The sequence below is a fragment of the Agaricicola taiwanensis genome (assembly GCF_014635245.1).
Lineage (GTDB): Bacteria > Pseudomonadota > Alphaproteobacteria > Rhizobiales > Methylopilaceae > Agaricicola > Agaricicola taiwanensis.
This window is the reverse complement of sequence record NZ_BMCP01000003.1, coordinates 57,672-171,955: the sequence shown is the minus strand read 5'-3', so window position 1 is coordinate 171,955 and position 114,284 is coordinate 57,672. Positions and strand designations below refer to the sequence as shown.

Here is a 114,284-nt window from a genome sequence, read left to right as displayed (position 1 = left end):
GGCGGTCGTGCTTGCGGCTGTTCAGCAGGGCCTTGATCGCGCGGACGTCTTCCTTCTCGCAAGCAACCCACATGAACGTCTCTGCATCGGCCAAGGCAATCGCCTTGGTGGCCTCTTCCCTCAAGGTCCCTATCGCATCAGCCGGATAGCTGCTGCGATGAAGCCAGGTGACATCGATCTCACCAGCCGAGGGAAGCGGCTGTTCTTCGGCTTTGTCCCAGACCTCGATGATGGCGCGGATGCTGGTGCCATCAGGCACTTCCGCCGCGATGCGGGCGATGGCGGGAAGCGAACTTTCGTCGCCAATCATGAGGATCGATTTGGCCTCCGGAAGGCCTCCCGATCCCGGACCGATGAGGCCGATCACATCGCCAGTCTCGGCATCGCGGGCGAAATCCGCGCCAGGCGTGCCGATGCCAGGAGTGGGGTGCTGCAGGAAGTCGATCCAGAGTTCACCACGCGCCTTGTCGACGGCGCGGATGGTGTAGGGGCGCACCACGAGCTTGTCCTCGCCGTCAGGCCAGACCAGGCGGCCGTCCGCGCCATAGTGCGGCCAGATGGGCGTGCGGCCCCGGGGCGGCACGAGGATGCGGACATGCATGGCCCCGCCGATGAAGGGCGTGACATCGGCGGTCGCGAGCTTCACGCGGCGCATGTGCGGCGTCACATCCTCCGCCCCGACAACGGTTGCCTGGCGAAGGTTCGGCACCGCACGGCCACGCGCGCCTGTCTCGGCCCAGGTGAGCTCCAGCGGATCCTCGCCCGCGAAAAAGAACATATGTTCGGCGATGCTGTTGCGCACGACCTGCAGCGCCTCTTCCGAGGGGCAGGCCAGCCGGATCGCCAGCCGCTCGTCCTGTTTCTCAATGGTGACGCGGCCATGGTCGCTAGTCATGAGGAGGAAATCGTCCCTCCGGCTGACCTCGGCATGTTCGACGAAATGTTCGGCGATTTCGTCAAGCATATGGGCGGCATCCGCCGGCAGCGCCAGGCCGTCGAGCTTGAAGGTCTGCGGCATTTCATTCATGTCCTTCGCCCTCCGCGAGGCGGTGCCCGTCCAGCATGCCATGCCGGCCGATGGGCACCATGATGGGTCTGCCCGAGGTTGGATCGGTCAGGATCCGGCTTTCAAGGCCGAAGACGCTCCGAACCGTGTCTTCTGTCAAGACGTCTTCCGGTGTACCGGAGACATGAACCTTGCCGCCGGCCAGAGCGACCAGATGGTCCGCATAGCGCGCCCCGAGGTTGAGATCATGCAGCACCATGACGACCGTGGTGCCGCGCGCGCGGTTGAGATCGACCATCAGGTCGAGGATCTCCACCTGATGGTTGATGTCGAGGAAGGTGGTGGGCTCGTCAAGCAGCAGGATATCCGTTTGCTGCGCCAGGGCCATGGCCACCCAGACGCGCTGGCGTTGCCCGCCCGAGAGCTCGTCTACCGGACGTTCCGCGAGGTCGAGCGTTCGGGTCGCGGTCAGCGCATGCTCGACCGCCTCCTCGTCCTTGCGCGTCCATGATGAAAGAAGGCCGCGATGGGGATGACGGCCCCGCCGGACCAGATCGTCGACCAGAATGCCCTCCGGCGCGATCGGCGATTGCGGCAGCAGCCCAAGCTTTCGCGCGAGTTCGCGGGTCGGCGTGTGGTGGATCGACTTGCCGTCGAGCAGAACCTGACCGGCCGTCGGAGACAAGAGCCGTGACATTGTCCGCAGGAGCGTGGATTTGCCCGAGGCATTGGCGCCGACGATCACCGTGATCTTGCCTGGCGGCACGTCGAGATCAAGCGTCTTCAGGATCTCGATCTCGCCATAGCCGGCTGAAAGTTGCGTGACGCTGAGGATGTGGCGAGGATCGGTCATAGCGACCTTCCCTTCCGGTTGATGCGGACGATGAGATAGAGAAGGTAGGGAGCGCCGAGCACCCCGCTGATGACGCCGACAGGATAGCGGGTCGGCAAGAGGAACTGCCCGGTATAATCGGAGGCGAGGACCAGCGCGGCGCCGACCAGCGCGGCAGGGATGAGCACGGACCCTCCCCCGCCGACGATGCGGGCGGCGATGGGACCTGCGAGGAACGACACGAAGGCGATCGGGCCGGTGATGGCGGTCGCGGACCCGATCAGGCCCACCGCTGCGATGATGAGCAGTATCCGCGTCCGCGCGACCTTAACGCCGAGGGCAGCCGCCGTATCGTCACCCATCCGCAGCGCTTCGAGGTCGCGGCGCTGCGTGAACAGAAGACCGCCGAACAACGTAAAGGCGAGGAGAAGCGGAAGAACGTCGCTGATCTGCGCGCCGTTGACGCTGCCTGTGAGCCACCTCAGCGCATCCTGCAGGCTCCAGGCGGGAGCGCTGGCGAGGATATAGGAGGTGACACTCCTGAGCATGGCCGAGATGCCGATGCCGACGAGGATGAACCGGGCGCCGGCAACTCCGTTGCGGGCCGCCAGACCATAGACCAGGAGAGCCGCCAGCAGCCCCGCGACGACGGCAACGATGGAAACCGGCGGCCCGCTGAGGGACAGGACGACGATGGAAAAGACGGCGGCGGCGCTGGCGCCCCATGTGATGCCGATGAAATCAGGGCTCGCCAGCGGATTGCGCAGCATGATCTGGAAAACGACGCCGCCCAGACCGAAACACAGCCCGGCCAGCACCGACACGAGGGCGCGCGGCAGACGCAGCGTGCCGATGAGGAAGCTGGCGCCCTCCACGTTCTCGCCCATTAGCACGCGGATGACGGTGGTGAGGGGCGTGTACGACTGGCCAAGGACCATGGTCAGCGTGAACAGAGCGAAAACCAGGCCTGCCAGGATGCCGAGCGTCAGGCGATGCCGGCTGGTGCGCCGGCGTCGGCGTGCCGCGAGCGTCTCGATGGAATGGGCAGGCGCGGTCACAGCTCGCGCACCTTCTGGCGGCGGACGATCCAGATGAAGATCGGCGCGCCGAAAAGAGCCGTGATGATGGAGACCTCGATCTCGTCCGGTCGCGCGACCACGCGCCCTAGCGTGTCGGCAAAAAGGAGAAAACAGGCACCGCCGAGTGTCGAGAGCGGCAGCAGCCAGCGATAATCGACGCCGGTCATGAGCCGCAGGAGGTGCGGCACCATCAGGCCGAGGAAGATGATCGGCCCGCACAGAGCCGTCGCGGCAGCGCAGAGGAGAACCGCTCCCACCGAGGCGATGATGCGCGACAGGGCGACATTGTCGCCGAGCCCCGCCGCGAGGTCATCTCCCAGCGCAAGCGAATTGAGCTTGTGGGCTGACAGGAGGCTGATCAGGAGCCCGGCGGCGAAGAAGGGCAGCACCGGGACGATCCGGTGGAAGGTCGCGCCGCCCACGCCTCCGATGAGCCAGGTCTGGATGCCGCCGGCGATGTCGTTCAGGGGAAGGATCACGGCGATGAACAGCGACACGCAGGCAACCGACGTGGCGGCGCCGGCGAGCGTCAGCTTCAGCGGCGTCGCGCCACCGGGACCGAGAGAACCGACGGCATAGACGAAAAGCGTCGTGACGGCGGCTCCAAGAAGCGCGCTCCAGAAATAGGCCTCGGGCGAGCTGATGCCGAACCAGGCGACGCCCAGAACGACGGCGAGAGAGGCTCCGCTGTTGACGCCGAGGATGCCGGGATCCGCCAGCGGATTGCGGGTGACGCCCTGCATCACCGCGCCGGCAAGGGCCAGCGCACCTCCGGCAAGCACGGCCAGCACCATGCGGGGGATCCGCACCGCGATGGCGGACTGGCCGATGGTCTCCGTTTGGCCGTTGAGGGCCGCCCATATGTCATCGGTCCCGACATCGCGCGTGCCCACCACGATGGAGAGCACCACGAGCAGGCCCAAAAGGGCGAAGAGGCCCACGAGCCAGAAGCTGCGGACCGCATCGCGGTGACCTGAAGGGACCTTGGAGAACATGGGACTTGAGGCTTCCTGCCCGCTCACTTCACCTTGCGGGCTGCCTCACCGAGGAGGGCCGCATAGTCCTTCAAGAGCCAGGAGATGTTGAGCGGCGTGGGCATGGCGGCATTTCCGGTCGTGGAATTGGTCAGCACCACCAGCGACTGCCTCTCGACAGCCGGCATCTTGCCGGTGAGAGGATTGCTTTGAACCGCTTTCACGAGGTCCGGGCTGCCGTAGGTAACCAGAATGTCGACGTCATCGAACAGGTCGATCTTCTCGGCGCTGACGGAACCGGAATATTTACCGGCCTCGGTCGCATCGGTGACGCTTTTCGGCATCTTGAGGCCCAGGTCCTCGAAGAATTTCACGCGGGTGTCGTTGGCCGAATAGAAGCTGATCTTGCTCAGGTCACGCGCGTTCAGATGCGTGATGAACATGGCCGTTTTGCCCTTGAGTTCCGGATGTTGCGCCGTCACGGCCTCGATCTCGGCCTCCAGCTTCTCGATCAGCGCATCACCCTCCTTGGCCATTCCCATGCCCTTGCTGTTGAGGCGGATCATGTCGCGCCATTCGGTCGACCAGGGCGACTCGGGGAAGGCGACGACGGGCGCGATCTGGCTGAGGGTCTCGTAGTCTTTCTGGGAAAAACCGGAATAAGCGGCAAGGATGACGTCCGGCTGGGTGGCGGCAACGGCCTCGAAATCAATGCCGTCGCCCTCGTTGAAGAGGACCGGCGTTTCGGCGCCGAGCTCCTTCAGGCGGGCGGCGACCCAGGGCAACACCCCGTCGCCGTCGTCGTCGCCGAAGGTCGCCCTCGCAAAGCCCACCGGCACGACACCGAGCGCCAGCGGCACCTCCTGGTTGGCGAAATTAACGGTCGCGATACGTTCCGGCTTCTTGGTGATCACCGTCTCGCCGTAGGCGTGCTTGATGGTGAGGGGATAACTCGTCTCCTGCGCCGCTGCGGCGCCGGCCGTGCCGACGGCAAGGCTCACGACCGCCATGCGGATGAAGGGGATCAATCGAAGCATCGCAGAATGTCCTGTCTTTAAAATTTGAGGACCCGAGGCCGGCTGGTCTCGACGAGCCGGCCTCGGGTCGTTTCATCCGGTCAGAACTTGACCGACACCGATCCGAGGAAGGTGCGCGGCGAGCCCACGGTCACGAAGTTGCCTGTGGTCAGCCAGTAATTCTTGTCGAAGAGGTTCTCGACATTGAGCCGGACCGTCACATCGTGATCCTTGACCCTGGTCTCATAGCGGGCACCGATGTCGACGCGCGTCCAGTCCGGGAACTCTAGCGTGTTGTCGGCGGTGAGATAGGAGCCCGAGGTGTAGATGACGCGTCCGTTGAGCGAGAGACCCTTGACCCACGGCGTGTCCCAATCGAGGCCGGCCGAGAAGGTCATGTCAGGAACGCCGGCGGCGTCGTTGCCCTTTTGCAGCGCGTTAGTGGTCTTGGTCAGCTCCGGATTGAGGAACATGGCGCTGCCGAAACCGCGCAGGCCGGGGATGATCTCGCCATAGGCGGAGAGTTCCAGGCCCCGGTTGCGCTGTTCGCCGTCGTAGCCCTGCACATTGTCGATGGCGACAAGGTTCGGACGGGAAATCTGGAACAGCGCTGCAGTGGTGGTGATGCGGCCCCAGTCTACCTTGACGCCAATTTCCTGCTGGTCGGACTTGAAGGGCGCAAGGACTTCGCCGCGGTTGTCGAAGCTATCGGCAACGACTCTGCCCTGGCTGAGCCCCTCGGCGTAATTGGCGTAGAGCGAGACGTTTTCCCATGGCTTGACCACGATGCCGGCGAGCGGCGTCGTAGCATCGGCAGCATAGCGCCCAGTGCGCAGGCCCGTCGTGGTGGAGAAGCTGCTCTGCTTGACCTCCTGATGACGGACACCAAGCGTGAGCAGCACCCGCTCGTTGAACATCGACATGGTGTCAACGACGGCATAACTCGTCAGCGTTACGTCGGCCGCCTTGCGCGGGCTAAGGCGCGGGTTCGATACCGCCGGGAGCGGCGACGGATCGTAGATGTTTGATGGCACCGACACCGTGCCTGCCGCATAGGCGTTGCCGTTCTCCTGCATGTAGCCGGTGAAGACGACGTTCACCGAGTGATTGATAAAGCCGGTGTCGAAGTCCGCCTTCAGACCGGCATTGCCGCTGTCGGTCGAGGAGTAGGAATCATAATAGGCGTTGATGAGGCGAAAGTTGCCGAACTGATCCGCGCCGCTGGTGAAGCCGGCAACGCGCGAATCCGGGAAGGTCTGGTCGTTGGTGCCCTCGCGGTGGCCGTAGCCGGCATAGGCCGTCAACCAGTCCGTCACGTCGAACTCAGCGAAGGTCGCGATGGTGTGGTCGCGCTGCTGGAGATAGGTGCCAGGATACCAGTTGCCACGCGCATCCGGCGGGGTGGGAATGAAGGGAATGGTCGTCTGCAGCGTCATCTGCGGACGAAAATTCTGGGTGTTGTCGTTCTGGGTGATGGCGTCGAGCGCCCAGCGGAAGCGCTCGCCGCGATAGTCGACGGAGAGCGCGCCGGTGCCGCTCGTCCAGTCGCCATCTTCGATGGAGGCTTCACCCGTGCGTGTCACGCCGTTGAAGCGGATGCCCCACTCATTGTTGGCGCCGAAGCGGCGGTTGGCATCAATCGCGGTGCCGAAATTGCCGCCGCTGATGAAGCTGGGCGTGACCTCTACGAAAGCCTCGTCGATCGCGCGCTTCGAGATGATATTGATGCTGCCGCCGACGCTGCCCCCAGGGGGGATGCCGTTCATGAAGGCCGCGGGACCTTTGAGCAGCTGAATGCGCTCGATGTATTGCGCGTTCACACGGTTGGAGGGGATCAGTCCATAGAGGCCGTTGAAGCCGGTGTCGCCGGGGGACACCGTGAAACCGCGGATCTGGAAGGTGTCGTCGAAGCCATTGCTGCCTGTGGTGAGGCGCACCGAGGCATCGTTGATCAATGTGTCCGCCGCCGTGCGGGCCTGCTGGTTCTGGATCAGCTCTTCGGTGAAATTGACCGTGCTGAACGGGGTGCTCATCACATCCCGGGTGCCGAGAATGCCGAGGGATCCGCCCGTCGCGAACTGCCCGCCGGCATAGGGTGGCAACACCTCGCCGAGACGCGCCGCGCCGGAGACCTCGATCGGCGGGAGCTCGACCACATTGGATGCACCGTTGTCGGCCGGTGGCGTTTGGGCTGATGCCGGCGAGACGAGCAGGCTGGTGCCGAGCAGCAGGCCGCTCATCAACGGCGCCGCCATCGCGGAACGACTGAGACCGGACAGGAAGAAAAGACGCGTCTGTCGCAGCGGGCTGTGACCGCACGCCGTTCGCTGTTGCGCAGCCTGGTTGTTGGCGCGATGCATAATCCGGAAACTCCTCGAAAGTCACTCTGTGCTACGCAACCCGGGCTGTGCGCTCCGGGGTAGAACAGTACACAGACGTAAGATCACAAGGGGCCTGATAAACAGCTTTCTGAATTGTGGCAACTAGCAGGCAGCTACATTATTATTAGAAAAAATCTAACCTGGGCTGAAGAATATTGATCAGGGCCAGAATACAACGATTAAGCCAATCCGGATTGTGGTAGAGGATATGTGGAACGCGCAAAGCAGACGGAACGCCTAGCGTGCTTTTATTCCGAGGAGATGGCGCGACGAGTTCGCCCGCGCGGCAATGGAGCGAGGGTTGAGCGGGGTACTAGGGAGACTGGCGCAGGCATCCGAGCAGTCCCTGCCGCGCAGCGTAGCGGAGCGCGGTTTCGAGCGTCGGGAACTGAAGCTCGACCTGGGCCAATGTATCGTCACCACCCGTATGCCCCATCAGAGGTTCGATGAAGGGCGCTGTGCGGCGCTCGAAAACAAGACGCCAATGCTTCGTGCCCGCCTTGCCGGAGGTCGTCACCGGGCGAGACGGCTTGTAGATGCGCGCCACCGCGTCACCCGGAAAGATCGTGCGTCCCATCGAAGGAAGCTCGGGCTGGCCGTTGTTCGATGGCCAGCCCGGCGGGGCCTGTAGTTTCCTCAACTCCTCTAGCGCCATCGTTATCCTCCCTCTAGCGAAGGGTTCTCCGCCGGCGGCTGAGCGGCCGCCGCCGGCGCCTGCCATGTCTCACCTTTTGATCGCGATGCGCTTGACCTGCGACTGCGCCTTTTCGTTCTTGGGCAGGGTTACCGTCAGCACGCCATTCCTGAAACGCGCGTCGACCTCGTCTTCCCTGATCTCGCAGTCGAGCGGGATGCGTCGCTCGAAGCGGCCATAGAAGCGCTCGGAGAACTGCTTGTCCTTGTCCTCCGTTTCGGAGCGCTTCTCACCCCTGAGCGTGAGCACGCCGTCATTGAGGAGGACCTCAATGTCCTTTTCCTCAAGGCCGGGGACCTCGGCCGTCACCCTGATCTCCTTCTCGCCGTCGGAGATCTCGACACTCGGCCAGCCCCCGCCGAAAGCGGAAACACCACCGAAGGACGGCAGGCTGGAACCGAAACCTCGGAAAACGTCATCGAACAGCCGGTTCACCTCGCGGTGCAGCGACAGGAACGGATCGCGCTCGCCATCGCGGAAGATGCTCGGAACCTGGTTGCCGTTGCTGCGGCCCCAGGGGATCAGATCACGGACACTCATCATTTCCTCCTTTCCGTTCGTGCGATTGACAATGCTTTCCCGGTGGCGCCGGACATATCGCCCGGCGCCATGCGCGAAAGGCGCTAGCGGGAAAGGTCAGGCCGCCTGCTTGCCGGTCTCGATCTGCTTCGTCCCGGCCCTTGGCAGCTTCTCGCCGGTCGCGATCTCGATCCTGCGCGGCTTCATCTCTTCCGGAAGCTCACGCTTGAGATCGATGGTGAGCAGACCATCGACGAGGCTCGCGCCTACAACCTTGACATGGTCGGCGAGTTCGAAGCGGCGCCTGAAGACCCGCTCGGCAATGCCACGATGCAGATACTGGCCCTCATCCTCGCCAGCCTTCTGACCGGACACCATGAGCATGTTCTGCTCCTGAGTGATGGTCAGTTCGTTTTGGCTGAAGCCGGCCACCGCCATGGTGATGCGGTAATCGTCCTCCCCAAACTTGGCGATGTCATACTGAGGCCAGTTGTCGATGGTCTCGACGCGGCTCGCGGCTTCGAGCGCGTTCAGCATTCGGTCGAAACCGATACTCGACCTGAACAGGGGCGTGAAATCAAGAGTGGTTCTCATAGCCACATCCTCCTTTGAGCAACATGGATACAAGCTGCTGTCGCCGTATGCTTCTGCCTCCGCGCGACATGCCGGACCCGAACTGGGCATCCGACAATTCACGATTTAGTTCAGCCGATTAGCTGTTCAAGAGGGGGGCATCTTCAAGGTGCGCCAGGACGTCGGCGACAGCCTCGATGCCGAGCCGCTCAAGACGTGCGAGGTGCTCCTTCACAACCATAAACTGTTGAGGCGGTGCCCCTTCCACTCGGTGACCTCGGCAACGATCCGAAGCTTCTTCCAGTCGGCGATAATGATCGCCGTGTGAGATCTGGCGGACCGGGCATTCCCGTCGAAGGCCGCGCCTGATATGGCTGGCGGAAACAGGCGGTAATCCGGACATGACGCAGGACCCATCACTGACGGAACGCCTCGATCGGCTCGAGACACGTGTCGCCTATCAGGATCAGGCCATCGAGGACCTCAACCAGATCATCACCGATCAATGGAAGCAGCTCGAACTGCTGCGCCGTCAATTCGCGCGTCTCGATGAACAGGTCCGTGATGCCACCGCCGCCACCGGCACATCACCCGGCCAGGAACCGCCACCCCCACACTACTGAGCCACGACATGCTCATCGCTCATCTTCCGGCCGGCTATTGCCTCGGTCGTTCGCTGAAAGCATCCGGCCCCGTCATGGCGGCCGCTCTCCTCGGGTCGGTGCTGCCTGATCTCGACATGCTGTTCTTCCACTTCGTGGACAACAAGGCCTTCCACCATCACCGCTACTGGGTCCACATCCCCTTGTTCTGGGCGGCCGTGGCACTCATGGCTGTGCCCTTGGCCTTCCGGCTGAAGCAGGGGAAGGTCGCGGTGGCCTTCTTTGCCGCGATCTTCCTTCACATGGTGCTCGACAGCATCGGCGGCGGGATCATGTGGGGCGCGCCATTCAGTGATGAGCTCTATTCCATCGTCACGGTTGAGCCCACCCACTCGCACTGGATCCTGTCCTTCATGTTCCACTGGACCTTCGCGGCGGAGATCGCCATCTGGCTCGCCGCTCTGATGCTGTGGTGGTCAGCACGCAGCACCAAGGCGGCTTTGCGCTAGCGTCAGCGAAGCTGCGCGCAGAGCGGCAGGACGAGGACGGCCGTGCCGCCCCAGATGATGGCCAAGGTCGAAAGACCGGCCAGAAGCCGCATGCCGGCGATCAGGAACCGTGTTTCCTCATCGCCCCCCGGATGACGCACGAGCAGACGATAGACCGGCATCGGGCCCAGCGCGGCGGACACCAACGCGAGGGCGCCCAGAGCCGTGACGGCAAGGATGATCACCGTGATCCAGACGGTGCCCATGCCGCCAGTCAGCGCGCAGAGCGAGGCGTGCGCGGCATAGATGATGAAGAAATGGATGCTCCATACCAGCGGGCCGAGCAGCAGGAAGACGAGGGCACCGGTGGCGGAACGGTGTTGGCTGAAACGTTCCATCGCCCTCACCCCGCCAGCCGTGGGAACCCGTGGATCAGCAACAGGCCGAGAAGGCCCTGGGCCACGGTGTAGTAGTAATAGATCGCCGCATTGTCGAAGGTGACGCGGCGCTCGCGGGTGAGCTGCCGCGTCAGGCCCCGCGCGGCGGCGAAGAAGCACATGATGATGACGGCGACGGCGGCCTGCACGGTCAGCACCGCCCCCATGTAGACCATGGCGCCGTAGGAACTGGCCGTCGGTCGCAGCCCCGTCTGCCAGTGCCCCCAGATCTCCAGCGCCAGCGCCCCGATCAGCAAAGCCGATGCGGTGACGGCAGCGATCGCGGTGCCCACATCCCGCTTCGGCTCGCGGGGCAGGCTGCGCTGCCTCACCGCCAGAATGACCGCGCCGAGGACAAGCATGGCGGCGGTGCCGAGGGGATAGCCGAGAGCGGGAAGCGCGGGGGAGCCTACGGGCGCCCATACCTCCGGCGAGACGGTCCACAGATAGAGGTAGGAGAAGAGATAGGAGAGGTAGAGTGCCGCCGACACGATCATGAGCACGACCATGGCCCACCAACTGTGTGACGATGAGCCCGTGCGATAGGTCGGCAGGGCAATCCCCGCGCCGATATCCACCTCGCCCTGGCTTGGCTTGTCGAGCTGCCATGCCCAGACCAGGCAGGAGACGATGGCGAGGATGCCGCAGATGATGGAGATGGTCACCGCCTTCACCGTCAAAAGCAGGAAGAAGGCGGCGGTGAAGACGGCGGCTGAGAGATGCATCCAGCCCGGCCCCGGCATCTGGATGACGTATTGCGGGCGTGCGTCGATGGGCGAGGTCACGATGGTCTCGCGCGCTCCAGTGGGGACGCCTGGCAGATAGTGCCGCCCCTCCTCCACCTCGCGCGGCAGGTTGGGATTGTCCCAGATCGGATCGCGGCTGGTGACATGGGGAATGCTGCGGGTGGAATAGACATCGTTGGGCAGCCACTCCAGCGTGCTGGCGCCCCAGGGATTTTCCGGCGCGCCGCTGCCCATCCGGAAGTTTTTGGCAAGATCGATCAGGAAGGCGAGGACGCCGGCGGCAATCATGAAGGAGCCGATGGTGGAGATCATGTTCAGCGTGTCCCAGCCGAGATTGCTGGGATAGGTCCACACCCGGCGCGGCATGCCGGCAAGACCCGCGATGTGGAGCGGGAAGAAGGCTACGTTGAAGCCGATGAACATCAGCCAGAAGGTCCAGCGGCCGAGCCGTTCCGACAGCATCTTCCGGCTCACCATGGGCGCCCAATAGTAGAAGGTGGCAAAGAGCGGGAAGACCATGCCGCCCACCAGCACGTAATGCAGATGCGCCACGATGAAGTAGCTGTCATGCGCCTGAAAGTCGAAGGGCACCAGAGCCACCATGACGCCGGTAAGCCCGCCCAGCGTGAAGATGAAGAGAAAGCCGAGAATGAAGAGCGAGGGCACCGTGATGCGGAAGCGCTCGCGGCCTTTGGCTATGGTCGCGATCCAGGAGAAGACCTGGATGCCCGAGGGCACCGCCACCGCCATGCTGGCGGCCGAGAAGAAGGCGAGGCTCAACGCTGGGATGCCTGTCGTGAACATGTGGTGCACCCACAGCCCGAAGCTGAAGAAGCCCGTGGCCACCAGCGCCACCACGATGAGGCGGTGCCCGACGAGCGGCGTCTGCGCGAAAGTGGGCACCATCATGGAGACAAGGCCCGCCGCCGGCAGAAAGATGATGTAGACCTCCGGATGGCCGAAGAACCAGAAGAGGTGCTGCCAGAGCAGGCTGTCGCCGCCCTTCTCCGCCGTGAAGAAAGGCCAGCCGAAGGCGCGCTCGATCTCGAGCAGCATGGTGGCGAGGATCACCGCCGGAAAGGCGAAGATGATCATGGCCGCGAAGATCAGCATGGCCCAGGCGAAGATCGGCATGCGCGACAGCGTCATGCCCGGCGGCCGGGTCCGGAGCACGCCGACCACGATTTCGACCGCCCCGGCGATGGCCGAGATCTCGATGAAGCCGATGCCCAGCAGCCAGAAGTCGGCGTTGTCGCCGGGGGAATATTCCATCAGCGTCAGCGGCGGATACATGAACCAGCCGCCGTTGGGCGCCAGGTCGTAGAGGATGGTGGAGAAGAAGACGAGCCCACCGATCACATAGGCCCAGATCGCAAAGGCGCTGAGCCGCGGGAACGGCAGGTCGCGCGCCGCCAGCATCTGCGGCAGCAGCATGACGCCGAGCGCCTCCACCGCCGGCACGGCGAAGAGGAACATCATGGTGGTGCCATGCACCGTGAAGAGCTGGTTGTAGAGCTCCTGGCTGACGAAGTTGTTGTCACCAACCGCCAGCTGCGTGCGCATGATGAGGGCAAGGATGCCCGCCAGCACGAAGAAGGTGAGCGCGGCGCCGATGTAGAACACGCCGATGACGGTGTTGTTGACGGCCGTGACGATGCGCCAGCCCTTCGGCGTAGCCCAGACCTTCTCCAGGAGCTCCAGCTCGCCCTCAGGCCGTGGAGCGGGGTTGGGAAGATCTAGTCGGGCATCGTCGCTCATCGCAGCACATACAATATGATGAGACCGATACCATAGACGGCGAAGACGGCGATGGAATCGAGCCCCATGCGGGCCACTGTTTTATCGCCTCGCTCGGCAAGGCCGACGACGAACAGAGCGGTCACCATGATGCCGAGCAGGGCGCCGAATTGAGCGAAACGCCCGGACGCGTTGAGCACCGGCTCGCCGTCCGAGATGGCATCGATGGGAAACAGCAAGGCGATATTGATGAGGTTCGTGCCCAAGATGTCGGAGATCGCAAGGGTGTAGAGCCCTTTTTGCGCGGCTGTGATGGCGGTACTCAACTCGGGCAGTGAACTTGCGGCGGCCAGAAGAAGAAATCCCATGAAGCTGCCACCGAGCCCGGATTGTTCAGCCAATGCATCGCCGGTCATGGCCAGCAGATAGCCTGCGCCAAGGACGACCGCCGCGAGACCGGCAATCCAGACAATGATGCGCGTTAGAGATTCATCTCCGTGCTCATCTCCTGCGGCAGCCTGCGCCTTCTTCCGCTGCTCGTCGAGGCGGCGATCAACCTTTCCATGCGACGCAGCAAGCCATGGTCGCCTGCCTTGAGACTGCGCCATGATATAGACACTCGCCACATAGGCTCCGAGGCTGGCCCAGACCCAAGCACCCACCCCAGCGATAGACACATCTCCGACGATCATGCCGGCCACCACCAGGGCTAGAAGCAGCACGTTCAACCCGCCCTGCAGCATCACCATGGGATCAGGCACCACCGCCGTCAGCGCGCGACGTCCAATTAGAAGATCGACGACGGCAAGGATGACGATCTGGAACGCGATGCTGCCGAACATGCTGTTGACGGCCATATCCACCGCTCCGGTGGCGGCGGAGGTGATGGTGACCCCGACCTCAGGCAGCGACGTGATGCCGGCCAGAAGGAGCATGCCGACTATGGCCTCGCCGAAGCCTGTTTTTATGCTGAGCGCATTGGCATAGGTCGTGATCCGGGCACCGGCGAGCCACACGACCACGCCGGCCGCGACGAAAATGATAGCGTTGATGACAGGACTGAATTGGGCGAAATCCATCACCGCAGCCCCTCGAGATAGGCTGCCAGCGCCGCAAGCTCTTCCTCGCTGAAAATCCGGTACGGCGGCATCAGATTTTCCGGCTTGATGTGGTCGCTGTCCCGGATCCAGCGCGCGAAATCCTCCGTCCGGTTGGGCAGCGCGGCGGCGGCGAGCGAATGCCGGCTGCCCACATGGGTGAGATCGGGTCCAATGGTGCCAAGCGCCTCCGTGCCGCGCACGGCATGGCAGGCACCGCAACCATGTGCCGCAAACAGGCGCTGTCCCTCCAAGGCCTCCGCACCCTCAGGCGGCCGCGCCGCGCCGGCCTCCGCATCAAGCCAGCGGCGGAACTCGTCCGGCTCCTGCGCCACCACATAGAAGGACATCAGAGCGTGGGCTCCGCCGCAATATTCAGCACATTGCCCGCGGCTGATCCCTGGCTGCGTGGCGGTGAGGGTGAGTATGTTTTCCCGGCCCGGGATCATGTCCAGTTTGCCGGCAAGCTGCGGCACCCAGAAGCTGTGGATCACGTCCGGGCTCGTCAGCGTCAGGGTGACCGGCTGTCCGACCGGCAGATGAAGCTCATTGGCGGTGTCGACGGTCCGCCCGGCCTCATCCTCATAGGTCACGCGCCACCACCACCGCTCGCCGCTGATGGAAACCCGGATCGCGGAAGGCTCGGTTGCCTCACCGGCCCGCATCAGCATGAACCCCCAGAAGAGCAGCGCCGTCAGCGACACCACCGGGAACAGGATGCCCGCGCCGATGACGAGCTTTTCGCTGGCGATTTTCGCCCGCAGGCGCGGGCCCCCAAGCATGGCGGCCAGCGTCAGGCCTGCCACCACGGCGAAGATCACCCCACCGGCAATGGTCATCACCCAGAACAGGGTGTCGATCCGCTCCGCCTCGATGCCCTTGGGAGTGAAGGCGGATTGCTCGCCCGCGCAGGCCGTGAGCGCCAGCGCTCCGGAAGCTAGCCACAGGAGACGCGCGAGGCGGTGCATCATCGTGCCTCCTCCTGGGCCACCGCCTCAGCCTGATAATAGGCGGCCACATCCTTGATCTGCTGCTCCGTGAGCCGCTTCGCAATCGGCATCATGATGGCGCCATGGCCGGAATCGGCCCGTTCCCCATTCCGCCACAGGTTCAGCTGCCCGGTGATGTAACTGGCTGACAGTCCTTCCAGTGACGCATTCGCCGCTCGTCCGGCGCCGGCATGGCAGGCGGCACAGGCCGGCACATTTCCATCTCGAAAACCGGACAATGCGATCTCGCGGCCTTTCGCGGCATCCCCTTCCACCGGCGACATAGAACCTCGGACATCCGGCAGCCCCGCGTAGTAGGAGGCAAGGGCCTCGACCTGCGCGTCGCTGAGCCCATCCGCGGCCACCGCCATGACGCCGCTCGGGCGAACCAGTCCGCGGTATTCGTCGAGCGCCCGGGCAAGGTAAGACCGGGACTGGCCGTTGAGGCTCGGTACGAGGTCGCTGACGGGAGGCCGTTTCCCATCACCATGGCAGGTCACGCATTCTGCCAGCGGGGCAAGATCGCCTCCTTCCTCTCCTTCCATGGAAGCAGGCGGCACTTCCGCCGCGATGGCCGCGTAACGCGCCGGCCCGTTGCGATGAAGGTCCATGATGAAGGCGACGGCCGACCACACCTCGTCGCCGCGATGTTCCGCGGACCAGGCCGGCATGCCGGTGTACTTCAACCCGTTCTCAATGATCCAGTAAAGCTCCTCCGGGGTGTAGCGCTCCGGTGAGAGGGTGAGATCGGGCGGCGCGGGCAGCATCTGGGCCACCACCGGGTTCTTGGGCGTCCCCGGCGTGCCATGGCAGAAGCTGCAGGCATCACGGTAGTGCCGCGCGCCGAGCTCGATGAGGTCGGGATCATCGAGCGGGGGCGCCTTGATGTTGCTGGTGCGCGCGGCGATCGATCGGTCTCGCACCACCTCCAGCAGCCAGGTGGTGACCGAAAGGTGGTCACGGCCGGCGGCGATATTATAGGTGCCGGAAAGGACAAAGACGCCTCCGGCGATCACCAGGACACCGACGACGATGGCGAGGGAAACACCGAGACGCTGAAGCCTGCTGAGGGGCGGGAGCTTCTCAGATAATCGATCGATCATCGCGACGATCCAGCATTTCCAGCTCACGGAACCACCGCTCGGATATCAGAACGCCTGCCGCCACATAGCTGAGCGGACAGGCGATCAGCATCATCAGGCCGGCGAAATGCTGGTCCTCGGCCCGCGCCGCGCCCTGCCAGGCAGGGCCGCAGAGATCGTAAAAACCGTCAAACAGGCTTCGCGGCGCGAAGACCAGGAGCGCTCCGAGGAGACAGAACAGCTTTCCAGTGACAAGCAGCGCGAACAGCGCGCGCCAGCGCGCATTCCCCGCCATGCTCGCGAGCGTCCCCCAGAACCACAGCGCCGCGGCAAAAAGCGAGGCGTGCATCAGCCCCATCAGGAACATGGAGGTAAAGGCGCTCTCCAGCACGGACGGCGCATGCCAGCCCCAGATCAGCGCGATCTGGACGGCGGTGGCATAGGGCCAACTCCGCCACAGCTCTTTGGGCAGCATATCCCTGAGGCAATAGGCGATGGCCGGAGCAATCAGGTTCATCAGCACGATGTGCTGCAGCATGTGCCCGCTGAGAGGCCCCAGAAAACTACTGTCCGTCCACATCGGCCGCCGTTACCTCGCCCCAGACACCTAGAACACGCCAGAGCAGCACACGTTCCCTGTACTGGAACCTTTATGATGGCGTGCGGCAGCGATCGGAACGAAGACGATGAAGGCCCGCGCCCAATTGTGACAGTTCTGTGTTGCCGATGGCCGGAACGACTGTCACAATTCCGGGCGGCAGAAAACAGCGAGTGATAATCGCCTGCCTTTCGGAGGAAACAGTATGAACCGATTTGTCTTGCTGGCCGCGGCGCTGGCCACATCCGCCATGTTCGCTCCGGCCCATGCTCAGAACAGCCGTGTCGCGATCACGACGTCCTTCTCAAAGGACGTGACCGATCCGATCAAGGCCAGCTTCGAGAAGGCCAATCCCGGCATCACCCTCGATATCCAGAACCGAAACACCAACGCGGGCGTGAAATACCTGGAGGAAACACGCTCCAACAATCAGCTCGATATCTTCTGGGCGTCAGCGCCCGATGCCTTCGAAGTGTTGAAAGACAAGGATCTGCTGCAGAAATACGAGCCGACGGTAAAGGGCTTGCCGGACAAGGTCGGCGCCTATCCGATCAATGATCCCGATGGCTTCTATTTCGGTTTTGCCGCCTCCGGCTACGGCATCATGTGGAACACGCGTTATGCCGAGGCCAATGATCTGCCCGATCCGAAGGACTGGCAGGACCTGGCCAAGCCGGCTTACTTCGATCACGTCGCCATCGCATCCCCGGCGCGATCAGGCACCACCCACCTCACCGTCGAGACCATTCTCCAGGGCGAGGGATGGAATGAGGGCTGGCGCACGCTCAAGGAAGTCGCCGGCAACTTCCAGACCATCACCGAGCGATCGTTCGGCGTGCCGGAAGCGGTCAACTCAGGACAGGTCGGCTACGGCATCGTCATCGACTTCTTCGCCTTCTCCGCCCAGGGCGCAGGCTTTCCGGTGAAGTTCGTCTATCCCACGGTCACCACGGTGGTGCCGGCCAATGTCGGCATCGTGGCCAATGCACCCAACAAGGAAGGCGCCGCGACGTTCGTGGACTATCTCCTGTCTTCCGAAGGACAGAAGGTGCTGCTGGAGCCGACGATCCGGCGCCTCCCGATCAACCCGGCGGTCTACGCCGATGCGCCGGACGGCTATCCGAACCCGTTCAAGGATCCGCAGTTCAGCTCCATGATGATGTTCGACGTGGACAAATCCGGCGCGCGAACCGCGGTCGTCGACACTCTGTTCGACCAGCTCATCTCCTTCCAGCTCGACAACCTCAAGGAGGTCACCAAGGCGATCCACGAGGCGGAGGCAGCGCTCGACAAGGCCGACAATCCGCAAGCCCGCGCCCTCATCAAGGAAGCACGCGACATGATCGCCTCCATGCCCGTCACCGAGGAACAGGCGAGCAGCGCGGAGATCACCGGTGCCTTCACCGGCGCAAAAGAAAAGGGCGCCCGCCAGGCCGAACTGGAACAACAGTGGGCGACCTTCGCGCGCGACAACTACGCCAAGGCGAAGGCCAAGGTGGACGAGGCCGCCAAACTGGCGCGCTGAACGCTCCCGGGGCCGAATTCGACTTGAGTTCGGCCCCGCCCTTGAGGGCGAGTGCGCTCGCCACCGGATGGAACAGATATGACAGTTGCTCTCTCGGAGGCGTTGCCGCGCCGCCGTGGCCTGGGAAGCCCGGGTCCCGCCGTCGTGGCTATCCTGATCGCGGTTTTTCTTGCGCTGTTCTTGATCATTCCCACCGCCTCGGTGGTCTATGTGGCCTTCACCGAACGCGGCACCGGTGCCTTCACGCTGGTCAACATCCAGGATTTCTTCGCCAACGACCTGTTCATGCGGTCATTGTGGAATTCCTTCTATGTGTCGACCCTCACCGTCGTCCTGGCCTCCGTTTTCGCGCTGCCGCTCGCCTACATCACCACGCGGTTCGATTTCCGCGGCTCCGCCATCATCCAGACGCTCGGCTTCCTGCCGTTGATCATGCCGCCATTCGTGGGCGCCGTTGCAATGCAGCTGCTGTTCGGCCGCAACGGCTCCATCAACCTCCTGCTCTACGACTGGTTCGGTCTGCGCGTCCCCTTCATGGAAGGGCTGAACGGCGTCATCTTCGTCCAGGCGATCCACTATTTTCCCTTCATCCTCATCAATCTTTCCGCCGCACTGAGGAACATCGACCGCTCCATGGAGGAAGCCGCGCAGAACCTCGGTTCGTCAGGCATTCGCCTGTTTCGCCGCATCGTCTTCCCACTGGCCATGCCCGGCTACATTGCCGGCGCTTCGCTCGTCTTCGTGAAGGTCTTCGACGACCTGGCGACCCCCTTGCTGCTCAACGTCAAGGACATGCTGGCTCCGCAGGCCTATCTGCGGGTCACCTCCATCGGCATCACTGACCCCATGGGCTATGTGATCGCGGTCATCCTCATCGTGGTATCGGTGGCAGCCATGTGGATCTCGGCGCTGGCGTTCCGGGGACGGGACTACGCCACCACGCAGCGCGGCGGAGGCGGCCTGGCCCGACGCAGGATGCGGCCTCTTGAGAAGCTGCTCGCCTACGCCGTCGTCCTGGTCATCCTTGCCCTGGTGCTCGCGCCGCACGTCGCGCTGACCCTCCTGTCATTCGCCACCATCTGGTCGTTCAGCCCGCTGCCCGACGCCTTTACCACCGCGCATTACGAGCGCGTCTTCAGCGACAGTTTCCTCTACATCAAGAACACCCTGCTCTACGCGTCCCTGGCGGGCGTCATCGACGTGGTGCTGGGAACGGCCATCGCCTATCTCGTGCTGCGCACGAAGCTGGTGGGCCGCCAGTGGCTTGATTGGGCGGCCACCGCGGCCCTTGCCGTCCCCGGCGTCGTTCTCGGCATCGGCTACCTTCGAACCTTCTACGGCGTGCAGCTGCCCAACGGCGCGCCGCTCACCAGCCTTTGGCTCGTCATCGTGCTGGCGCTGGCGATCCGGCGCCTGCCCTATGCCCTCCGCGCCTGCTTCGCAGCCCTGCAGCAGATTTCCATCGCGCTCGAGGAGGCAGCCCAGAACGTGGGAGCAACGCCCACCCGTACCGTGAGGCGCGTGGTGGTTCCGCTGATGATGGGCGGCATCCTCGCCGGCTTCGTCACCAGCTTTGCCACCGCCGCGGTGGAGCTCTCGGCCGCCCTGATGCTGGTGCAGACCAATTCCGACGCGCCGCTCGCCTACGGCCTCTATGTCTTCATGCAGTCGGCCGCGGGGCGCGGACCGGGCGCTGCTCTCGGCGTCATCGCCGTTCTCCTGGTCGCCGCCTGTACGGTGCTGTCGCAGATCATCATCGCGCGAAGTCAGAAAAACACGGGGATGAGCCAATGAACATGCAGAGCGGGCCGGCCGATACCGCCGCCGAGGCCATCCAGGTCGCGCCGGTGGATGTGCGCGTGGAGGGCGTGCATGTCTCCTATGGCGAGCACCACGTTCTCAAGGACATCAACCTCACCATCGAGCCAGGGGAATTCTTCGCCTTCCTGGGCCCGTCGGGATGCGGCAAGACCACCCTTCTGCGCCTCATCGCCGGCTTCAACACGGCGCGCAGCGGCCGTGTGCTCATCAACGGCAGTGACATCGGCGACCTGCCGCCGTGGAAGCGTAATGTTGGACTTGTCTTCCAGAACTACGCGCTCTGGCCCCATATGACGGTCCGAGCCAACCTCGCGTTCGGGCTGGAGGAGCGCCGGCTGCCGCGGGCCGAGATCAACCGTCGGGTGGATGCGGCACTGGCGCTGGTGGGGCTTTCGCACCTCGCCGACCGGCGGCCGTCCCAGCTTTCGGGCGGACAGCAGCAGCGGGTCGCCCTGGCACGCACCATCGTGATCGAGCCCAAGGTGCTGCTGCTGGATGAGCCGCTATCCAACCTCGATGCCAAGATGCGGGTCCAGGTGCGCCGGGAACTGCGTGATCTCCAGCAACGCCTTGGCCTCACCACCATCTTCGTGACGCATGATCAGGAAGAGGCGAATGCCGTCTGCGATCGCATCGCGGTCATGAATGACGGCGTCATCCAGCAGGTTGGAACCCCGATGGAGCTCTACGAACGACCGGCCAACCTCTTCGTCGCGACCTTTCTCGGGACGGCGAATGTGCTGAAGGGGAAGGTCACCGGCGAGGGCGCTGATCGCACCTTCAACATTGCCGGCCGCGGGCAGATCGTCATTCCGCCCGAAGCTGTGGTTCCGGCGGATGCACAGTTGGTGTTCCGGCCTCAGGCCGCAAGCCTCGGCCCTGCCTCCACCGAACCGTCCGCCGGCAGCATCGGCGGCAGCATCATACGCCGCGAGTTCCTGGGATCTTTTACACGATACGGCATCGAGGTCGGGGGCACCGAGATCATCATCGACGAGGTCTTCCAGAACGGAGTGCACCTTTACGAGCTTGGCGACAGGGTGCAGGTGCGCCTGACCGAAAAGGCGACCCTCTGGCTGGCGTAAGAAACTGGCTCACAGTGGCTACTTATGGCTGTTGGTGGCAATAAGGTGCGGCGCGCGGGGCCTTCAACTTCTGCACCGACGGCGCCCATCGACCAATAGCCGCCGTCACGATGCGGCGAACACGAGCTCCATGCGGTCCGCGAGGAAGCGCGTGCGGATCGCCTGCACGGGCTTTCCTTCGAGATCGACGTCGATGGCATTGCTCACCAGCACGATGCTGTCGCTGGTGCAGTTGAGATATTCCGCGTCTCCTGCCGAGATGCGCGTTGCCGTGATGCGCGTTTCCCGGCGGCGGTAATCGGTGACGCCATGGCGGCGCAGCGCCTCCGTGACCGAACCGGTTTCCGCATAGGCCGAGATGATGTCCGGGAAGCGCTCCGCCACGAAATAGGATGTGGAGCGCGACAGGGGCATTCCCTCGACCACCGCGAGGCGTTCCAACCGGTGCAGCGGCGTGCCCGGCCGACAGTCGAGCAGCGCGGCGACGGAGCTTTTGGCGGCGACCCGCTCTGCCTTGATCAACCGCCCGCGCGGTTCAAGCGACTGCTGCACCATGCTTTCCGAGAAGCGGGCACGCTCGCCCACCGGATAGATGATGCGCGGCGCCACGGCGTTAAGGAAGGTGCCCCGGCCCCGTTCGGCCCGCAGCAGGCCCTCGGCCGTCAGGGCCGCGATGGCCCGGCGCACGGTGTGGCGGTTGACGCCGAAGCGAGCCGCCAGTTCCACCTCCGGCGGCAGCTGATCGGTGATGCTGCCATCCCGCACCCACTCACGAATGCCGTCGGCCACCCGCCGCCAGCGGGAAATTCCATCATCCGTTCCGTTCACGCGCTGCCCCAATCATCCGAAGCCCGAAGATGTCATCAGGCCGTCATGCAAGCGCGTTCATATCGGGCATCAGACTAGTTGTCTACACAAATAGACAAATATGGGAACGCGGATGATGAATACCGAGCAACAGACAGCGGACCGCAGGCGGGCGCTCGAGGCGATGGCGGCGATGCCTGCCGCCCGGCTGGCCGAGCGCTATGCACGCCTCGCGGAGGTTGCCCCGGCCTCCCTTCCCGTCCGCGGGCCGGAGATCGGCGCGGTGATGGTGCGCGGCCGCGCCGGAGGCGGTGGCGCCGCCTTCAATCTCGGGGAGGCCAGCGTTACTCGCGCCACCGTCAAACTCGCGGGCGGCGAGATCGGCCATGCCGTCGTGCTGGGCCGGGACGGGGAGAAGGCTCGCATGGTCGCGCATCTGGATGCGCTCCGGCAGCTGCCTGAATGGGTCCAGCGGATCGACGACGAAATCGTCATACCCGCGCGCCAACTCCAGAACGACGCCGAGTGCCGCCTGGCCGAGGAGACGGAGGCGACCCGGGTGAACTTCTTCACGCTGGTGCGGGGGGAAGACTGATGGTCCCCATGACGACAGGCGCGGAATACGATGGCGGTTTCGCCGACGCTGTCATGGCGTCCCAGAGCGTCTTCCGGGCGCTGATGGACGCCTTCGCCCGCCCCGGCACCCGCGTCGATTTCGGCGCCGCCGCTGTTGCCCCGGCACCGCTCGGGCCGGCCGCGGCGGCCACGCTTGCCGCCTTGGCCGACTATGACACGCCCGTGTGGATGGAAGCGCCGGACGAGATGGCGACGGCCGCGGCCTGGGTGTCGTTTCAGACAGGCGCGCCGATTGTCGAGGCGCCCGAAGAGGCCGCCTTCGCGGTGCTCTCGTCCAGGACGAACGCCTCGTCATGGGACCGCTTTCCCATCGGCACCGCCACCTATCCCGATCGTTCCGCCACCCTGCTTTGCCCGGTGTCCTCTCTTTCCGAAGGGAGCCGCCTGCGGCTAAGCGGCCCCGGCATCAAGGATCACGCTTTCATGTCGGCCAGCGGCCTTCCGGCCCATTTCTGTGCCGTCATGGCGGCCAATGCGGCGCACTTCCCCCTGAGCTTCGATCTCATTCTGGTCTGCGGGCCGGAAGCTGTCGCGCTGCCACGAACAACCCTTATCGAAGAGGCCTGAGGCGATGTATGTGGCCGTAAAGGGCGGCGAGGCCGCCATCGAGCAGGCGCACAGGCTTCTGGCCGACCGGCGCCGTGGAGATCGCGCCGTTCCGGCGCTCTCCCTGGAGCAGATTGCCGGGCAGCTGTCGCTGGCGGTCGATCGCGTCATGGCGGAAGGGTCGCTTTACGATCCCGATCTCGCGGCCATGGCTGTGCGCCAGTCGCGTGGCGATCTGATCGAGGCGATCTTCCTGCTGCGCGCCTATCGCACCACGCTGCCGCGCTTCGGCTATTCGCGCCCCATCGACACGTCCAGAATGCAGATCGAACGGCGCGTCTCCGCCACCTACAAGGACATCCCAGGCGGTCAGTTGCTCGGCCCGACGTTCGATTACACCCATCGCCTGATAGACCCCGCCATGGCCACCGACGAGGAGGTGGCCGCGCCGCAGCGTCAGCCGCGAAGGGAGCGCGAAAGCTGCCCCCGGGTCATGGACATCCTCAACGACGAGGGACTGATCGAGCCGGATGGGCAGTCCGATTCCGAACCGGCCGATCTGACGCGGGATCCGACAGATTATCCGGCGGCCCGCGACCTCAGGCTGCAGGCGCTGGCCCGAGGAGATGAAGGCTTTCTCCTGTCGCTCGGCTACTCCACCCAGCGCGGCTATGGCCGCACCCACCCCTTCGTCGGCGAGATCCGCGTAGGGCTGGTGGAGGTGGAGGTCGAAATGCCGGAACTCGGTTTCGCCATCTCCATCGGCCGCATCCGCATCACCGAATGCCAGATGGTCTCGCAGTTCAAGAACACCGACGGCGAAGGGCCGCGTTTCACTCGTGGATATGGGCTGGTGTTCGGCCAATCCGAACGCAAGGCCATGGCCATGAGCCTGGTCGACCGCGCTCTGCGCGCCGATGAATTCGGCGAACAGCGCATGGCCCCGGCGCAGGACGAGGAATTCGTCCTGGAGCACTGCGACAATGTCCAGGCCACCGGCTTCGTCGAACACCTGAAGCTGCCGCACTACGTCGACTTCCAGGCTGAACTGGATCTGTTGCGCCTCCTCAGGCGCGAAGATGCTGAACGCGCAGAGAGCCAGGAGGCCGCGGAATGACCCTCCCAAGCTACAACTTCGCCTATCTCGACGAACAGACCAAACGCATGATCCGCCGGGCGATCCTGAAGGCCATCGCCATCCCCGGCTATCAGGTGCCCTTCGCCTCCAGGGAAATGCCCATGCCCTACGGCTGGGGTACCGGCGGCGTTCAGGTCACCGCCGCCATCCTGGGACCGGACGACGTGCTCAAGGTCATCGATCAGGGCGCGGATGACACCACCAACGCGGTCTCCATCCGCTCCTTCTTCGCCAAGACCGCCGGTGTCGCCACCACCACCAGGATGCCAGATGCCACCATCGTGCAGACGCGCCACCGCATTCCGGAAACACCGCTGAAAGCGGGGCAGATCATCGTCTACCAGGTGCCGATCCCCGAACCGCTCCGCTTCCTCGAGCCGCGCGAGACGGAAACCCGTCTCATGCACGGGCTTGAGGAATACGGCCTTGTCCACGTCAAGCTCTACGAAGACATCGCCCAGCACGGCCATATCGCGACCACCTATGCCTATCCGGTCAAGGTCGAGGACCGCTACGTCATGGACCCCTCGCCCATTCCCAAGTTCGACAATCCCAAGATGCACAATTCGCCGGCGCTGCAGCTGTTCGGCGCCGGGCGCGAGAAACGCATTTATGCCCTGCCGCCCTTCACCAAGGTGGTCAGTCTCGATTTCGAGGATCACCCCTTCTCCGTGCAGCGCTTCGATGCGCCCTGCGCTCTGTGCAACGCCAGGGGCGTCTATCTCGATGAGGTCGTGACCGACGACCGCGGCGGCCGGATGTTCGTCTGCTCCGACACCGACCATTGCGAGACGCGTCGTGCCGAGGGGCACAGCCCCGAACCGGCAGCGCATGATGTGACGGAGACGGTGTGATGACGACTTCCCCCATCCTCTCGGTCCGCGCGCTGGAAAAGCGCTATGGCACCTTCATCGGCTGTACGGACGTCTCCTTCGACCTCTGGCCGGGCGAAGTACTGGCCATCGTCGGCGAATCCGGGTCCGGAAAGACCACGCTGCTCAACTGCATTTCCGGCCGGCTGGATCGTTCCTCCGGGCAGGTCCTCTACCGGATGCGGGACGGCCGTTTCCCTGACCTCGACGACCTCTCGGAAGCCGAGCGGCGCTTCCTGATGCGCACCGACTGGGGCTTTGTGCACCAGAACCCCGCCGACGGCCTGCGCATGCGTGTCTCCGCGGGCGCCAATGTGGGCGAACGGCTGATGGCGGTCGGCGAACGGCACTATGGCGAGATCCGGCACACGGCCACCGAATGGCTGTCGCGCGTCGAGATCGCGGCGGAGCGGATCGATGATCAGCCCGTCGCCTTCTCCGGCGGCATGCGCCAGCGCCTGCAGATCGCGCGCAATCTCGTCACCCGCCCCCGGCTCATCTTCATGGACGAACCGACCGGAGGCCTTGATGTTTCGGTCCAGGCCCGCGTCCTCGACCTCCTGCGCTCGCTCGTGTCCGAACTCGACCTTGCGGTGATCATCGTCACGCACGACCTCGCGGTCGCGCGGCTCCTGTCGCAGCGCATGATCGTCATGAAGAGCGGCCGCGTCGTGGAGTCAGGGCTGACGGACCGGGTGCTCGATGACCCACGCCATCCCTACACGCAGCTTCTCGTCGCCTCGATCCCGGAGAGCTGAGATGACATTTCATCAACCCACCGGCTCCATGCCTCAGAGCGCCCTGCTTTCGGCCTCAGGCGTCGCCAAGTCCTTCACCATGCACCTGCGCGGCGGCATCCGCCTGCCCGTGGTTGAAGATGTGGGCTTCGCGCTTCACCCGGGCGAGTGCCTCGTGCTCGGCGGCCCCTCCGGCGTCGGAAAATCTTCGATCCTGCGCATGGTCTACGGCAACTACGCCATTGACGGCGGCCAGATCCTGGTCCGCAACCGCAGGACCGGCGAACTGGACGATCTCGGCGGCGGCGATCCGCGGCTCATTCTGGATCTGCGGCGCGACAGCATCGGCTACGTCAGCCAGTTCCTGCGGGCGGTGCCCCGGGTCTCGGCGCTCGATATCGTCGCTGAACCGCTGATTTCGCGTGGCACGGACCCTGATGAGGCACGGGAGCGGGCCACCGCCCTGCTCGATCGTCTCCATCTGCCGTCCGCGCTGTTCGGACTGCCGCCGGCCACCTTCTCCGGCGGCGAGAAACAGCGGGTCAACATCGCGCGCGGCTTCATCACCGATCATCCCGTTCTGCTCCTGGATGAACCGACAGCCTCGCTGGACGCGGCCAATCGCGACGTCGTGATCGCGTTGATCAAGGAGAAGCTGCAGGCCGGCACCGGCGTTCTGGGCATCTTCCATGATCAACCGGTCCGGGATGCGGTCGTCACACGAACGATCGATGTCTCCTCGTTTTCCGCCCGAAAGAAAATCGAAGCGGTCACAGAACCTTCATCGGAACGTCACGGCAGCTCACAACAAACCTCTGCATCTCTTCAAGAAGAGCAATTTAGGGGACCACAACGATGACAGCGATCACAGTTTCCAATCTTTCCAAAAGCTATGGCGCGGTGCAGGCGCTGAAGGAAGTCAGCCTGACCTTGGCACGTGGCGAGATGGTCGCGCTGATCGGCGCCTCCGGCTCCGGCAAGAGCACGCTGATCCGGCACATCGCCGGCCTGGAGACAGGCGACGGCGCCAGCGGCAAGGTCGAGGTCCTCGGCCAGGTCTCGCAGGCCGGCGGCCGGATGTCCGGTCACGCGCGTCGCGGCAAAGTCGCCGTGATCTTTCAGCAGTTCAATCTCGTCGGGCGGCTGTCGGTCCTCACCAATGTGTTGATCGGGCATCTTGGACGCGCGCCTCGCTGGCGCGGCACGCTCGGCCTGTTCAATCGGCATGAAAAGGAAAAGGCGCAGGCGGCGCTGGCGCGGGTGGGAATCCCCCAGGTGGCGCGGCAGCGATCGTCCACCCTTTCCGGCGGCCAGCAGCAGCGTGCGGCCATCGCCCGCACCCTGGTGCAGGAGGCTGAGATCCTGATCGCCGACGAGCCGATCTCCGCCCTTGATCCCTCGTCCGCGCGCCGCGTCATGGATGTCCTCGCCGACATCAACGGCAAGGACAACATCACCGTCCTGGTGTCGCTGCATCAGGTTGAATATGCGCGCCGCTACTGCAAGCGGACGGTCGCCATGCGCGACGGCGCCATCGTCTACGATGGCCCCTCCACCGCCCTTTCCAACGATTTCCTCGCCGAACTCTATGGTTCGGCGTCGGAAGAACTCGTGCTGCCGGATGCTCCGGCGGAGCAGATGGCTCCCCCACACAAGGCGGAGCCGAGAAACTATCAGACGGCGCTGATGTCCGCCTGATCCAATCAACCGGAGAAGTCACATGAACGCGACACTGAAAAGCATCGCGGCGATGTCGTTCGCCTTGACGATGACCGCTGCGGCTCAGGCCCAGGATGCCATCAACTTCGGCATCATCTCGACGGAATCGCAGCAGAACCTCAAGACCAGCTGGCAGCCGCTGCTTGACGACATGAAGGCGAAGACCGGTCTCGAGATCAAGCCGTTCTTTGCCTCCGACTATGCCGGCATCGTCGAAGGCATGCGCTTCAACAAGGTGCAGGTCGCCTGGTACGGCAACAAGTCGGCCATGGAAGCCGTCGATCGCGCCGAGGGCGAGGTCTTCGTCCAGAGCGTACCCGCGGGCGGCGAGCCCGGCTACTGGTCGGTGATCCTCGTCCCGCAGGATTCCCCCATCAAGACCCTCGATGACGTGCTGAAATGCGATCAGTCCCTCAACTTCGGCCTGGGCGATCCCAATTCGACCTCCGGCTATCTGGTGCCGATGACCTTCGTCTTCAGCGCACGCGGCATCGACCCCAAGACCTGCTTCAAGAACGTCACCAATGCCAATCATGAGACAAATGCCATGGTGGTGGCCAACCGCCAGGTCGATGCAGCCACCAACAACACCGAGAACATGGCCCTCATCAAGCAGAACAAGCCGGACGCCTATGCGAAGATCCGCGAGATCTGGCGCTCGCCGCTGATCCCGTCAGATCCCATCGTCTGGCGCAAGGACCTGTCGGATGAGACGAAGACCAAGATCCGCGACTTCTTCATGACCTACGGCACCGATAAGTCGACCGGTGACGTCGCCAAGGAAAAGAAGATCCTGGCCGGCCTGAAATGGGCGCCGTTCCGCGAGTCCAGCAACAAGCAGCTGCTGCCGATCCGCGTCATGGAGCTGACCAAGGACATCGCCCAGGCCGAAGCGGACTCCAAGCTGTCGGCCGAGGACAAGGCAGCGAAGGTGAAGGAACTGACCGAGCAGAAGGCCAAATACGAGGCCGAGCTCGCCGCCGCCGCCAACGGCTGATCCCGACACGAGTGCCCGGAGGCGGGCTCATCGGCCCGCCTCACCCTCAATTGGAACCGCCATCATGACCGACGCAATTCTCCCCGAGAGCAGGGCCGCCGTTCCGCCGAAAGATCCGGCGCATGATCGTGGCGGATGGCGCATGAGCGTCCTTGCCCTGGTCTTCGCCATTGCCCTGGCCGTCAGCTGGGGCCCGGCGGAAATGAGCCGCTGGACCTATCTCTTCAGCGATGCCGGCAATATGGCCGATTATGCCAGCGGCTTCCTCAAGCCCGATTTCAGCGAGTGGCGTTACTACCTGGAAGAGATGACCGTCACTATCCAGATCGCACTCTGGGGCACCTTCCTCTCGGTCCTGCTATCGATCCCCTTTGGCATCCTTTCCGCGCACAACATGGTGCCCTGGTGGGTGCTCCACCCGGTGCGCAGGCTGATGGACCTCTTCCGCGCCATCCATGAAGTGGTCTTCGCGGTGCTCTTCGTGGTGGCCGTCGGCCTCGGACCCTTCGCCGGTGTCATGGCACTTTTCATCCACACCACGGGCATCCTGGCCAAACTCTTTTCCGAAGCCGTCGAAGCCATCGACCCGCGCCCGGTGGAGGCCATCCGCGTCACCGGTGCGTCCCGGATTCAGCAGGTCATCTTCGGCGTCATTCCGCAGGTGCTGCCGCTCTGGATCTCCTATTCGCTCTACCGGCTCGAATCCAACGTCCGCTCCGCCACCGTGCTCGGCCTGATCGGGGCCGGCGGCATCGGGCAGGTTCTGTTCGAGAGCATTCGCGGCTTCTACTATCCGCAGGCGGCCGCCATCCTGATCATCGTGGTGATCACGGTGTCCCTCATGGATCTCGTGTCGCAGCAGCTGCGCAAGATGGTCATCTGATGCGGGCAGCCATCTACTTCACGCCTCCTCGCGATGCCGCTCTGACGAAACTCGCGGCAAGCTGGTTTGGGCGTGACGCTTTCGCCAGGGTCCAGAACAAGGCGCCGGACCCTTCGATCGCGCCCTTCATAACCGCGCCCTCCCGCTACGGCTTTCACGCCACGCTGAAGGCACCCTGGCGCCTGCGGCCCGACGTCTCGCTCGACGAGGTCGATCAGCACCTGGCCTCCTTCTGCGCCGGGCGCCGGGGCGTGATGATAAACGCGCTCTCGCTGGCCCTGCTGGACGACTTTTACGCGCTGGTGCCGGAGCAGGAGACGCCGGCTCTACGGGAACTGGAACGGGATACGCTGACCAGCTTTGATGTCTTCCGGGCTCCGCCGACGCCGGAGGAGATCGCCCGCCGCCGGCCGGAGAGCCTGACCGAGCGGCAGCTTCGCTATCTCAAGGCCTGGGGCTACCCCTTTGTCCTCGACGAGTTCCGTTTTCACATGACACTGACCAACGCCATGCGGCTCGCCTGCGATGCCAAGCGCGTCGGTGCGGCGCTTCGCAGCCATTTCGCCTCCGCGCTCGGCGCACCGCTCCTCATCGACGGGCTGGCACTCTTCATCGAACCCGCGCCCGGCCACGCCTTCCACATTCACGCTTGTCACCGCTTCAGCGGCGGCGACGACACAACCCCCCGTGCATCCCATGTCTGAACTCATCTTCACCAATGCCGCCATGATCCTCGCCGACGAGATCGTCCACGGAACGCTCGTTATCCGGGACGGCATCATCGTCGACATCACCTCCGGTCCCGCCACCATCGGCATTGATGTCGGCGGCGATTACGTCATGCCGGGATGTGTCGAGCTTCACACCGATCATCTGGAAAGCCATTTCCAGCCCCGGCCGAAGGTGCGCTGGAACATGGCCGCGGCCCTGCAGGCCCATGACGGGCAGATCGCCACCTCGGGCATCACCACGGTGTTCGATGCCCTACGCGTAGGATCGGACGGCGACATCGAACTCGGTGCGGCCGACATGCAGGCCATGGCCGCCACCATCTCGGCCGCCAGCGCCGCCGAGCGGCTGCGGGCAGATCACTTCATCCATCTGCGCTGCGAGGTCTCGGTCTCCGACGTCATGGACCAGTTTGATGCCATCAAGGATAACGACCGTGTCCGTTTGGCCTCCCTCATGGACCATGCGCCGGGGCAGCGTCAGTTCGTCAGCCTGGATGCCTATCGCATCTACTACCAGGGTAAGAAGAAGATCTCCGACGCCGAGTTTGAGGCCTTCTGCGAGCGCCGGATCGCGGAATCGCAGGAAAATTCCGATCGCAACCGCAGGCTGATCGCCGCCGCCTGCCATGACGCAGGCATCGCGGTCGCGTCCCACGACGACGCCACCGCCGATCATGTCGCCGAAGGCGTGGCGCTGGGCGTGTCGCTGGCGGAATTCCCGACCACCATCGAAGCGGCGGAGCGCTCACGCCAGGCCGGGCTTCAGGTCCTGATGGGCGCGCCCAATGTGGTGCGCGGCGGCTCGCATTCCGGGAATGTCTCGGCTACCGATCTGCTGGCAAAGGGCGCACTGGACATCCTCTCCTCCGATTATGTGCCCTTCAGCCTCATGCAGGCCGCCTTTGTCCTCGCCGAACGGGATCTTCTCGACTTGCCTCAGGCAATCCGTCTCATCACGGCCAATCCGGCAGCAGCCGCGCAGCTTCACGATCGCGGCCGGATCGAGATCGGGCGGCGCGCCGACCTTGTGCGGGTGCGCACGGCCGACGGCCTGCCGCCATTCATCGCAGGTGTGTGGCGGGAGGGGCAGCGTGTCGCCTGAAGCCAATCACCCCGGTGTATTCGTTGCCATTGTCGGCCCCAGCGGCGCCGGAAAGGACACTCTGCTGTCACGCGCCGCCCGAGAACTCAAGGATTGCCGCAATGTACGTTTTGTCCGACGCGTCATCACGCGCCCGTCGGACGGCGGCACTGAGGATCACGACAGCCTGAGCCAAGCCGCTTTTCTAGCCGCTGAGGCGCAAGGTGCTTTCTGCCTCTCCTGGCAGGCGCATGGGCTTCACTATGCCCTTCCGGCTGCGGTTCTGCAGGATCTGGCGCAGGGCCATACCGTGGTCGCGAATATATCGCGGCGCGCCCTGGAGCCCGCGGCACACCGCTTCGGCGCCATCGAGGTCATCGAAGTGACCGCGCGGCCGGAGCTGCTTGTGGGACGCCTTGCCGCCCGCGGTCGCGAAACGGAGGAGGAAATCCGGGAAAGGATCGGGCGTCAGGTGCCGCTTGAGCTGCCTGAGGCGACACGTGATTTCATAAGCATCGACAATTCCGCCGATCTCGCCGGCGCGGTCCGGCAGATGGTCGGCCATCTCAGGCGATCCGCGGGAGCCGCACGCCAGGCCGCCAGCGCCTCCGCTAGCTCACCTTGAGCACTTCGCCCGTATCGAGCCGCTTGATGAAATCGACCCTGCCGCCATCCCAGTGATAGGCGAAGTGGCTTCCCTGAGCCGGTATGGTGATCACATCAGGCCAGAACACGCCAATGCAGCGGCCCTCCCGGTGCCGGACGCTGGGCCAGGTGACGCCGTCGCTTCCAACCCTCCGCAGGTCGGCCCCAAGCTGCTGGGACGCCTCATAGCGATCGGGATCAAGCACCCCGGGCATGTCCGCCACGTCGTGCAGGTCGCGGTCGATGCTGCCGATGAGCGCCCGGAACTCCGAGGTCCAGCCTGGCGCCTCCGCTGTCGCCCGCATCATGCGGCTGTGATGATGGATGGTTTCGGCAAGCGCCGTCTCCTCACGGTCGGCGGCGTAGTAGACCCCGAAACTCCCGTCGGAAAACCGACTGGGCCTGAGCATGGAACAATGCACGAAGGGCGCGTTGACCCAGCTTGCTCCCGGACCCGTCACGCGCCGCGCCACCGGCAGCTTGACAAGATCGCCCACCGCGTCCCGCACACGCGGGTTGAATTTGGCCTCCGCCGAAGCCACTGCTTCCCAATCGGCGGGATCGGCGATGTCCTCGAAAAGATCGATCGGCGGATAGATGGAGCGGATGATGCGCCAGGTCTGCCGCCAGGTCACCCGCCGCAGGGGCGGCGTCACCACGCCCCGCGCTCAGCGTCGAGGAAGCCGCGCACATCGATGAGATCGGTCATCTCACCGCGCATCATCACGTCGAGCGCCGATTGCCCTGCGAAAAAAGCGTTCGGTTTGCGGATCCAGGCATAGCCGCGCGCCGGATCGCGAAAGAGATGCCGCAAGCCCTTATGGATCCCCATCAGGATCGCCATACGGGCCCGCAGGTCGCGGTCGATCCGCCCGATCGCGCCCTCCTTCCACCGCGCCCATGTTCTGAGGGCCATGCCGCCCAGAAGCGTGCAGGCCTCAGCATCGCTGAGGCCCCAGGCGCGGAAGAGATTGACGGTGGTGCGCGCGAGGGCAGCCGCCTCTTCATCCGTGATCCGATCAACAGCGCTGTTGGCCGGTGTCGGCTGGACGAGAGTGAGCTGAATGGCGGCGCTGTTGTTTGGCATGGAATTAGATATAACATGCCAAACGGCAAAAACAAGGCTTAGCCCGGGTCAGCCACCAGGGCCTGCGCCGTGATGCCTGCGACCGCAGCCATTTCGTCGTTGTCAGAACTCTCGCCGGACACGCCGACCGAGCCGAGGAGGCTGCCGTCCTGGCTCCGGATCAGCACGCCGCCTGGAACCGGCACGAAGAGCCCGCCAACCGCGTGGGTCACCGCCGCGAGAAATTGCGGCGCGCGCTTCGCAAGATCGCGGGTGCCGAAGCCCATGGCAACGGCCGCATGTGCCTTGCCCATGGCGATTTCGGCGCGCTTGGTGCTGGTGCCGTCTTCCGTCGCAAGCGCGCGCATCGCACCTCGCGCGTCCATCACGGCTACGGCCAGCGGATTGAAGCCGCGGTCTCGGGCGTCCGCCAGTATGGCGGTCACTATTCCCTGGGCTGTCTCGAGCTTCATAGGTGTCTCCTTGTCATGGGGTTGGGTTCATGCCTCCTCCTGGAAGGCTTCAACACGGCTGCGCTTGATCGATGGCAGCAGCACAAGAAGCAGGAGGATGACGGCCACCACCAGAAGCGCGCCGCTGATGGGGCTGAAGATGAAGACGGCGGGATCGCCATGCGACAGAAGCAGCGCGCGCCTCAGATATTCCTCCATCATGGGACCGAGGATGAAGGCGAGCAGCATGGGGGCGGGCTCGGCTCCCAGCTTGCGGAACACATATCCCATGAAGCCGAATATGATCATCAGGTAGATGTCGAAGGTGGAGTTGTTGAGGCTGAAGACGCCGATGCAGCAGAACGTCAGGATGACGGGATAGAGGAAGTGGTAGGGCACCGAAATGAGCTTCACCCAGATTCCAACAAGCGGAAGGTTCAGGACCAGCAGCATCAGATTGCCGATCCACATCGAGATGATCAGCCCCCAGAACAGGCTCGGCTGTTCGGTCATCACCGACGGTCCCGGCTGGATGCCCTGGATGATCATCGCGCCGATCATCAGCGCCATCACGGGATTGGAAGGGATGCCGAGCGTCAGCATGGGAATGAAGGAGGTTTGCGCGCCCGCGTTATTGGCCGATTCCGGCGCCGCGACGCCCTCGATCGCGCCATGGCCGAATTCCGCCTGATGCGGCGACAGCTTCTTCTCCATCGAATAGGTCGCGAAAGCGGCCAACATGGCCCCGCCGCCGGGCAGGATTCCAAGGAACGAGCCGAGGAAGGTCCCTCGCAGGATCGGCTTGACGATCCGCCGGAAATCCTCGCGGCTCGGCATCAGGTTGTTGATCTTCGCGGCATGAACATCGCGGCTCATTTCGGTGCCGAGGTTGGCGATGATCTCGCCCAGCCCGAAAGTGCCCATGGCGATGATGACGAAGTTGAGCCCGTCGCCCAGTTCCGGCACGCCAAAGCTGTACCGCTGCATCCCCGAGTTCACATCGGTGCCGACAAAGCCCAGGAAGAAGCCGATCAGGATCATGCCGAAGGCATGCAGCAGCGAACCGTGGGCGAGCACGATGGAGGCGATCAGCCCCAGAACCATCAGCGAGAAATATTCGGCCGCGCCGAATTCCAGCGCCACGCCGGCAAGCGGCGGCGCGAACAGCACGATGACAAGGGTGGCGATGGTGCCGGCAACGAAGGAGCCGATGGCGGCGGTGGCAAGGGCCACGCCCGCCCGGCCGCGCCGCGCCATCTGATAGCCGTCGAGCGTCGCGACGACCGCGGAGGATTCCCCCGGCAGATTGACCAGGATCGCCGTCGTCGAGCCGCCATACTGCGCACCGTAATAGATGCCCGCGAGCATGATCAGCGAGGTCTCCGCCGGAAGCCCGAAGGTGAGCGGCAGCAGCATGGCGATGGTCGCCACGGGGCCCAGCCCCGGCAGCACGCCGATGGCCGTGCCGAGCAGCACCCCGAGGAAACAATAGGCCAGATTGGTGAGGGTCAGCGCCGTTTCGAAACCGAGCGCCAGATTGCCGAAGAGTTCCATGCGCGCCTCCTCAGCCCGTGAACCATGTGCCGATCAACGGCAGCGGGACACCCAGGCCCCGTACGAAGATGAGACTGCAGAAGGCGACGAGAACAAGCATGCCGGCCATCGCCTTCCAGGAGAAGGTGAAATAGCGGCTGCCGGCGGCGCTGATGAGCACAAGGGCGATGATCGCGATGACCAGCCCCGCGCGCAGGCTGAGAGCCGCGAAGGCGAAGACGCTCAGCAGGACGAGAAACAGCGGCTTGAAGGCGATCTCACCGATGGGCTCACCCGTCAGCCGCACCGCCCGCACCAGCGAGATGACGCCGAACAGCATCAACAATCCGCAGACGAGGCTGGGCAGATAGCCAGGCCCCATCCGGCTCGCGGTGCCGAAGGGATAATGCTGCGCGATCAGGATGCCTGCACCGCCAAGGGCGAGATAGAGCAGGCCCATCCAAAATTCCTTGGGCGCGCGAATGGTCGGAGACATCCGGGTGATCCTCTGTTGCATGAGCAGGTTGGTCCATCCGCCGTGACGCGGTCCTGCCGCCGCGTCACCTCAGACGGGCGGCAGGATGTTCATTGGCGAAGGTCGGCCGGTCAGTCGACCTTGGCGCCGGATTCCTTGACGACCTTGGACCACTTTTCGCTGTCGGCCTTCATAAGGGCCGCGAATTCCGCGCTCGTGCCGCCGTAGCTGTCACCGCCCTCCTGGCGGATCTTCTCGCGGATGTCATCGGCCTCGATGGCTTCATTGGCCGCGGCGTTGAGCTTCTCGACCACAGCCGTCGGCGTGCCCGCCGGCACCAGCAGGCCATACCAGGTGCCTGCGTCGAAGCCGGGATAGCCCTGCTCGCCGATGGTCGGGACATCAGGCAGCGAGGGGCTGCGCTTTGCCGCCGAGACCGCGATCGGCCTGAGCTTGCCCGCCTTGATCTGCGACAGCGCTGTTGGAATCGACGAGAGCATGAAATCGACGCGGCCGCCCATCACATCGGTCAGCGCCGCGGCGGCGCCCTTGTAGGGGATGTGGTTGAACTTCACTTGTGCGGTCTTCTGGAACAACTCGCCTGTCAGATGCGAGACCGTCCCGTTGCCCGGAGTTGCGAGCGACAGCCCCTTTTCGGAGGCTTTGGCCGCCGCGACAAGCTCGTCCAGATTCTTGATGGGCGATTCCGCGTTGACCATCACCACGTTGGGAGCATCCGCCAGCAGCGTCACGGGCTGGAAATCCTTGACCGGATCAAATGGCAAGGACGAATAGAGCGACGGGTTGATGGAGAAATGCGCGGTCTGGCCGATCAGCATGGTGTAGCCGTCGGGCTTGGACTTGGCGACATAGTCGACGGCGATGTTGCCGCCGGCGCCGGGCTTGTTTTCCACCACCACGGGCTGCTTGAGGATGGTACCGATCCTGTCGCCGATCACACGGGCGATGACATCCATGCCGCCACCTGCCGTTCCCGGCACGATCAGCTTGATCGGCTGGGTCGGATAATCCTGAGCGGACGCCGTCGCCGGCAGGGCGAGGCCAAAGGCCATCACCGCCAAAGAGACCATCATGCGCCGTGACACTGTCGCCGCGGCACGCTTCTGTTCGATCGTCATTGTTTCCTCCATTTTTATATCGTTATTGCAGCCTGAACTTCAGCTCAGACGGCCACCGGCGCGAGGCCGGTTTCGGTGCCCGATTCAGGGACCGAACTGCCGTAGAGCAGCCCTTCCTTCACCTTCGGTACGGTTTGCGTGGGATCTTGAATCGGCAGCCCGTGGGCCGGCGCGATGCACTTCACGTCAAGTTCGTCCACCAGCCATTGCAGCCGGTCGACATAAAGACCCATGTCCGTGAACTTGGTCCAGAACAGCGCCCGATCGGCGAAGACCGCCGAAACCTCGGGGAGATTCAGCGAGGTGGCCTCCTCGGCGAAAAGCCCGCAGTGGCCGTCCTCGTGATAATGGCTGTAGGCGAAGCCGTCGCCCGGAAAGAGCACGCGCTCCTTGGTGTCGAAGCCCCACCAGGTGGTCCTGAGGTCGCGGATGACAGGCTCGACCGCCACGAAGGAGCGGCCGCCGAGATCAACCGCGTCTCCCGCCCTCAGGTCGAGCATGCGGCCGGCAAGGCCCGGAAAGGCAAGGTGATAATCGCTGAGATCGCCACAGAGAACCGCCTTGGGATAGCGGCTCAGCACACGCCCGAGGCCACCGGAATGCGGCGTCTCCTGATGGGTGACGAAGAGATACTTCAGCGGCGGACGGTCCTTCAGCAGCTCCGTCATCTGCCGGTCGAGCGTCGGGAAATCCTTGGGATGTCCCGTCTCGATCAGCATGGAGGCTTCCGTGCCGACAAGGAGATAGGCGGCATTGTAGGTGTGATAGATCTTGCCGTTGGCGCGCTGCTCCAGGCAGTCGCCCAGCCAGAAGACGCCTTCGGCCAGTTCGCGCGGGAGAGAATGTTTCTGGCACATGGGGATCACCTAATCTCGTCGCGATCGACGTATTTCGCCGGGACGACGCTGCGGTCGAGCCGCCTCAGGACGTCGTCGAACATGGCCACTTGCCGCTCCACCAGCGCGCGGCCGCAGATGACCCGCCCGTAGCCCGGCGCGATCATGTCGATCTCATATTTGCTGAAGACCTCATCGAGCTTGCGGCGGAGCTCGTTCGTCTTGCCCCCTTCAAGCCACCAGTAGCGGGTGTTGAGGAGAAAGCTGCGGATGTGATCGGCACTGGTGCTGTTGTCGTCCGCCGTCGTGGTCCAGGGACCAGACGGACTGTCGCTCCACTCGTGGGAAAAACTGTCGGAGGTGAAGAGCGTGCGGGTGGCCTGATCGTAAATCCAGCGCGTGCCGATGAGGCGGATCGGCGCCTGGAAGGCCTCGATCGGCCGCGCGCCCTCGCTGCCAACCTGAAGCGTCTGGCTGCGGGCGACCAGCGTCGTCTTCAGCGCATAGGGCTTCTGTTCGGCCGCATCCGACCGTCGTCCGAAGTCGACCCAGAGCGCGGCGTCCGGATTGCCGGAATAGCACTGGATCACGTTGAAGCGGTCCGCGATGGCCTCCACGTTGCACACCGACATGTATTCGTTGATGCGCAGGGGATAGACCGACAGCGTCGCGTCCGGCTCCAGCACGCTGGCGATCTGCGCCAGGATGGATTCCTCATGCGCCGAATATCCGCTGTCCAGCAGCACGGCGTCCTTGCCTTCCTTGATCAGGAAGCAGTTGGAGACTGTGTAACCTCGAGCATTGGCCGGATAAGAACTGATGCGCCCGTCGAGACGGATGACGTTCTGCAGCGCGTAGAGCCGCTCGGGATAAAGCTCGGTCACGGGCCCCATGGCGGGTGCCGCAGCCCTGTCGAGGGGAGGAGACAGATCAGTCATTCAGGAAGTCCTTGGTCGCTTTCTTGTAGTGCGCGTCATGGCTGAGTTCGGCCATGAGCGCCGCCGAAGCCGCCGTGTCGCTGCCCGCATAGGCCGCGTTGCCTTTCAGGGCCGTCATGGTGTCGCGGATGGCGGAGATCGCCGCGCGCAGCGGCCAATGACCCTGAAGCGCAACGCGCACGCCAAGTCCGCTCAGATAGTCGAGGTCACGCACGTCGGGCGCCATGGCGCCCAGCAGGACCGGTACACGCGCCACCGCGCAGAGCTTTTCCAGATGATCCCGGCTTTCCACGCCGGAGAGGAACAGGGCATCCACACCGGTGTCCTGGTAGGCCTTGCAGCGGGTAACCGCATCATCGATCCCGGAGATGGAGGAGGCACCCGTGCGGGCGACAACGATCAGCGCCGCGTCATCCCGCGCGCTCACCGCCGCGCGCATCTTCCCCACGCCCTCGGCAAGCGGGATCACGCGAGCGCCCTTCGCGCCGAAAGCCTGCGGCAGTTCCGTATCCTCGATGGTCAGAGCCGCCACGCCCGCATATTCGAGCTCTTCAACCGTCCGCGCGACGCTGAGCGCGTTGCCATAGCCATGATCGGCATCGGCGATGATCGGCAGATCGGTGGCGCGGGTGATCCGCCGGGCCTGCTCGGCGAACTCCGTCAGTGTGATCACCGCAAGATCCGGTGCGCCCAGCACCATGAGGGAGGCAACCGATCCGGCGAACATGCCCGCCTCGAAACCGAGCGACTGCGCGAGGCGCGCCGACAAGGGATCGTGCACGGAGGCGGGCATCACGCAGCGCTCTCCCGTCAGGATGGCGCGCAGGCGCTCTCTGCGATCTGTGGCTTTCACGGCCCCTCCCAATGTCTCTTCCCTGGCGTCCGGTAGGGACCGGCCCAGTCTTGTTGGGGCTGATGTGAAGGCTGTTCCCGCTCGGGGTCAAACGAGTTAAAGTCGCGCGCTTTGAGAAAAACTCAAAGGGGGAGGGCCTGTGATGAAATTGCCGCCGCTGAATGGCGTGCGCACATTCGAAGTGGCGGGACGCCTGCGGAACTTCAGCAAGGCGGCGAATGAGCTGCATGTGACGCCCGGCGCGGTCAGCCGTCAGATCCGCAAGCTGGAGGACCATCTCGGCGTGGATCTTTTCGTCCGCGGCTCAACCGAGCTCAGTCTGACCGAAGCTGGCCGGCTTTACCTGGAAACGGTGCAGGACAGCCTCTCGCGACTGGAAGCCGGCACCCGGGCCATCGGCGCCGCCGCCGATGCCCGCCCGCTGCTCATCTGGGGGTCCCGTTTCTTCATCCGCCTCTGGCTGATCCCGCGGCTGCCCGATTTTCACACCCGCTTTCCCGGCCAGGAGGTCACCATCGCCTCTGCCATGCCGAGCGATCCCATGCCGGCGGAATTCGATGTCGCCATCAGGCTGTGCGATAAGGCCCCGCCCGGCTTGAACGCAGACACGCTTGTTCGCCGCTCCCTGACGCCGGTCTGCAGCCCGGCCTATCTCGCCGCCAGCCCTCCCCTCGACGCGATCGAGGATCTTGAACATCACACGCTGCTGCAGACACCGGGCGGCAAAGGCGACTGGCAGAAGTGGTTCAACTGCCTGCGGCCCCAGAACCTTGCCATGCCGCATGAGATCACCTTCACGAGCACCGACATCGCCTATAGCGCCGCGCTCGATGGCCTCGGCATCGTGCTGGGGCGTCGCGGCTTCTTCGAGAGCGATGTCGCCAAGGGGCGGCTCGTGATGCCGTTCCCCGAGTTCTGCGACATGGACGACGCATTTCTCATGCTCTATCGCGACCGCCGCCCCGTGCCGAAGCGCATCGCCCTTTTCCGCAGCTGGATCCTTGAGCAACTGCAACCAGACTGACGCCTCTCACGGCGCCTTATGAATGGGGTCCACCCAATAGACTTCTTCCGGCGCCTCGACCGGATCGACATCCGTGATGTTCACCACCACCGCCTCGTTGTCGGAGCGGACCAGCACGCATTCCAGTTCCTGATCGGGATCGGCGTTGATCTCCTGGTGCGGCACGAAGGGCGGCACATAGATGAAATCACCCGGCTCGGCCTCTGCGACATATTCCAGCCGCTCGCCCCAGCGCAGCCGCGCCCTGCCCCTGACGACATAGATCACGCTTTCCAGCTCGCCGTGGTGATGCACGCCCGTCTTCGCGTTGGGAGCGATGGCGACCGTGCCCGCCCAGATCTTCTGCGCGCCGACGCGTGCGTGGTTGATGGCGGCCTGGCGGTACATGCCAGGCGTCTGCGCCGTGTTGTCATCGAGCTGATTGCCCTTGATGACGCGCACGCCATCATGTTTCCAGCGTTCATGGTGATCGTGTTGATGCGGGTCGTGGTCATTGCCCATGCCGAACCTCCCGTTGGCTTTCGCGAGCCTGAGCGGCAGAATAGATCATCGTAGCGTAATCACCAGGATGCGGCCATGAAACCCAGTCTTCCCGTCACCGTGGTCGATCATCCCCTGGTGCAGCACAAACTGACGCTGTTGCGGGACAGGAACAGCTCCACGGCCACCTTCCGGCAGCTGGTCAAGGAACTGGCGCTGTTGCTCGGCTATGAGGTGACGCGTGACCTGCCTCTGACGACGGCACGGATCGAGACGCCGGTCACATCCATGGAGGCGCCCCGGCTGGACGGCAAGAAGCTCGTCTTCGCTTCGGTGCTGCGGGCGGGAGAAGGCCTGATCGCGGGGCTCTCGGAGCTCGTGCCGGCCGCCCGCATCGCCCATATCGGCCTCTACCGCGATCACGATACGCTGGAGGCCGTGCAGTATTACTTCAAGGTCCCGGACAATCTCGCGAACCGGCCTGTGATCGTGGTTGACCCCATGCTCGCCACGGGCAATTCCGTCTGTGCGGCGGTCGATCTGTTGAAGAAGGCCGGCGCCTGCAACATTCGCTTTCTCTGCCTGCTGGCCGCTCCGGAAGGCATCGCGCAGCTCCAGAACCGCCATCCGGACGTCGCCATCATCACTGCGGCGATAGACGAGCGGCTGAACGAACATGGATACATCGTCCCGGGCCTCGGCGACGCCGGCGACCGCATGTTCGGCACCAGGTAGAAGGCGGAGGAGCGGAAAGCCGCTCCTCCGCTGTGGCTTACGCGGCCTTGACGCCGGTGAGGAAGGTGTCCAGTTCCCGGCCGAGATCGCTCGAGTGGCGGGCAAGCTGCTGGGCCGCCGACAGAACCTGGCTTGCGGCCGTTCCGGTTTCACCGGCTCCGCGGCGCACATCGCCGATGTTGCCGGTCACCTGTTCGGTGCCGCGCGCCGCCTCCTGCACGTTGCGGGCGATCTCGCTGGTCGCCGCTCCCTGCTCTTCCATGGCGGCGGCGATGGTGGCCGAGATCTGGCTCATGTCGTTGATCGTCTTGCTGATCTCCTGAATGGCCGCGATCGCTTCGCGGGTGGCCGTCTGAACTTCGGTCACCCGGGCGCCGATCTCGTCGGTCGCCTTGCTGGTCTGCCCCGCCAGTTCCTTCACTTCGCTGGCGACCACCGCAAATCCCTTGCCGGCTTCACCGGCACGGGCCGCCTCGATGGTGGCGTTGAGGGCCAGAAGGTTGGTCTGGGCCGCGATGCTGTTGATCAGGGCCACCACGTCGCCGATCTTGTCCGCCGTGTCGGACAGCGATTGCACCATGGTGTTGGTGCGCTGGGCGCCTTCAACAGCCCGGCCGGCGATCTGCGAGGATTGGCTGATCTGCGTCACGATCTCACGAACGGAGATCGAGAGCTCCTCGGTGGCGCTGGCAACCGTCTGGACATTGGCCGAGGTCTGTTCCGCCGCCGAGGCCACGGTGACGGACTGGCTGTTCGTCTGGCTGGCGATGGCGGTCATAGACTGGGCGCTTGCCTCCATCTCGGTCGCGGCGGACGAGAGGCTGCCGGTCAGCTCCGTCACATTGCGCTCGAACGCCTTGGTCAGTTCATCGAGCTTCTGCGCACGGCGCATCTTGGCCTGGTTTTCCGCCTCGCGCTCGGCCGTCATGCGCTCGTTCTCGATGCCGTTCTCCTTGAAGACCAGCACGGCCTTGGCCATCTCGCCGATCTCGTCGCTGCGGGTGATGCCGGGAACCTCAGCATCCCACTCGCCCTTGGCGAGACGGGCCATGGCGCCGGTCAGGCCGCGGATCGGTGTGCCGAGGTGACGTGTGAGGAGCACGGCCACGCCGGTTCCAACGGCTGCAACGCCGAGGAGCACGAGGGCCAGGGCCATCATGGCCGAAGAACGCGCCGCGGCGAACTCGCTGCGATCCATCACGAGCTCGATGCTGCCGATCGGCTTGCCGGAGTAGTTCTTGAGCGGGCCTGCGAGGACCGCCACGGGCCGATCACCCATGTCATCGGAGCGCCAGTGGATCAGTTCCGTCGAAGCTTCCTTATGCGCGGCCGGATCAAGAAGCGTCTTCTGCTCGAAGGTGGAGGAGATCGATTTGACCTCATCACCGGAAACGGCGTTCATGCTGACGTCGACGTCGAAACGCTTCTTCACATCGGCAAGGAAAGCAGCGCCAAGCGGCGCGCCGATGTCGACGATTCCGACGGTCACCCCATCCTTGATAACCGGCACCGAGGCGAAGATGCTGACGCTGTCACGGCCAGGCTCGATGCCAACAAGAGGTTTGCCCTGTTTCGCGACATCGGCGAGCATCAGCCGGCGGCCGAAGACGTTGTCACCGAAGACGTCAGGCGCATGCAAGCGAACGAGGTTGTCGCCCGTCGGCTTGTGGAAGCTGATCAATGCGAGATTCAGTTCGGACTTGAGAACAGGCGTGACGGCGGCATAGGCCGCAAGCAGCTTCGCGCGGTCGCCGCTCACGAAGGCATCCGCCACGACCGGATCATTGGCGAAGGAATAGGCGACACCCATCGCCCGCTGGCCCTGTTCGGCCATCGCGTCGGTGATGGACTGATAGTCCGAGCTCAGATTCTGCTCGATGGCCATGTCCACCAAGTCGTTCTGCTGCATGTAGCTCGCCAGCCCGACCGCGCAGGCGGCAGCCAGAGCCGTGGCCGTGGTCGCAAGCATCAGCTTCGACCCAATGGTCCGGATACGGACCTTCTCAAGTACGCTCATCAAAGGAGATCCAAGTAAGGGAGCGCAGGGAAAGTCCTGCCATGCCTTTAGGCCATAAAATAATTAAGCTACAGCAAATGATCGTGTAATAAGGTTCATGAACTCCATGAAAATACGCTGAGGCGCAAAGACTGGACGCGCACGCGTCGAGATCGCCAAAATCCTCCCAGCCCATCCGGACGACATCGATATGACGCCTGCCATCGACCTCATCTCCGACACTTCGACCCGCCCGTCAGCGGAGATGCTGGCCGCCATGAGCCGGGCGCCTGTCGGCGATGAACAGCTGGGCGAGGATCCGACGACGCAGGCCCTGCAGGATCGGGTGGCGGAACTTCTTGGCATGGAGGCCGCGCTCTTCCTGCCATCCGGCACTATGTGCAACCTCATCGCCTTCCTGGTTCATTGCCGCTCCGGCGATGAGATCATCACGGCGGACACGGCGCATGTCTTCGGCTCGGAAGGCGCGGGAGCCTCCGCCTTCGCCGGCGCCCAGTTTCGCCCCATCCCCTCGCCGGACGGCATCTTCTCCGGGCTTCAGCTGGAGGCGGCCATCCGGGCACCGCGCTATCGCTCGCCGCGCAGCCGGGTGGTCAGCGTCGAACAGACCTCCAATCGTGGCGGCGGCAGCGTCTGGCCGCTGACCAGCCTTTGGGAAATCGCCACGGTCGGTCAAGGCCACGGCCTCGCCGTGCATATGGATGGCGCCCGGCTTCCCAATGCGGCGGTGGCCTCCGGCCACGCCATGGCCGAGCACACCCGCGGCTTCGACAGCGCCTGGATCGATCTTTCAAAGGGCCTCGGCTGCCCGGTGGGCGGGGTCCTGGCGGGCTCCGCCGCCTTCATCGAGGAGGCTTGGTACTGGAAGCACCGCCTCGGCGGCGCCATGCGCCAGTCCGGGGTTCTCGCCGCCGCCGGTCTCTATGCGCTCGAAAACAATCTGGAGCGTCTCGCCGAGGATCACCACAACGCGCGTCTGTTCGGCAGTCTTCTTGCCGGGATCGATGGATTGACGGTTTTCCCCGAGAACATCGAGACCAACATCGTTTTCCTGGATTTGACCGAGAGCGCGGTCGATGCCCATGAGGTGTCGAAGCATCTCGCCGCGGAAGGCATACGGCTGGGCGTCGAGGGATCCCGCCGCATGCGTGCGGTCACCCACCTCGACGTCAGCCGCGCCGACGTGGAACGGGCCGGCACCGTGCTGGCGCGGATCCTGCGTGACCAGGCGGCGGCCGCCTGATCCCGCGCTATCCTCTCGCCAGAATGCCGAAAAGGGCCTCGCGCAGCCGGCGCTCGCGCGGATCATTGAACGGCAGCAATCCGAGCTGGTTGGGAACATAGGCATAGCCGAGGCCGTGATCGGGATCGCAAAAGCCGAAAGAGCCGCCAAGCCCCGGCATGCCAAAGGCGCGCGCCGACGGGCTGAAGGGAAAATCCCGGGACGGCCGGGTGAAGCCCAGGCGCCAGGCAGCTTCCACCCCCATCACACGGTCCGTGCGGCCGGCGGGTGGCACCTCGGGGGGAGCGGTGATCTCCAAAAGAACCTCCTGGCCGAGCCCAAGGATCGGATCCCCCGTGGCAAGGCTGGAATAAAGCTTTGCAATCGCCCTCGCCTCACCGATCCCGTTCGCGGAAGGAAACTCCAGCTTCAGCCAGGCCCGATCGTTCATGTCGATATCAGGCAGCTCGCGAAACGTGCGATGCAGGCGCGACAGGGGGTTGAGAACCTGTCTTGCAAGGCCCGGGGGCGCGTGGAACAGCGCCTGTCGCAACTGCGGCAGGCCTGGCTTCTCGATATGGGCCAGCCGTTGCCGCTCCAGAGTTTCCGGCAGGCCGAAGCGGAATGCGAGCCCGAGCGGCCGAGCGATCTCCTCGTGGAAAAAGCGGGAGAAAGCACGACGCTTCGGATCACAGCGGCGGAGGATTTCCGCCACCAGCAGACCAAAGGTGCCGAGGTGATAGCCCCAGCGGGAGCCGGGCGGCCAGACCGGCTTCATCTCCTCCGCGATAGCGGCCACGCTGCGCTCGTCCGCGAGATCCTGCCGGTAGACCGGCCGACCGAACAGGACAAGTCCGGCCTTGTGGTCAAGAATCTGGCGGAGGGTGATGTCGCCCTTGCCGTGACGCGCAAATTCGGGCCAACGCGCGGCGATCGGGTCATCCCATCGGATCAGCCCGCGCGAGACGGCAAAGGCGCAGGCGATGGCAGCAATGCCCTTGCCGGTGGAGAAGACCGGCGCGACGGTATGCTCCTCCCAGGAAAGGCTCGCGCGCCCGTCGCGGTAGCCACCCCAGAGATCGACCACCTTCACGCCCTGGTGATAGATCGAGAGCGCCGCCCCGGTTTCGCCGCGGTCGGAAAAATTGGCGCGAAACACATCGGCGATGGCGGCGAAGCGGCTGTCGGCATGGCCATTGATGGGCAGGTTCACTGCGGCACAGGCCTGTTGTGGCGCACATAGGCGGTGCCGTCTTCGACACGGGCGGGATGGCGCAGGTATGTCCCATCCGCGGGAACGGCGACCCGGTCGAAGCTGTCGGCCAGCCGCTGCAGCGCCTCGCGCATCTCCTCGCCGTGCATTGCTCTCCCGTGCCCTGTGATGACTAGTTCCGGTTGAAGCGCGGCAAGGCGGCCAACCGAGTCGCGCGCCTTGTCCCATTCGATCGTGAAATACATGGGCGGACCGTGCATCTCCGCGCTTTGCAGGGCGGCCGAGATGGCGGATTCCTGAGCGGTGGTGACGAAGGCATCGCCCACGATGAGCGCGCGGTCGCTCTCCCGCCAGAAGGAGACATGGCCCACACTATGGCCGGGGGTGTGGATCCACCGCCAGCCGGGCATGAAGGGCACTTCGCCATTGGCCGGCAGATCATGCAGCCGATGACCGAGGTCCACCGGTCCGCGTGGATAGAGCCGGGCCACGGCCGCCATGGTCCCGCCGCCGACAGAGGGATCACCCGGCGGATAGGATGCCTCTCCCTGGAGGTAGGGACGTTCCAGCGGATGAGCATAGACCGGCACGTCCCATTCCTCGGCCAGTTCTTCCAGCGCGCCCACATGGTCGAAATGGCCGTGGGTCATGACGATGGCGGCAGGTCGCGCTCCCGCACCGAAGCGCTCGGCCGCGACGCTCTTGATGAAACCCTTGGTGCCGTAGAGCCCGGCGTCGATCAGAACCCAGCCGCGGTTGCCCGCGCCGGGAAGGCCATAGAAGATGACGTTGACGATGGCGAGCCGCCGATAGGCAAGGTCCGGGGCGATCTCATGAGCCGTTCCGCCGCTGGCAACATCCTGGAGGACAGCCGCATCCGACACGGCGATTTGCTGGACCATGAACCACTCCCCTCGCGCGAAACCGTATCATCTACAACCTGCCGCAGGACGGGGAGTTCCAGGCGCCGGAAGCGCTACAGGTGCGAGTAGAGGCTTGCCCCCGCGTCGGGCAATTCGGCCCGCAGGATGGTGCCGGTGTCGGATTCGGTGATGAAGACCGAGCGGCCGTTCATGCCGCCATAGGCCAGATTGGTGGTGGCCAGCCCCTCGCAGGACTGGACCCGATAGAGCGGCTGCCCCAGCCGGTCGAAGATCCAGACGGCGCCGAGCCCGCAGTGTGCGACCGCAAGGCCGCCCGCGCCATTCATCGCCAGGCCATCGGGACCGGCAAGGCCGCCCGAAAGCTGGATGAAGGCCGCGACCTTTGAGGTGGTGCCGTCGGGATGCAGCGGCAGTCGCCAGATCTGATTGGCCCGGGTCACCGCGACCAAAAGGAATTTCTCGTCCGGCGTCAGCACCAGCCCGTTGGGGCTCGGTACATTGTCGATGAGAAGGTCGATCTGGCCGTCGGCGCGCATGCGATAGACGCGGCCGCTCGGATCCTGCAGCCCCGTCTGACCCTGGTCGGTGAAGTAGAGATCGCCGTTGCGCGCAAAGGTCAGATCGTTGAGGCCCTTCAGCCCTTCCCGGCGGATATGGCCGAGCACCGTCTCCACCCCGCCCGTTGCCGCATCAAGCTGAAGCAGGCCCTTGAGATGATCGGCAATGAAGATGCGGCCGTCCCGATGAATGGCAAGCCCATTCGGCCAGCCGTCGTATTCGGCAACGACCGACCAGGCCCCATCGGGAGCAAGCTTCAGAATGCGGCCATAGGGAATATCGGTGACGAAGAGATTTCCATCCCGGTCGAAGGCAGGACCTTCCAGGAAAGAATGGAGATGTGCGTGATCCTTGCCGAAGCTCCAGCCGGAGGACCGCCCCTTCATCCTCAGTGCATCCGGCAGACGCGCGTGGACGGTGGTCTCGATGAGGGCTGGCGGCTGGAACAGCAAGGTCTTTCTCCGAGGTGTGATCGCTACGGCGTTTCGGGCAGGCGGGGAGGGTTGGGGTCATGTCCGAGGACATATTCGGTGCGGATATCGCCGCGGAAGATCGACTTGCCGAACATCAGAGGCCGGCCTTCGATGTCGAAGTGCCAGTTGTCGCGGATGAGAAGCGCCGTTCCGCGTGGCACATCGAGCCGCTCTGAAAGGTCCGCATCGGCGATCACGGCCGAGACCAGCACGCGGATGGTCGGGATGCGCATGCCGAGGATCTCTCCGACAAAGCTGTGGGCCGACCGTTTCATCAGCATTTCGCCCGTGACCTTGGATCCGGTGGAGGCGGGAAGAAACCGGATCTCCAGGCAGACCGGCCGCTCGTCGATCACCCGCAGGCGCTCCAGCCTGAAGACCTCGGAGCCGATCGGGATCTTCAGCTCCTTCGCCACATCGGCGGGGGCCGGCACGAGATCAAACGATGGTGAACGGTAGGATACCGATTTTCCCTCCAGCGCAACCTGATCTTCAAAGCACAGGCACTGCCGCGTATCGATCGGGAACTTGGCCATGGGCTCGGAGGCGACAAAGCTGCCCCGGCCCACGTGACGGACGATGAGCCCTTCGAAAACCAGCCGTGACAGAGCCTGCCGCACCGTTGTGCGGGTGGTGCGGAAGTTCTGGGCAAGCTCCGTTTCAGAGGGCAGCCGATCGCCCGCGGCAAAGGTTCCATCCTCGATGGATGCCCGCAGCTGCTCCTCGATCCGGCTGTAGACCGGAACCGATCGCTCGATGGTATCGCTCGATGCTATTGACACAAATTTGTCTATGCGTTTAGCCTTAACCTGTATAGACATTAAGAGAGACTCCGAAGAGGGTCAATGTCGGAGATAGCGGTTGAACCGCACCGCCGATAAGGGAGCACGCCCGTGAAAGAATTTCGACTGCTGTCCACCAGCGGCATCCTTGGTTATGGATTCCCGGAAGCATCCCTGAAAGCAGGGCTTGAGCGAAAGCCACATGTGATCGGCGTCGACGGCGGCTCGGTGGATCCCGGCCCGCATTATCTCGGCTCCGGCAAGCCCTTCTGCTCCACCATGGCCATCCGGCGCGACCTCCGGCTGATGCTCAACGCCGCCGTCCGCAACGGCATCAAGATGGTGATCGGCACCTGCGGCGGCGCCGGCGGCCAGCCGCATCTGGAACTTGTCGCCCGCCTGGCACGCGAGATCGCCGCCGAGGATGGCCTCAACTTCAAGCTCGCGGTGATTGGGGCCGAGCAGGACCCCAGTTCCATCAAGGAGCGCATCCGCGCCAAACGCATCCGGCCGCTCGGCCGTATGCCCGAGTTGACGGAGGAGACCGTCGATAACGCCGTCCGCATCGTCGGCATGATGGGACCGGAGCCCTTCATGAAGGCGCTGGAGGACGGCGCCGATGTGATCCTTGCCGGCCGCACCAGCGATCCCGCGCCCTGGGCCGCCTGTGCCATGCATGCCGGACTGCCGCCGGCGCCGAGCTGGTATGCCGGCAAGATGCTGGAATGCGGCGCCACACCGGCGGTTCCCAAGGGGCACGACTGCCTTCTCGTCACCGTGCGCGAGGATGGCGTGGAGTGCGAACCCACCAACCCCGAACGCCGCTGCACCCCGCTTTCCATCGCCAACCACAGCCTGCATGAGAACGCGAGCCCGACCCACCATGTCGAGCCGGGGGGCATCCTCGACACCTCCAACTGCACCTTCGAGGCGCTGTCCGATCGAGCGGTCTATATCCGCGGCATGACCTGGTCGAAGACCGATTACACCGTGAAGCTCGAGGCGGCCGAGCTCGCCGGCTATCGCGCCACCACCATCTGCGGCACGCGTGATCCGCTGCTCATCAGCACCGTCGACAGCTTCCTCGACACGATCCGCAAGAACACCGAGATGAAGTCCGCCGATCTCGGCGCCAAGCCTGACGACTACAAGCTCATCATCCGCACCTATGGCAAGAATGGCGTCATGGCGGAGCGCGAACCCGTTCATGAGGTGACATCGCATGAGCTCGGCTTCCTCGTGGAAGTCGTCGCCAAGGATCAGGACACGGCCAGCGCGGTGCTCGCCCTCGCCCGCACCCAGATGCTGCACACCGATTTTCCCGGCCGGCTCTGCCGCGAGGGCAACATGGCCTTTCCCTTCTCGCCCTCCGACCAGGAAGCCGGGCCTGTCTACCGCTTCTCCATGCATCATGTGGTCGAGCTCGACGATCCTCTGGAGCTCTTCCCCATCGCCCACGAGACCGTGTGAGGGAGACGCGCCATGCCACTGATCAAGGACATCGCCCGGGTCTGCAAAAGCAAGAACGCGGGTCCCTTCGAGCTCACCATCGACGTCGTCTTCGATGATCCGGCGCTCTACCGGCGCGTCAAGGAAACGGGCGTGCTGGGTCCGGATCTCTTCGCCAGGCTCTACGGCGTCAGCGCCAATGAGGTCCAGTTCACGCCCTATGACGCCGGAAGCGCCTTCAAGGCGACGCTGCCGCGTCTGGTCTCGGCCGGCGACGTCGGCGACACCGATGTTTACGGCGCGCAGCAGCACGCGCCGCTTCTGAACGTCGACATTCCGGTGTGACGCCATGGCTGAGCTGTCCGCCAACATCGCCGCCGCCGCAAGGCCTCGCGCGGGCAAGGGCGCGCAGTTGTGGAAGGACCCCCGTCTGCTCGGGCTCCTCTCCGTCATCATCGGCCTTGGGCTCTGGGAACTGGCGGCGGACAGCTTCTCGGCCCTGATCCTGCCGCCACCGAGCGCGGTCCTCGCGCGTTTCTTCGACCCTGCATTCCTGCCGCGGCTGCTCGGGGCACTCGGCTATTCCCTTGGCGCCCTGGTGGTTGGCTTCGGCCTCGCGCTTGGCCTTGCGCTGCCGCTCGGGGTGGTGCTCGGTCGCTCGCCGACGCTCCATCGCATGTTCGACCCGCTGATCAACGCGATCTATGCCATTCCGCCGGTCGCCTTCGTGCCGTTCCTCATCATCTGGTTCGGCCTCTTCTTCGAGGGCCGCGTCGCGCTCGTCTTCATGATGTGCTTCTTCGACATCCTCGTGGTGGTGATCGCCGGCTCGCGCGACGTGCGCCGGTCCCTGGTGGATGTGGGCCGCTCCTTCGGCGCCAGCAGAGGCCAGTGCCTGCGGCTCGTTGTCTTCCCCGCGCTGACGCCCTTTCTCTTCGCCGCGCTGCGCGTCGGCTCGGCGCGTGCCATCAACGGCATGATCACCGCCGAGCTCTTCTTCGCCGCAGCCAATCTCGGCCAGATCATGAAGCGCTCGACGCAGGCATTCGACACCGCCTCGGCCTTGGCGGTGGTGGTCACCATCTGCCTCCTCGGCCTCGCCGCCCAGACTGCGATCCAGCTGTTGGAACGGCGCCTCCTCTCCTGGCACCTGAGAGGCTGAGCCATGACCCAGGTCAAGAACATCCTGTTCCCCTGCGTCGGCATCGCCATCTTCCTCGTCGTCTGGGAGATCGCCGGCCAATATATGGGCGAGACGCTTCTCGCCCCACCCTCCGCGGTTGCGGTCGATTACATCGGCCTCATCAGGGACGGGCAGATGCTGAGCGAGCTTGTGGTCTCGCTCCGCCAGATGATGATCGGATTCCTGCTCGCCTGTGTCATCGGCATGCCTATGGGCATCATCATGGGTCGCTCGCGCATCGCCGACGCCATGCTGCGCCCCTGGGTCAGCATGTTCGTGGTGACTTCGACGGCGGCCCTGGTGCCGGTGCTGATCCTGCTTCTCGGGACGGGCCTTGCCCTGCGCACCACGGTCGTCTTCCTCGCCGCCGTCTGGTACATCGTGCTGACCACCTACAACGGGGCCAAAGGCATCAGCCCGCAGCAGATCGCCGTCGGGCGCTCGTTCTCGGCCGGGCGCTTCCAGATCTTCTGGAAGATCATCCTGCCCTCGCTCTACCCCTATCTCGTGACCGGCGCCCGCATCGGCCTGGTGCACGCGATCCGTGCCATGGTCATGGCCGAGATGTTCGTCATCATCGGTTACGGCGGGCTCATTCACCAGACCGGCCTGATGGTGGAGACCGGCGCCCTTTTGGGCCTGCTCCTGACACTCATGATCGTCAGCCTTCTCGCCAACTGGCTCCTCGGAGTTGCCGGCCGAAAGCTGGCGCCTTGGTACGAACAGCAGCGTTCAATCGCCTGAGAAAAACAAATAATCCGGAGGAACTCATGTTGACCACCCGCAGACAGACCCTGAAGTTTCTGGCAGCCGGCGCCGGTGCCGGTCTTGCCATGCCCTATCTGCCCGCAACCGCTCTCGCCCAATCGGGCCGCAGCCTCAACGCCCAGATCCTCGGCTTCACGCTGGCGATCCATATCCCCGCCATCATCGCCCTCAACGAGGGCATGAAGGAACTGGGCTATGGCGCCGCCGAAATGACCCGCATCGAATCCATGCAGGTCCTCACCCAGTCCATCGTGGCGGGTTCGGCGGAGGTGGGCGAGGCCGATGTCGTTTCGGCCCTTCGGGCATCGGAGGCCGGCGCCGATATCCGCCTCACCGGCCTTGTCTATTCCAGCACGAGCCAAGTCTTCGTGGTCAATGCCGACAAGATCAAATCCTACGAGGACTTCAAGAACCCCGAAAACGCCATCGCGCTGAATTCACTCGGCGACTTCATCTACGTCTTCCTCTCCGGCGCCCTTGGCGAAAACGGCATCGACATCGACGAGACCACCATCGTTGAAATCGGCGGATCCGGCTCTCGCATGCGCGCCCTCCTCGGCGGCCGCGTCGCCGCGGTGCCGGTGCACTTCGATCAAGCCGACCAGATCATGAAGGAAGGCAATTACAAGGTCATGATCGAGCCCTGGAAGATCTACAAGCCGTGGATCTCCGAGGGCTGGCTGGTCAATGGCAAATGGCTGGAGAAGCCGGAGAACCAGACCCTCATCAAGGACCTGCAGAAGGCCATGATCACTTCCTTCCGCCGTGCCAATGACGACATCGGCTATTTCGTCGAGGGCTACCATAAATATGCGACCCTCAAAGGCGCGAAGGAGGCCACCGAGGAAAGCCTGAAGCCGATCTGGGAGCGGCTGTCGAAGGAGATCAACGCTTGGCCCCGCGATGGCGGCTTCAAGCGCGAATATTTCGAAAAACTGCTCCCGACCTATCAGAAGGCCGGCGCCGTGAAATCGGATCTCGATCTTTCCAAGATCGTCGACACTCAGTTCGTCGACAAGGCCCTGTCGGAGCTCGGATCGTGACCCCGCCAAAGCTTGAGGTCCGCAACATCTCCAAGACCTATCGTCGGGGCGGCAACGCCCTGACGGTGCTTGAAAACCTCTCGCTGAGCGTGCCGGAACTGGAATTCCTGGTGCTGCTGGGACCATCGGGCTGCGGCAAGTCCACGCTTCTGCGCATCATCGACGGCATCGAAAGCTGCGATGAAGGCCAAATCATCCTCGACGGCCAGGATGTCACCGGCCAGACCGGCCATGGCCGCGGCATGGTGTTCCAGAGCTTCGAGCTCTTTCCCTGGCGCACGACACTGGAGAACGTCGCCTTCGGACTTGAAGTCGGCGGCATGGGCAAGAACGAGCGGCTCGAAGCGGCGCGCGAATGCGTCGACCTCGTCGGCCTGTCCGGCTTTGAGAATGCTTATCCGCACGAACTCTCCGGCGGCATGCAGCAGCGCGTGGGCATTGCCCGGGCGCTCGCCATCAAGCCGTCGATCCTGTTGATGGACGAACCCTACGGCGCGCTCGACGTGCAGACCCGCGACCTCCTCCAGGACGAACTCCTGAACATCTGGGAGCGTGAAAAGAAGACGGTGATCTTCGTCACCCATTCCATCGAGGAGGCGCTCTACCTCGCCGACCGCATCATCTTGATGTCGCCGCGCCCGGGCCGCATCGACCGCATCATCGAGGTGCCCTTCGCGCGCCCGCGCCGGGACGAGATCAAGACGACACCGGATTTCCTCGCCCTCCGGCGCGAGATCTGGCACAGCCTGAAGCAGGGCGCGGAGGTCTGACCGCTCCGATTGCTGAGATCGGATCGCAGGTCACCCGACCGTCGGATGGATCAAAACGCTTCGCTATGGGTTCAGCTTCAGTGCCTGGACACAGCAGCGGGAATCCATGACCGACAATCCCTCCGACATGCCCAGTGAAGCCGGCTGGGACCGATCTCTCGCTCTCCTGCGGGAAGGCTATACCTTCCTGCCAAGGAGGTTCCGGCAATACCGGAGCCGGGTCTTTGAAAGCCGGATCATGCTCGAGCGGTCGCTCTGCCTGCAGGGGGCCGAAGCCGTCCGTTTCTTCTATCAGCCGGATGCCTTTACCCGAAAGGCGGCCATACCGCCGACGACGCTCAAGCTCCTCCAGGGACGAGGCAGCGTGCAGACGCTGGATGGTGCCGCGCATCGCCACCGCAAGGCCATGTTCATGTCGCTCATGACGCCGGCCTCGCGCGCTCGTCTCATCGAGGTTTTCTCCGAAGAATGGCTTCGGCGCCTGAACCGCTGGCAGGCCGAGGAGAGCGTGCAGCTTCTGACGGAGGCTGAGGATATTCTCTGCCGTGCCGCGTGCCGCTGGGCCGGCGTGGTGCTTCCCGAGGAAGAAGCACAGTCCTTCGGGCGGGATCTGGCCGCGCTCATCGAGGGGGCGGGATCGATCGGTCCACGCAACTGGCGCGGCTTGATGAGCCGATGGCGAGCGGACCGCCGGCTGCGGGCCGTGATCACCGACATCCGCCGCAGCGGCCGCGAGGCCGACACGCCCGCCAAGGTCATCGCCTTGCATCGCGACCTGTCGGGTAAGCTACTGGATGTCGCGACCGCCGCCAATGAGCTCAACAACATCCTTCGGCCCATCGTCGCCATCGCACGCTTCATCGCCTTCGGCGCGCTCGCCTTGCATGACCATCCCGCCTGGCGGGAAAGGCTGGCGAAGGGAGATGATGCGGAGTTGGAAGCCTTCACGCATGAGGTGCGCCGCTATTATCCCTTTTTCCCTGCCATTGCCGGCCGGGCAAACACCCCGACGGCCTTCACCGGATGCCCCATTCCCATGGGGCGCCGGGTCATTGTCGACATCTATGGCAGCCACCGCGACATCGGCGCCTGGCAGCAGCCGGAGCGTTTCCTGCCGGAACGCTTCCTCAACGCAGATATTCCGGACGCCTTCCTGCCCCAGGGCGGCGGAGACCATTTCACCGGCCATCGCTGCGCCGGCGAATGGATCACCATCGATGTCGTGAAGGCGGCGATACGCCATCTGACGACGTCCATGCGGTATGAGGTGCCGCCACAAGATCTCACGGTTTCGCTCCGGCGGATGCCGGCAAAACCCGAAAGCGGCTTCATCATGAGCAGGGTGCGGAGCGTGGAAGCGATGGTCTGAACCCTCCACTTTTCCTCGAACCGCGCTAGATTCGAGGAGGGTTTCGCCCGCATTCCCAATCCAGGACTTCATCCCTCGTGCCGCGTATCCTCACCTACAACATCCACCGCTGCCTCGGCACGGACCGCCGCATGGCTCCGGACCGGATCGCCGAGGTGATATCTTCCTGCGATCCCGACATCGTCTGCCTCCAGGAGGTGGATGTCGGCCGCAGGCGCTCCGGCCATATCGATCAGGCGCAGGTCCTGGCCGATGCCCTTGGCATGGACGCCCTGTTCCATCCCTCGCTCATGGAAGGCGACGAGCACTACGGCAACGCCATTCTCACATCAGCCCCGCTGAAGCTCGTCAAAGCCGACAGCCTGCCGGGACTGATGCACCGGCCGAACCTGGAGCCGCGCAGCATCATGTGGGCGCGCCTGCACCTCGCCGGGATGGATATCCAGGTGTTCAACACCCACCTCGGGCTTCGGGGCCCGGAGCGCCTGGCTCAGATCGAAGCTCTCCTCGGCCATGATTGGCTGGATCATCGCGAGTGCCGCGATGCCGTGATCCTCGCAGGCGATTTCAACGCCACGCCCCGTTCGATAATTTTCCAGCGCCTCAGCCAAAAGCTCTGCGACGCCCAAGGGTACGGGCTGCGCCAGCCGCAGCCCACGTTCCACAGCCGTTTTCCCATGCTAAGGCTCGATCACATCTTCACCAGCCCGAAGCTCGAGATCATCCGCGCCGAGACCATCCGGACGCCGCTCGCCCGCGTCGCCTCCGATCACCTGCCGCTGATGGTGGAGTTCAAGCCTTCGACACGGCATTGACCCGGTGATGCGCCCCGCCGCGACCATTGCCGCGCAGCGGACGAGGGCCACGACGCGTGATGCGATAGACCGAGGCCGGCGGAAGGTTGGCCCAGGTGTGGCCGACACGGACACCCTTCAGCCCGAGCCGGTCGAGCACCGGCCGGCGGATCGGGCAGTTCGGCCCATAGGTGAGCTGATAGAGAGCGCCGCCCGGCCGCATCCTCTCAAAGGACGCGTCGAGGATCGTCATGACGCTGCGTGTCGGCATCGACAGGAGCGGCAGGCCGCAGATGACCGCTCCAATCTCGGCGCCGCCAAAGAGGTTGAGATCACCGAACCTGCATGCATCGGCGCTGAAAACCTGCGCGCGCGGAAAGCGCTGGCGAAGCCCGGCCGCCCAGGTGGTGTCAAGTTCGATCAGCGCCAGGTTTTCCTCAGGCACGCCGCGCGCCACCACCACATCGGTGATGGCGCCCGTGCCCGCTCCAAGTTCGATGATGTAGCCGGTGGCAGGAGAAAGCTCGGCGGCGATCAACCCCGACAGGGCCTTGCTGGAAGGGGCAATGGAGGCAACCCGGAAAGGGTCGGCAAGCCAGGCGGTCAGAAATCCGAAGGCCCCGGGAGCCTTGGCGAGAGTCACATCGCTCATCAGTCACCTCTTGGCATGGCGGCGCATGGCCGATGAGCGAATCTATGGGACTTTTGTGACGGTGATTTTATCTCCGCGGTCGTATTGTAGGGATCGCTTTGGCCCGCCACGCGTTGCCTTTCCTGATGTGACGGAGACATGACAGGCATGGCGGTTGGATCGATGTCCGCATCGGCGGGCACGCAGAAGGATGAGGCGCACACCGCGCGGAAGAACAAGCGTCATGTCTGGAAGGTGCTGATCGGCGTTGCGGCGGTAGCTCTTGCTGCCGGGCTTCTCTATCGCACCCTCAGCCAATACAGTTTCGATGAGATCGCGGCCTCGATACGCTCGATCCCCTTGCATCGGCTTGCGTTCGCCGGCGTTTTCGCCGCAATGAGCTACGTCTCCCTCACATTCTTCGATTATCTCGGCGTCCGCTATGTGAAGCGGTCACTGCCCTACCGAAACGTCGCGCTCGCGTCCTTCACCAGCCTGTCCATGGGCCACTCCATCGGCTTTGCCGGCCTCAGCAGTGGCGCCATCCGCTATCGCTATTATGAGCGCTGGGGGCTGAAGGCGGGCGACGTCGCCAAGATCGTCCTGTTCTGCGGCACCACCGTTGCCCTGGGCCTGATGGTCCTGGGCGGCCTCGCCCTGTTGATCCGGCCCGATCTTGCCTCGGGAATGACCAAACTGTCCGAGCCGATCATGATCGCGATCGGGCTCCTTCTTCTCAGTCTTGCCGCGGGGTATGTCGCCGCGGCTGCCTTCATTCGGAAGCCGTTGAAGATCAAATCGTGGGCGATCGAAATGCCGCCATTGCGTCTGGCGCTGGGTCAGATCGCGATCGGCACGATCAACTTTGCCTTCGTCGCCGCCTGCCTGCACCAGGTCCTGCTGGCGGCGGCGGAGGTCGATTATCTGGAGACGGCCGCGGCCTATGTCATCGCCAACACACTGACCATGCTCACTCATGTGCCCGGCGGCCTTGGCGTCATCGAGAGCACGGTCATCTATCTCGTGCCCGGCAAGAACCTGATCGGCCCGCTGCTTGTCTTCCGGGTGGTTTACTTCCTAGCCCCGCTGGCGCTCGGGCTCGTCAGCTTCGCCATCAGCGAAGCCACCATCCGGCGCAGGAAACGCATGAGCCGGTAAGGCCGTTTCGGATCGAACAGGAAGGTCCAGAACGCCGGGTGCCGCGGTCCTGTCTCGCTCATGGATTTGAAGCGGCGCATGCCACGGCCGTTCTGGCCGAGAGTGTCGATGGTCGCGACAAGCCCGTGCCGGTCGATCGCTTCTGCCACCGCCTCGGGCACAACGCCGAGATGTTCAGCGATCAGCTTCAGCCGAATTCGGCGAATGGCCTTCGCCTCCTCGGGGGCCGCCGCCTCGATGGCAAGATCGCATTCGGTATCGAGGCCGATCGAGCGGTTGTTGAGGTTGGAGGAGCCGACACGCAGAAACCGGTCATCGACAATGATGAGCTTTGCGTGAATGTGGACATATTGCTCGCCACCCGCCGATGGCACCACCGGATAGACAGCACGGAACCGGCCGTGGCGATCGGCCCGGACAAGGCGCCGGATCGCCCGGTCACGGTTGTTGCCCATGATGAAGCGCTCGATGAAGCCATGGGACTGCCAGGTCAGCACCAGCACCACCTCCGGCCCCTCGTCCCGGCCGAGAAGCTCCGCCAGGACATCGACCACATAGGGCGCCGCCAGATACTGGCCTTCGATATAGATGACCTTCCGCGCGGCTTTCAGGCAATCGGCCGTCAGATGCGCGGCCTCGCACACCTCGCGCTGGTCATTGAGCTCCGGCATGGTGCGGGCGATCGCGATGTCGCTGTTGCGAAAGTCGGGCGTAAGGTTTGGAGGCCAGAGGTCCTCCTGCCCTAGCACCGGTTCCAGAGCTTCGCCGGTTGCCGTGTTCCACCGCTGGTGGGCAAGCTCGGCGATCGATCTGGCCGCGGGGCCGTCGACCACCATCTGCATGTCATGTACGGGGAAGTAATGCTCGCCCTCCGGCGACAGCCGCATGGGATTGTGAGCCGCGTGGTTCGGGCTGTCCCAGCGCCGCACGGTCAGGTCGATGCCGCCCACAAAGGCGATGCTGTCGTCCACCGTGACGACCTTCTGGTGATGCGCGGCGTAGATGGGGTGATGGGTGTCGAGCACCAGTCGGATGCGGGGGTGGTGCTGCCAGGCCTGCTCCAGAAGCAACTCCGATGGCGCGCTGGGCGCATGCAGCACGGCGATGCTCCAGACGAGGATATGGACGTGGAGATCCGGTTGCTCCGTCACAAGCTGGCGCAGCAGCACGCCGAGCGGTGGCGACAGCTGCGGATCGACATCCGGGCGCAGCCGGACGCGGCCGTCGAAGTCCCAGCCCAGAATGACGATCCGCTTGCGCGCCTTGCGCAACACCGCTTCCAGGTTCTCATAGTAATTGGCCCCATCTACCAGCACCGATGCACGTTCGGCTCGCTCCACCCGCCAGGCATTCTGACCGGGACGGACGATGGGTTGATCGGTGTTGGAAAGCATCTGGCTGACACGCGATGTCGCCGACAGCTGGCAGCCACCGAGATTTGTAGGACTCATGACCTTCAACACAAAACACAGTCTTCGCGCGGGCAATGATGCGTAATTCTCAAAGCCGGCGAAGGTTCCCGTGCAGGTCACAGGCTGCTGCGGCAAACCCGCTGGCACCTCACGTTTTAGGGATCGTGCAACCGGGCGGCCAGGGCAGGCGTTTCATTTTGCGGCGCCCGGTGCCATGTTAGGCGCATCCACCAGTATGGAGATCTCAATGACCTGGACGACACCTACGATCACTGAAATCCGCTGCGGCATGGAAGTGACCAGCTACGAGTCGGCAGATATCGACACCATCGATTGAGCCGGATTAAAGCCGGCCAATGAGAGTCCTGATCCTGGGCTCGGCGGCGGGTGGCGGCTTTCCGCAGTGGAACTGCCGTTGCCCGGTCTGCCAGCTTGCCTGGAATGGTGATCCACGGGTCACCCCCCGCACGCAGTCCGCCATTGCCGTCAGCGCGGACGGATCAAGCTGGGGTTTGATCAACGCGTCGCCCGACCTTCGCCAGCAGATCCTGTCGCAGCCCATGCTGCACCCGCGCCACGCCGGCCGCCACAGTCCCATTGCCAGCGTTCTCATCACCAACGGCGAAGTCGATCACATCGCCGGCCTTCTCAATTTGCGCGAACGCCAGGGCTTCACCCTGTTCGCCGCGCCCGAGACACAAAGCCTCCTGGCGGCAAATCCCATCTTTCGTGTGCTCGACCCCGAGAAGGTGAGACACAAGGCAATCAGGCTGGAGGAAGCCTTTGCCCTCGTCGAAGGGATAGAGGTCACGGCTTTCGCGGTGCCGGGCAAGGTGCCGCTCTATATGGAGGACGCGTCGGACGCGGCGGAGCCTGAGGATGTGATCGGCCTGGAGGTCACGGGCGACGGCCAGCGCCTTCTCCACATTCCCAACTGCGCGCGCGTCACGGATGACCTGCGTGCGCGGATTGAAGGCGCCGATCTGCTGCTCTTCGATGGCACGACCTTCACCGATGATGAGATGCCGAGGCTGGGGCTTTCTCCCAAGACGGCGGGGCGCATGGGGCATGTCGCCATGGACGGTCCGACTGGATCGCTTGCGGCCCTCGCCGGTGTCATGGCGAAGCGGAAAGCCTATATCCACATCAACAACACCAATCCGGTGCTGATCGACGGTTCGCCCGAGCGCCGCCGTGTCGAAGCCGCCGGCTGGACCGTTGCGCATGACGGCATGGAGTTTCGCCTGTGACCACCCTCATGTCCCCCGACGAACTGGAGGCCGCGCTGCGGCAGGTCGGCGCGGAGCGTTACCACAACCGCCATCCGTTCCATCACCGCATGCGCGACGGCCGCTGCACGCGCGATGAGATCGCGGCCTGGGCTCTCAATCGCTACTATTACCAGTCGCAGATCCCCATCAAGGACGCGACCATCATCGCTCGCATGGACGATCCGGCACTGAGGCGGGAGTGGCGCCGCCGGATCATCGATCATGATGGCAATTCCGATGCAGACCGCGATGGCGGCATCGCCCGCTGGCTCGCCCTGACCGATGCCATGGGCTTCACGCGGGAGGAAGTCACCTCGACCAGGCTGATCCTTCCGGCGACACGTTTCGCGGTCGATGCCTATGTGAATTTCTGCGCCAAGCGCTCGCTCCTGGAGGCGATCGCCTCGTCGCTGACGGAGCTGTTCTCGCCCGAGATCATCGGCGAGCGCACCGCCGGCATGCTGGCGCATTACGACTTCATCACATCAGACACGCTCTCCTATTTCACCGAGCGGCCGCCCCAGGCGCAGCGCGATTCCGACTTCACCCTCGCCTATGTGCGCGAGCACGCCCGCACCCCCGAACATCAGCACGCGATCATCGCCGCGCTCGAATTCAAGACAGGAGTGTTGTGGGCGCAGCTCGACGCTCTCTGGCATGCCTATGTGGAAGGCCATGTGCCGCCCGGCGCCTGGAAACCGGACCCATGAGCGCGGTAACGCTTGAAAAGATGCCGAAGCTCGGCCGCGGCGTGCGTTTGCATGAGGACCGCGTGCGCGGCACCTGGGTGCTGCTCGCCCCGGAAAGCATGATCGAGGCAAATCCCGTCGCCATGGAAATCCTCAAGCGCTGCACCGGAAGCCTGCGCGTCGAGGCCATCGTCGATGAGTTGGCTGCTCTGTTCAATGCCGACCACGCTCGCATCGAGGCCGATGTCGTGGCCTTTCTCGATCAGCTCTCCGCCAAACGCTTGGTGGAGCTATGAACGCGGCACTGCCCTATCCGACCGGCCTGCTGGCGGAGCTGACGCACCGCTGTCCGCTGGGCTGCCCCTATTGCTCCAACCCGCTGGAACTCGCATCGCGCGATCAGGAGCTCGATACCCCGACCTGGCAGCGCATCTTTTCAGAGGCCGCGGCGCTCGGCGTACTGCAGGTGCATCTGTCCGGCGGCGAACCTCTGGCGCGGCGCGATCTCACCGAACTCGTCGCCCATTGCGCGGCTGAAAGGCTCTACACCAATCTGATCACGTCGGGCGTCGGCCTGACCGAGGCGCGGCTCGAGGCCCTGAAGAAGGCAGGACTCGATCATGTGCAGCTCTCGGTCCAGGACGCCAATGCCGAAAGCGCCGACCATATTGCCGGCTATCGCGGTGCCTTTGAGCGCAAACGGCAGGTGGCGCAATGGGTGGTCGCCAGCGGCCTGCCGCTGACCATCAACGCCGTCATCCATCGCGCCAATGTCACACGGGCCGCCGCCATGGTGGATCTTGCCGTCCAAATGGGTGCAGGCCGGGTGGAGATCGCCCATGCGCAATATTACGGCTGGGCGCTGCGCAATCGCGACATGCTGCTGCCAAGCGGCGAGGATGCGCGCGCGGCAGTGGCCGAGATCGAGACCCTGAAGCCGCGCTATGCCGATGTCATCACCATCGACCACGTCATTCCCGATTACTATGCCCGCTTCCCCAAGGTCTGCATGGGAGGATGGGGACGCCGGACGCTGAATGTCGTGCCAACCGGCAAGGTGCTGCCCTGCCATGCCGCCGAGACCATACCGGGACTTGAGTTCTGGTCAGCCGCCGATCGTTCGCTCGCGGACATCTGGGCCAATGCGCCGGCGTTCCAGGCCTTTCGCGGCACGGACTGGATGCAGGAGCCTTGCCGGAGCTGCGACCGGCGCGACAAGGACTTCGGCGGCTGCCGCTGCCAGGCCATGGCCCTGGCGGGCGACGCGCGCGCCACCGACCCTGCCTGCAGCAGGTCTCCTCACCATGCTTTGATGGCCGAGATCCGGTTCGCGACGCCAACCGAAGCGCCAGGCGTCTATCGATACCGCCGCTAAGGCAGCGTCCCTGTCGATGCGTCGCGGTCGCCCTGCCGAGGCGTGTTCAAGGGCCCCTCTCCGGAACTTCAATGGCCTTGGGCTGTTGTTTTAGAAACATTCCATCGGAGAGGCCTGATGAGCAGCCGAAACCTGCAGCAAGGCGATGTGCCGATCGTCATGACGATCAACGGCGATCGCCTCGAACTCCATGTCTCGCCCTGGACCACCCTCCTCGATCTCCTGCGGGATCATCTCCACCTCACCGGCACCAAGAAGGGCTGCGATCATGGCCAGTGCGGTGCCTGCACCGTGCTGATCGACGGGAGGCGCATCAACTCCTGCCTCGTCTTCGCGGTGATGCGCGATGGTGCCGAGGTCACCACCATCGAGGGCCTTGCCAAGGATGACAGCCTGCATCCCCTGCAGGAGGCCTTCATCGAGCGCGACGCCTTCCAATGCGGGTACTGCACCCCCGGCCAGATCTGCTCGGCGGCAGGCCTGCTCGCCGAGGACCGTGCCCACAGCCGTGAGGAAATCCGCGAGCACATGAGCGGCAACATCTGCCGCTGCGGCGCCTACACCAACATCGTCGATGCCATCGAAGATGTCATGGCGCAGGAACAATCCCAGCAGAAGGCGAAAGTGGCATGAAGCGCTTCGAGTATATCCGCGCGGAAAGCATCGATGACGCGATCGCCGCGATCGCCGCCGTTCCCGATGCACGCGCTGTCGCCGGCGGGACCAACCTCATCGACCTCATGAAGTATGATGTGGCGCAGCCGTCGCGCCTCGTCGACATCAACCGCCTGCCCCTCGACACCATCGAGGAAACCTCTGAAGGCGGGCTCAAGATCGGGGCACTCGTCACCAACTCGGCCCTTGCCTGGGACACGCGGGTGGAAGAGCATTTCCCGCTGCTCTCAAGCGCCATCCTCGCCGGCGCCTCACCGCAGCTGCGCAATGCCGCAACCACGGGCGGCAACCTCCTGCAGCGCACCCGATGCTATTATTTCTACGATGCCTGCACGCCGTGCAACAAACGCGAACCCGGCTCAGGCTGCCCGGCGATCCCCGGCGTCAATCGCATCCACGCCATATTGGGCACAAGCGACGCCTGCATCGCCACCCATCCGTCGGACATGTGCGTCGCACTCGCCGCCCTGGACGCGACCGTTCATGTGGCAGGACCTGGTGGCACCAGGACCATTCCCTTTGCCGACTTCCATCGGCTGCCAGGAGATCAGCCCGAGCTCGACAACACCATGAGACACGGCGAGCTGATCACGGCAGTGGAAGTGCCGCCGTCACGCTTCGGTGCCCACCACACCTACCTGAAGATCCGCGACCGGCTTTCCTATGCCTTCGCGCTCGTCTCCGTTGCGGCCGCCCTCACGCTCGACGGCGACAGGATCGTGGAGGCCCGGGTGGCCATGGGCGGGGTCGCCCATAAGCCGTGGCGGGACCGGCTCGCCGAGGCCGATCTCGCGGGCAAGCAGGCCGATGCGGCCGCCTTCCAGGACTTTGCTGATCAGGTTCTGGAGGGAGCGGTCGGCTACGGCCACAACAGCTTCAAGATCGATCTTGCCCGCCGCGCCATGGTGAGGGCGCTGGAACAGGCCGCCGCCGGGACACCGCAGCGACAGACCGACAAGCGCATCAACTGACGGAGGCAGCCATGGACACTCTGATCACCCACATCGGCCGTCCCACGCGCCGTGTCGACGGGCAGCTGAAGGTGACCGGCCGCGCCAAATACGCAGCCGAATATGACGCGCCGGGCCTGCTGCACGGCGCCATTGTCTCCAGCTCCATTCCGGCCGGACGCATCGTCAGGATTCACACGGACAAGGCCAAGGCCTTTCCCGGTGTGGTCGAAATCTTCACGCATGAAAACCGGGGCAAGGCCGCCTGGCTCGACTACAAGTGGAGGGACCAGGTCGCGCCTCCGGGCCATCCGTTCCGGCCGCTGCATTCCGACCGGGTGGTTTTCGACGGACAGCCTATCGCACTGGTCGTGGCGGAGAGCTATGAGGCCGCGCGTGACGCGGCCACGCTCGTTCATGCCGATTATCAGCCGGACGAACACCGCACCGACCTCCTGGTGGAGCGCGAGCGTTCCTATCAGCCGCCGAAGAAGCGCAGCGGTGTTCCGAAGCCTCCCAGTCCGCGCGGCGATGCCGAGGGTGCCTTCGACCAAGCGCCGGTCAAGCTTGCGAACACCTACCGGATCGCCGCCGAGCACCACAACCCGATGGAGCTCTTTGCAACAACCTGCGTGCGCGGCGGCGACGGCAAGCTCACCCTCTATGAAAAGACCCAGGGCTCGCAGAACAGCCAGTCCTATGTGACCTCCGTCTTCGGGCTGAAGAGCGATGATGTGGAGGTGATCAACCACTATGTGGGCGGCGCCTTCGGATCGGGCCTGCGCCCGCAGCATCAGCTGTTCTTCGCCGTGATGGCCAGCCTGGAGTTGGAGCGCTCGGTTCGTGTGAGCCTGACGCGCGATCAGATGTTCCACATCGGCTACCGGCCCGAGATCCTCCAGACCGTGGGCCTTGCCTGCGATGCGGAAGGGCGATTGCAGGCTGTCATGCATGACGCCACCGCCGGCACCTCGCACTTCGAGGATTATCAGGAGAACGTCGTCAATTGGTCGGGCCTGCTCTACCGCTGCGACAACGTCCGCCTCTCCTATGAGTTGGCGAAGCTCAACACCTACACACCCTGCGACATGCGCGCGCCCGGTGCGGCGAGCGGCGTGACGGCGCTGGAGTGCGCGATGGACGAACTGGCCTATGCCGCCAGGATCGATCCCCTGGAATTGCGCCGCATAAACTTCGCCACGCGGGATGAGAACGACAACAAGGAGCTGACCTCCAAGGCTTTGGATGCCTGCTACGATGAGGGCGCCGCGGCCTTTGGTTGGGACAAGCGCAGCTTCGAGCCTCGCTCCATGCGCGACGGCCGCGACCTGATCGGCTGGGGCATGGCGACCGGTGTCTGGGAAGCCAGCATGCAGAAGACCGTGGCCACGGCGAAGCTGAGCGCCAACGGCCATCTTGAGATTGCAACCGCCTCCTCCGACATTGGCACCGGCACCTGGACGATCCTTACCCAGATCGGCGCCGACGCCCTCGGCCTGCCGCTGGAAGCCGTCACGGCACGCATCGGCGAATCCGGCCTGCCCGCCTCTCCCATCGAAGGCGGCTCCTGGACCGCGGCATCCGCCGGCTCCGCTGTCCAGGCGGCCTGCGACGAAGTCAGAAAGAGCCTGTTGAAGCAGGCGGCCGGCCTGCCCGGCTCACCTCTTGCCGATGCCTCACCCGAGGATGTGCGGCTGAATGCCGGCCGCCTGGAACTGAAGGCTGATCCCTCCCGGGGCATCAGTATCGGCGAGATCATGACGGCCTCCGGGATCGGCGAGATCGAGGAAGAGGGAAAGGCCGCGCCCGACAAACTGCAGATGCTGAAATATGTCAGCTATACCCATTCAGCCATTTTCGCCGAAGTGGCGGTGGATGAAGAACTGGGCGTGATCCGCGTCACCCGCGTCGTCTGCGCCACGGCGGCCGGCCGTATCCTCAACCCGAAAACCGCGCGCAGCCAGATTCTTGGCGGTGTCGTTATGGGCATCGGCATGGCACTGCACGAAGAGGCCATGACCGATCACCATCTGGGCCGCGTCATGAACCACAACATCGCCGAGTATCATATGCCGGTGAACGCGGACATCCACGACATCGAGGTGATCTTCGTCGCGGAGCATGACGACAAGGCTAGCCCCATCGGTGTGAAAGGCCTGGGCGAGATCGGCATCGTCGGCACTGCCGCCGCCGTCGCCAATGCTGTTTTCCATGCCACGGGAAAGAGGATCAGAGACTTTCCAATGACGCTCGACAAGGTTCTGCAGAATTGAGGCACCGGCCGTTCGCAACGCGATCAGGATTGGCTAAAACTCGAGGCAAAATGAGAACAATACAACCGCACAACCTGAGCGACTCGCGACATGAGCGGGGTGAAGGACTTTATCCAAAAAATTAATAATGGCCAAAATTCCAAGAGCTACAACGGTTAAACCACATACTACTACGAAAGAATAAACAGCAGAGGTTGGACAACCAAAGATTGTATGTTCTAGGGGCTCCCGGAACGACGCGTGACAAGCGCGCATATCACTCGGAGCTCTCATGGCATACAACGACATCACGAAAATGAAGCCTTCATCGACACTATGGGTGAAGGCGGGCGCCTCTAACGGCAACGGATCGGAAGGCCGTCCTTACGGTACGATTCAGGAGGCCGTTAACAAGGCCGATCCAGGCACGGCCATCATGGTTCGTGAGGGCAATTACAAGGAAAACATCAGGTTCTCCGCCACTGGCGGCGGCACGGACAGCAAGCCCATCTGGCTCTTGTCGGCCGATGGCCCTGGCGAGGCGCAGATCACGGCGAAATCGTCGTCCGCGCCGGTGATCAAGGCACTGGGCACCGACAATGTGATGATCGACGGCTTCACCCTGAAGGGCGGAACCAACGGCATTCAGTTCTCCCAGTCGGGCAAGGACTTTAGCAACATCGTGAAGAATGTGGTGGTGTCCAACAACACCATCGTGTCCTCCAAGGAGGACGGCATCAAGATCAGCCAGGCTGACAACGTTCGCATCCTCAATAACGAGATCACCGGTTCCGGCGATCAGGGCATCGACTTCGTCGCGGTCAATGACTCCAAGATCTCCGGCAATGAGGTGGCCAACATCAAGGGATCCTCGGCGGTTTTCGCAAAAGGCGGCTCGACTAACGTCGATATCACCGGAAACTATGTCCATGACGTCAAGGCCGACGGCATCATACTCGGCGGTTGGACGGACAAGAGCGTGTTCCGCCCCGGCTTCAACAAGTACGAAGCGAAGGACATCAAGGTCAGCGGAAACTATGTGGATGATGTGGGCAAGCGCCCCGTCAATGTTCTTGGCGCCGTCGATTCCGAAATCTCGGGCAACACGCTGCATACCAATCCCGATTACTACACCGCGATCGGGGTTGATCGAGGAAGCCCTAACTGGTCATCCTCGTTCTACAGCCGCGACGTCCTGATCAAGAACAATGTGTTCGACCGTTCCGATCGCCTGCTCGCGATTCAGAAGGGCAACGGCGACGATGTCGTCTTTACCGGCAACAAGACCAGCAGCAAGGTCTCCTTCTCCACCGACAGCGTTGGGCCGAAGGACGGCAAGGTGAGTTCCCCGGCACCTGAACCCGCGGAACCTGAAAAGGTGTCCGGCGGATCTTCCGGGTCGGACACATCCGATAAGCCGGATACATCAAAGACCCCGGATACATCGAAGACCCCCGAGACGTCTGACACCTCCGGGATGAAGGTTGCCTCCGGCGGCAACGACAACATCTTCATCAAAACAGGCACTGGCGCGGCTGTGGACGGTGGCGCCGGAACCGACACACTGCGTATCGACGATGGAAAGAAGCCGGTCGACATCTCGATCGACCTCAGCGACACAGGCAAGATCCACAAACTGGAGGATGGAACCGTCTTCACCAACGTGGAGAAGCTGAAGGTCTATAACGGCGACAGTTCCGGCACGCTTGATGTGACCGGCGGCAAGCTGGAGGACATCATCTTCGGCGGCAAGGCCAAGGACACCATCAATGGTGCGGGCGGCAACGACTGGCTCAAGGGCGGGTCCGGCGACAAGATCATGGGCGGAGCAGGAAACGACCGCCTCGAGATCAGCGGGTCCGGCTTCAAGGTCGACGGCGGCAGCGGAACGGACAAGCTGACCATCAGCGGCAAGACTGTGGTGGCTGAAAACGGCATCGACAACGTCGAAAAGATCTATTTGGCCGCAGGCGCCAATGTCGACTTCTCGGCACTGGAGGAAAGCGTCCAGATTTCGAAGACCACCGGTGCCAAGGCCGGCGTGACGGTGACCGGAACGGACTTCAACGACCGCATCAGTGGCACCGACCACAAGGATGTGCTCACCGGCGGCGAAGGGAACGACACCATCTATGGCAATGGTGGCTCAGACGTTGTTGTCTTCAGCGGCGAGCGGGACGATTACAGCTTCTCGAAGGCTAAAAACGGCGGCATCATCGTAACTGATCTGCACGGCTCCGATGGCCGCGACACAATCTATCAGGTCGAGCAATTCCACTTCAGTGACGGAAACCTCACCACCGCCACGATCTTCTGACGGCCGTTCTCCCCTCCGCTCGGCTGCGGCCATGCCCCCTGAGCAGACCGTGCATCTCGTCACATCTCCGTGACCTCTTGTGGAGCGCCCTTCCCGGCGCTCCGCAACAACTGGCACGCAAGGGCCCTACCTCGCCTCCAAAGAGCGCGGCACAACCGGAAATTGCGTCGCTCTGGCGGCAGGTCGCAACCGGAAGCCAACATCCAAAAAACTAGGACAGCCTTACTGACTGTTGGGCGGAGCCGGTATCGGGAACTTGGCCGATCCCGGCCAACCCTTGCAGATGTTATCAATCTGCCATAAGAAACCTTCTTCTGACCGTAAAGGTTAGCGCAGTTAAACTTAGGTTGTATAGCGACTAAAACATACAACCGCTACTGGGCATCCAAGACGTTCTGCTCTATCTCTAAAATTGTCACAGCAACTTTAGAGAGAAAATAGCGTGTCCCGAACAATAGTTCCGGGACCTGCGCCGCAGCACGCGCGCAACTCTCTCGGAGCCAGTATGGCCTACAACGACATTACGAAGATGACCCCGACCTCGACCATCTGGGTGCAGGCGGGGGCCGCAGCAGGCGGCGATGGAAGCCAGGATCGCCCTTTCAGCACAATCCAGCAAGCCGTCAGCAGCGCAAATCCCGGCACAGCCATCATGGTGCGCGCGGGAACCTATGTTGAGAACGTGAAGCTGCCGATCAGTGCCGGAACCGATACCGCGCCGATCTGGCTGGTGTCGGCTGACGGGATCGGCGCCGCCCACATCATAGCCAAGTCGGCGACCGCGCCTGTCATCAAAGGCTTAGGCACGGACAACTACATGATCGATGGCTTCACCATCGAAGGCGGCAGCAACGGCATCCAGCTTTCGCAGTCCGGCAGCGCCTTCACAAACATGGTGCAGAACATCGTCCTGTCGAACAACACCATTATCAATTCTCGCGATGATGGCATTAAGATCAGCCAGGCTGACAACGTGCAGATCCTGCACAACAACATTGTTGCTTCGGGCGACCAGGGTATCGACTTCGTCGCGGTGAACGACTCCACCATTATCGGCAACGAGGTCTCTCGCATCACCGGCGCCTCGGCGATCTTCGCCAAGGGTGGCTCGACCAATGTCGAGATCTCCGGAAACTACGTCCACGACGTGGCGGTCGACGGCATCATCCTCGGCGGCTGGACGGAGCAGAAGTTCTTTCGCCCGGGATTTGATACCTACGAGGCCAAGAACATCACCGTCAGCGGCAACTATGTGGAAGGCGTCGGCAAACGCCCGGTGAACATCCTGGGCGCGATTGAATCGGAAGTGTCGGGCAACATCCTTCACGGCAATCCGGATTATCCAACGGTCGTAAACATAGAGAATGGCAGTCCGAGCTGGACGGATCTCTTCAACAGCCACGACATTCTGATCGAGAACAATGTATTCGATCGCACCAAGGGCCTGCTGACCGCGGCCGTTGGGAATCGCGAGAATATCGTGTTCATCGGCAATGCGACCGACGGCCAGGGATCGTTCGATTTCGCATCCGTCGGTCCGGGCGCTCAATCCTCCGAACTACCGGACGCCGCTCCGCCCCCGGCAGTGTTTACCCCCGAAGAGAGCGCAACCCTGAAGGGCTCCTCCTCCGCCGATATCTTCGACGGCGGCGATGTTAACAATAAGATCGCCGGCAGAGGCGGTGCTGATCTGGTTCTGGCCGATGGTGGCAATGACCAGATCTTCATGACGACCGGCAAAGGCGCCTTCTTCGTCGACGGCGGCGAGGGCATCGACACCCTTCGCCTCGACGCTGGCGATACCGCCGTCAATCTCTCGCTGGACCTGAGCTACATCACCAAGGTGCATGTCCTCTCCGATGGGTCGGCCTTCACCAATGTGGAGCAGCTGAAGATCTATTATGGCGGAAGCACCGGTACGCTCAATGTAACCGGCGGTGAGCTCAGCGACATCATCTTCGGTGGGGAGGGCAAGGACATCATCTACGGCGGTGGCGGCAACGACTGGCTGCGCGGCGGCACCGGCGACAAGCTGTATGGCGGCGCCGGCAACGACCGGCTGGAAATCTCCGGCACCAGCCTCAAGGTGGACGGCGGCGCCGGAACCGACACGCTGACCATCAGCGGCAAGACCGTCTTCTCCGCCACCAGCCTGTCGAGCATCGAGAAGTTCTTTATGACCGGCGGCGCCGACATCGACTTCTCAGCCGTGACGAAGGGTGTGATGGTCTTTGCGACGGATGATGCCGACGCGGGCGTGACCGTGACCGGCACCAACGGGAACGACGCCTTCCGAGGCACCAACTTCGCGGACCAGATCTTCGCGAGCTTCGGCAACGACGCCATCAAGGGCTATGCCGGTGACGACTACATCAATGGCGGCGACGGCAATGACACGCTGACCGGCGGCGCCGGGAATGACACCATCTACGGCGGCGGAGACTTCGACACCGTCGTGTTCTCCGGCAAGATGTCCGACTACAGCATCTCCCGCACCGACACCGGCGATTTCCTGGTGAGCGACCTCGTGGGCGATGATGGCCAGGATGCCATCTTCCAGGTCGAACAGTTCACCTTCAGCGACGGCTATCTGGTGACCTCCACCATCCTGTAAGCAGCCACGAAAAGGAAAAGGCCCGCCGTCGTGCGGGCCTTTAATGCGCGAATGCATGAGAAAACCGGCGCCTGTGAGGCGCCGGGTTTCAAAATCGTTCGAATATCAGGAGATAACTCTCGATCGAGCGAGAGCTTCGATGGGCGCGGCCTCGCCGCGGCGGCGAGGTTTCCCGCGATAAGCGATCACGCAACCGGCCAAGAAGGCGAGCGTGCTGCCACAGACCATGGACACGACCAGCGACAGGATGAAATGGCCACTCGGCATGAGGACGAATCCACAGCCGGCGCCGACGACAGCAGCCAGGATAATCAGCATGTTGGACTAGAGGCTCCGGCTCAGTTCAGCGTGCGATCGCGTTCGCGCGGTACCGCGGGATGTGCCGGAAGCATCTGGCTCTCCGGACGGTTCGCATAGGCCATCATGTAATCATGAGCCGCTGAAAGACTAAGCTTGATGCGCGTCTGTCCGTCGCTGCATTTGCGGCGGGCATAGCCGCTGGCAATGGCACGGTCGCGCGCAGTACTTGCGTCACATCCGAACAAGTCGCCAGCTTCCTCGTAGGTCAGCCAAATCTGTGGCATGTCTGTCAACTCCTGTTGATGGGGTGACATTAGCCGCAAGGAATAAACGAAGTGGTGATAAACAAACCTAATGATTTATTCTCGGAGAAGATAAAGATATATTATACCCCTCTTCATCATTCATTAAGCGCCTGATATCAATCTTGAAAAAAGAATTACATAAAAATTTATACATCCATGGGGTGGTATCGTCTTTAGTATTGTCGGTAACTTTTCAGTTCAGCCAGAGCAGCTTCAAGCTTCTCGGTCGCCGCTTCCAGTCTCCCGGCGTCGCTGAGATGGCCGGGCTCGGAGGCCAGACGCCGTAGCTGCTCCGCCGCGCGATCGATCATCCGCTCGTCCCAGGCTCGTGTCAGCGCACTGTCTCGCAGGGCTCTCAGAGGGCGTTGCACAGCGCGCCAGAACAATTCCCGGACTTGGTCCAGGGCCCGCCCCATCCTGCCTCTCCGCGATCTGTAATCGCGATATTCAGCCGCCAAGAGGGCAACCGCCTCATCATGCGGCAGGTCGGCCGGGATTTCGATCTGGTGGCTGCGTCCGGCAAGGCGCGTTGCCCAATGCGTCAGGCATTCGCTGACGCAGCTGAACCGGAGCTTGGACGGCCGGTAGTCCGCTCCGACCGCCAGTGACCAATCCATCCATTTCAGCGTGCTGATGGCGGCGGTGGTGATCAGCGGGCGCCAGGGAACCCGCAAACTGTCCGCCACGATGGCCGCATGCATGGCGTCTGCCAGCACAAGCTCCGCCTGGTTGATGGCGGCCAGGGTGCGGCGGGAATCGTCGCGAGGGTCGAGATAGGTGACGCCGGCCCGGCGGCAGACCTCGTCCCATCTGGCGTAATTGACCACCGACAGATGCGGCATGAAAACGACGCCGCGGCGCTGTTCCGGCGCGTTCTGGAACGCCGGCAGGCGGCGCAGCAGGATGGCGCTATCGCCGGCGACCGCCTCCTTCGGCAGATCCCAGATGCGAGCCGTCACCGGGCCGCGCACGGCGTGAACATGCCAGCTCCCGTCGCGCACCGGCACCTCGCCATAGCCCATGCCGGATCCGATCACATGCTTCTGCCAGTCCCCCGGCGGCAGCGGGATGCCGAGGATCGTGCCGATGCCGATCAGGAGCTGGCCATCGTCCTGCCCTCGCGGCAGCTCCGGCCAAAGCTCCTGCCATATCCAGTCATTGAGGTCGTCGCCGAAGTTCCCGTCCTTGGCCTGGAAGAAGAATATCCTCACGGTGTCACTCCGCCACGGCGCCGGAGCCGGTTTTTCGCGCGCGGCGCATCTGCTGGAACTCATCCCACAGTCCCATGACGAAACGACGGAAGAGGAGGAGCAGGATGCCGGCATAGACGGCGACGCCGGCCGCGATCAGGGCAAACAAATGCAGCAGGGTGCCGCCATGGTCGAACAGCCAGATCCAGCTGGCCCAGACCGAAGCGGCCATGATCAGCGCCGAAAGCAGGGCCGGCGCGATGGCACTGAGCGTCTCGGCCGGTGAGATGCCCACCGCCCGCCGGATCGACCACATGTTGAGCAGCGCCATGATGGTGGCCCGCGCCACATGCGCGGCAATCACGGCATAGATGGACCACTGCGACGCGGCGTAGGTCAATGTGATGCTGAGCACGAGCTGGAACAGGCCCTGGCGCAGAACCCAGTTGGCATGCCCGACGGCGGTCATCAGCGGCACGAAGAAATAGTTTATCGTCGCCGCCACCGCGATGGGGCTGAGCGCCTGCATCAAAGGGGCCGACGGCATCCACCTTTCGCCGAAGACGATGGGCAGCGCCACATGCGCGACGGATCCCACACCGAAGCAGATCGGAAAGATGCTGAGCGAGGCCAGAGCCGTCATCTTCAGATAGGCTCGCTTCAGCCGCGCCGGCTCGTCCCGCAGCCGGCTGAATGTCGCCAGCGCGACGTTGACCACCGGAATGATCGAGAACTGCATGATGAAGTCGAAGGAGCGCCACGCGATCCTGAGATAGCCGAGGGCGACCGGCCCCATGAAGAAGCCGACCATGACGTCGATCAGCCTGACGTTCGCGGTATTGAGAAGGGTTGCGACCGCGACCTTGGCGCCAAAGGCCAATGTCGGGAAGAGCGGCTGGTCACCCGTGCGCGGCCGAAAATCAATGGCGGGGACCCATCTGACGGAGGCCCACAACAGGACGTTCTGCGCGAGCTGATTGGTCAGGCGCTGGACCACGAGCGCGTAGACGCCCCAGCCGGCGAACGCCGCGATCACGCCGGCAAGCCCCCCGACCAGCATTCCCACGATGCTGCGCAGTGCGAGCTCCTTGTATCTGAAATCGCGGCGCAATCGCGCCTCGGGGATGGCGCTGAGATTCTGCAGCCAGCAGACCGGTGCGAGAGCCACCAGCACCATGACAAGCTCCGGCACCCGGAAAAAGGCGCTGATGGGCGGTGCCGCCAGCATGACCAGCCCCATGAGGGCCAGTCCGATGAGCTGCAGCACCCAGAACAGGCGGCCGCAGAGACGATCGTCGATTTCCTCCCGCTGGACGAGGGCTTCCACCTGTCCCACGCGGCCGATCGTCGCCAGGACATCAACCACCAGCAAGGCCATGGCGATGACGCCGAAATCTTCCGGCGGAAGCAACCTGGCCAAGAAAACAAAGAAAAGGAAGCCGATGATCTGCTGGCCCCCATTTGTCATGAGGCTCCAGAAACTTGCGCCGAGCGCCCTGCGGCCATAGGCCATTCGGTAAATCCTGAGTGAACTAGTCCATTTTGTTTAGCAGACTTTTAACGGACATCTGGTCAGATGCACGATCCTGCCATATTTTTTCCTCGGTTGGTCTGGGAGCGACCATTGGGCTAGGGGAGTGTGGCATATGCGCGAGGATAAGATCCCGCAGATTTGCGTTGTCGTGCCCGTTTTCAACAAGGCTGCGCATTTGGACCGCTGCTTCGGGTCCATCTTCAAGCAGACCCTGCAGCCTGCGCGGATCATCGCTGTCGATGATGCCTCCACCGACAACAGCGTCGAAATCCTCCGCCGCCTCGCGCGGCCGAACGTGACGATCATCGAACGGCCGGCGCCGAACCAGGGGCCGGGCTTTGCGCGCAACACCGGCATTCGCGCCGCCGATGGCGAATGGATCGCCTTCCTTGACGCCGATGACGAATGGAAGCCGGATTTCCTGGAAACGGTCGCCCGGCAGATCGCGCAGGCGGACGAGGATGTTTCCTGCATCTTCACCGGCTTCGAAAACAGCTATGGCGATCGGAAGACGCCGCATGAATTCGTCCGGCGTTATGGATATCGCGGACCGGACCGGCTTGATCTGGAAGATTTCATCATGGCCTGGCTGCGCACCAAACGGTGCCCGGCTCATACCTCGTCGATCGTTATCCGCAAAAGGGTCTTGGAGGCGGTCGGCATGTTTCCGGAAGGACCGACGGCCCAGCGCGGGGAGGATATCGCCCTGTGGCTGAAATGCGTGGCTCACGGCGACGCCCTGGTTGATCCGACCATTTGTGCCGTCTACCACCGGGACGCCGAGAACATGGTGACCGGCCGGGTCTCCGCGAACCGTGCTCCTGCCATCTGTGAGGTGATCCGCCGTCTCCTGCCCCAGCGCTCGCAAGGCGAGCGCCGGCTGCTGAAACGGCTCAACAATCACATCATCTTCGATTATGCCCGCATCGCCGTGCGCAGCGAGCCGCTCGATCTCAGAATGATGCAGCAACTCTACATCACGCCGGATGTCGGCCGCACCATGGCTCTGATGGCCGTGGCCGCCACGCGCGCCGCTTATTTCCGGCCTGAAGGATGGCATGGCGCATAGGCCCCAAGCTTGTTCGATTGGACTATCGTATACGCTTGCTTTTAAGCTGCTTCTATAGCAATCCTTCAGCGGATTGCTAAGGAGTCGCAGATGCCGCAGGATGAACACCCGACCATATCCGTCGTTGTTCCTGTACATAACAAGGCATCTCATCTGGCGCGTTCATTTAATTCGATTTTCGAACAAACCTATCCGGCCGCCGAAATCATTGCGGTCGACGACGTATCCACGGACAACAGCCGCGCAATACTGCGCCAGATGTCTCATCCGAAACTGAAAGTCATCGAACGCGACGCCGATCCGGCCGGCCCCGGAGGCGCGCGGAATGTCGGCATTCGTGCCGCCACAGGCGACTGGGTCGCCTTTCTCGACGCCGATGACGAATGGAAGCCGGATTTCCTGGAAACGATTGCTGCAGAGGCCGCGCGCGCCGATGAAGGTGTGGCCTGCATCTTCACCGGTTTCGAAGATGACTACAACGGCCGGCGCAATCCTCATCTCTATGTTGCCAGCAAAGGCGCGCTGGGTGTTCAGCGGCTGAACCTCAAGACCTATATCACCGATTGGCTCGAGACCCGCCGCAGCCCCATTCATACATCATCCGTCGTCATTCGCCGCCGCGTCCTCGAAGCCGTCGGAATGTTCCCCGAGGGGCCCAACGCGCGGCGCGGGCAGGACATCGCCCTGTGGCTGAAGACGGTTGCCTATGGCGATGCGATCTTCAAGCCGGCCATCGGGGCCACCTATTACCGCGAAGCCGAGAACATGGTCACCAAGACCGTGTCGGCCAACATGCGGCCGGTCATCTGCACCATCATTCGTGATCTGCTGCCAACGCGCACGCCGGACGAGCAGAGGCTCCTGGAACGGCTGAACAACCATATCATCTATGATTATGCGCGGATCGCCACCCGCTCCGAGCGCTTCAATTTCGGCCTGATGCGCAACCTTTACCCCACACGCGACATCCGCAAGTCCATGGCGCTCCTGGCCATGATCATGATGCCGCCCGCTGTGCGTCGTTCGCTGCGAGGCTTACGCGGCCGGACGCCGGCCCTTTAACTTCGCCAGCGCCGGTCCGGCCAGCGGCTCCAGGTCCTGCCAGACCACGCGCATGTATTTGCGGAAGAACAGGGCGAGAACCGCAGCGTAGATGACCGCGCCCAGCGGCACGAGCATGGCGAGCGACAGCAGCCGGTCGTGATCCTGCAGCACATAGTAGCGCAGCCCATAGACGGTCAGCCCCATGATGACGGCGGCGAAGAAGGTCGGGAAGACGTCGGCCAACACCCGCGATGGCGGCAGGCCCACCGCTTTTTTCAGGAGCGTCAGCGTCGGGATCACGCCGACATAGGCGCGCGCGGCGAAGCCGATGGCGAGCACGACCGTGCCGAACGGCGCGGTGCAGAGGCAGACGATTATGTTGGACAGGAGCGTCAGCAAGCTGCGCATGGAAGCCAGGTGCGTCTTGCCGGCGGCAGCCAGCAGCGGCTGGACGAAATAGCTGACGGCCGCGGCGCCGCCGAACAGAGCGAGCGCCGACATGATCACGCCGCTCTCCGCCCACCGCTCTCCAAAAAGAAGGATGACCAGATCACGCCCAAGCGCGGCCATGCCATAGAAGGCGGGGAAAGCGACCAGCGATACGGCGCGGGTAACACCGCGATAGCCCCGCACCAGCGCCTCCTCTCCCTCAAGGCGGGAGAAGCCGGCAATGGCGGTCCGCTGCATGGGCGTGATGGTGAGATCGAACAGGATGTTCACCATCCGGCCGCCGACCTTGTAGAAGCCCACCGCGACCGGGCTGATGATCAGGCCGGCCAGAAGCTCGGGCACGCGGCGGTTTATCTGACCGAAAACAGCCGAAGCACCGAGATGAATGCCGAACTTGAACATGGCGACGAACTTGTCGCGATGGAACGTCCAGCGTGGCCTCCATGGCGTCGCCTGCCAGATGATGATCGTCTGGATCACTGAATTGGCGATCCGGTTGATCACCAGCGCCCAGACGCCGAAGCCCGCGAAGGCCAGCAGGACGCCGATGATCCCGGCGCCTGTGGTGGCAAGGGCGGTTCGCTTGGCCAGATTCTTGAACTGGAAGTCGCGCTGGAGCTTCGCCTCGTGTGTTGCGCGCATCGCATCGATGACAAGGGAGACCGAAAGCGCCGCAAGGATAACATCGAGATTCTCACCATAAGTGCCGGTCAGGGCGTAGCCCAGCCCTCCTCCAACGGCGAGAGCCAGCACAATGGAGAAACCGATATTGCCCCAGAAGGCGGTCGAGGCGGCGTCTTCATCCCAGACCTTGTCCTTGATCAGCGCCGTGGGAAGTCCCGCCAGGGCGACCGACCGGCTGAGCTCGATGAAGACGCTGGCGAAAGCCACGATGCCGAAATCGACCGGCCCAAGCAGGCGGGCGAGGATCGCAAAGATGATGAAGCTCGCGATGTTGGAGACACCCTGGCCCAGAAAAAACCAGAGCGATCCCACCGCGAATTTCTTCTTCACGCCGGCCATCGGCAGCCTTTCATCATATCGTTGTCTGGCAAAGCGATCTCGGCCGCCTCAGGAGCGGGTGGGAACGCCGCCGAGCTGGAGGCGGGCCAACTCCTTGAGAGAGATCATCCAGATTCGCATCAGAAGCCCCAGGAGTTCGATCCGCTCGACGAAAGTGAGGCCGGAGGCGCGCAGGATCTTGCGCACGCGGGTGATGAAGCTGCGCGTTTCGACTTTCGCCCTGCGCAGCGCCTTGAACCGACCGGTCTCGGAGGCCCAGCGGCCGCCCACGACCCGCCGGATCTTGCCCGTAATCTCATGCACCTGTGCGCGCGCCGGGTGATGCACCACCGCATCCGCGACATAGATGGTGCGGCGGCCGGAGCGCGAAATCGTGCCGGACAGCGCATAATCACCGCCGGACCTCAACTCGCTGTTGAAGCCGCCCATGCTCAGAAGGAGGTCCTTGCGGCAGAACCAATTCGCCGTGATGGCATAACCGTTCGCGGCGTTCTCGTCCTGCCGCATGGACAGGTGGCGTTCATAATTCAGGCAGGCCCGGCTGTAATCGCCCTCAGGTTCGCGGAACGCGACCCGCCCGGCAGCAACGCCGACATCCTCCCGATCCTTGACGGCGGCCAGTCCCCGCTCGAGCCATTCCCGATCGGGGATGCAGTCGGAATCGGTGAAGGCGACGTAAATGCCTCTTGCATGAGCAAGCCCCGTGTTCCGCGCGGCATAGGACCCCGGCTTGTCCTCGCGAAGCAGAATGACACCTGCATATTCAGATACCACGGCCGCGGTGCCATCGGTGGAGCCGTTGTCGATGACGATGATCTCGAACTGCTCCGGCGCAAGTGACTGCGCGAGCAGGGCATCGAGGCACAAGCCGATGCGGCGCTCGTCGTTCCAGACCGGCACCAGAACCGAAATCTGCGGAAGACTCATGCGGCCGCCCGTTTTTCGATGACCCCGAAGACTTTATCCCACATGGCCCTCGACAGCGCGCGCTGATGTTCGCTTGCAGCTTTCAGCCGGGACCGCGCCCCCGCCGTCAGTGCGGTCTCGAAAAAAGAGGTGATGCGGCTGTCGATGTCGGTCTCAGCCGACATGTCGATCACGAACTCGGGGCAGCCATAGTCCTTCAGGAGCTCCTGGTATTTATGGGACCAGCCGCAGGCAAGACTCGGCACACCCGCCGACAGGGCGCTGACGAGCCCGTGAAAGCGCGATGAGGTGATCGCGTCGGCATGCGAGATCACGGCCTTGGTTTCGAGCGGGTCGAGACCGGCGATGACATCGACGGGGCTGTTCCTCCGGTTGTTCACTTCCTCCGCGAGCGCCTCGTCGCCCCTGCCCTCATGGATGAGGAAGGCGGGACGGTGGCCATGAGCGACGGCAGCGGCAACGACCTTCTGGAGAAAATCGAGATACTGCTCGCGGATTGCCTCACCCTTTGACTGGATCACCTTGGCATTGGGAACCACCAGGGTTGCCCCGGCGTGCTGCTGAAGCCGCGATGGCAGGTCGGGCTTGAGCAGATTGGTGAAATCCGGCGCCAGATGCAGATTGGGCGGGTCTCCCACCACCCCCTTCAGGTAGGCAAGAGACGTTTCGTCACGCGCGAACACCAGATCGGCCTTGTCGAAGATCCTCCTCAGGAGCGGCGCGAAACCTGGTTTCTCGAATGCCCCCCAGGCCTGCGGCAGCAGGATCACGCTCTTGCCGGCACGTTTCCAGGACGCGATGTGATCCGCCATCCGGCTGGCCATTTTTTGAGCCCCCCAAAAATCGCCGTAGGCAAATCCGGAGGCATCCAGAACGATGTCGATATCACGTTCAGCGAGAATTCCGAGCCGGTGCAGGATGGACCGGGGAACCCGCTCGCCGCCATAGCGCAACGCCATGTTACGCTTGCTGTTCATGGCACGCGGCAGCACGCCCCAGGCGCCAAGCTTGAGCCGCTCCTGAGGGCGGACGTCGATGGACATCGCGTAGTTCACGTCACCGTAGCGCGCGTCGAACTGCTGGCGGATGGCCTCGAACATCAGCCCTGCGCCACGATTTGCCGGATCGACGCCAAGAATTTCGATATTCATAGGATATTGAACTCCCGCAGTTCCTCCAGATCACGCTTGGCCGAAAAGGGGACGAGACCTGTCGGCTCCGGCCACCCATAGGCGATCAGCATGACGACACGTTCATCGTCATCCAGGTTCAGGAGCGCTTTCATGTTGGATTCAGCCGGCTCTTCATCCGCCCAATTGATGGCACAGGACGCGATGCCCATGGATTCCAGCGCGAACATGAAGGACATGGCCGCAAGGGAGCCGTCGATGTAGATGATGTGGCGATCACGCTCCAGCGGATAGGCGCGCAGGCGGCCGACGATGACCGCAACCGCCGGAACGCCGTTGCCGAAACCCTTGGTGCCGGCGGGCAGCGAGATGATCTTCTGCACCAGCTCCCGGTCATCGAACAGCCGGAAGACAAAGGGCTGGCGGTTGCAGGCGCTGGGTGATTGAGCGGCAACGGCGATTGCCTTGTCGACCATGTCCCTGGGGACCGGCCGGTCCTGATAGGACCTGACCGAGCGGCGGCGGACCGACAGAGCCGTTAACTGATCAATGGTTGCCGGTTCCACCGTCAGATCACGGGCGAAGGGCACGAACCGCCGGTTGGCCCGGCGCGCGCAACGTTCAAACCGGCTGCGCGCCGCCAGGAATTTCTGATGGCATTCGTTCAGACGCGGATGGCTTAGATCTACGGCGTCAAAATAGTCGCTGAGTACGTCGTGGGCCCAGATCAATTCGGAGCCGGCGTCGGTGCCCTCTTCATAGGCGGAGACAACACGGGCAAAATCATCGACGGTGGGGACGATATAATCCAGCGCGAAGATGCTGCGCCGGTTGGGCATGATCAGCCCCTTTTCCAGTCTGTGTATGTTGCGCCGCAAACGAAACGAGCTGCGGGAGGCTTCCGTCAGGTCGCGGGCAAACCGGGCCTTGCCGGCGGCGACGCCGCGATGTTCGCGGTCGAACGACGTGTTGATCGCGAAATAATAGAAGCCGCTCGAGCGCGGCGACCCTGTGGATATCGAACGATCCCAACTGGTGGTGGTCGCCCGCCAGCGCTGCCAGAGCGACTGCGCAGGTGTCTTCAGAAAGCCTGGAAGATGAGTTTTCAGCGCATTTTTGATCGACATCAATCGGCCCATGAGGAAGGTGTGAGACGATGCGATGATCTCTGCGCAACCGTTACGCCTTGCGACGGCATGCTGCCCAAAGGCTTTGGCATCCGAGCGGAAAACCGCCGGAACGCGCAGATCAGCTCCGAAGACATGGCGGCCGTCCTTGGTTGCATCGCAACATCGAGCCACCCAGGCCTAACGCTCCCGGCGAGGTTTGGCAAGCAAGGGATCGTCCGACCGAGGAGGCATTGGGCGCACACCAAAAGCCCGAAAAACGCCAAATCAACGGCAGCCGGCACGCTTCTCCCTTTGGGGAGGGATACTTTGAATATGCTTTCGCCAATGAAAAACCCCCACAGCAAACTGTGGGGGTTTTTCAGAACGTTGTGGAGCTCGACAGATATCAGGCGAAAACGTCGAAATTGACGTATTTGCCCGATCCCGAGAAATAGACCGACTCGAAATTGGCGACCGTATCGGTGCCCTGCGCAGCCGAGGTGAACTGGTAGTAGCCGTCGTCGAGTGCAGTGACCGTATAGTCGCTGCGGACGCCGCCGAGCACCAGCGTGTCCCTGCCGGCGCCGCCATCGAGGAAGTCGTCACCCTTGCCGCCGCCGAGCCGATCATCACCCTCGCCGCCGAAGATGGTGTCGTTGCCGCCACCGCCATGCAGCAGGTCGTTGAGAGCGCCGCCTGTCAGTGTGTCGTTGCCGAAGCCGCCTTCAAACTGGATGCGCTCGACATTCACGACCGACGTACCGTCGGCGAGCACCTGCTTCACCGAGGGATCGGAGATGTCGATGACGAAGTCCACGGTTTCGGTGGCACGATCGATCTTTGCAAAGTCGATACCGTCGCCGCCGTCGATCTGATCCGCGCCCCAGTTGGATTGGCTGTAGATCTTGTCGTCGCCAGCCCCGGCCCAGATCTGGTCGAAGCCCGTGCCGCCGTTGATGGTGTCATTGCCATCGCCGCCCCAGATCCGGTCGTCACCGCCGTTGCCGTTCAGCGCATCGTCACCGCCGAAGCCCTTGATGTAATCATTGCCGGCTTCGCCTGAGATCGTATCACCTGCCGCGCCGCCGATGATCGTATCGTTGACCTTGGAGCCGGTGATGGTGATGCCCTCACCGTCGGCCTTGGATTCGATCGCGAAGATCTGGAGGCCATGACCGTTGGCTTTGAAATTCAGATCCGCGCCATCGGTTACCATGACCTTCTCGAAATTCACGACCGAGCCTTCGCCGAACACGCCGGTGCCGGAGATGGTGATGCGATCATAGCCTTCGCCGCCGTCTGCCTTCAGGGCAGCGCCGGTGAGGAACACCTGATCGTCGCCCTCGCCGCCGAGCAGCGTGTCGCCGGCCTTGCCCTTGAGCACATCGTTGCCGCCGGCGCCATCGAACACGCTGGTGCCGACACCGCCCCACAGGACGTCGAACCCGGCGCCGCCCGTAACGGTGCTGAGACCGGAGCCGCCGGTGAACTTCAGTGCCTCGAAGTTGCGGAAGGTCGTGCCGTCGGACAGCGTCTGCCAGTCGGCGTTGTTGGTCAGGTCGATCGTGACGTCATCGGAGGTGAAGGCGCGGTCGAAGTGAATGGTGTCGATACCCTCGCCGCCATCGGCGGTATCGGGGCCCTGCACCGCACGAGCATAAACGAAGTCATCGCCAGCGCCGCCATCGATGTAGTCGGAATCGGCGCCACCGTTCAGATAATCGTCGCCCTCGCCACCGAACAGGAAGTCGCTGCCGGCGCCACCGCGGAGCGTGTCATCGCCGCCGTAGCCGAAAAGAAAGTCGCTTCCGCCGAGGCCCTCGATCGTGTCGTCGTTTTCGGTTCCATAAAGTAGATCATTGCCGGTGGTTCCGGGAATAACGGCCATATGTTCGCTCCCTCGCTTGCCCCCGCGTCGCTGGCACCGACGTTCGGTACCGGGACTGCGGACAGCGGATTCCTATTGTTAATGCCGTATCCAGACAACAGGTAAAATGCTGCCCAATAGGTTGCAAAACTAGGATCGAACGCACGTATTGGACATCGCGCATGACCGCCCTAGGAGGCAAAAGTCTCCCCTCAGGGGAAAGGAAACAAGCGGTGGCTCCGCGACCCGAAAATCAGCCTAAGACCTTTCCGCACACACGAATTTTGTTGTTTGCAGCGTGCGGGGGAAATCAACCCTTCTTATGTTCCATAATAGAAGAGCTAACTGTTGCGAATGCAACCCTTGCGCGATGCGGTAAAGAACGCATGGCAGGCATGCGCCAAGCGCATGTGTCAGCCGGCGGTAACGGAGGATGGCTGTTCTCTGCCCGTAAGAGTGGCAGGAGCATCAAGCGTCAGCGCCTTGGGTCTGACGAAAACGAAGCGGAAGGGCGTGCGAACCGCAATCAGGAAAGCCACGACGCCGAAGAGCACGCCAGCGGTGGTAGCTGCCGTGAACAGGACGCCGAAATTGGTGATGCCGAACACCTTGACCAGGATGATCCGAGCCGCGGCCACGGGAAGGAAATGAGTGAGATAGATCGGCATGCTGTAGGCGCCGATGAACTCGAACAGACGGGCGAACAAGCCCTCCCGCGCCCGGCTGAAGAAGCCGATGATGGCGTAGGCCGAGAGCATCGACAGGACGAAATAGCAGAGCGGGGTGAAAAGCAGGTCGTTCAGGCGCAGGACGACGGCAAGGGCAATGAACAGCACCAATGCCGCGATAATCTTGGGATAGTTCGCTTTGTCCGCCTGCTCGCGGATCCACTCCGATCCGTAGACCCCCAGCACGAAATACACATAGAGGTAGGCGAACTTATTGATGATCACGAGGTAGGGCACGCTGGGGAAGGCGAAGGCCGCCGCCTGCACCATGGCCGCGAAGGCCACGAGGAAGCAGGGATTCATATGCCGCAGCGCCCGCGTGATGACGAAGGCCAGCGCCAGCCCATAGAGAAACCAGATGGTCGAGATGGGGTCCCAGCCAATGAACAGAATATCTGTCAGGGCGACCTTGTTGTTGGAAACGGGATTGGCCGCGTAACGCAGCAGAAGCGAAATGACCGACCAGAGGACATAGAAATAGGCGAAATGAAAGACCTTGGAATCGAGGAACTTACGGAAGTCGCCATAGATCGCCTTGCGGGCGAACAGACCGGCCACCAGGAAGAACAGCGGCATTCGGACCGACAGCAAAATATCGTGCCAGTACAGGAAGGTCGGATTGGCGAGGCCCGCGAGTTTCAGCCCCTCCAGAGCATGGTGGGCGACGACCAGCGTGATGGTGAAACCCTTGGCCGCATCGACCCATCCCGTCCTGGAACCAGGCAGGGGCCGTGCCGCAGTGGCCGTCACGGGCGCACTGGCGTTCATGTCGACCTCCCGGGATAACGAAGGACCGGCCGGCGCGGGGCGGAGACCGGCTCCACCACCGGATCCTGCGCGCAGGCCCGGCAAGAATAGATCAACACCAACATGAACAGGAACCAGACGAGTTCAGTGTGCTGGAGGATGACACGCTCGGTGATGCTGTAGACCAGCAGGTAGGACAAAATGAGCGCCAGGAACTTGCCTTCCAGCTCACGTCCGCTCTGGAGGCAGGCTTTGATCTGCCTCACCGCCCAGCCGATCATGATGAACAGCACGGCGAGGCCGAGATAGCCAAGCTCCAGCCAGACATCGAGATAGCCGTTATGGCCGTTGCCGGGGCCGGCATAATGATCGTTCTGATTGCCGTCGGCATCAGCGCCCCAATAAAAAAATTCAAAGAAATATTTGGTGTTCTCGTCGATCCAGAAGGCGCGGTAGCCGCTGCCGAGCCAAGGGTGCTGGCTGCCCAGCCCGATGGCCCACTGCCACAGCCGGGTGCGTCCTGACAGCGTGAGGTCACGCCCGAGCGCCTCCAGGATAATGGGTGCGGCGATGAAGACGAGGAACAGAACGGTGAGGAAGGCCAGCACGCCGACGACCGTTCTTACCTCCGGTGCGAACCGGAAGCGGCTGAACCGTCCCGTGAAGAGAAAAGTCAGGAAGATCGACCCGCCGATGCCGGCGACGGCGGCCACGAGAGAGGTCTTCGAATTGGACAGCACCAGCAACCCGAATGCCACGACCACCATGGGCAGCCACCAGGTGCGCCACATCCGCGTGCCCACGCTGCGGAACACCACCGCGATGGCGATGATCAGAGACAGAACGCGGCCGAATTCATTCTTATGCCCCGTCAGCCCGCGCCAGTCGCCGGCGGAACTCAGGCCGATCCGCGGAAGCGCCACGGCAGCCAGCAGGCCGACGGCCATATAGGCAACCAGGACCCAGAACAGGATCCGCACGATTTCAGAAAGGGTGAAACGCGCCACCACATAATAGGCGAAGCTGACGGTCAGCATGAAGGCGACGGCACGCCTGAGGCTGGTTGCCGGTGAATCCGACCACAGCACCGAGGCCAGCGGCAGCAGAACCAGCAACAGGAGCGGCCAGCTTTCCTTCAGCACCTCTCCCAGCCGCCGGGTGATCCCACCCACGATCAGGAAGCCCATGGCCCCGCCGTAGATCGCGAACAGCACGAGCTGCTGGACCATCCCGCCGGCCTCACGGTCCGCGTCGCCGGTGTTCGCCAGGATCAGCGATCGCAGCATGCTGGAGATGACGACCAGGCCGATGACCACAAGCGCCGTCTCGAACGGATCGATCCGGCTGTCGCGTCCGACGGCCGGCGTCTGCGGCATCCTGTCGGTCGCGCTGAGACTCATGCGGACGCCTTTCCTTCAGAGGCATCGGTCTCCGCGGCGCCGGACTGGGTCGCCATCAGCCAGATCGAATGAGGGTTGCTGACCAGATAGCGCCAGAACAGACGGCGAGGCTCCAGGGCCATGCGGTAGACCCACTCGAGCCCGTTGCGCTGCATCCACTCCGGAGCACGCGTGTTCTTGCCGGAGAGAAAGTCGAACAGACCGCCGCAGGTCTTCACCAGCCCGACCTTATCCAGGCGAGCCCTGTGCCGCACCACGAACCGCTGTTGGCGCGGCACGCCCATCCCGATCCAGAGGATATCCGGCTCGGCGGCGTTGATCTCCTCAACAACCGCGTCTTCCTCATTGGGTTTGATATAGCCGTTGCGGCGTCCGGCGATGCGCAAGCCGGGATAAAGCTGCTGCGCCCGTTCCACCGCCTTGGCATTCATCTCCTCGGTCGCGCCCAGAAAATAGAAGGAGGCGCCACGCTCCTGCGCCAGCAGCGCCGCATCATGGAAGGCGTCAGTTGTCGCCACCCGTTCCGGCAGGGCCTTCGGGCACAGGAGTTTGGAAGCCCAGACCGTCGACATGCCGTCGGGGCTGATGATATCCGCCTGGCGATAGAGATCGCGCACATTGAGGTCGGCGCATTCGGAGATCACCTGGCCATTGACCGTGGTGAAGAACAGGCAGGATCCACCCTGTCCGCGCTGGGCCATGGCAAGCGAGACAGTCAGTTCCGCGGTGTCCGCCCGGGTCAAAACCGCGACATCGAGTCCGCCGATACGGACACGGTCGACGGCGGCAAGGACGCGGGCAACCGCCTCCGCATGGCTCACCGTTCGCCGCTCCACACCAGCCGGGCTCGATGGTGAGCGAAACTGTTCGACCGCTTCGATATTCATGTACTCGTGCCTCGATCGCTGTTGGTGAGCTAGGGTGCCGTCCAGCATGGTGCAACGCAATACGCTGCCATCATAGACACAGAGCTATCACGGAAAACAGGACTTTTTCCGGGCAACAACCGGGCAATCAGCCACGACTTGTCGGCTGTTGCCGCAACAGCCGGACCCCCGGCAGCGCCGAACCTGCTCCGACAGAGCGATCGATAAGAGGCCTCAACCCTCGTCGGATGACGGGCTCCGCCAGCTGCGCGATCAGCACGGCGCAGCTGATCAGTATGGCGAGGGTCAGGATCAAACCCGCTATCGGCGACATGCCCGCGAGCACAAACTGCCGCGTCATGGCGATGCCGATGCTGAAGTGCAGGAGGTAAAGCGGATAGGTGGCAAGCCCGCCGAGCCGGAGAGAGGTCAGGAGCGGCGCCGGCAGCCGGTGGAATGCATCACGGAACCGCACCGCCATGAGAATGGCGCTCACCGCCGCAAGAAAGAACACCGCCACGACGAACCAGTGATCGGCGAGATCGATCGGAGACCGGGTCACCCTTGTGCCCATGGAGATGGCATGGTGCCGCATCTCCAGGACCGCTCCGAGGAGCGCCATCAACACAGCTGGCGCCATCCAGAGACGAAACTGTCCGGCAGCCCAGGCGCGAATGAAGATGCCCAGCGCGAAGTAGACGCCGTAATTCAAAAGCAGCAGCCGCCAGGGCCCTGCGGTGAGGAAATGGAGATCCGGAAAGAGGTGCAGCGCCACAAGGAAGCTCGCGCTCCAAACCGCCAGGCCGAGGGCCACGATGTTGATCCAGGAGTAAGCCCTTGCGGCGAGCAGGAGGAAGATGAGGCCGTAGAAAACGATCTCCACGCCCAGGGTCCAGTATTGGCCATCGATCCAGGGGCCCGTCGGCAGCAGCAGCATGGAAACGATGTAATGCTTCAGGGTATCGTCCATGCCCATCATCAGGAACATTGCGAAGGTCATCGTCGCGCACACCCAGACGGCGGGATAAAGACGAAGCGCTCGCCCGCGCGCGAAGGAAAAGGGCGTAGCCCTTTCGGCCGAATTGGCGATAACGAAACCCGATACCACGAAGAAGATTTCCACGCCGACCCAGCCGAACCAGGTCAGATGAGCGATCCCGGGAAGCGTATAGGCGTCCTGCAACATTTCAGCGCCCCCGCTGGTTGGCGAGGCCCAGCATGAGTATCCGACGTGAAAGACAGACACCATCAAAGCTGACAAAAAGCGAACGAGATCAATTCCATAGTAGTAATCTTGTCCTGCCTTGGACATAGCAGAAATTTCCATTCAAAATTGGAAACAAAATGTAGACGACATCCAGAAATACCAACCTCGGCGCCTGAATGAGGATACGAATACTTTTTGGAGAATGCGGCGACGGCAAGGCGTTAATGCTGTGATGGTCGGATGTTGCGCTGCAGCGCGCCATTGGCTATCCAAATGAAGCGGGCATTTTCCTCGCCGCCCTCCATGAACGGGGCAAAGGAGATCCATGGCTCTGATCAGCTTCTTTCTGCAGGATCTTCGTGGTGGCGGCGCCGAGCGAAGCGTCGTCCGCCTCGCCAACGGCATCGCCGCCAGGGGGATTTCCACCGAGATCATCCTCATCCGGGCGCAGGGCGACTTCCTCTCCGAGGTCTCGCCGCAGGTGAAGATCGTCGATCTCAAGGCGCGGCGCACCGCGGAAAGCGCCTGGCATCTTGCCCGGCACATCGACCGGAACCGGCCGGATGCGGTCTTTGCTCATATGACGCATACCAATGTGGCGGCCGTCCTGGCCCGCAGTCTGGCGCGCCACAAGACCCGCCTCATCGTGGTGGAGCACAACCGTTTCGACGTCGCGCTTTCACGCAAGCGCGGATTGGTAAGGCTCGCCTACAAGGCGGTTCCGCTGGCCTATAGGAGGGCCGATTATGTGGCCGGTGTTGCGGAGAGGATGTGCGACCGGATCCAGCAGGTTACCGGTCTGCCCCGCGAGCGCATCAAGACGTTGCACAATCCGGTCGTTACAGCAGACCTCTTTGCCAAGGCGGAGGAACCACCGGCACATCCCTGGTTCGATGGCACGGGAGATCCCGTCATTCTCTCGGTTGGACGGCTGACCCGGCAGAAAAACTTTCCGCTGTTGATCGAAGCTTTTTCCGACCTTGCCGCACTGCGGCCATCTCGCCTGGTCATTCTGGGCGAAGGGGAAGAGAGGGCCGCGCTGGAAGCACTGGTCGCTCGTCTCGATGTCGGGGACCGGGTTTCGCTGCCGGGGTTTCTGCCCAATCCTTTTGCGCTCATGAAGCGGGCCTCCGTGTTCGCGCTGTCGTCGGATTGGGAGGGCCTGCCCACCGTTCTCATCGAGGCTTTGGCGTGCGGCGTTCCGGTTGTGGCCACAGATTGCGAAAGTGGACCCGATGAGATCCTTGATGGTGGACGTTATGGCCGGCTGGTACCGACGGGCGACCGAAACGCCCTGGCGGCGGCGCTCAACGAGACGATCAGCCAGCCGCCGGATCCCGCTGCCGGCATCGCGAGGGCGATGGATTTCAATGCCGACACCGCCATCGATCGTTACATCGCCCTTGCGCTGGATTGATGCGTCAGCGGCACTGCTGGCAGCCCTCCTGCTGGCGGCGATGCTTGCGTTGCCGGCCGAGGCTGCGGCCACTCATGGCGGCGAAGGCGGTCGCGAGATCACCGTGACGACCTTGGCCGATGATGGACCCGGTTCCCTGCGCGCGGCTTTGGAGGCGAAGGGGCCGCGCCGGATCGTCTTCAAGGTTGCCGGAGAGATCTGGCTGAAGAGCACCATCCTGGTGCGCAATCCTCATGTCACCGTGGACGGAGAAACCGCTCCTTCCCCCGGCATCTCCCTGATGGGCGACCGCGCCTTCCGGCTGCGCACACACGACGTCATCCTGCGCCACCTCCGCGTCCGGGTCGGAGCACGTCCCACGGGAATGGATCCGCAGAACCGCGATGCGATCAGCATCGACGGCGGTAAGCGCGGGAAGGATCCCGCCTACAACATCCTGATCGAGAACTGCTCCTTCGCCTGGTCAATTGATGAACTGGTGCAGGTCTGGGGATCGGGCAATCACGACATCACGATCCGGGATTCCATTCTGGCGGAAGCCCTGCATCGCTCCATCCATCCGAAGGGCGACCACGGCATGGGCATGATCATCGGTCCCAACACCCGGGGCGTGCTGATCGAAGGCAACCTCTTCGCGCATAATGTGCTGCGAAACCCCGTCATCCACGGCGGCGCACATGCGACCGTCGCCAACAACGTGATTTACAACCCCGTCTTCAACGCCATCCACTTCTACCCGACCAAGCGCAACCCCCGGCCGACGGTCGCTTCGGTGATCGGCAATGTCGTGATCGCCGGCCCACAGACGCGGCCGCGCACGGGCATATTCTCCAAAGGCATGAACCCGGGATCGAGGGTTTTCTTTGGAGACAACATCTCCATCGGGACCGAGGCCTTCGATCTGGCCAAGGCCAATGAACTGACCAGGAACGCGGTCATCACCGAAACGCCTCCCGATGACCTCCCCGCCTTCGACCCGATACCGGCGAAAGACGTGGAGGCGCGCGTTCTGACGACCGCGGGGGCCCGCCCCCAGAACCGTGATGCGATCGACACACGCATCGTCGAAGAAGTGCGCAGCCGCACCGGGCAGATCCGGCATCGGCCGACCGATGAAAGACTTTGGCCGGCGCCCGGCTCCGACAACAAACGAAAAACCAAGAAAGAGAAGTGACCGAGAGACATGGCCCAGACACCCCGCGCGCTGAAGATCGCCATTTTTGTTTCCTTCGCCAATGTGGCCGGTGCGCAGATCGCGGCGCTGCGGCTCGCCCATGGCCTCAAGGACAAGGGCCACGACGTCACGGTGCGCTTTCTTTATGAGCAGGTCCCCGTCAACTCCACCGACCATCCGCATGAAGTGGTGCTCAAGACGGCCCGGCCGGGTGTGAAGGGCTACTTAAAAATAGTCCGGACGGTCTATCAGACCTTAAAGCGCGAGAAGCCCGATGTGGTGCTGACCTTCCTCCCGCTGGCCTGCGTCATAGGCCAGACATGCGCCTGGGCGGCAGGCATCAAGACGCGTGTCGTTTCGCACCGCATGCCGATCAACACGGCCTCCAGCGTCATGCGGAAGCTGGACCTGCTGCTGGCCTGGGCCGGCGCCTATACCAAGGTCATTTGCGTCTCGAACGCCGTGCGCGCGACCTGCAGGAACTACCCGAAATGGCTGCTCGACCGCACGGTTGTCGTCCATAACGGCCTCCTCGGCTTTGTGCCCTCCTTGCTCTCCAAAGCGGACGCCCGCGCGCGCTTTGGAATCCCGGCCGATCAGTTCACCCTCGTGGCCATCGGCCGCTTTGTCCCTCAAAAACATTACCCGCTCATGCTTGAGGTTGTGAGCCGTCTCGATGACGTACTTCTGGTAATCGGAGGCGACGGCTTCTTGCGTCAGAGCCTGGAGGCGGAGATCGCGCGTCTCGGCATCGGCCATAAGGTCAAGCTCCTGGGCAACGTGGGTCGGGCGGATGTGCCCGACCTCCTCCAGGCCGGCGACGCCTTCATTCAGACCTCCACCTACGAAGGCCAGAGCAACACGGTTCTGGAAGGCCTCACGGCCGGCATTCCCATGGTGCTCCATGATGTGCCGGAACAGCGTGAGACCATCGAGGATCCTCAGACCGGCAAACTGGCGGGTGAGCTCGTCCCGCTGAACGACGTCGACGGCTGGGTCGCCGCCATCGAGCGCCTGCGTCGCGACACGTCATCTCGCGATGCAGCATCGGAGCAGGCCCGACGTCAGGCTCAGCTTTTCACCTATGATCGTATGATCGATGGTTTCAATCGCACCTTACAGCCAGAACAACCTTGACGCAGAAGCGCCTTGCCCCAAATCGGCCGATCTGACATAGAATGCATTTTATCAAAACCGATATTATGGGACCATTGCTATGTTGAGGCTGGGGTTGGGCGCGGCGGCGTCTTTGGTGTTTTCCGTTGTTGTGGCAGGTCAGGCACAGGCAGCCTGCGGCGTGAGCCCTCTTCCGATGGAAAGCGCGGACGTGCAGGCTTTCACCGAAAATCCGGCGGGCCTTCTGACGCGCCACATGTCGGGCGGCACGGAGCTTACGCGGGCCTCCTACAATCTCATCGTGACCGATCCCACGACCGTTGATGCGCTCGTTGGCCTTATCGGCCAGTCCAATTCCCTGCAGAAGTTCGCACTGGGGACAGGCATGGGTGATGCAGTGCGGCAATGCTCCGCGAACGATCCCGCAGTGGCCGACGCCATCCAGACCGCCATCGCCGCGCTGAACCAGCCGGAATTCGAGATCGCCTTCACCCAGTCGATCAACCAGATCGAGACGGCGGCGATCCCCGGCGCGGGTGGCAGCGGCCCCTTCGGCACCAGTGCCACCATGGAAGGCCTTCTTGGCGGCGATGGCGTGGGCCAGGGCTCCGTTAATTATTTCACGGGCGGCGGCGCCGGCTCTCCGCGGTCGAACCGCAGCGGCAATGGCTCCTCGGCGAGCCTTGAGACGGTCAGCCCCTGATGGTAGGCCGCGGTTACGCCACATAGTTTTGTAGAGTGCCCGGTTCGCCGGGCATTTTTATTGCATTGCGGTAAGGCGCCCATGCCTGTTATTCAATAGGGAACCTCCTGTTGTGCTGTGCATGAACATTACCATTCGGAGTTTCGACAATGCTTGATGTTTCACGTCTAAAGCATCCTGCGGCTCCAGATCAGGGCGCTCAGCCGGGCGACAAGATCATCGACCTGCACGCCATCCTCGGTTTTGTGCGTCGCGAAAAGTTCACGATCATCGGTTCGATCGTGTTCTGCCTTGGGCTCGCCATCGCCTATCTCGTTCTTGCCAAGCCGACCTATGTCGCTTCCGCGGATGTCCTCATCGACACCCGGCGGCTGGAATTATTCCGCGATGAATCGGTTTTTCAGCCGGATCAGCAGCTCAACACCGGTGCGGTCGAAAGCCAGATCACAGTCATGACCTCCAACGAGGTCCTGGGTCAGACCGTCGATGCTCTCAACCTCACTGAGGATCCGGCGTTCTTCGAGCCCAGCCTCACCGGCCAGATCAAGGATCTGCTCGGCCTGACGAATGACGAGCCGCCGACCGAGGAGGAGCTCCGCCTCGCGGCCATCCGGAAGCTCCGCTTCAATGTCGCGGTTCGCCGCATTGGCCTCTCCTATGTCATTTCGATCTCTTTCCCTTCGACCGACCCGGTGCTGGCCGCCAAGATCGCCAACGGCATCGCCAATGCCTATATTCAGGATCAGCTCAACACGCGCTCGAGTGCCACCGAGAACGCCGGTGACTGGCTGCGCGAGCGCCTGGAAGATCTGCGTCGCCGCTCTTTTGAGGCCGACACAGCGGTTCAGGAATTCCGCGTCGCCAACAACCTGATGGATGTCGGCCGCGGTACCGCGACGCGGCGTGTGTCCGACCAGCAGGTTGAAGAGCTGACCACGCAGCTGACCACCGCGCAGTCGAAGGTCGCTGAAACGCAGGCGCGCGTGGATCAGTTGGACGCCGTGCTCAAGTCGAACGCGGAAGTGGTCGGCATTCCCGAGACCATCTCCAACGAGATCATCATTCGCCTGCGCCAGGAATATCTGGATGCCGCGCGTCAGGAGGCGGAACTCTCCGCCCGCTACGGCAAGAACCACATCTCGGCCTCCAACCTCCGCGCCAAGATGGAGAACATCCAGAATGTGATCCGCACCGAACTGAGCCGGCTGGCCGAAACGGCGCGCGCGGAATTCGCGATCGCGCAGGCGCGCGAGGCCCAAACCCGGCGCAACCTCGAGGTCTACATCGGTACGGCCAACCAGGCCTCGAAAGCCTCTATCCAGCTGCGCGAGCTTGAAAGCACGGCGGAGGCCTATCGAGCCCTCTACAACGGCTTCCTGACCCGCTACATGCAGACGGCGGAACAGCAATCGTTCCGCATGACGGATGCACGGATCATCTCACGGGCGCCCACTCCAACCACCAAAGCAGCCCCGAAGACCTCGCTGGTGCTGGCGGGCGGGCTCATCCTCGGCCTCGGCCTCGGCGGCGGCATTTCCATTCTGCGCGCCCTGCTCGACCGCGTCATCCGCACCACCCACCAGGTGGAGACCATCACCGGCACGCCCTGTCTTGGCATCCTGCCTCGTTATGAAAAGGCGGCCACCAATTCGGCGCGTGCGGATTCGGCGGAGAACCCCGATCAACAGATCACCCGTGCGCCGACAGGCGTGCAGGCCCTGGCGGTCGATGAGCCGGCCTCCCACTTCGCCGAAACCATCCGTGCCATCAAGGTGGCGGTGGATCTTGCCGGCATCTCACGTGAGACCAAGGTCATCGGTGTCATCTCGTCGGTTCCCACGGAAGGAAAAACCACGGTCTCAGTCAATCTGGCTCAGATCATGGGTCAGAGCGGCAAGCGGGCACTGCTGATCGACGGAGATCTGCGCAATCCCTCGCTGACCCGCGAGCTCGCGCCCCGTGCCACCGCGGGCATCATCGAGGTGATGCGCAACGAGGTGCAGCCGACGGCCGCGGCCTGGCAAGCTCCGAACGGAACCTTCGACTTTCTTCCCGCCGTACCCGGCCGGGTGACCGCAAGCACCAGCGACGTGTTGGCCTCCCCCGCCATGAACGCCGTACTGACGGCCGCCCGGAAGGCGTACGACTACATCGTGATCGATCTTGCGCCGGTGCTCTCCTCCGTCGACGCTCGTGCCGCAGCCATGCTCATGGATGCCTTCGTGCTCGTGGTGGAATGGGGCGAAACACAGACCGAGGTGCTGACGGAGACCATGAACACCAGCATGATCATCCAGGAGCGCCTGCTCGGCACCGTCTTGAACAAGGCGGACCTCAAGGTCATGCGCAGCTTCGAGCACGTGCCGGACACCTACTACTGAGGCGTGAGGCGGTGCAGTCGACGTCCCTCCTGCCAATCGGCACCCGCCTTGCCATCGTGGCTGTGGCGATGGTCACCGGTCTGTGGGGGCTCTCGGCCGTCATGGGGCGCGCCAAGGCCGGGGCCGATGTCGAGGTTGTCGCTCGGCGTATTCTTCAGGAGAGGCCCTATCCGGTGGACCGCCTGTCGCGGTTGCGCGCGGCGACCGACGGCACGCACTGTGAATATCGCTTTGCCCGTACGGTCATTCAGCTGCGCCTTTTCGAAGAGGCTCTCACGCATCCGACGGCCGATGACGAACGCCGGCAGTTGGAGGCGGACATGTCGGCCCTGGCGCAGTGCAATCCCAACGAGGGGTTCTTCCCTCTCGTGGGAGCCGCTCTCGCCCTGGGCAATGGCGACACCGCCGGATTTGGGTCGGGGCTCATGACAAGCTACCGCAACGCGCCGCGCGAAAACTGGATTGCGCTCCGCCGGAGCCCTCTCGCTCTGGAGCGCTTTGATGACCTTTCTCCTGATCTGCAACGCCATGCGGTCGAGGAATTCTCCAACTTCGTCAACAGCGGCATGAACGACGAGGCGGCCGATATATTTACCGGCCTCGATGCGGAGACACGTGGACATCTCATTGCCTCACTCGGGACCCATACCGGTGCCGAACGCCGGGTGTCCTTTTTCAACACCCTGCTTGCCGACCGGGACAAGCCCAGGAAATCGTCGGTCTCGCGCAAGCTCATTGAGAACTTTTCGCTGCCGTCCGGAACCTCACTGCCGTCAGGTCCAGCCGAGTGAAGCGTCGTCCCATGGCCGCCGGCCATATGAGGGAGAAAAGAAGATGAACGCACTGCCCCCCCAGGCGACCGCCGAGTTGCTGCCGGCCGAACGTCCGGCCGATGCGGAGCTCGCCATCATCGAAGGCAAGTACATCGACTTCCTGAAAGCCCATGCGGTTGGCGGAGATGTCGCGGCGGCCATGCGCGAGGGCCGCTATTCCAGCCACCCGGCTGGCGCCAAGTCGGATCTGTTCGGTTCCATTGATGCTGCCTATGGAGCCCACATCCTTGGTGTTCTCGATGGGCTGACCGACGCGGAAGGCCGCCGAATCTGGGCTCGCGACATCCTGGCGGCACAGGGAGCAGACGGCTGGTTCCGGTCAGGCGACAAGCAGAACCATGGTGTGGAACACGCAACAGCCTATGCGCTCGGCGCCCTCACCATTCTGGTCGGCAAGGACCCGGAGGTGTGGAAGACGCTGAAGCCTTTCACCGGCCTTCAGGCTCAGATTTCCAAGGCGCCCTCCGCCGAGGTCGCGCCTTTTGCCATGTCTTTCCTGGATAAGCTGCACTTCTGGCGCGGCTCCCACCGCGCCGGGGGGCTGCCCTCTATCATAGCCGCCGTGAATACGCTCGGACTGGACACCGACCATCTGCTCGGCCTGCCCGACGCGAATGCCTGGCTGGAAGGCTGGTGGACCTGGTTCGCGCGGCGTCTCGACTCAAAATCCGGCTACTGGCGCATGGCGCCGCTGCCCGCACGGCTGCTCTTCAACATGGCCTATCGCCGCCGGCATGATCCGGAGACGGCCGCCATGGGCGGCGCGGTCCATCTGTACTGGGTGTCGGAGCGGATGGGGAAACCCTTTCCATGGCCCGAGCAGACGATCGAAGCGACAGCGCGTCTCATCGGGCCCGACGGGCTTTACGAGCACGAGCCCTACTGCATCGATCTCGATGGCGACTTCATGATCGGACGCCCGTTGGAGGATCTCGCCGCCGGCTCTGCCATGGCGGAGCGTGGACGCGTCGCCCTTCAGAAAAACCGCCGCGCAGTCGTCCAGTGGTATGTCTCGCGGGAGCCGTCTGACTGGAACCCGGGCATGCATCGCCATCCCGGTGCCTTCGCCGCCATCGCCGAATGCGACCGCGCCCTTCTGGCGCCGGAAGCCCGGCGCTGGAAGGACGTCTTCGAGACTACATACTGGCTCTGAGGTTGTTTTCTTCCACCGAAATCCAGTGACGCGGGTTGTCGGTGGACTGGCGTGAGATGAAGTAATAATTCGCCTGGTGCCAAGGCCGGATCTCACTCACGAGATTGTCCAGCAGGTAGTCGCCTGACGAGGTGCGAGCGACCAGCACCACATGGGGGCCGTAACCTGGCGCCATGGCGATGGCCAGCGTCAATATACGCGGCGACCAGCCTTTGGCGATCAACCGGCTGCGCTTGGTCAGCGCGTAGTCCTCGCAGTCACCCTGGTTGGGGGCCAGTTCCCAGAGGTCGCGCCCGGCGACGTCGTTCTTCGGAGCGATCTTGCGGTTGACAGAGGCGTTGACGCTCTCAAGATCGCGCCACAGCGTGTCTCCCGTTTCCCGCGCCGAGACATGAGGACCATCCATCGCGCATTCCGCTGGATTGCGCGCGCAGAATTTCAGGAAAGCAAAAGGTGCCGCGACGCGTGCGCCCTCGCGCATGACGGAGCCAGAAGCCGCAGACTGCCGCGCAGGAAACGGCGCCGCGGAAACTGCGGTAATACCTGCGCTGAAGCCGAGCGCAACGGCCAAGGTCAACTGAATGACTTTCATGAAACGCCTCGAATGGCTTGTTCGAGGAGGACTCTACGAACAATTCCGCTCCATCACGTTCTTTTGTCTCATAAAATTTTAGATAAACACGCATTGCAAGCAAAAGTTGTGGCGAAAATCCTTTTCAATTATTTCCAAGATGGCTTCATGAGGGGGATGTGGCGCTCGTAACGAGCGGCTGCCGCAACAACCATGGCCAGGATCACGAAGATATAGACGACGGTTGCCCCAACGAGAGCCCAGACCGCCACGATGGGTTCCCACCCCAGGGTCGCGCCCACCGGAAAAACGAAGATCCTCGAAAAGAAAATCAGGTCGACCCAGACCGTCTGATGCTGGATCCGCAGGATCGGCACCAGCGCGGCCAGGGGCAGCGTACCCACCCGTATCCCGGCTCCGAGCGCGAGAGGCGCCGCATAGGCGGCAACACCGCCCCAGGCGGGGTCAAAGAACGCGTCCAGGACCCATGGCCCTCCGAACGCCAGCGCAATCAGGGCTAGGGCAACCGCACAGAAAGACACAAGCGTGTAGAGCAAGGCGCTTCGCAGCATCGGACGGTTCATGCGGACCCGTTCTGCGAACAGCTTCATGGGCAGGCGCGTGAGCGTATCTCCGAGCAGGATACCTGGCCGCTCGACCAACCGTTCCGCCAGGAAATAAAAACCCGCAGCGGTGGGGCCATAGGCACCAAGCATCAACGCCGGAGGCAATGTGGTGCCGCCGCGCTGGAGGAGATCGCGCGGGATCTGAATGGGGGCATCACGGTAGCGCCGGGCGACCACGAGGAGCTCGTGACGACGCGGCTTCAGCAATTCGGACAGACGGCAGAAGGCCGGCAATCGGCGGATCATGAGGGCGTTGGTCGCACCCTGCCCCAGAATACGACCAAGCTGCAATCCGGAGGCGGCAAAGCCGATCGCGCCGAGGAAAAGCTGCGCCCCGCTCGCCAGCAAGCTGAAGTTGAGACGGGCCAGGGCAACCTCTCGAGGTCGACCGGCACGCCAGAGCGCCGAGTTCAGGATCGTGAAATTCGCCGCCCCCGCGATGGCAATCATCACGATCATAAGCTCGATTGCAAAAGGCACCGCGGGCAGGACGCGGTGCCCTGCAGCACCCGTCAGCCAGTAGATGGAAGTGGTCAGCAAGGCTCCGACGGGCACCAGATAGACGCTCAGCCGGAAAGCCGCGGCCGCCATGCGCCCGCTTCGGGGAAGCTGGATGACAAGATGGAAGAAGGCCGAGGCTCCCCCTCCGATAGTCATGAAAGCGATCAGAAGGCTCAACCGTCCGAAGTCATCCGGCGAATAGAACTGTGCCAGCAAGGGCGTCGCGGCGAGCATGATGAGCTGTGACAGCACCGCCGCCGCCGTCAGCATTCCCGCCTGGCGCAACACCAGGGCGCCCCCGCCCTGCCGGAACCTGTTCATCGCCGCCTTGACCAGGGTTCGCCCTTCCGCTTCAGACCACCGCTATCCGGGTCCGAGCTAGCCATCCCCGATCTTGCCCGCCACAGCAAGTGAACTGTGGCTCTTAGATCACGTGCGCCTGAAGAACACGCTCTATTCCCTCGGAGAACGCCAAGTCCGCTGGACTCTCGGCAGTCACAATGTTAGCGGGCATGAGGAGTCAGTTTTGAGTGCCTTGATCTATCGTGGCCTCATAATACTGGCTTCAAGGTTGCGGGCTTGGGAAACCTTAAACCTTTAGTAAAAACTTGCAGTATACAAAGAGTAAACAGCCTCTGCTTCAGATTCGGTCACGGGGACCTTCGCACCTTATCCAATGCGAGATGCAACTAATCCCAATCCCCTTGGACTTTGCGCGCTTTTGATTGTAGGAGCGCAGGGCCGTGATCGGCATATGCTGGCAAGTGGCGACAAAGGACGTGTGGAGCGAAGATGGGCCTGACCAGAGCTGCTTTGATGATGGGTTGTCTCGCTCTGACCGGCTGTGCGGCCATGCCATCCCAAGGCCCTACGGCCCGGGCCTTCGGCACGGGCACCGACGCAAGGGCCACCGTCCCTGTGAACCAGCAGCAGCAAGGCCGCAACTACGCCTATATCGAGCTCAATGAAGCGGTGCTCGCGCATCTTGCCACCAGTCCCGGCCATGGCGCCTTCGGGTCCTTCAGCGATCGCGGCGGTCCGACGGAAGTGCTGATCGGACCTGGCGATCAGGTCAAGATCACAATCTTCGAAGCGGGCTCCGGCGGCCTCTTCATCCCCGGCACAGCCGGCTCGCGCCCGGGTAACTTCGTCGATCTTCCCGCTCAGACCGTCAGCCGCAGCGGCGAGATCAGCGTGCCCTTCGCCGGCCAGATCCGTGCCGCCGGCCGCACGCCCGCAGCTGTCGGGCAGGACATTCAGCAGCGTCTCGCGAACCGCGCCATCGAGCCCCAGGTCCTCGTGACGATCTCCGAGCAGCGCGGCAACCAGGTCAGCGTTCTGGGCGACGTCAACTTGCCGGGCCGCTTCCCGCTCAACGCGTCGGGACAACGCCTCCTTGATGCCATCGCCCAGGCGGGCGGACCCAAGTCGCCGGACTATGAGACCTATGTCACGCTGCAGCGCAATGGACGCGACGTGAAGGTTGCCTTCGACACCATCGTCGAAAACCCGCGCAACAACATTTTCCTGCGTTCTTCCGACGTGGTCTATGTCTCGCGGGAACCGAAGACCTTCGTCGTCCTCGGCGCCGCCGGCGAAAACGGACTCTACAACTTCGAGGGCAAGGACATGTCCCTTGCCGATGCTGTCGGTAAGGCGGGTGGCCTTCTCGATGCCCGTGCGAACCCGACCGGCGTCTATCTGTATCGCCGCGAACCGATCAGCCTGCTCGCGCAGATGGGTGTCGATACCAGCCGGTTCATTGGCACTCCGATCCCGACGATCTATCATATCAACCTGAGGAAGCCTGGCGGCCTGTTCCTGGCGCGCGATTTCCGGCTGGCTGACGGCGATGCCATTTTCATCACCAACACCGAGACAACCCAGCTCGGCAAGGTACTGCAGCTCTTCCGCCTCGGCACCGGCGCCGTGCGTGATCTGAGCACAGTGCGCAGTGATTTCGATGACGATGATTAAGACCTGCGGTGGATGAGAAAAAGGCACGACGCCGCTCGTTCCTGAAGCGGGATTCGGCAACGGCGCGGGTGCCCATCCTGCGGCCATTTCTCAGCGGCAGGTTTGCGGTTCCGCTAAATCTCGCGATCGTCGCCTTCACCGTCTGCCTGGCGCCGTTGCCGCTCGGTTCCACAAAGCCTGTTGCGCTCGGCCTCTGGTGTGTCTTGCTGGCCTTTGCCGCCCTGACCATGCCGCTGAAGCATATGGACAGGCATGCCTGGCTGACCATTTTCCCCATCGTGCTTCTGACCCTGCTCTGGGCCGTTCTGTCCATCGGACACGCCTGGAACGCGGAGCATCCCGCTCCCATCCCGGACCAGCGGGGCCTGCCCATAAGGGGGGCTGCCTGGCAAGCGGCGGGCCTGCCGCTCGCGCTCGCCCTGATCTTCCTGACCTGCTTTGCACATGCCCGCGATCGGCTCTCCGGCGGGCGGCTCCTGCGCCTCCTGGCTGTCGTGGGTGCTGCCTATGCGGTTCTGGCCCTGGTGCTCCATGTGGCCATGCCCGGGCAGATATTCTGGTATAACAAGATCCAGCACGGCGACTATCTGACCGGAACCTTCCTCAACCGGAACACTGCCGCCACTTTCTTCGGCATCGTGGCCATGATCTGGCTGGCACGCACGCTGACGTTCGTTGAGCGGAATCTGAGGCCGGGCACCTCCATTGTCGTGCAGCTTCACATGATGCCCGCCACCGAGCGCCACAAGCTTCTGCGGGCTTTGGTGTGTCTGTTGCTGTGCTTTGCCACCGTTCTGGCAACGGGCTCGCGAGCCGGTGTTTTCGCTTGCGCGATGGGTGCCCTCGCGCTTCTGGCTGTGTCGCTGAAGCGCATGGCGTTGCGTCTCTCGCGTTGGCAAGTGGGTCTCATCGCGATCGCCGCTGTCGCGGGCTTCGCCGCTCTTCTGTTCACCGGTGGCGACGCCGTGCTCGGCCGTGTGTCACAGCAAGGGCTGTTCGACCCGCTGCGATATGCCATCTACCTGGATACGCTGCATATCATCGGCGAGCATTTCTGGGCCGGTACCGGACCGGGCACCTTCCAGGAGGTCTATCCGGCCTACCGCACCGCCGCGGCGGCCGCCACGGGCATCGTAAACCGCGCCCATTCCACACCGCTGGAGATCGCCGCCACCATGGGCGTGCCCTTCGCCCTGCTCACCATTGGCGTTTTCCTGTGGCTCGTCTGGCGGCTTGGCCAGGCGGCCATGAAGGCACCCAGAGGTTCCTCCCTCCTCTCGGCCGCCTTCGCGGCATCGCTTGTAACCGGACTGCACTCCCTGCTCGATTACTCGCTGCAGATACCGGGGTTTGCCTTTTACGCCGTTGCGCTTCTCAGCGCCGGAATGGCGCGATCAATAGGACGGCCGACGGCCGACACAGGCGCTTCCGCCGAGGACCACAACTTTTCTGCAAGCAGTAATGTTGCGACGGACGGCGGATTTCGCTAGCCGCTCTTGCCAGAATGGCGAAAATAAAATCGTTTATTGCAAGAGATGATTGATAATAATAAGACATGATCGTCAGACAGCGCCACCTATAGCCTAGACGGCACAAGGGGCAGCTTCAGCTATCACGACATCCCGAACGATCTCGAAGAACGGCACGGCACGTTGGACAAACACGAGTACAGGCACCGCCTGGCCCCCCTCAGGAACGCGATATCGCAGTACCGGAAGGCGATGATCGCCACGCTGCTGTTCAGCATGGTCATCAACATATTGCTGTTCGTCGGGCCGGTCTACATGCTGCAGGTCTATGACCGGGTTTTGTCCACTCGGAGCCTGTCGACCCTCTTCGTTGTCAGCGTCGCCGCCGTGGCTGTCGTCTGCTTGAGCGGACTGATCGATTTTGCCCGCTCCCGCATTCTGGTGCGGGTCGGCGTTTCCTTCGATCAGCAGCTGAGCCATGCCGTTTTCGACAAGGTGGTGGCCGCCGAACTTCAGAATGCCAAGGGCGGCAGCTGGCAGAATCTGCGTGATCTCGATGCACTGAGGGAGTTCGTCACGGGATCGGCTCTGATCACGCTGTTCGATGCCCCCTGGTCGCCGCTGTTCATCCTGCTGTGCTTCCTGTTTCACCCGATTATCGGGTTCGTGGCGCTGGTCGGCGCCATCATCATCGTCGGTCTTGCGGTGCTGAACGAGACGCTGGTGACGCGCAGGCTGAAGCGCGCCTATTCCATCACCCATGAGGCGCAGACCTTTGCCAACTTCGCGCTGCGCAACAAGGAAGTGGTGCATGCCCTCGGCATGCGCGGCGCGGTCAAGAACCGCTGGCGCGGCATGCACAATGATGCTCTGGGATGGCAGTCTGTCGCCAGCGATCATGGCGGCACCATCCTCGCCATCTCCAAGGGTGTCCGCGCGACGCTTCAGTTGGCGATCCTCGGCGTCGGCGCCATGCTTGCCATCGAGCGAGAGATTTCCCCGGGCACCATGATCGCGGCATCGATCCTCATGGGCCGCGCGCTTCAACCCATCGAGGCCGCTGTCGGACAATGGCGTCTGTTCGTCAGCGCACGCGATGCCTACGGCCGGCTCAAGGAGCTGTTCGCGGCAACGCCGGCCGCGCCGCCGGCCATGCGCCTGCCGGATCCAGAGGGCCACCTGCGGCTGCGCGACGTCAGCATCAAGCCTCCCGGCGCTGAAAAACCCACCGTCGAGAATGTCTCGTTCGATGTACGGCCGGGTGAGATCGTCGCGATCATAGGCCCGGTCGCGTCCGGAAAGACCACATTGCTGCGCGGCATCGTCGGCATATGGGAAACCTGCCAGGGCACGGTGTCCATCGATGGCGCCGCCCTTGACCAATGGGATCCGGAACGCCTCGGAACCTTCATCGGCTATCTGCCGCAGGATGTGGAGCTGTTTGGCGGCACGGTCGCCGAGAACATCGCCCGGCTGGGCCCGATCGATGAAGAGGCGGTCGTTCAGGCGGCCAAGGCAGCCGGCATCCACGGCATGATCGCGGGACTGCCCGGCGGTTACGATGCCAATGTGGGAATGGGCGGCACCGGTCTTTCCGGCGGCCAGCGCCAGGCGGTGGCGCTCGCCCGCGCGCTCTATCGCAACCCGCGCCTGATCGTTCTGGATGAACCCAACTCCAATCTGGACCACAACGGCGACGTCAACCTGATGAATGCCCTGCAGGCGGCGCGCGCCAACGGCGCGGCGGTGGTGGTCTCCACCCACCGCCTGCCGCTGCTGCAATGCGTGGACCGTATCGTGGTCATGATGAACGGCCGCCTGCAGTCCTACGGCCCCCGCAACGATATTCTGGCGCAGCTCGGCAAGGCGCCGGCGGCGCCGGCCACTCCAAACGTACTGCCACAGGCCAGTTGAACATGTCGAACGCCAAACACCTCGTGGAACGACCCTCGCAAAACCTGCCGGGCCCCGTTGGCCATCGGCCTCCGGTCGCGGCACCGCTGCCGCCCCAGAACTTCCGCAGCTTCATGCGCCTGGGCTATGCCTTGATCATCATCGGTCTCGGCGGCACGGTTGCCTGGTCAGCCCTTGCCAAGGTGCAGAGCGCGGTCGTTGCGACAGGGCTGGTCAGCGTCGAGTCCAGCCGCAAGGCCATCCAGCATCTGGAAGGTGGCGTGGTGCGTGAGGTGTTGGTCGGCAACGCCGAAGAGGTGGTCAAGGGGCAGGTACTGCTCCGGCTCAGCCCGGTCCAGTCGGAAGCCGCCGTCGCGCTCAACACCAATCAGCTCTGGCAGAACCTGGCCATGCAGGCGCGGCTGGAAGCGGAGCAGCAGGAGGCGGAAGACTTCAAGTTCCCGGCCGAGCTCACCGAACATGCCGAGGATCCGCGCATGGCCGGCATCCTGGCCGACCAGCGCCGGCTCTGGGAGGAACGGCGCCGCGTCCTTCGCAACGAGCTCGACATCCTGGGCGCCCAGATCCAGCAGCATGAGGAGCGCGCCCGAGGCTGGCGCCGCCAGCAGGAGGCCTTCGAAAGCCAGGCCAAGAGCTATGAGGAGGAGGTCGCCTCCAAGGCCAAGCTGGTCGAACGCGGCTACTTTCCGGCCAACGAATTGAAGCGTCTGAGCCGCGAGCTTGACCGCACCCGTGGCGAGATCGGAGAAGCCATGGCCGAATGGGCCAATGCGCAGGCCAATGTCACCGAAGCCAATCTGAAGATGTCACAGCTGCGCCGGCAGTATCAGACCGAGGCCTCCAGTCAGCTGACGGAGGTCAAGGCGAAGATTTCCGATCTGCGCGAGCGGCTCAATGTCGCTCAGGATGTTTATAGCCGGCTGGAAGTGCGCGCGCCTCAGGACGGTGTGGTCCAGAACCTGCAGGTTCATGCACCGGGTGCCGTCGTGAAGCCGGGCGACACCATCATGGAGCTGGTGCCTTCCAACGACACGCTGGTCATCAGCGCGCGCGTGCTGCCGACCGACATCGATTCGGTCCAGCCGGGGCTTGAGGCGGAGATCCGCTTTCCCGCCCTGCCCGCGCGCGCGATGCCGCTGATCCTCGGGACCGTGGAGAATGTCTCCGCCGATACGCTGGTCGACAACAGGACGGCGGAAACCTATTTCCTCGCGGAGGTCTGGCTGGATAAGGCCACCATGCCGCAGGAGGCAGCCGAGAAACTGCATCCCGGCATGCCGGCGGATGTGATGATCGCCACCGGAGAACGCACGGTCCTGGAGCAGCTCACACGGCCGCTGACCGACGCCATCAGGCATGGCATTCGCACGGAATAGCTGCTGCGGCTAACGCCGTTCATGGGGGTTAAGGCACGGATGCTGCGAGCGATAGCCGTTCCGGCCCTGCAACGGCCTTGGGGCGACGGCGAAGAGAACTCAGCTTCAGTCAGGCCGGCAGCGGCGTCTTGTACTCAAGGTACCATTTGACGAAGGCTGTCACGCCCTCCTCCACCGAGGTGGTCGGGCGATAGCCGGTCAGGGCCTCCAGCAGGCGGTGATCGGCGAAAGTGGCGGGCACATCGCCCTTCTGCATCGGCAGCATGTTGCGGATGGCCTCGCGCCCCATGGCACGTTCGATGGTCTCGATGAAGGGCATCAGACCGATAGGCGTTCCGCCGGCGATATTGACGAGCCGCCAGGGAGCCACCGGCGAGACCGTATCCTGGTCCGACACCGGCTGTGCCGGCTGCGGAGTGCAGTCCACCAGCCGCACGATGGCTTCCACGAGATCATCCACATAGGTGAAATCGCGGCGCATGTTGCCGTTGCCATAGATGTCGATCGGCCGGTTGTTCTTGATGGCGTCGACGAATTTGAAGAGCGCCATGTCCGGGCGGCCCCAGGGGCCATAGACCGTGAAGAAGCGGAAGCAGGTGGTCGGCAGCTGCCACAGATGCGCGTAGGAATGGGCCATGGTCTCCATGGCCTTCTTCGTCGCCGCATAAAGCGTGATGGGATGGTCGGCCTTGTCGTTCTCCTCGAACGGCATCTTCTCGTTCGCGCCATAGGCCGAACTCGTCGATGCCAGGAGAAGATGCTTCGGCTTCAGCATGCGCGCGATCTCGAGCACGTTGAAGGAGCCGACGAGGTTGGAATCCACATAGGCGCGCGGATTTTCGATGCTGTAACGGACGCCGGCCTGGGCCGCCAAATGGATGATGGCATCGGGCCGGGCTTCATCGGCCGCGCGTTCCAGCGCCGGCATATCCTCCAGCATGGCCTCATGGGCCTTGAACCTGGGGAAGTTCGACAGGATCGCATGGCGATCATGCTTCAGCTGGACGTCGTAATAGGGAGTCATACCGTCAAAGCCGATGACGGTATGACCATCCCGAAGCAGGCGTTGCGCCAGATGAAAGCCGATGAAGCCTGCGGTACCGGTAATCAAAAAGCGCAAAATGTCAGGTCCTACTGTGCAGCGTCGAGGATCTCTGACAGCCGGACTTCCTCACCAGGTCGCCCCACCGCCGTGTAGGAGAACCCATAACGCGCAATTTCTTCCTGTCGATAGATATTTCTGAGATCGATCAGGATCGGGGCCTTCATGATCGACTTCAGGCGGGTGAAATCGAGAGCACGGAAGGCATTCCATTCGGTGACGATCACCAGCGCATCGACGCCTTCGGCGCAGTCATAGGGATCGCTGGTGTAGACCACATCGTTGATGAGGCCGCGAGCGTGCTTCATGCCTTCAGGATCGAAGGCCCGCACGGTCGCACCCGCGTCCTGCAGGCCCTGGATGATCGCGATGGAAGGTGCATCGCGCATATCGTCGGTGTTGGGCTTGAAGGTCAGGCCCAGCACGCCGATGGTCTTGCCGCGGATGTCGCCGCCGGCGGCCAGGACGGCCTTGCGGGCCATGGCGCGCTTGCGCTGATCGTTGATGGCGACCGTCGTTTCGATCAGTCGCGTGGGCGCGCCGTAATCCTGCGCCGTCTTGACCAGCGCCAGCGTATCCTTGGGGAAGCACGAGCCGCCGTAGCCGGGGCCCGCGTTCAGGAACTTGGGGCCGATGCGCTTGTCCAGGCCGATGCCACGGGCGACGTCTTGAACATTGGCATTCACGTTCTCGCAGAGATCGGCCATCTCGTTGATGAAGGTGATCTTCATCGCGAGGAAGGCATTGGCCGCATATTTGATGAGTTCCGACGTGCGGCGCGATGTGAACAGGAGCGGCGCCTGGTTGAGGTAGAGCGGCCGATAGACCTCGGTCATGACCTCGCGGGCGCGCTCGTCCTCGATACCGATGACGATGCGGTCGGGGTGCTTGAAGTCTTCGATGGCCGCGCCTTCCCGCAGGAATTCCGGATTGGACACAACAGCGAAGTCCGCTTCGGGATTTTCCTCGCGGATGATGCGCTCCACTTCGTCGCCGGTGCCGACCGGAACGGTGGACTTGGTGACGATGACGGTAAAGCCCTTGATCGACTGCGCGATTTCCCGTGCGGCAGCATGGACATAAGAGAGGTCGGCATGGCCGTCGCCACGGCGGGATGGCGTGCCGACAGCGATGAAGACGACATCGGCAGCGGCGACCGGCTCTGCCAGTTCGGTGGAAAACGACAGGCGGTCGGCCTGCACGTTGGAGACCACGAGCTGATCAAGCCCCGGCTCGAAGATGGGGATCTCGCCGGCTCGGAGCGCCGAGATCTTCTGGGCATCCTTATCGATGCAGGTGACTTGATGGCCGAAATCGGCGAGGCATGCTCCCGACACCAGGCCAACATATCCACTTCCGATCATCGCGATCCGCACGGGCTACCTCATCTCTTTTTGTGACCATTCAACTGATAGCATCGGAATTTTGCACTGCAATAATATTTTTATCGCCGATCCCGACGCACCAGGATAGATTCTATGGAAGCGAACTATAAAATGCCATGTTTGGCAAATATAAGGTCCAAATCCGCTTTAATTCCTACTAGACAATGGCAGAAGCGTAAGCAATTATGCCAGCCTCACCAGCGGGACAGGCTTCAGTGAAAAAAAATTGTGACACTATTGTGGAAGTATCTGGAGCGTTACCCATTAAGAAGAAATTTGATTCACCGCAAAACATGCATGGCTGCCATTCTTCGGACGCATTGCTGCAGCCTTATCGATAGTTGACAAAATATTGCGCCGCATCATTCTTTGGGGCGATATTTCTCGCTTTTGCAACACGTCGCATTGAAGTCGCATTAAGGGGTGAGGCCCGACATGGAATACATCAGCGAGGCCACTTTCGGCCCGACGACGAGCGGTTCCGCGTCTAAAAAAGGAACCGCTCTTCCACTGTCTCCTGCGGCTGTTGGCGCTATTTCAGCGGCCGCTGACTTTATCGCGATCATCGCAGCGTCGGTCGTCTCCGGCACTGCCTACCACCACATGTTCATCGGCGGATATGGCAACACCAGCGTCTTTCTCGGCGCCGGCCTGATCATCGCTCTTGCTTTCGTCACCTCCTTTCATGCCAGCAAGGGCTACGACATCCAGAACATTCGCGCTCGCCGCAATGTGGTGCTGCATATTCTGGCGCTCTGGGGCGCCTCCTTCGCACTGCTGACCATCCTGGTCTTCCTGATGAAGCTCGGCCACACGCTGTCGCGTGGCCACGTCCTGACTTTCTTCGCCTTCGGCGGTGGCGTGATCCTGACCGTACATCACAGCGTCCGCCTGATGTTCTCGCGCAGCCTGCGCCAGCATGCACCCAAAGGCCCGCGTGCCGTGCTGATCGCGGATATGTCGAGCATCGGCAATTCCCACACCATGAGCAGCCTTCAGCGCCGCGGCTACAATTTCGATGGCATCTTCGAACTGCCGAAGCTGTCGGACGACGCGAGGTTCGACGAGCGGCGCGGCGAGCTGGAAAAGATCCGCGCTCATGTCCGCAACTCCGACATCGAGGAAGTCATGATCCTCGCGGATTGGGATCAGCTCGGAAAGATCAGCCCGCTGCTCGACGCCCTCAGGGTCATTCCGCTTCCGGTTCGTCTCGTCGCCGATCACCGCTATGGTGATCTCCTCAGCCGGCCCATGGCCAAGATCGGCGGCACCGTCGCCGTCGAGATCCATCGTGCTCCGCTGAATCGTCTTGAACGCACGATGAAGCGCGTGCTCGACCTCGCCTTGGCCTCGGCGGGCCTGATCGCGCTGCTGCCGCTCTTCCTGATGGTGGCGATCGCCATCAAGCTGGATTCGCCCGGCCCCGTCTTCTTCCGCCAGAGCCGCGTCGGCTTCAGCGGCCGCGTCTTCCGCATCTACAAGTTTCGTTCCATGACCACCATGGACGATGGGACGGTGGTGAAGCAGGCGGTGAAGGGCGACAATCGCGTGACCCGCATCGGCAAGTTCCTTCGCGCATCGAGCATCGATGAGCTGCCGCAGCTTCTCAACGTGCTCAACGGCGACATGTCACTGGTCGGGCCGCGCCCTCATGCGCTCGCCCATGACACCATGTATGACGAAATCATCCATGATTACGCCTTCCGTCACCACATGAAGCCCGGCATCACCGGCTGGGCGCAGGTGAGCGGCTTCCGCGGCGAGACCCCGACGGTCGACCTGATGGAACGTCGGGTGGAATATGATCTGGCCTATATCAACAATTGGACCCTGATGTTCGACATCAAGATCATCTTCCTGACTGCCCTGCGCAGCCTCAAGCAGGGCGCCTACTAGGCGGAATATCCCCCGAACTTAAAAAAGGCGGCTTACAGGCCGCCTTTTTTCATGAGGCCAGGCCCCAAAGGAATCGCACCTCGCTGCCCTCGATCACGGCACAGGTCAGCAGGCCGCTTTCGACCGCGCGGGTATCGATGTTCATGCGGTTGGGCCAGATCTCCGGCTTCTCCACCGGCGTATGGCCATGGACCACGAAAGTGCCGAAGCTGTTCAACTCCGTCAGGAACGGCTCGCGAATCGTCAGAATATCCTCCGCCGTCTGGCGGTGCATCGGCACGTTGGGGCGGATGCCGGCATGAACGAAAGTGAAGCCCTCGATCTCCAGCTTCAGGTCAAGCCTCTCCAGGAACAGCCGATGACTACCCGGCAGGCGCTCCGTGAAAAGGCGAAGTACCTCAGCCATTTCCGCAGGCCCCAGCCGGAACGGAAAATCGACACCGTATGAGGCCAGCGCCGTGGCCCCACCGACGCGGCTCCACATCTTCAACGCCGACGCGTCCTGAAGGAATTGTGTCAGGTAGACTTCGTGATTTCCGGCAAGGAAGGTTGTCGGGATGCCATCGTCGAGATCGATGAGCGTCTGGAGAACGCCGGCGGAATCAGGCCCGCGGTCGATATAGTCGCCGAGAAAGACCCGGTGCGGCGTCTGGCACGGATGGCCCGCCAGGTCGCGGCGGATTTCATCGAGGCACTTGGCGAGAAGATCGCGCCGCCCGTGAACGTCACCGATGGCGTAGACCCGGCGCCCCGGCGACAGGGGCACGGCATTGAGAGCAAAAGACTCGTTGAGCATCTCAGTCCATCTTAGGCGGCGGCGGGCCAGCGAGATGGAATGATCCGCACGCGTCAACCTCGGCCGCATACGGCGTTGCGTCGACGGAACCTAGCACAAATTTTTCAAACGCCAGCGAGATGATGATCTCGCCTCGCCGTGATGCTGCTCAACAAATCGTGGCCGCATAATCAGCCGAAAACCACTTCGTAGTCCGCCGGCTTGAAACCGATCAACAGCTGGCCATTTGCCTCCAACACCGGGCGTTTGATCATGGAGGGTTGGGCCAACATCAGCGCGATGGCCTTGTCTTCGGTCAGGCCCTGCTTCTGTTCATCGGGCAGTTTGCGAAAGGTCATGCCGGCGCGATTGAGCACGGTTTCCCAGCCCGCGCGCTTGATCCATGATTCCAGTTCGGTGCGCTCGATGCCCTTGCTCTTGTAGTCGTGGAACACATAGTCCACGCTGTGATCATCCAGCCAGGTGAAAGCCTTCTTCATGGTGTCGCAGTTCTTGATGCCATAGATCGCCACGCCAGCGGCCATGTTCACCTCCTGAAGTCATCGATAGTAGAGGCCGATCCGGCGGCCATTGATGGTCTCCACTTCGATATCGACGTCGTAGACGCCCCGAAGCACCTCCGGTGCCATGATCTCATCGGGCCCTCCCTGATGCACCACACGCCCATCCTTCATGGCCACGATATGGTCTGCATAGCAGGACGCAAAATTGATGTCGTGGAGCACCAGCACCATGGTCTTCCTCAGCTCGTCCACGGCCTTGCGCAGCATGCCCATCATGGCCACCGCATGCTTGATGTCCAGATGGTTGAGCGGCTCATCGAGCAGGACATAGTCGGTGTCCTGACACAGCACCATGGCCACAAAGGCGCGCTGCCGCTGCCCGCCGGAGAGTTCGTCGAGAAAACGGTCGGCGAGATCATCCAGCGCCAGATAGGAGATCGCACGCTGGATATGATCGCGATCCCTCACCGTTGGACGCCCCTTTGAATAGGGATAGCGGCCGAAGGCGACGAGATCGCTGACGGTCAGGCGCGCGGCGATGTGGTTGTCCTGCCGAAGGATCGACAGCCGTTGGGCAAGCCGGTCACTCGGCGTCAAACTCACATCGAGCCCATCAACCAGAACCCGTCCCTCCGACATGGGCAGAAGACGCGCGATCATCGACAGGAGCGTCGACTTGCCGGCGCCGTTGGGGCCGATGATGGCGGTGATTCCGGAGGCCGGTAGCGTGATGGAGACATCGTCGACGACGACGGAGGATCCATAGCGCTTGGTAACCTTGAGCGTCTCGATCATCGGGTGCTGCCCCGAACCAGAAGGATGATGAACACGAGACCTCCGATAAATTCGATGATGATGCTGAGCGCGCTATCGAAGGCGAAGACGCGCTCCAGGATCAACTGGCCGCCGACGAGGCTGATGACGGCCAGCAGCACCGCCACCGGCACAAGGAAGCGATGCTCGTGCCGGCCGACGAGGAGATAGGCGAGATTGGCGACCATGAGGCCGAAGAAGGTCACCGGCCCCACCAGCGCGGTCGATACCGAGACTAAGATGGCCACCAGCGACAGGATCATCATCACCGCACGCCGATGGTTGACGCCGAGGCTGATGGCCGTTTCACGCCCCAGCGCCAGCACGTCGCAGAGGTGCGTGAGCCGCCAGACAACAACGGCGGATCCTCCGATGATGACAAGCGAGGCCGCCAGCAAGGTCGTGTCGATGCTGTTGAAGCTCGCGAACATGGCATCCGTGACGATGGTGAAGGCGTCTGGATCGAGCAGACGCCCCATGAACGATGACAGGCTGCGGAACATCATGCCGAAAACGATGCCCGCCAGCACCAGAAGGTGGATGCTGCGATTGGCGCCCGTGAAAAGCCAGCTGAACAGGAGGCCGGAGAAGACGACCATGAGGCCGACGTTGACCCCGAACTGCAGCTGCGGCGACAGATCGGACGAGATGGTGGCGCCAGTGAAGAAGACCAGGCAGGTCTGCAGCAGAAGAAAGAGACTGTCGAAACCCATGATCGAGGGCGTCAGGATTCGGTTGCAGGTCACGGTCTGGAACAAGACCGTCGACACGGCGATGGCATAGGCCACCGCGATCATGGCCGCGACCTTCGCGCCCCGGAATGGCAGCACGAAGTCCCATCGCCCCCGCGCGTTCAGCGTCATGAACAGCACGACGCAGAGCACGGCGAGGGCGGTAAGGCCAATGAGGAGCCGGACGGGGGTAGGCCGCTTTATGTCAGGCAAGATGGGTCCGCCTACGCAGGAGGAGCCAGAGAAAGGCCGCGCTGCCGATGACACCGACCACGGTTCCGATGGGGATCTCGTAAGGGAAGTTCACCGTGCGCCCGATGAGATCGCAGGCCAGCAGGAAGCCGGCGCCGAAGGTGGCAACGAAGGGCAGTGACTTTCGCATGTTGTCGCCGGCGATCATGCTGGCGATGTTGGGCACGATCAGCCCCAGGAAGGGGATGGTGCCCACCGTCGTCACCACCACAGCCGTCACCATGGCGACGATAGCGAGGCCGAAGGTGAGCACCCCGCGGTAGTTGAGCCCGAGATTGGTAGTGAAGTCCTCGCCGAGGCCCGCGACTGTAAAGCGGTCAGCCGTGAAAAAGGCGATCATCACCAGGGCGCCGGAGAGCCAGATGAGCTCATAGCGGCCGCGCAACACGGCGGAGAAGTCGCCCATGGTCCAGGCGTTGAGCGACTGGATCAGGTCGAAGCGGTAAGCGAAGAAAGTGGTGAAGGCGTCGATGACGCCGCCCAGCATCAAGCCTACCAGCGGCACCATGAGAACCGACCGCAGCGGAATCTGCGTCAGGATCCGCAGGAAGAGCGCTGTACCGGCCATGGCAAAGAGGCTGGCGATGATCATGCGGCCGAGAACCGGCATATCTGGCGCGAACAATGTCACCGCCAGGATGCCCAGTGTGGCGGATTCCGTGGTGCCGGCCGTTGAGGGCTCCACGAAGCGATTGCGCGCCAGCATCTGCATGATCATGCCAGCGGCGGCCATGCTCATCCCGGCCAGGATGAGAGCCACCGTGCGTGGGATGCGGCTCGCCAGCAGAAGCTGCAGGTCCCCCGCACGAGCATCCGCGCCAAAAAGCCCACCGAGCGAGACGTCACCGACGCCGACAAACAAGCTGATCAGAGCCAAGGCAGCTACAGCGACGAGAGAGAGCGAGAGGCGGATCATAAGGCTATCGCGGGGCAGGACGACGAGCCCGGATGTATCATCATGCGAGCGGAACGGGCGGGGCCTCATCCCGGAACGGCGCCAGGATGAGGTCTTCTGTCAGATGCCTGATCAGGGGATCAGGACTTCTTTTCCTTGATCAGCGTGTTGATCTGGTTGGCGATCGCCGTGATCGAAACGGGGCTGCCGCCGACGATGTAGAGGCGAACAGGATCGAGATAGGCGATCTGTTCCTTCTTGGCGGCCGAGGTCGTGGCAACAAGTTCATTGTCCAGCGTCTTGGAGGCGTTTCCGCCCTCCGGCCGGCTAA

Annotated in this window: 109 protein-coding genes (2 of these 109 cut by a window edge); 53 read left to right on the top strand and 56 right to left on the bottom strand. The window is 63.1% G+C overall.

What is annotated here, in order from left to right:
• From IEV58_RS14230 to IEV58_RS14190, 9 genes are all read right to left on the bottom strand, one after another.
• Positions 1-1,027 carry the 5' portion of a DUF2218 domain-containing protein gene (locus IEV58_RS14230; RefSeq protein WP_188410457.1) on the bottom strand. It extends 35 nt beyond the left edge of the window, so only the first 1,027 of its 1,062 coding nucleotides appear in the window; it begins with the start codon at positions 1,025-1,027; its stop codon lies beyond the left edge, outside the window.
• Positions 1,020-1,859 (bottom strand): ABC transporter ATP-binding protein, encoded by an 840-nt coding sequence (locus IEV58_RS14225; RefSeq protein WP_188410456.1) that lies wholly within the window; start codon positions 1,857-1,859, stop codon positions 1,020-1,022. Before IEV58_RS14225 ends, IEV58_RS14230 begins: the two co-directional genes overlap by 8 nt.
• Positions 1,856-2,896 (bottom strand): FecCD family ABC transporter permease, encoded by a 1,041-nt coding sequence (locus IEV58_RS14220; protein WP_188410455.1) that lies wholly within the window; start codon positions 2,894-2,896, stop codon positions 1,856-1,858. Before IEV58_RS14220 ends, IEV58_RS14225 begins: the two co-directional genes overlap by 4 nt.
• Positions 2,893-3,912: a FecCD family ABC transporter permease gene (locus tag IEV58_RS14215; protein ID WP_188410454.1), complete on the bottom strand. Its 1,020-nt coding sequence runs from the start codon at positions 3,910-3,912 to the stop codon at positions 2,893-2,895. Before IEV58_RS14215 ends, IEV58_RS14220 begins: the two co-directional genes overlap by 4 nt.
• 23 nt (positions 3,913-3,935) lie before the next feature.
• Entirely contained in the window at positions 3,936-4,928 is a 993-nt protein-coding gene (locus IEV58_RS14210; RefSeq protein WP_188410453.1) for an iron-siderophore ABC transporter substrate-binding protein, read from the bottom strand.
• An 80-nt stretch (positions 4,929-5,008) separates the two neighbouring features.
• The gene (locus tag IEV58_RS14205; RefSeq protein ID WP_229729463.1) at positions 5,009-7,147 is read right to left on the bottom strand and encodes a TonB-dependent receptor; all 2,139 of its coding nucleotides are present in this window, start codon (positions 7,145-7,147) and stop codon (positions 5,009-5,011) included.
• A gap of 454 nt (positions 7,148-7,601) precedes the next feature.
• Positions 7,602-7,865, bottom strand: a complete 264-nt coding sequence (locus IEV58_RS14200) for an NADH dehydrogenase ubiquinone Fe-S protein 4 (RefSeq protein WP_229729462.1) — start codon at positions 7,863-7,865, stop codon at positions 7,602-7,604.
• A 147-nt stretch (positions 7,866-8,012) separates the two neighbouring features.
• A complete protein-coding gene (locus IEV58_RS14195) occupies positions 8,013-8,525 on the bottom strand; it encodes an Hsp20/alpha crystallin family protein (protein WP_229729461.1) in 513 nt (170 codons plus the stop codon).
• 93 nt (positions 8,526-8,618) lie between these two features.
• A complete protein-coding gene (locus IEV58_RS14190) occupies positions 8,619-9,095 on the bottom strand; it encodes an Hsp20 family protein (protein ID WP_188410450.1) in 477 nt (158 codons plus the stop codon).
• A 380-nt stretch (positions 9,096-9,475) separates the two neighbouring features.
• Here IEV58_RS14190 and IEV58_RS14185 point away from each other — a divergent pair, with 380 nt between their 5' ends.
• Together IEV58_RS14185 and IEV58_RS14180 are read left to right on the top strand one after the other, a co-directional pair.
• Complete coding sequence (locus tag IEV58_RS14185) at positions 9,476-9,697, top strand: SlyX family protein (RefSeq protein WP_188410449.1); 222 nt, start codon at positions 9,476-9,478, stop codon at positions 9,695-9,697.
• Positions 9,698-9,705: 8 nt separating this feature from the next.
• Positions 9,706-10,185 carry a metal-dependent hydrolase gene (locus IEV58_RS14180; protein ID WP_188410448.1) on the top strand — a complete coding sequence of 160 codons (480 nt, stop codon included), beginning with the start codon at positions 9,706-9,708 and terminating at the stop codon, positions 10,183-10,185.
• A gap of 2 nt (positions 10,186-10,187) precedes the next feature.
• Here the strand turns inward: IEV58_RS14180 and IEV58_RS14175 are convergent, their stop codons facing one another.
• The 6 genes from IEV58_RS14175 to IEV58_RS14150 are packed head-to-tail and all read right to left on the bottom strand — an operon-like array spanning position 10,188 to position 16,790.
• Positions 10,188-10,562, bottom strand: coding sequence for a hypothetical protein (locus IEV58_RS14175; RefSeq protein ID WP_188410447.1), 375 nt, complete (start codon positions 10,560-10,562; stop codon positions 10,188-10,190).
• A gap of 5 nt (positions 10,563-10,567) precedes the next feature.
• Positions 10,568-13,105, bottom strand: coding sequence for a cytochrome c oxidase subunit I (gene ctaD, locus IEV58_RS14170; protein WP_188410446.1), 2,538 nt, complete (start codon positions 13,103-13,105; stop codon positions 10,568-10,570).
• On the bottom strand, positions 13,102-14,163 hold the full coding sequence (locus tag IEV58_RS14165; protein WP_229729460.1) for a sodium:calcium antiporter: 1,062 nt from the start codon (positions 14,161-14,163) through the stop codon (positions 13,102-13,104). Before IEV58_RS14165 ends, ctaD begins: the two co-directional genes overlap by 4 nt.
• Positions 14,163-15,152, bottom strand: a complete 990-nt coding sequence (gene coxB, locus IEV58_RS14160) for a cytochrome c oxidase subunit II (RefSeq protein WP_229729459.1) — start codon at positions 15,150-15,152, stop codon at positions 14,163-14,165. Before coxB ends, IEV58_RS14165 begins: the two co-directional genes overlap by 1 nt.
• On the bottom strand, positions 15,149-16,273 hold the full coding sequence (locus IEV58_RS14155) for a c-type cytochrome (RefSeq protein WP_188410444.1): 1,125 nt from the start codon (positions 16,271-16,273) through the stop codon (positions 15,149-15,151). The genes coxB and IEV58_RS14155 overlap by 4 nt, the downstream gene beginning before the upstream one ends.
• The gene (locus tag IEV58_RS14150) at positions 16,254-16,790 is read right to left on the bottom strand and encodes a cytochrome c oxidase assembly protein (protein ID WP_188410443.1); all 537 of its coding nucleotides are present in this window, start codon (positions 16,788-16,790) and stop codon (positions 16,254-16,256) included. The genes IEV58_RS14155 and IEV58_RS14150 overlap by 20 nt, the downstream gene beginning before the upstream one ends.
• A 265-nt stretch (positions 16,791-17,055) precedes the next feature.
• Here IEV58_RS14150 and IEV58_RS14145 point away from each other — a divergent pair, with 265 nt between their 5' ends.
• The 3 genes from IEV58_RS14145 (at position 17,056) to IEV58_RS14135 (ending at position 21,281) form a co-directional block, all read left to right on the top strand.
• A complete protein-coding gene (locus IEV58_RS14145) occupies positions 17,056-18,375 on the top strand; it encodes an ABC transporter substrate-binding protein (protein WP_188410442.1) in 1,320 nt (439 codons plus the stop codon).
• A 78-nt stretch (positions 18,376-18,453) separates the two neighbouring features.
• Positions 18,454-20,169: an ABC transporter permease gene (locus tag IEV58_RS14140; RefSeq protein ID WP_188410441.1), complete on the top strand. Its 1,716-nt coding sequence runs from the start codon at positions 18,454-18,456 to the stop codon at positions 20,167-20,169.
• The gene (locus IEV58_RS14135) at positions 20,166-21,281 is read left to right on the top strand and encodes an ABC transporter ATP-binding protein (RefSeq protein WP_229729458.1); all 1,116 of its coding nucleotides are present in this window, start codon (positions 20,166-20,168) and stop codon (positions 21,279-21,281) included. Before IEV58_RS14140 ends, IEV58_RS14135 begins: the two co-directional genes overlap by 4 nt.
• A gap of 105 nt (positions 21,282-21,386) precedes the next feature.
• On the opposite strand, the gene phnF is transcribed toward IEV58_RS14135, so the two are convergent.
• Entirely contained in the window at positions 21,387-22,109 is a 723-nt protein-coding gene (gene phnF / locus IEV58_RS14130) for a phosphonate metabolism transcriptional regulator PhnF (protein ID WP_188410440.1), read from the bottom strand.
• Between the two features lie 112 nt (positions 22,110-22,221).
• Here phnF and phnG point away from each other — a divergent pair, with 112 nt between their 5' ends.
• The 12 genes from phnG (at position 22,222) to phnN (ending at position 32,053) form a co-directional block, all read left to right on the top strand.
• Positions 22,222-22,683 carry a phosphonate C-P lyase system protein PhnG gene (gene phnG, locus IEV58_RS14125; protein WP_188410439.1) on the top strand — a complete coding sequence of 154 codons (462 nt, stop codon included), beginning with the start codon at positions 22,222-22,224 and terminating at the stop codon, positions 22,681-22,683.
• Positions 22,683-23,291 (top strand): phosphonate C-P lyase system protein PhnH, encoded by a 609-nt coding sequence (phnH, locus tag IEV58_RS14120; protein WP_229729456.1) that lies wholly within the window; start codon positions 22,683-22,685, stop codon positions 23,289-23,291. The genes phnG and phnH overlap by 1 nt, the downstream gene beginning before the upstream one ends.
• Positions 23,292-23,295: 4 nt before the next feature.
• Entirely contained in the window at positions 23,296-24,387 is a 1,092-nt protein-coding gene (locus tag IEV58_RS14115; RefSeq protein WP_188410438.1) for a carbon-phosphorus lyase complex subunit, read from the top strand.
• Positions 24,384-25,262 (top strand): alpha-D-ribose 1-methylphosphonate 5-phosphate C-P-lyase PhnJ, encoded by an 879-nt coding sequence (locus IEV58_RS14110; protein WP_188410437.1) that lies wholly within the window; start codon positions 24,384-24,386, stop codon positions 25,260-25,262. The genes IEV58_RS14115 and IEV58_RS14110 overlap by 4 nt, the downstream gene beginning before the upstream one ends.
• A complete protein-coding gene (gene phnK / locus IEV58_RS14105) occupies positions 25,262-26,038 on the top strand; it encodes a phosphonate C-P lyase system protein PhnK (RefSeq protein WP_188410436.1) in 777 nt (258 codons plus the stop codon). The genes IEV58_RS14110 and phnK overlap by 1 nt, the downstream gene beginning before the upstream one ends.
• A 1-nt stretch (position 26,039) precedes the next feature.
• Positions 26,040-26,876 carry a phosphonate C-P lyase system protein PhnL gene (phnL, locus tag IEV58_RS14100; protein ID WP_229729455.1) on the top strand — a complete coding sequence of 279 codons (837 nt, stop codon included), beginning with the start codon at positions 26,040-26,042 and terminating at the stop codon, positions 26,874-26,876.
• Positions 26,873-27,715 carry a phosphonate ABC transporter ATP-binding protein gene (phnC, locus tag IEV58_RS14095; RefSeq protein ID WP_188410435.1) on the top strand — a complete coding sequence of 281 codons (843 nt, stop codon included), beginning with the start codon at positions 26,873-26,875 and terminating at the stop codon, positions 27,713-27,715. Before phnL ends, phnC begins: the two co-directional genes overlap by 4 nt.
• A 22-nt stretch (positions 27,716-27,737) precedes the next feature.
• Positions 27,738-28,733, top strand: coding sequence for a phosphonate ABC transporter substrate-binding protein (gene phnD, locus IEV58_RS14090; protein ID WP_188410434.1), 996 nt, complete (start codon positions 27,738-27,740; stop codon positions 28,731-28,733).
• A gap of 64 nt (positions 28,734-28,797) precedes the next feature.
• Positions 28,798-29,616, top strand: a complete 819-nt coding sequence (gene phnE, locus IEV58_RS14085; RefSeq protein WP_188410433.1) for a phosphonate ABC transporter, permease protein PhnE — start codon at positions 28,798-28,800, stop codon at positions 29,614-29,616.
• Positions 29,616-30,320 (top strand): DUF1045 domain-containing protein, encoded by a 705-nt coding sequence (locus IEV58_RS14080; protein ID WP_188410432.1) that lies wholly within the window; start codon positions 29,616-29,618, stop codon positions 30,318-30,320. The genes phnE and IEV58_RS14080 overlap by 1 nt, the downstream gene beginning before the upstream one ends.
• Complete coding sequence (locus tag IEV58_RS14075; RefSeq protein ID WP_188410431.1) at positions 30,313-31,449, top strand: alpha-D-ribose 1-methylphosphonate 5-triphosphate diphosphatase; 1,137 nt, start codon at positions 30,313-30,315, stop codon at positions 31,447-31,449. The genes IEV58_RS14080 and IEV58_RS14075 overlap by 8 nt, the downstream gene beginning before the upstream one ends.
• Positions 31,439-32,053 (top strand): phosphonate metabolism protein/1,5-bisphosphokinase (PRPP-forming) PhnN, encoded by a 615-nt coding sequence (phnN, locus tag IEV58_RS14070; protein WP_229729454.1) that lies wholly within the window; start codon positions 31,439-31,441, stop codon positions 32,051-32,053. The genes IEV58_RS14075 and phnN overlap by 11 nt, the downstream gene beginning before the upstream one ends.
• On the opposite strand, the gene IEV58_RS14065 is transcribed toward phnN, so the two are convergent.
• The 9 genes from IEV58_RS14065 to IEV58_RS14025 form a co-directional block, all read right to left on the bottom strand.
• Complete coding sequence (locus IEV58_RS14065; protein ID WP_229729477.1) at positions 32,040-32,729, bottom strand: RES family NAD+ phosphorylase; 690 nt, start codon at positions 32,727-32,729, stop codon at positions 32,040-32,042. The genes phnN and IEV58_RS14065 overlap by 14 nt on opposite strands.
• Positions 32,726-33,160, bottom strand: a complete 435-nt coding sequence (locus IEV58_RS14060; RefSeq protein ID WP_188410428.1) for an MbcA/ParS/Xre antitoxin family protein — start codon at positions 33,158-33,160, stop codon at positions 32,726-32,728. Before IEV58_RS14060 ends, IEV58_RS14065 begins: the two co-directional genes overlap by 4 nt.
• A 38-nt stretch (positions 33,161-33,198) precedes the next feature.
• Positions 33,199-33,612 (bottom strand): GlcG/HbpS family heme-binding protein, encoded by a 414-nt coding sequence (locus IEV58_RS14055; RefSeq protein ID WP_188410427.1) that lies wholly within the window; start codon positions 33,610-33,612, stop codon positions 33,199-33,201.
• A 27-nt stretch (positions 33,613-33,639) separates the two neighbouring features.
• Positions 33,640-35,145, bottom strand: coding sequence for a tripartite tricarboxylate transporter permease (locus tag IEV58_RS14050; RefSeq protein WP_188410426.1), 1,506 nt, complete (start codon positions 35,143-35,145; stop codon positions 33,640-33,642).
• A gap of 10 nt (positions 35,146-35,155) precedes the next feature.
• Entirely contained in the window at positions 35,156-35,620 is a 465-nt protein-coding gene (locus tag IEV58_RS14045; RefSeq protein WP_188410425.1) for a tripartite tricarboxylate transporter TctB family protein, read from the bottom strand.
• Positions 35,621-35,730: 110 nt separating this feature from the next.
• Complete coding sequence (locus IEV58_RS14040; protein WP_229729450.1) at positions 35,731-36,738, bottom strand: Bug family tripartite tricarboxylate transporter substrate binding protein; 1,008 nt, start codon at positions 36,736-36,738, stop codon at positions 35,731-35,733.
• Positions 36,739-36,782: 44 nt separating this feature from the next.
• Positions 36,783-37,595, bottom strand: coding sequence for an MBL fold metallo-hydrolase (locus IEV58_RS14035; RefSeq protein ID WP_188410424.1), 813 nt, complete (start codon positions 37,593-37,595; stop codon positions 36,783-36,785).
• 5 nt (positions 37,596-37,600) lie between these two features.
• A complete protein-coding gene (locus IEV58_RS14030) occupies positions 37,601-38,512 on the bottom strand; it encodes an MBL fold metallo-hydrolase (protein ID WP_188410423.1) in 912 nt (303 codons plus the stop codon).
• Positions 38,505-39,365, bottom strand: coding sequence for an isocitrate lyase/PEP mutase family protein (locus tag IEV58_RS14025; protein WP_188410422.1), 861 nt, complete (start codon positions 39,363-39,365; stop codon positions 38,505-38,507). Before IEV58_RS14025 ends, IEV58_RS14030 begins: the two co-directional genes overlap by 8 nt.
• Positions 39,366-39,507: 142 nt before the next feature.
• On the opposite strand from IEV58_RS14025, the gene IEV58_RS14020 reads away from it, so the two are divergent.
• On the top strand, positions 39,508-40,389 hold the full coding sequence (locus tag IEV58_RS14020; RefSeq protein WP_188410421.1) for a LysR substrate-binding domain-containing protein: 882 nt from the start codon (positions 39,508-39,510) through the stop codon (positions 40,387-40,389).
• Positions 40,390-40,395: 6 nt separating this feature from the next.
• Here IEV58_RS14020 and IEV58_RS14015 read toward each other — a convergent pair whose 3' ends face one another.
• Positions 40,396-40,890, bottom strand: a complete 495-nt coding sequence (locus tag IEV58_RS14015; protein WP_188410420.1) for a cupin domain-containing protein — start codon at positions 40,888-40,890, stop codon at positions 40,396-40,398.
• A gap of 75 nt (positions 40,891-40,965) precedes the next feature.
• Between IEV58_RS14015 and upp the strand changes: the two genes are divergently transcribed.
• Positions 40,966-41,604 carry a uracil phosphoribosyltransferase gene (gene upp / locus IEV58_RS14010; protein WP_188410419.1) on the top strand — a complete coding sequence of 213 codons (639 nt, stop codon included), beginning with the start codon at positions 40,966-40,968 and terminating at the stop codon, positions 41,602-41,604.
• A gap of 37 nt (positions 41,605-41,641) precedes the next feature.
• Here the strand turns inward: upp and IEV58_RS18270 are convergent, their stop codons facing one another.
• Positions 41,642-43,621, bottom strand: a complete 1,980-nt coding sequence (locus tag IEV58_RS18270; RefSeq protein ID WP_229729449.1) for a methyl-accepting chemotaxis protein — start codon at positions 43,619-43,621, stop codon at positions 41,642-41,644.
• A 190-nt stretch (positions 43,622-43,811) separates the two neighbouring features.
• On the opposite strand from IEV58_RS18270, the gene IEV58_RS14000 reads away from it, so the two are divergent.
• On the top strand, positions 43,812-44,864 hold the full coding sequence (locus IEV58_RS14000; protein WP_188410418.1) for a threonine aldolase family protein: 1,053 nt from the start codon (positions 43,812-43,814) through the stop codon (positions 44,862-44,864).
• A gap of 7 nt (positions 44,865-44,871) precedes the next feature.
• On the opposite strand, the gene IEV58_RS13995 is transcribed toward IEV58_RS14000, so the two are convergent.
• The 4 genes from IEV58_RS13995 to IEV58_RS13980 form a co-directional block, all read right to left on the bottom strand.
• Positions 44,872-46,056, bottom strand: a complete 1,185-nt coding sequence (locus IEV58_RS13995; RefSeq protein WP_188410417.1) for a serine hydrolase domain-containing protein — start codon at positions 46,054-46,056, stop codon at positions 44,872-44,874.
• A complete protein-coding gene (locus IEV58_RS13990; RefSeq protein WP_188410416.1) occupies positions 46,053-46,958 on the bottom strand; it encodes an MBL fold metallo-hydrolase in 906 nt (301 codons plus the stop codon). Before IEV58_RS13990 ends, IEV58_RS13995 begins: the two co-directional genes overlap by 4 nt.
• Before the next feature lie 74 nt (positions 46,959-47,032).
• Positions 47,033-47,950: an SMP-30/gluconolactonase/LRE family protein gene (locus IEV58_RS13985; protein ID WP_229729447.1), complete on the bottom strand. Its 918-nt coding sequence runs from the start codon at positions 47,948-47,950 to the stop codon at positions 47,033-47,035.
• Between the two features lie 23 nt (positions 47,951-47,973).
• Positions 47,974-48,753 carry a GntR family transcriptional regulator gene (locus tag IEV58_RS13980; protein ID WP_188410415.1) on the bottom strand — a complete coding sequence of 260 codons (780 nt, stop codon included), beginning with the start codon at positions 48,751-48,753 and terminating at the stop codon, positions 47,974-47,976.
• Between the two features lie 111 nt (positions 48,754-48,864).
• Between IEV58_RS13980 and IEV58_RS13975 the strand changes: the two genes are divergently transcribed.
• From IEV58_RS13975 to IEV58_RS13940, 8 genes are all read left to right on the top strand, one after another.
• Positions 48,865-50,223: an acyclic terpene utilization AtuA family protein gene (locus IEV58_RS13975; protein ID WP_229729446.1), complete on the top strand. Its 1,359-nt coding sequence runs from the start codon at positions 48,865-48,867 to the stop codon at positions 50,221-50,223.
• Between the two features lie 12 nt (positions 50,224-50,235).
• Complete coding sequence (locus IEV58_RS13970) at positions 50,236-50,547, top strand: DUF4387 domain-containing protein (RefSeq protein WP_188410414.1); 312 nt, start codon at positions 50,236-50,238, stop codon at positions 50,545-50,547.
• 4 nt (positions 50,548-50,551) lie between these two features.
• Positions 50,552-51,364: an ABC transporter permease gene (locus IEV58_RS13965; protein WP_188410413.1), complete on the top strand. Its 813-nt coding sequence runs from the start codon at positions 50,552-50,554 to the stop codon at positions 51,362-51,364.
• Positions 51,365-51,367: 3 nt separating this feature from the next.
• Positions 51,368-52,129: an ABC transporter permease gene (locus IEV58_RS13960; RefSeq protein ID WP_188410412.1), complete on the top strand. Its 762-nt coding sequence runs from the start codon at positions 51,368-51,370 to the stop codon at positions 52,127-52,129.
• 26 nt (positions 52,130-52,155) lie between these two features.
• Positions 52,156-53,196 (top strand): ABC transporter substrate-binding protein, encoded by a 1,041-nt coding sequence (locus tag IEV58_RS13955; RefSeq protein WP_188410411.1) that lies wholly within the window; start codon positions 52,156-52,158, stop codon positions 53,194-53,196.
• Complete coding sequence (locus tag IEV58_RS13950; RefSeq protein WP_188410410.1) at positions 53,193-53,966, top strand: ABC transporter ATP-binding protein; 774 nt, start codon at positions 53,193-53,195, stop codon at positions 53,964-53,966. The genes IEV58_RS13955 and IEV58_RS13950 overlap by 4 nt, the downstream gene beginning before the upstream one ends.
• 106 nt (positions 53,967-54,072) lie before the next feature.
• Entirely contained in the window at positions 54,073-55,335 is a 1,263-nt protein-coding gene (locus IEV58_RS13945; protein WP_229729445.1) for a cytochrome P450, read from the top strand.
• A 77-nt stretch (positions 55,336-55,412) separates the two neighbouring features.
• Entirely contained in the window at positions 55,413-56,150 is a 738-nt protein-coding gene (locus IEV58_RS13940) for an endonuclease/exonuclease/phosphatase family protein (RefSeq protein ID WP_188410409.1), read from the top strand.
• On the opposite strand, the gene IEV58_RS13935 is transcribed toward IEV58_RS13940, so the two are convergent.
• Positions 56,128-56,781: a class I SAM-dependent methyltransferase gene (locus IEV58_RS13935; protein ID WP_188410408.1), complete on the bottom strand. Its 654-nt coding sequence runs from the start codon at positions 56,779-56,781 to the stop codon at positions 56,128-56,130. The genes IEV58_RS13940 and IEV58_RS13935 overlap by 23 nt on opposite strands.
• A gap of 147 nt (positions 56,782-56,928) precedes the next feature.
• Between IEV58_RS13935 and IEV58_RS13930 the strand changes: the two genes are divergently transcribed.
• Positions 56,929-57,918, top strand: a complete 990-nt coding sequence (locus IEV58_RS13930; protein ID WP_229729444.1) for a lysylphosphatidylglycerol synthase domain-containing protein — start codon at positions 56,929-56,931, stop codon at positions 57,916-57,918.
• Here the strand turns inward: IEV58_RS13930 and IEV58_RS13925 are convergent.
• Positions 57,831-59,369: a phospholipase D-like domain-containing protein gene (locus IEV58_RS13925; protein ID WP_188410407.1), complete on the bottom strand. Its 1,539-nt coding sequence runs from the start codon at positions 59,367-59,369 to the stop codon at positions 57,831-57,833. The genes IEV58_RS13930 and IEV58_RS13925 overlap by 88 nt on opposite strands.
• 208 nt (positions 59,370-59,577) lie before the next feature.
• On the opposite strand from IEV58_RS13925, the gene pqqA reads away from it, so the two are divergent.
• From pqqA to IEV58_RS13875, 10 genes are all read left to right on the top strand, one after another.
• On the top strand, positions 59,578-59,667 hold the full coding sequence (gene pqqA, locus IEV58_RS13920) for a pyrroloquinoline quinone precursor peptide PqqA (protein ID WP_188410406.1): 90 nt from the start codon (positions 59,578-59,580) through the stop codon (positions 59,665-59,667).
• A 19-nt stretch (positions 59,668-59,686) separates the two neighbouring features.
• Entirely contained in the window at positions 59,687-60,580 is an 894-nt protein-coding gene (pqqB, locus tag IEV58_RS13915) for a pyrroloquinoline quinone biosynthesis protein PqqB (RefSeq protein ID WP_188410405.1), read from the top strand.
• An 8-nt stretch (positions 60,581-60,588) separates the two neighbouring features.
• Complete coding sequence (pqqC, locus tag IEV58_RS13910; RefSeq protein ID WP_188410490.1) at positions 60,589-61,311, top strand: pyrroloquinoline-quinone synthase PqqC; 723 nt, start codon at positions 60,589-60,591, stop codon at positions 61,309-61,311.
• A complete protein-coding gene (gene pqqD / locus IEV58_RS13905) occupies positions 61,308-61,586 on the top strand; it encodes a pyrroloquinoline quinone biosynthesis peptide chaperone PqqD (RefSeq protein WP_188410404.1) in 279 nt (92 codons plus the stop codon). The genes pqqC and pqqD overlap by 4 nt, the downstream gene beginning before the upstream one ends.
• Positions 61,583-62,665 carry a pyrroloquinoline quinone biosynthesis protein PqqE gene (gene pqqE, locus IEV58_RS13900; RefSeq protein WP_188410403.1) on the top strand — a complete coding sequence of 361 codons (1,083 nt, stop codon included), beginning with the start codon at positions 61,583-61,585 and terminating at the stop codon, positions 62,663-62,665. Before pqqD ends, pqqE begins: the two co-directional genes overlap by 4 nt.
• 117 nt (positions 62,666-62,782) lie before the next feature.
• Entirely contained in the window at positions 62,783-63,298 is a 516-nt protein-coding gene (locus IEV58_RS13895) for a (2Fe-2S)-binding protein (RefSeq protein WP_188410402.1), read from the top strand.
• Positions 63,295-64,311, top strand: coding sequence for an FAD binding domain-containing protein (locus IEV58_RS13890; RefSeq protein WP_188410401.1), 1,017 nt, complete (start codon positions 63,295-63,297; stop codon positions 64,309-64,311). The genes IEV58_RS13895 and IEV58_RS13890 overlap by 4 nt, the downstream gene beginning before the upstream one ends.
• 11 nt (positions 64,312-64,322) lie before the next feature.
• The gene (locus IEV58_RS13885; protein WP_188410400.1) at positions 64,323-66,563 is read left to right on the top strand and encodes a xanthine dehydrogenase family protein molybdopterin-binding subunit; all 2,241 of its coding nucleotides are present in this window, start codon (positions 64,323-64,325) and stop codon (positions 66,561-66,563) included.
• Positions 66,564-66,834: 271 nt separating this feature from the next.
• Positions 66,835-68,859: a right-handed parallel beta-helix repeat-containing protein gene (locus tag IEV58_RS13880; protein WP_229729443.1), complete on the top strand. Its 2,025-nt coding sequence runs from the start codon at positions 66,835-66,837 to the stop codon at positions 68,857-68,859.
• A 505-nt stretch (positions 68,860-69,364) separates the two neighbouring features.
• Positions 69,365-71,473, top strand: coding sequence for a right-handed parallel beta-helix repeat-containing protein (locus IEV58_RS13875; RefSeq protein ID WP_188410398.1), 2,109 nt, complete (start codon positions 69,365-69,367; stop codon positions 71,471-71,473).
• A 105-nt stretch (positions 71,474-71,578) separates the two neighbouring features.
• On the opposite strand, the gene IEV58_RS13870 is transcribed toward IEV58_RS13875, so the two are convergent.
• The 4 genes from IEV58_RS13870 to IEV58_RS13855 form a co-directional block, all read right to left on the bottom strand.
• Positions 71,579-71,791 (bottom strand): hypothetical protein, encoded by a 213-nt coding sequence (locus IEV58_RS13870; protein WP_188410397.1) that lies wholly within the window; start codon positions 71,789-71,791, stop codon positions 71,579-71,581.
• A gap of 20 nt (positions 71,792-71,811) precedes the next feature.
• A complete protein-coding gene (locus IEV58_RS13865) occupies positions 71,812-72,057 on the bottom strand; it encodes a hypothetical protein (RefSeq protein WP_188410396.1) in 246 nt (81 codons plus the stop codon).
• Between the two features lie 194 nt (positions 72,058-72,251).
• Entirely contained in the window at positions 72,252-73,289 is a 1,038-nt protein-coding gene (locus IEV58_RS13860; RefSeq protein WP_188410395.1) for a glycosyltransferase family protein, read from the bottom strand.
• 4 nt (positions 73,290-73,293) lie between these two features.
• Positions 73,294-74,781 (bottom strand): lipopolysaccharide biosynthesis protein, encoded by a 1,488-nt coding sequence (locus IEV58_RS13855; protein WP_188410394.1) that lies wholly within the window; start codon positions 74,779-74,781, stop codon positions 73,294-73,296.
• Between the two features lie 133 nt (positions 74,782-74,914).
• On the opposite strand from IEV58_RS13855, the gene IEV58_RS13850 reads away from it, so the two are divergent.
• Together IEV58_RS13850 and IEV58_RS13845 are read left to right on the top strand one after the other, a co-directional pair.
• Positions 74,915-75,871 carry a glycosyltransferase family 2 protein gene (locus tag IEV58_RS13850; protein ID WP_188410393.1) on the top strand — a complete coding sequence of 319 codons (957 nt, stop codon included), beginning with the start codon at positions 74,915-74,917 and terminating at the stop codon, positions 75,869-75,871.
• Positions 75,872-75,925: 54 nt separating this feature from the next.
• Entirely contained in the window at positions 75,926-76,933 is a 1,008-nt protein-coding gene (locus IEV58_RS13845) for a glycosyltransferase family 2 protein (RefSeq protein ID WP_503826556.1), read from the top strand.
• Here IEV58_RS13845 and IEV58_RS13840 read toward each other — a convergent pair.
• From IEV58_RS13840 to IEV58_RS13800, 9 genes are all read right to left on the bottom strand, one after another.
• Positions 76,907-78,388: a lipopolysaccharide biosynthesis protein gene (locus IEV58_RS13840; RefSeq protein WP_229729442.1), complete on the bottom strand. Its 1,482-nt coding sequence runs from the start codon at positions 78,386-78,388 to the stop codon at positions 76,907-76,909. The two genes, IEV58_RS13845 and IEV58_RS13840, sit on opposite strands and share 27 nt — an antisense overlap.
• 48 nt (positions 78,389-78,436) lie before the next feature.
• Positions 78,437-79,315: a glycosyltransferase family 2 protein gene (locus tag IEV58_RS13835; RefSeq protein ID WP_188410390.1), complete on the bottom strand. Its 879-nt coding sequence runs from the start codon at positions 79,313-79,315 to the stop codon at positions 78,437-78,439.
• The gene (locus tag IEV58_RS13830) at positions 79,312-80,466 is read right to left on the bottom strand and encodes a polysaccharide pyruvyl transferase family protein (RefSeq protein ID WP_188410389.1); all 1,155 of its coding nucleotides are present in this window, start codon (positions 80,464-80,466) and stop codon (positions 79,312-79,314) included. Before IEV58_RS13830 ends, IEV58_RS13835 begins: the two co-directional genes overlap by 4 nt.
• Positions 80,463-81,572, bottom strand: coding sequence for a nitroreductase family protein (locus IEV58_RS13825; RefSeq protein ID WP_188410388.1), 1,110 nt, complete (start codon positions 81,570-81,572; stop codon positions 80,463-80,465). The genes IEV58_RS13830 and IEV58_RS13825 overlap by 4 nt, the downstream gene beginning before the upstream one ends.
• Positions 81,573-81,960: 388 nt before the next feature.
• A complete protein-coding gene (locus tag IEV58_RS13820; RefSeq protein ID WP_188410387.1) occupies positions 81,961-83,442 on the bottom strand; it encodes a calcium-binding protein in 1,482 nt (493 codons plus the stop codon).
• Positions 83,443-83,834: 392 nt separating this feature from the next.
• The gene (locus IEV58_RS13815; RefSeq protein WP_188410386.1) at positions 83,835-84,917 is read right to left on the bottom strand and encodes an acyltransferase family protein; all 1,083 of its coding nucleotides are present in this window, start codon (positions 84,915-84,917) and stop codon (positions 83,835-83,837) included.
• A complete protein-coding gene (locus tag IEV58_RS13810) occupies positions 84,914-86,296 on the bottom strand; it encodes an O-antigen ligase family protein (RefSeq protein ID WP_188410385.1) in 1,383 nt (460 codons plus the stop codon). Before IEV58_RS13810 ends, IEV58_RS13815 begins: the two co-directional genes overlap by 4 nt.
• Positions 86,293-87,183: a WecB/TagA/CpsF family glycosyltransferase gene (locus tag IEV58_RS13805; RefSeq protein ID WP_188410384.1), complete on the bottom strand. Its 891-nt coding sequence runs from the start codon at positions 87,181-87,183 to the stop codon at positions 86,293-86,295. Before IEV58_RS13805 ends, IEV58_RS13810 begins: the two co-directional genes overlap by 4 nt.
• Positions 87,184-87,310: 127 nt before the next feature.
• Positions 87,311-88,474 (bottom strand): acyltransferase family protein, encoded by a 1,164-nt coding sequence (locus tag IEV58_RS13800; protein ID WP_268235587.1) that lies wholly within the window; start codon positions 88,472-88,474, stop codon positions 87,311-87,313.
• Positions 88,475-88,694: 220 nt separating this feature from the next.
• On the opposite strand from IEV58_RS13800, the gene IEV58_RS13795 reads away from it, so the two are divergent.
• The 7 genes from IEV58_RS13795 to IEV58_RS13765 all read left to right on the top strand — a co-directional run bounded on the left by IEV58_RS13795 (position 88,695) and on the right by IEV58_RS13765 (position 97,146).
• Positions 88,695-89,786: a glycosyltransferase gene (locus IEV58_RS13795; RefSeq protein ID WP_188410382.1), complete on the top strand. Its 1,092-nt coding sequence runs from the start codon at positions 88,695-88,697 to the stop codon at positions 89,784-89,786.
• Entirely contained in the window at positions 89,740-90,960 is a 1,221-nt protein-coding gene (locus IEV58_RS13790) for a hypothetical protein (protein WP_188410381.1), read from the top strand. The genes IEV58_RS13795 and IEV58_RS13790 overlap by 47 nt, the downstream gene beginning before the upstream one ends.
• A gap of 9 nt (positions 90,961-90,969) precedes the next feature.
• The gene (locus tag IEV58_RS13785; protein WP_188410380.1) at positions 90,970-92,097 is read left to right on the top strand and encodes a glycosyltransferase family 4 protein; all 1,128 of its coding nucleotides are present in this window, start codon (positions 90,970-90,972) and stop codon (positions 92,095-92,097) included.
• Between the two features lie 160 nt (positions 92,098-92,257).
• On the top strand, positions 92,258-92,779 hold the full coding sequence (locus tag IEV58_RS13780; protein WP_188410379.1) for a hypothetical protein: 522 nt from the start codon (positions 92,258-92,260) through the stop codon (positions 92,777-92,779).
• A gap of 149 nt (positions 92,780-92,928) precedes the next feature.
• Entirely contained in the window at positions 92,929-95,160 is a 2,232-nt protein-coding gene (locus IEV58_RS13775) for a Wzz/FepE/Etk N-terminal domain-containing protein (RefSeq protein ID WP_188410378.1), read from the top strand.
• Between the two features lie 11 nt (positions 95,161-95,171).
• A complete protein-coding gene (locus tag IEV58_RS13770) occupies positions 95,172-95,951 on the top strand; it encodes a hypothetical protein (protein ID WP_188410377.1) in 780 nt (259 codons plus the stop codon).
• Positions 95,952-95,994: 43 nt separating this feature from the next.
• Positions 95,995-97,146, top strand: coding sequence for a hypothetical protein (locus tag IEV58_RS13765; RefSeq protein ID WP_188410376.1), 1,152 nt, complete (start codon positions 95,995-95,997; stop codon positions 97,144-97,146).
• Here IEV58_RS13765 and IEV58_RS13760 read toward each other — a convergent pair.
• Together IEV58_RS13760 and IEV58_RS13755 are read right to left on the bottom strand one after the other, a co-directional pair.
• On the bottom strand, positions 97,130-97,627 hold the full coding sequence (locus IEV58_RS13760; protein WP_188410375.1) for a transglutaminase-like cysteine peptidase: 498 nt from the start codon (positions 97,625-97,627) through the stop codon (positions 97,130-97,132). The two genes, IEV58_RS13765 and IEV58_RS13760, sit on opposite strands and share 17 nt — an antisense overlap.
• A 239-nt stretch (positions 97,628-97,866) precedes the next feature.
• Positions 97,867-99,165 (bottom strand): lipopolysaccharide biosynthesis protein, encoded by a 1,299-nt coding sequence (locus tag IEV58_RS13755; RefSeq protein WP_188410374.1) that lies wholly within the window; start codon positions 99,163-99,165, stop codon positions 97,867-97,869.
• Between the two features lie 471 nt (positions 99,166-99,636).
• Between IEV58_RS13755 and IEV58_RS13750 the strand changes: the two genes are divergently transcribed.
• From IEV58_RS13750 to IEV58_RS13735, 4 genes are all read left to right on the top strand, one after another.
• Complete coding sequence (locus tag IEV58_RS13750) at positions 99,637-100,821, top strand: polysaccharide biosynthesis/export family protein (RefSeq protein ID WP_188410373.1); 1,185 nt, start codon at positions 99,637-99,639, stop codon at positions 100,819-100,821.
• A gap of 8 nt (positions 100,822-100,829) precedes the next feature.
• Positions 100,830-102,311, top strand: coding sequence for an O-antigen ligase family protein (locus IEV58_RS13745; protein WP_188410372.1), 1,482 nt, complete (start codon positions 100,830-100,832; stop codon positions 102,309-102,311).
• A 162-nt stretch (positions 102,312-102,473) separates the two neighbouring features.
• Entirely contained in the window at positions 102,474-104,204 is a 1,731-nt protein-coding gene (locus tag IEV58_RS13740) for a type I secretion system permease/ATPase (RefSeq protein WP_268235586.1), read from the top strand.
• A gap of 2 nt (positions 104,205-104,206) precedes the next feature.
• Complete coding sequence (locus tag IEV58_RS13735; RefSeq protein ID WP_188410370.1) at positions 104,207-105,580, top strand: HlyD family type I secretion periplasmic adaptor subunit; 1,374 nt, start codon at positions 104,207-104,209, stop codon at positions 105,578-105,580.
• 109 nt (positions 105,581-105,689) lie between these two features.
• Here the strand turns inward: IEV58_RS13735 and IEV58_RS13730 are convergent, their stop codons facing one another.
• Both IEV58_RS13730 and IEV58_RS13725 read right to left on the bottom strand, forming a co-directional pair.
• A complete protein-coding gene (locus IEV58_RS13730) occupies positions 105,690-106,703 on the bottom strand; it encodes an NAD-dependent epimerase (protein WP_229729475.1) in 1,014 nt (337 codons plus the stop codon).
• An 8-nt stretch (positions 106,704-106,711) separates the two neighbouring features.
• Positions 106,712-108,058: a UDP-glucose dehydrogenase family protein gene (locus IEV58_RS13725; protein WP_188410368.1), complete on the bottom strand. Its 1,347-nt coding sequence runs from the start codon at positions 108,056-108,058 to the stop codon at positions 106,712-106,714.
• A 444-nt stretch (positions 108,059-108,502) separates the two neighbouring features.
• Between IEV58_RS13725 and IEV58_RS13720 the strand changes: the two genes are divergently transcribed.
• Positions 108,503-109,963: an undecaprenyl-phosphate glucose phosphotransferase gene (locus IEV58_RS13720; RefSeq protein WP_188410367.1), complete on the top strand. Its 1,461-nt coding sequence runs from the start codon at positions 108,503-108,505 to the stop codon at positions 109,961-109,963.
• A 49-nt stretch (positions 109,964-110,012) separates the two neighbouring features.
• Here IEV58_RS13720 and IEV58_RS13715 read toward each other — a convergent pair whose 3' ends face one another.
• The 6 genes from IEV58_RS13715 to IEV58_RS13690 form a co-directional block, all read right to left on the bottom strand.
• The gene (locus IEV58_RS13715) at positions 110,013-110,759 is read right to left on the bottom strand and encodes a metallophosphoesterase (protein ID WP_188410366.1); all 747 of its coding nucleotides are present in this window, start codon (positions 110,757-110,759) and stop codon (positions 110,013-110,015) included.
• A gap of 170 nt (positions 110,760-110,929) precedes the next feature.
• Positions 110,930-111,283 (bottom strand): ArsC family reductase, encoded by a 354-nt coding sequence (locus tag IEV58_RS13710; protein WP_188410365.1) that lies wholly within the window; start codon positions 111,281-111,283, stop codon positions 110,930-110,932.
• 15 nt (positions 111,284-111,298) lie between these two features.
• Entirely contained in the window at positions 111,299-112,057 is a 759-nt protein-coding gene (locus tag IEV58_RS13705) for an iron ABC transporter ATP-binding protein (protein WP_188410364.1), read from the bottom strand.
• Complete coding sequence (locus IEV58_RS13700; RefSeq protein ID WP_229729441.1) at positions 112,054-113,019, bottom strand: iron chelate uptake ABC transporter family permease subunit; 966 nt, start codon at positions 113,017-113,019, stop codon at positions 112,054-112,056. Before IEV58_RS13700 ends, IEV58_RS13705 begins: the two co-directional genes overlap by 4 nt.
• Positions 113,012-113,971, bottom strand: a complete 960-nt coding sequence (locus tag IEV58_RS13695; protein ID WP_308791257.1) for an ABC transporter permease — start codon at positions 113,969-113,971, stop codon at positions 113,012-113,014. The genes IEV58_RS13700 and IEV58_RS13695 overlap by 8 nt, the downstream gene beginning before the upstream one ends.
• A gap of 122 nt (positions 113,972-114,093) precedes the next feature.
• A protein-coding gene (locus IEV58_RS13690; RefSeq protein ID WP_188410363.1) for a siderophore ABC transporter substrate-binding protein crosses the window boundary here: on the bottom strand, positions 114,094-114,284 show its final stretch. 754 nt of this gene lie beyond the right edge of the window; 191 of the gene's 945 nt are visible here — the last part of the coding sequence; its start codon lies off the right edge, out of view — the gene reads right to left on this strand; its stop codon occupies positions 114,094-114,096.

What these genes read in the sequence shown, in the direction of transcription:
- IEV58_RS14060 (WP_188410428.1), bottom strand. Translation starts at nt 33,160, where the DNA reads ATGCCAAACAACAGCGCCGCCATTCAGCTCACTCTCGTCCAGCCGACA.
- pqqD (WP_188410404.1), top strand. Translation starts at nt 61,308, where the DNA reads ATGAGCGCGGTAACGCTTGAAAAGATGCCGAAGCTCGGCCGCGGCGTG.
- IEV58_RS13850 (WP_188410393.1), top strand. Translation starts at nt 74,915, where the DNA reads ATGCGCGAGGATAAGATCCCGCAGATTTGCGTTGTCGTGCCCGTTTTC.
- phnD (WP_188410434.1), top strand. Translation starts at nt 27,738, where the DNA reads ATGAACGCGACACTGAAAAGCATCGCGGCGATGTCGTTCGCCTTGACG.
- IEV58_RS13925 (WP_188410407.1), bottom strand. Translation starts at nt 59,369, where the DNA reads ATGAGTCCTACAAATCTCGGTGGCTGCCAGCTGTCGGCGACATCGCGT.
- IEV58_RS13970 (WP_188410414.1), top strand. Translation starts at nt 50,236, where the DNA reads ATGCCACTGATCAAGGACATCGCCCGGGTCTGCAAAAGCAAGAACGCG.
- IEV58_RS14050 (WP_188410426.1), bottom strand. Translation starts at nt 35,145, where the DNA reads ATGGAACTCTTCGGCAATCTGGCGCTCGGTTTCGAAACGGCGCTGACC.
- IEV58_RS14080 (WP_188410432.1), top strand. Translation starts at nt 29,616, where the DNA reads ATGCGGGCAGCCATCTACTTCACGCCTCCTCGCGATGCCGCTCTGACG.
- pqqA (WP_188410406.1), top strand. Translation starts at nt 59,578, where the DNA reads ATGACCTGGACGACACCTACGATCACTGAAATCCGCTGCGGCATGGAA.
- IEV58_RS14225 (WP_188410456.1), bottom strand. Translation starts at nt 1,859, where the DNA reads ATGACCGATCCTCGCCACATCCTCAGCGTCACGCAACTTTCAGCCGGC.
- IEV58_RS13820 (WP_188410387.1), bottom strand. Translation starts at nt 83,442, where the DNA reads ATGGCCGTTATTCCCGGAACCACCGGCAATGATCTACTTTATGGAACC.
- IEV58_RS13990 (WP_188410416.1), bottom strand. Translation starts at nt 46,958, where the DNA reads ATGGTCCAGCAAATCGCCGTGTCGGATGCGGCTGTCCTCCAGGATGTT.
- IEV58_RS13710 (WP_188410365.1), bottom strand. Translation starts at nt 111,283, where the DNA reads ATGGCCGCTGGCGTGGCGATCTATGGCATCAAGAACTGCGACACCATG.
- IEV58_RS14135 (WP_229729458.1), top strand. Translation starts at nt 20,166, where the DNA reads ATGAACATGCAGAGCGGGCCGGCCGATACCGCCGCCGAGGCCATCCAG.
- IEV58_RS14205 (WP_229729463.1), bottom strand. Translation starts at nt 7,147, where the DNA reads ATGAGCGGCCTGCTGCTCGGCACCAGCCTGCTCGTCTCGCCGGCATCA.
- IEV58_RS13890 (WP_188410401.1), top strand. Translation starts at nt 63,295, where the DNA reads ATGAAGCGCTTCGAGTATATCCGCGCGGAAAGCATCGATGACGCGATC.
- IEV58_RS13935 (WP_188410408.1), bottom strand. Translation starts at nt 56,781, where the DNA reads ATGAGCGATGTGACTCTCGCCAAGGCTCCCGGGGCCTTCGGATTTCTG.
- IEV58_RS14000 (WP_188410418.1), top strand. Translation starts at nt 43,812, where the DNA reads ATGACGCCTGCCATCGACCTCATCTCCGACACTTCGACCCGCCCGTCA.
- IEV58_RS13930 (WP_229729444.1), top strand. Translation starts at nt 56,929, where the DNA reads ATGGCGGTTGGATCGATGTCCGCATCGGCGGGCACGCAGAAGGATGAG.
- IEV58_RS13705 (WP_188410364.1), bottom strand. Translation starts at nt 112,057, where the DNA reads ATGATCGAGACGCTCAAGGTTACCAAGCGCTATGGATCCTCCGTCGTC.
- IEV58_RS14115 (WP_188410438.1), top strand. Translation starts at nt 23,296, where the DNA reads ATGTATGTGGCCGTAAAGGGCGGCGAGGCCGCCATCGAGCAGGCGCAC.
- pqqB (WP_188410405.1), top strand. Translation starts at nt 59,687, where the DNA reads ATGAGAGTCCTGATCCTGGGCTCGGCGGCGGGTGGCGGCTTTCCGCAG.
- IEV58_RS14040 (WP_229729450.1), bottom strand. Translation starts at nt 36,738, where the DNA reads ATGACGATCGAACAGAAGCGTGCCGCGGCGACAGTGTCACGGCGCATG.
- IEV58_RS14185 (WP_188410449.1), top strand. Translation starts at nt 9,476, where the DNA reads ATGACGCAGGACCCATCACTGACGGAACGCCTCGATCGGCTCGAGACA.
- IEV58_RS14020 (WP_188410421.1), top strand. Translation starts at nt 39,508, where the DNA reads ATGAAATTGCCGCCGCTGAATGGCGTGCGCACATTCGAAGTGGCGGGA.
- phnE (WP_188410433.1), top strand. Translation starts at nt 28,798, where the DNA reads ATGACCGACGCAATTCTCCCCGAGAGCAGGGCCGCCGTTCCGCCGAAA.
- IEV58_RS13945 (WP_229729445.1), top strand. Translation starts at nt 54,073, where the DNA reads ATGACCGACAATCCCTCCGACATGCCCAGTGAAGCCGGCTGGGACCGA.
- IEV58_RS13720 (WP_188410367.1), top strand. Translation starts at nt 108,503, where the DNA reads ATGGAATACATCAGCGAGGCCACTTTCGGCCCGACGACGAGCGGTTCC.
- IEV58_RS14195 (WP_229729461.1), bottom strand. Translation starts at nt 8,525, where the DNA reads ATGATGAGTGTCCGTGATCTGATCCCCTGGGGCCGCAGCAACGGCAAC.
- pqqE (WP_188410403.1), top strand. Translation starts at nt 61,583, where the DNA reads ATGAACGCGGCACTGCCCTATCCGACCGGCCTGCTGGCGGAGCTGACG.
- IEV58_RS14015 (WP_188410420.1), bottom strand. Translation starts at nt 40,890, where the DNA reads ATGGGCAATGACCACGACCCGCATCAACACGATCACCATGAACGCTGG.
- IEV58_RS13960 (WP_188410412.1), top strand. Translation starts at nt 51,368, where the DNA reads ATGACCCAGGTCAAGAACATCCTGTTCCCCTGCGTCGGCATCGCCATC.
- IEV58_RS14150 (WP_188410443.1), bottom strand. Translation starts at nt 16,790, where the DNA reads ATGCTGCAGCACATCGTGCTGATGAACCTGATTGCTCCGGCCATCGCC.
- IEV58_RS14200 (WP_229729462.1), bottom strand. Translation starts at nt 7,865, where the DNA reads ATGGGACGCACGATCTTTCCGGGTGACGCGGTGGCGCGCATCTACAAG.
- IEV58_RS14155 (WP_188410444.1), bottom strand. Translation starts at nt 16,273, where the DNA reads ATGATCGATCGATTATCTGAGAAGCTCCCGCCCCTCAGCAGGCTTCAG.
- IEV58_RS13800 (WP_268235587.1), bottom strand. Translation starts at nt 88,474, where the DNA reads ATGTCCAAGGCAGGACAAGATTACTACTATGGAATTGATCTCGTTCGC.
- phnL (WP_229729455.1), top strand. Translation starts at nt 26,040, where the DNA reads ATGACATTTCATCAACCCACCGGCTCCATGCCTCAGAGCGCCCTGCTT.
- IEV58_RS13895 (WP_188410402.1), top strand. Translation starts at nt 62,783, where the DNA reads ATGAGCAGCCGAAACCTGCAGCAAGGCGATGTGCCGATCGTCATGACG.
- IEV58_RS14215 (WP_188410454.1), bottom strand. Translation starts at nt 3,912, where the DNA reads ATGTTCTCCAAGGTCCCTTCAGGTCACCGCGATGCGGTCCGCAGCTTC.
- IEV58_RS13855 (WP_188410394.1), bottom strand. Translation starts at nt 74,781, where the DNA reads ATGGCCTATGGCCGCAGGGCGCTCGGCGCAAGTTTCTGGAGCCTCATG.
- IEV58_RS13715 (WP_188410366.1), bottom strand. Translation starts at nt 110,759, where the DNA reads ATGCTCAACGAGTCTTTTGCTCTCAATGCCGTGCCCCTGTCGCCGGGG.
- coxB (WP_229729459.1), bottom strand. Translation starts at nt 15,152, where the DNA reads ATGATGCACCGCCTCGCGCGTCTCCTGTGGCTAGCTTCCGGAGCGCTG.
- IEV58_RS14140 (WP_188410441.1), top strand. Translation starts at nt 18,454, where the DNA reads ATGACAGTTGCTCTCTCGGAGGCGTTGCCGCGCCGCCGTGGCCTGGGA.
- upp (WP_188410419.1), top strand. Translation starts at nt 40,966, where the DNA reads ATGAAACCCAGTCTTCCCGTCACCGTGGTCGATCATCCCCTGGTGCAG.
- phnH (WP_229729456.1), top strand. Translation starts at nt 22,683, where the DNA reads ATGGTCCCCATGACGACAGGCGCGGAATACGATGGCGGTTTCGCCGAC.
- IEV58_RS13865 (WP_188410396.1), bottom strand. Translation starts at nt 72,057, where the DNA reads ATGCCACAGATTTGGCTGACCTACGAGGAAGCTGGCGACTTGTTCGGA.
- ctaD (WP_188410446.1), bottom strand. Translation starts at nt 13,105, where the DNA reads ATGAGCGACGATGCCCGACTAGATCTTCCCAACCCCGCTCCACGGCCT.
- IEV58_RS13750 (WP_188410373.1), top strand. Translation starts at nt 99,637, where the DNA reads ATGGGCCTGACCAGAGCTGCTTTGATGATGGGTTGTCTCGCTCTGACC.
- IEV58_RS13790 (WP_188410381.1), top strand. Translation starts at nt 89,740, where the DNA reads ATGCCGACACCGCCATCGATCGTTACATCGCCCTTGCGCTGGATTGAT.
- IEV58_RS14175 (WP_188410447.1), bottom strand. Translation starts at nt 10,562, where the DNA reads ATGGAACGTTTCAGCCAACACCGTTCCGCCACCGGTGCCCTCGTCTTC.
- IEV58_RS14145 (WP_188410442.1), top strand. Translation starts at nt 17,056, where the DNA reads ATGAACCGATTTGTCTTGCTGGCCGCGGCGCTGGCCACATCCGCCATG.
- IEV58_RS13825 (WP_188410388.1), bottom strand. Translation starts at nt 81,572, where the DNA reads ATGTCGATCAAAAATGCGCTGAAAACTCATCTTCCAGGCTTTCTGAAG.
- IEV58_RS14045 (WP_188410425.1), bottom strand. Translation starts at nt 35,620, where the DNA reads ATGTCTCCGACCATTCGCGCGCCCAAGGAATTTTGGATGGGCCTGCTC.
- IEV58_RS14075 (WP_188410431.1), top strand. Translation starts at nt 30,313, where the DNA reads ATGTCTGAACTCATCTTCACCAATGCCGCCATGATCCTCGCCGACGAG.
- IEV58_RS14210 (WP_188410453.1), bottom strand. Translation starts at nt 4,928, where the DNA reads ATGCTTCGATTGATCCCCTTCATCCGCATGGCGGTCGTGAGCCTTGCC.
- IEV58_RS13765 (WP_188410376.1), top strand. Translation starts at nt 95,995, where the DNA reads ATGAACGCACTGCCCCCCCAGGCGACCGCCGAGTTGCTGCCGGCCGAA.
- IEV58_RS13870 (WP_188410397.1), bottom strand. Translation starts at nt 71,791, where the DNA reads ATGCTGATTATCCTGGCTGCTGTCGTCGGCGCCGGCTGTGGATTCGTC.
- IEV58_RS13880 (WP_229729443.1), top strand. Translation starts at nt 66,835, where the DNA reads ATGGCATACAACGACATCACGAAAATGAAGCCTTCATCGACACTATGG.
- IEV58_RS13840 (WP_229729442.1), bottom strand. Translation starts at nt 78,388, where the DNA reads ATGGCCGGCGTGAAGAAGAAATTCGCGGTGGGATCGCTCTGGTTTTTT.
- IEV58_RS14165 (WP_229729460.1), bottom strand. Translation starts at nt 14,163, where the DNA reads ATGGATTTCGCCCAATTCAGTCCTGTCATCAACGCTATCATTTTCGTC.
- IEV58_RS13810 (WP_188410385.1), bottom strand. Translation starts at nt 86,296, where the DNA reads ATGAGTCTCAGCGCGACCGACAGGATGCCGCAGACGCCGGCCGTCGGA.
- IEV58_RS14110 (WP_188410437.1), top strand. Translation starts at nt 24,384, where the DNA reads ATGACCCTCCCAAGCTACAACTTCGCCTATCTCGACGAACAGACCAAA.
- IEV58_RS13815 (WP_188410386.1), bottom strand. Translation starts at nt 84,917, where the DNA reads ATGAACGCCAGTGCGCCCGTGACGGCCACTGCGGCACGGCCCCTGCCT.
- IEV58_RS13885 (WP_188410400.1), top strand. Translation starts at nt 64,323, where the DNA reads ATGGACACTCTGATCACCCACATCGGCCGTCCCACGCGCCGTGTCGAC.
- IEV58_RS13830 (WP_188410389.1), bottom strand. Translation starts at nt 80,466, where the DNA reads ATGAATATCGAAATTCTTGGCGTCGATCCGGCAAATCGTGGCGCAGGG.
- IEV58_RS13735 (WP_188410370.1), top strand. Translation starts at nt 104,207, where the DNA reads ATGTCGAACGCCAAACACCTCGTGGAACGACCCTCGCAAAACCTGCCG.
- IEV58_RS13760 (WP_188410375.1), bottom strand. Translation starts at nt 97,627, where the DNA reads ATGCGCGAGGGCGCACGCGTCGCGGCACCTTTTGCTTTCCTGAAATTC.
- IEV58_RS13785 (WP_188410380.1), top strand. Translation starts at nt 90,970, where the DNA reads ATGGCCCAGACACCCCGCGCGCTGAAGATCGCCATTTTTGTTTCCTTC.
- IEV58_RS13775 (WP_188410378.1), top strand. Translation starts at nt 92,929, where the DNA reads ATGCTTGATGTTTCACGTCTAAAGCATCCTGCGGCTCCAGATCAGGGC.
- IEV58_RS13875 (WP_188410398.1), top strand. Translation starts at nt 69,365, where the DNA reads ATGGCCTACAACGACATTACGAAGATGACCCCGACCTCGACCATCTGG.
- IEV58_RS13795 (WP_188410382.1), top strand. Translation starts at nt 88,695, where the DNA reads ATGGCTCTGATCAGCTTCTTTCTGCAGGATCTTCGTGGTGGCGGCGCC.
- IEV58_RS14180 (WP_188410448.1), top strand. Translation starts at nt 9,706, where the DNA reads ATGCTCATCGCTCATCTTCCGGCCGGCTATTGCCTCGGTCGTTCGCTG.
- IEV58_RS13755 (WP_188410374.1), bottom strand. Translation starts at nt 99,165, where the DNA reads ATGAACAGGTTCCGGCAGGGCGGGGGCGCCCTGGTGTTGCGCCAGGCG.
- IEV58_RS13835 (WP_188410390.1), bottom strand. Translation starts at nt 79,315, where the DNA reads ATGAGTCTTCCGCAGATTTCGGTTCTGGTGCCGGTCTGGAACGACGAG.
- IEV58_RS14055 (WP_188410427.1), bottom strand. Translation starts at nt 33,612, where the DNA reads ATGAAGCTCGAGACAGCCCAGGGAATAGTGACCGCCATACTGGCGGAC.
- pqqC (WP_188410490.1), top strand. Translation starts at nt 60,589, where the DNA reads ATGTCCCCCGACGAACTGGAGGCCGCGCTGCGGCAGGTCGGCGCGGAG.
- IEV58_RS13965 (WP_188410413.1), top strand. Translation starts at nt 50,552, where the DNA reads ATGGCTGAGCTGTCCGCCAACATCGCCGCCGCCGCAAGGCCTCGCGCG.
- IEV58_RS14190 (WP_188410450.1), bottom strand. Translation starts at nt 9,095, where the DNA reads ATGAGAACCACTCTTGATTTCACGCCCCTGTTCAGGTCGAGTATCGGT.
- IEV58_RS14035 (WP_188410424.1), bottom strand. Translation starts at nt 37,595, where the DNA reads ATGTGCCAGAAACATTCTCTCCCGCGCGAACTGGCCGAAGGCGTCTTC.
- IEV58_RS13955 (WP_188410411.1), top strand. Translation starts at nt 52,156, where the DNA reads ATGTTGACCACCCGCAGACAGACCCTGAAGTTTCTGGCAGCCGGCGCC.
- IEV58_RS13805 (WP_188410384.1), bottom strand. Translation starts at nt 87,183, where the DNA reads ATGAATATCGAAGCGGTCGAACAGTTTCGCTCACCATCGAGCCCGGCT.
- IEV58_RS18270 (WP_229729449.1), bottom strand. Translation starts at nt 43,621, where the DNA reads ATGAGCGTACTTGAGAAGGTCCGTATCCGGACCATTGGGTCGAAGCTG.
- phnG (WP_188410439.1), top strand. Translation starts at nt 22,222, where the DNA reads ATGATGAATACCGAGCAACAGACAGCGGACCGCAGGCGGGCGCTCGAG.
- IEV58_RS14030 (WP_188410423.1), bottom strand. Translation starts at nt 38,512, where the DNA reads ATGACTGATCTGTCTCCTCCCCTCGACAGGGCTGCGGCACCCGCCATG.
- phnC (WP_188410435.1), top strand. Translation starts at nt 26,873, where the DNA reads ATGACAGCGATCACAGTTTCCAATCTTTCCAAAAGCTATGGCGCGGTG.
- phnK (WP_188410436.1), top strand. Translation starts at nt 25,262, where the DNA reads ATGACGACTTCCCCCATCCTCTCGGTCCGCGCGCTGGAAAAGCGCTAT.